Genomic DNA, 88,404 nt, shown 5'->3' with positions numbered 1-88,404 from the left:
GAAGTGATCGTTGTACTACCTAACTCCGCCGCTGCGGACTGCAGATCTTTATCGAATTCTAGCGTTACCGTCACGCTTTGGCCGATGGCTTGTTGCTCAGGCGTAAACGTCGCGTTAGTCAGCGTTGGCAGAGACTGCGCGAGTGTAAAGCTCTGGCTTTCACTCACTTCAATGCCCGCTGAGTTCGTCCCCGTCACCATCACAGTATAAGTACCATTGGTTTGGTGACTCATGTCCATTGCGTCACTGATCCAAGTGCCACCGGCTTGTACTGTTGCACTGCCGCTTTTTACTACCGTCACGCTGCCTTGTGCTTTCACTTCAAGACGCAGGGACTGACCGTCAAAACGTGTCGACGTACCTTCGAATTGTAGCGTGGCGGCATGCGTTTCATCCACATTGCCCACTGGCGTGATGGCTAAGGTCGGCGTGATCGGTAATTCGTGAGCAGTATTATCCTCACCTACGTTGCCAGTCAAATCTTTAAATTGACTAACAACCAAGTCGACACTTAACAGCGCGGTGCTCGGAACTTGTACATCACCAACCCAGACCTTTTTATCTGCCGTTGCTGATAGAGAACTAATGCGATTGCCGCCAAGCGTAGCGGTCGCCTCTTGGATCTCTTTATCAAACTCAAGCGATACATTCACGCTTTGACCCACACTCTGATGCTCGGGGTTAAATGTCACATTGGTCAGTTTTGGTAAGGTTCCTTCAACCGCGATACTTAAACTGCTTCCTTTTCCAGGAATGGTGTTGATACTTTGGTAGCTATCATCCTCTACCTGTATTGTTATGTTTTTATCTTGCTTTTCTGGACTGATGTAATTAACCGTCCACGTAACGTTGTCTGAAGTGGACCACGTATCTTGCTTTAACGTTCCTGTTGCACCGTTATCACTAGCGACAAGGTGGACATCTGAGATATCAAAGTTAGTAACTTCTTCTGTAAAGTTAAACGTAAGTGTAATCTCTTCGCCTCCAAAAAGAGGGGCGCTTGAAGCAGTAGATATACTTAGCCCGGGAACGGTTGCAGCTTCCACATGTGCGTCAATAGAACTCTCGTTCTTATTATCCACTTTGTCTGTTGCTGCCACCGTGATCGTATGATCGCCTTTCGGTAACAAATAGCTTATGACATAGGGCCCCGCTTCGGTTGTCGGCTCAGTAATCGCTTGAGGAGCCACAGTGCTGCCACTACTCACCGCTTTTGACGTGACGAGATTTAAATTTTTATCTGTAATGTATGCACTAATTTCTAGTTGATACTTATCGTTTGTCGGCACCTTAGAGGTTTGATTAGCACTTAAGCCCGAAATACTTGGAGCGTCATAATCAACAATAGATTCGATAACCTTTCCATCATAACTTTTGCCTAGTAATTCAAAGCTTGTATTCTCTCTTCCAACTGAGTCCGTCACCGTCACCTTAAGGGTATATGACCCTTGGTTATCGACGGCAAAGTTCATCATTCCATTACCACTAGATGAGATAACATCACCTGAGTAACGCAAGGAATCACCGAGGCTTGAAATAAGCTCCACAGAATATTGTGAAGCTTTCACTCTTTCTCCTTCCACAGTAGATACCGTAAACGGCTGGCTCGCCTTGGTAAAAAACAGTTTCCCACCCTGCAAACTCGTAATCCCATCGAAATCAATCGTGACTTTAGGAACACTAATATCAATGACTTTTCTGATGTCTGAATATAGCCCAACACTATCTGTCGCTTTGATATCAACCGTGATTGAACCACGCCCCTCTAACTGAGATTTCGGTAGTTCAAAGTACGTAGATGAACCATTCCCATCCTCTACTCTTTCTTCTTGATAACTCGGGTTTAAAACCGAGTAGTTTACTTTTGCGAGGCTGCTACCAGTGTCCGTTATGTCAAAACGAAAACGAACATTATCAGGATTTGTTGGCGATTCGGTTACGATAATCTCATCGCCAACACTTGGAGGTGTGTTGTCAACTTTAATATCAACGGTCGCTTCACCGACTCTCGACCACACATCCGTTGCAGTAATCGTTGTCCTGATCGTTTTTCCATCCGCATCGCTAGGAAGTTCACTTGTAAATGTTGAACACTTGTAGGTTGGATCATCTGCACACACCTCTAATTGTGCAAACTTCTCCGGATTATCTTTATAGTTGTAGGATTCCGTTCCAAATCTGGCCATCACATTGTCTAGCCTAGAGTTTTCATACAGCTTAATTCTGAACTTGGCGACAAGCTGCTGACCATTAATGGTTGTGTTTCCAACCGGATCAGTAATTTCAACGACTACCGAACCTTTAGGTAATTCAAGCAATAGATCGTGCTCTGGCGTCAAGTTTCCTGCTAAATCAGATAAGTTCTTGATTTTGTATTCTTGAGTTGTACTCAGGCCATCAATAATATCGGCATAGGATTCAGAATACGTACACTTGATATTTCCAACACCTTTGGCACAAGTCGTTGGTGTATAAGCTTTGTTGCCAAGATTACGAACCAACTTTGGATATTCATCTGAACTTTCGGTATTCACGCCTGATAAAGCATCATTAAAAGAGAGCTCAAATGTGAGCATCTTCTTCTTCAAAGCTTCATCAAACCAAACATCACTTCCTTTAAAACTGTATGAGTTACCATCTACGACTGTCGGTGCATCAATATCCACCATCGAGAAATTGAACTTGTTGATCGTTTCACGCCCATTTGTACCCAAGGTTTTAGTGATCAAAGTAACAGGTGCTTTCGTCATGTTTTGCCCAACATTGACACTACAACTGTAAGGTTCTTGCGATACGTTGATAACACCAGAAGTTGGTTGCTCATTAGTTGGTGGCGCATCCAGAGAGTTGTATTCTTCACGAACCCAACACTCTAACGTTTTGGCTTTGACCGCACTCAATGTAGTAAAGGTGACATCAAGAACACCATCAGATAAGTAATTTTGGAAGTCCAGCGGGCTTTCAACTGTTAGAACCACGCCTTCACGCTGTACGCTAAAGGTTTGGTTTACTTTTCCAACCTTTCGGTCTTTTTCATCAAGGTAACGAACTTTGTTATAAACTTTGATATCAAGTTCATAATTACCATCTTTGGCAATTTGTGTAGAAAGCAACGTTGCAGTCCAAGTGCCATCTGCGGTTTCTGAGAACGTAAAGTTAGTCCCGTTTTGCTCTCCAGAGAACCTATACGTTGAGTCAATTCGATCAACGCCACTATCATCAACAATATCAAGCGTAAGTACGATATTCCCATCTTGATAGATGGTGTTGTTTGTAATTGGCGTTCCATCCGTGTAACTCATCGCCAGCGTCACCTGCGGGATGGAGTTGTACACTTTGACGGTAAAATCTTGCTCATCACTGGTTAAGGTTGTGTTGCCACGAACATCAGACCCTTTTAAACGAATCTTGTGTGTACCCGTACCTAAATCACCAAGGCTCACTTTGAGATCCTCATTGATTTTTGTACCGGGAGAGCCAGGTAATGGTTCCAGATCGCTAAACGTCCAATACTCTAGGCTTTCTCTATTTACGCCATTAATTGAAACATCACCGTTAGCATTTAGGTCTAGCGCCGTTAGGTCAAAGACATAGTTACCTAAGTAGTAGTCATTCGCATTGAAACCACTTAATCCTAATGTTGGCCCATCACGATCAAGAATAACCTTGTGCGTGTTAGAACTAGACTCAAAACCATATATATCGGTTGCTTTTACATACAATGACGTTGTTTTTTCATCTTCAGAAATGTCTATTTTATCTGTGTCACTCTTGATAAGAGACATGACAAACTCTTTAGATGAATCCGTTGGCACAATTGTCTTAATTGGCGAATCTTTACCACTTTGATACAGCGAGACTTGCTCAAGGTCTGAATCGTCTATTACGGATTTAAATCGCACATTGAACTCACGCCCTATGACATAGTTCTCTTTAGACAATGTGTCTTCAACCCAAGGCGTGTTTAGGATGATTTCAGGGCCTTTGTTATCGACTTGGAAGGTAAATTTCCCTGTTGTACTAACATTGGCAGGGTAAGCGTTGTCCGTCGCAGTGACGTAAAACTCATTCCATTCATCGTAATCAAATGCTTTTGAAACCAGTTGGACTTTGACGTCAGGCTGTTCACCAACTAGGTATGGTACGTCACACTCCTCTGTTAGAGGGTCACAGCTTTCTAATGTCAGAGCCTGACCAGATCCGCGGCGCAAATCTATTTTTACGTTATTGCCAGAGCTTAACGTCCCCCAATCAATGACAGGTGTCCATTGGTTATTACCGCCTAAACGGCTTTGAACCTGCTCGCTTTTTACAATAGGAGCTTCAGAGTCGATACGAATATTGAATCTCGGAGCGGTGCTAGTTAACTCTGAAACGGAGTTACCTAAGTTGTCCTCTGCTGCGGCAACAACTAACCAATCTCCATCACCAGGATAAATCGTAGAGCCTTGATTTGAACAAATCTCGCCCGTACATAGTTTGACTTTAAACGCGTCTTTTGAGTTAGTTGCAAAGTTTTCTGGTGTGTATGTTACTTTTTCACCGGTTTGCTGGTAGAAAACAAGGCTCCTCGAGGCAAGCTTATCACCAACAATATCCTCAACCTTGAAGGTTAATTCATGAGTATTGTTCGCATTTAAATAAATACCGTTTTCTACAGGTTTACCATCGACATCATTCGGTGGAAGATAACTGGCCTTAGGGAAATCGTTATCAATAAACACCGATTCTATAAACGGAGATTTACCATTATAACCATACGCATTGCCATGTGGGTCCATAGCACTGGTCTCCACGGCAAACTCTATAATGTCTTTTAGTTCACTAGACTGGGAGTTGAGGGTGAAGAAGTACTCTTTTCGATAAGCATTGCTGCTGCCTGAGTTTTCTACGATGTTGATGTCCAGTGGTATTTCAATATTTGGCTCATTAGCTTGATACCACATCGTGCTAAACTTCGGGCCGTAAGCGTCGGTTCCTACAATACCAGAAGGATCGTCTAGGACAATTTTAGAAACAACCTCGCCAGCGATATAAAGCCTATTACCAACCATCGTCTCTCTACCGCTTTCAATGGTTAATTTTGGCTGCGGAGGCAAGGTATCGATACTACTACCCTCTGTATCAAAAATGTTCTTACCATTTAAGTCAGGATTAGCCATCGAAATATCATCAGCATAGAGCTGCGCGATATTGGTCTCAATACCGTATTTGCTCGCCATGATTTCATAATACGATTGCGCCAGGTCTTTTCGGTAAGTTTCAGCGCCAAACGTGTAAGAATCGAGCGTAACTTGACTTCCTCCGGCCCCTATACCATTTGCTTTTCCATCGTAGCTAAAATCATCGTAAATAGCAGATGCAAAATCTAATGAGTTATTTCTTGGCATTCTCTCGGCAATACTATCAATTGCTTCAACAAGGAATCGGTGTAGATAGTCATTTGATGGCTTGTCTGGAATCGCTTTAGTCGTAAGCATTTCATTGGTTGCATAAGACACAACCGTTGGATCAAACCCAAAGAATGAGTTGTTATTCGTACCTGATAACGCGTAGCGCACCTCATCAAGAATTTGAATCGCACGTTCTGAAGTTTTCTCTCCCGCTGTCACTTGATCCCACTGGAAATCAAACAAACCAGTCTGATATGTCGATAGTTCAGTAATATAGTAAGTTTGAGAACCTTTGAGCTTAAAATACACACCAATATTGGCCTTGTTTAAGTCAACCGTTACTTTCTTGGTCCCTGGATCTCTTTTCCATTGGTAATAGTATGGCTCACTACCTTCGATACCAATTAAACGAACACGCATGAAATCATAATTCACTACGTCAGTTGTGGTTTCACAGCTCGCTACGTCAAGAGCCATAGACTGGTCACTTTCCAGTTGCTGGATAGTGGTACAACTTGCAAGTGAAGTGAATTCACCACTTGGGCTCAACCCTTCAAGTTGAGCTCGCGCACCAATAAATGGTGTCACCACTTTTATGGTTGGTAGGTCAAAGCTACTTCTAAAATATACTTCTCTTGGAGTGCTTTCGTTATCAGACTCATCGACGGTTTGAATGACTAACTTTTGACTACTGTTTTCTGATACCGATTTAAAGCTGTCACCCAAAATATCTCTTACAAACGGAATGTAATAAATGACATCCTCAACTCGCCCATTGCTATCTAACACCGTTTCGTGCGGAATTTTCGCGATGTAATCGTCATCGGATGCGGTTGTGTCAATAACTTGCTGAAGTGAGTAGTTGTTATCGTTGTTTTGGCTTACGTAGTACTTGACGACGAGCTTTAGTTTATTAGCGTTGGAGCCTAAAACCGTATCGGTATTTACGTCTGATACTTTCACACGAACATAAGGGATTTTATTCTCTTTCAATAAATTAGCGTTGAAGTTACTAAAATCTATCCCTTTTAATGAGCTCTGAATCCCTAAACTTGCGTACGCATAGTCAATCTTCAGGAAATCGCGGCTTGCTTGAACATTGTCTGGGGTGTACGTATCTTGAGAGTAGATACCATCGTAAGTGGTTCGTTCACCATCTAAACCCACATTTACGTACGTCATTGACGTACCTTCAGGATAGGTTATCGTCTGTGCTGGCGCTTGATCGTCACGACTTACTGCATGCTGCGCAGAGCCCGTATTGCCTTTGCTATCCTTCGCTCGAACCTCAAAGACCGTCGTAGATAGGAATTCATCAGTTGGGTAAGCCTTACTAAACTCACAAGCATTTCCAGACTCTACAGTGACAGGAGAACATGTGACGCCCTCATGTAAGCCATCTTTAAATGAAATACTGACCGAACTAATCTCTTGCGAGCTTTCTTTTACAACTCCTTTCAGAACGTATTCTTTAAGTTGGTTATTAATTGCACTCGCCGATGTAATATCGATAACAGGCGCATCGTTATCCCATTCAAAGTTGATATGAAGACCCGAATGGCTGCCTGGAATTAACTCATTACCCAGTACATCCGCTGTATACAAGACTAACCGTGCTGCTGTTACGTTTGAGAGCCCTGTGGCAGGGTTCATATCTACACTATCGATCTCTTTGGTATTAATGTTAACTTTAACGTTGGTCTCTCGAAGGCCAACTTCAAAATCATCAAATTCAACCGAACAGAATGTGCTTCCAAAATCTTGTATGTCGTTACATTGAAATTCACCAGACCACGAGCCATTAATCTGATACTGAATAAAGGCGGATACGTCTTCTACACCGATATCATCAACAATTTTTAGGTCAACTTTATCGGTGCCTGCAAGTACATCACGGTCAATGCGTGTCACGATAGGCGCTGTGGTATCAATCTCCGTCCCATCTCGCGGTGGAATGACGCCATCTGTACTGCCATATGTACCTAAGTCATTAAGCTTCTTACTAAAGTCGACATAGTCGGCAGCATCAGTACCAGAAATATTGATACTTGGGTCGTTTACCACGATCAAAACGTGCTGAGATAAGTCACGTGTGTAAACGTCGCTGTTTATCTTTTTCTGTCCAAAGCTGAGGGGAGTCACTGCTCCTGAAGTCTGGCTCACTTCAAGACCATCAAGAACACCATCTGCAATAACATCCCGATATTGGATGTCAGCGAAATGCATTGAAGTGTAGACGTTATCGCTGTTGCCGTATTTTTTTATAAGATCGTAAGAGTAAGACGAGTATGCAGTTAATAAAGCGCCGTATTGATGCCCAGCACTAGCAAAACTGCTTTGCCCACCTTTGGTTATATCAATAGGTTTGGTCTCATTTACGTCAAAACCATACATGCTATTGATACTATCCAAAGCGGTTGAAAAGGCACTCTCATCTGTGGCCCCCTGAGAAATTTTGTACTTTGCCAAGCCTGCTGCCAAGTTCGACAGCGGAGTAAGCATTAACTTTTGCTCACTCCCCTCTTTAAAGTTCACAACACCTTCAAATTTAAGTGTCTTCGCATTACTCACAGATACCGTTTCATTTGTAAACGGATCGGTATAACTCCCCTCTTTTGCAACAACAAAAAGAGGCATTGACGACGATTCAAACTCTAGCAGATAGTTTCCGAAGGCATCAGACGTCGTGTTAGCCAACTTCCGACCTAAGTTTCCATTTTTGAACTCGAAAACCTCAATCTTGGCGCCATTGACTGGGGCGTCAAACACCATACCGGAAATGCTTCCTTTGCTTCTAGCTGGAGGTGTGTTGTCTCCTCCATCACCACCACCACATGCACTCAATAAAAGAGATGTAAGCGTAAGACCTAATGTTAATTTCAGCGTATTTTTAGCGAACATAGTAATTTGGCAAAATATATTTTTCCGAGATTATATTATTGAAAAATATTTTCTCAACGTGACATTAACACCAACAAAATAGGCATAAACACCAAGCCAACCGTCACTTTGACTGAATTATTAAAATTATTTTTACATCCTATAATCATTAACTTAGTTAAAACAGAGGAATTACTCATGCTTTAATGCTAGTTTTTATTTAAAATATTATACTCTACGCACAACTGTCAGTATTGATAAACCAACAAAACTAATGACTATTTTAATAATAAAAAGGAGTGTGCAAGCTCCTACCGTAGCCCTTATCACTACTGCGTTAATCATATTGATTAGCGTATCGCTTTCTCACTACTTCCTCACTCCTGTGGATAGGCTACCTACCATCAAGCCTTTAGAATTCGAAAGTGAGAATGTGCAGCCATCAATTAAAAAGAAGACTCGTAGGCAAAAAATCACTATCGGTGTTGTTGAATACTCTTTTGTCGCTTCATTATTAAAATCAGGAGTGAGTCAAAAAGAGATCAACTTGCTATTAGCACTTATCAAAAGCAAGTTTAATATTATTGACTCTATTAAAAGAGGTGATAACTTTATCTTAAGAACTAAATTAAATAGTAAAAATGAAACTTACATTAGTTCTTTTTACTATTTAGGCAGTAAAACTGATTTATTTATTATCAATGATGGTCACGGTAACGTATTTGATGAGCATGGTGTGTCGATAAATAATCAGTTCATGTTTTCTTCACCCTTTGATAAAAACTACAGAGTGAGCTCTGACTATGACTTAAAGCGAACACATCCAGTGACCAATATAACGACTCCGCACTTAGGCACTGATTATGCCACACCTGTAGGTACACCGATTCGTAGTATTGCTGATGGCATCGTTTTAAAGTCCCGCTACAACCGTTTTGCTGGCAACTATATTAATATCCGCCACACAAATGGCTCTGTATCACGCTACCTACACTTATCTCAGCGCAACGTCCATGTTGGTGAGAAGATCAGCCGAGGACAAGTGATAGGGAAAACGGGTAACACAGGAAGAACAACAGGGCCGCATTTACATCTTGAACTGCACATCAATGGTGTTCCGATTGATTACGAGCGATACATTCAAAGGCACCCAAACACTGACGTAAATATAGAAATGCTGATTGCAGCGAGAAAAGAAAAAGCAGAGTTAACAGCGGAATGGCAACGGTATGAGCAGTCAAATAGGTAACAACAGCCACTTCGATTCGCTCTTTCTTCATTTATCTGAAGCGAGTCCTCGTAACCCTCTGAGCGCTTCGTAGTCTGTCGCACTAACCAATTTCAGGATCAAAAAGAGCCGCTACATGCGGCTCTTAATAATTATAGTTTCCCGATATTCCATCGGTTTCCCCTTTACCAAACACGTTGTCCTCTTGTTCTTGAACGCAAGTGGTGCGCGCCATTATCATATTCACATAAAAAATCAATAAAAGAATAAAATGATTACTCATTGTATTGGTTAGATATTTAATACAAAGAGGCCCAACAATGGCCTCTTTCTGATTTTTTAAATGGTGACGTTGTCATGATACTGAATGGTTTCTATCATATTCAGCGCTTGCCTTTCTCAGCCCTTCTAAATCGTCTGAACATAAAAATCTCTTCAGGCTGTCGATTTTCTTATCAGGCCAATCATATATCCTAAGAGCAAGCAGTTCGTCTATCGTCTCTCGAGAAAAGCGATATTTGACATGCTTAGCTGGTGAACCCGCAACCATGCTGTAAGGCTCAACATCTTTCGTCACCACACTGTTTGCCGCAACGATTGCTCCTTCTCCGATAGTCACACCCGGCATTATCATGGATCGCATACCGAGCCAGGCGCCATCGCCAATATGAGTATCTCCTTTCCCGACGTACGCTTCTTCAATAAAGTCCATAAATGGGTACAAGGAGAACCAATCAGCTCTATGTGTACTGTTTCCCCCCATAACAATCACAACTTCCGCTGCAATACAGACAAAATCACCTATATGTAACTTATCAATCTTCCATTTTGGTTCCCAATCTCGGCTGAACTCATCGCCTTGTAGATATCTTACAACAGACTCTTCAAAACCGGCGTCCCAACAATCACTGTAATAACTATGTTTACCTTTAATCGTTATATTTGGGTTCGTAACAACTTCATGTAGCAAAGTCACCTTAGACCAATGCTTAGTTTTCATGAATACTCCTATAAATACTATCGAATAAAACACTGCAGATAGTATGTATCTAAATAAACTCTAATAATTACGTAGTGCCTATTACCACTAAAATTCACTTCACCACTGAGCTAATAATATGGTAAGCAGCCTCTACTCTTTCGGCATTAGGGTAGTTTTTATTCGCTAGAATCACTATGCCTATTTTTTCAGAGGGTACATACGCGACATATGCCCCAAAGCCACCTGTTGAGCCCGTTTTGTTATACCAAATGTCTCGACCGAGAGTACCGGATTCACTTGCTTGAACCGGTTTAGCGTTGAGAATTACGTCGCTGGAGTTACCTTTCAATAATTGTGAAAGTGAGACGGGATAATCATAACCTTCCCACCCTACTGCTTGCGTAAATGTATCGGTATTAAAATACTTAATGTGAGTTTGCTCTAGCGCATTCTCCATATCATTATTCAGTTGCGCTTGCCCCATATTTGCTTCGATATATTGAAGCATATCTGAGCTCGTTGATTTAATACCATAGGCTTGCGCATCAAGAATACCTGGATTAACTCTAACGGGGTTTCCCTCAGAACTATAACCAAAAGCATAGTTATTAAGCTTATCCTTTGGTACATCGACAAAGGTATTGGTCATACCGAGCTCAGGCAGGATGACGGTTTCCATCATTTCCGTATAGTCTGACTTCATACTCAAGGCACCGATGTAGCCAAATAGACCAATACTAGGGTTTGAGTACTTCCTCTTAGTACCGGCTTCGTACTCCGGTTTCCACGTTTTGTAGTACTGCATCATTTCAGCGTCGTTCGTTACTTCGCTAGGAAATTGCAATGGTAGACCACCCGCAGTGTAGGTGGCGACATGAACTAGCTTGGTATTACCCAGAGCACTATTCTCTAATTCTGGAATATAATCTTTGACCTTGTCATCCATGTCTAGCTTACCTTTTTCTTGGGCATACCCAGTCAAAGTAGCGGCAAAAGTTTTACTGATAGAACCGAGTTCAAAAATTGTGTCGTTGGTGACTAAACTCCCCTTACTTTCGTCAGCAAAACCGTAATTGTAAAAATAACGCTTGCCATCAATCGTTACTGCAACAGCCAACCCCGGAATGTCGTATTCGTTTATTAATCCTTTAGCGCAATCATCAACTACGCTCTTTAATTGACTGCTAACCGTTAACTCCGTTTTCGCAAACGTGACGAAAGAAGTGAGCGATAAAATGGCCAGCAAGGCATTGTTTAACTTCATTGAACCCTCAATTTTTTAATTTTAACTTATAATTAATTTCTAGTTTATTCCAAGGCTTTTAACTTTTTATATAAAAGTAATCCTGACTTGAAGAACTCCAATCGTTAACCCTCGATGAATAACACTGTGTCTTCAAATTTTTAGTGCGATATAAACAGGTCTAAACCTGATCACCGTTGATAGGTAGGCCGGTTAGATACGAATGTAAGTAACATCCGTTTCCAAAATGGGGAAATAGTGTACTCATTACGCTTTCTCCATATCACGATAACGGTATACTAGGTAGATATACTTGGTATATACAGATCCACATCCTCACAACGCTTTAGAACCACTTTTCAACGTCTACAGAGAAAACGATGCCATTTTCACTACACTTCGAAACTGGAAAAGTCACCAGCCAACAGCTTTATTCCGAGATATACCAAGGGATATTAGAAGGCAGATTACGATCAAATGAGAGATTACCGTCAACCCGCATGCTGTCGAAAAAGTTAGGCATAGCAAGAAACACTGTCATTTCGGTGTATGAGCGACTTCAGTTCGAGGGGTGGATAGTAAAAAAGGCAGGGTCTGGCACGTACGTAAGTAATGCTCTAGAACAAACGATGGATCAAGATAAGAGACCAATAAAACACTACCAACTAGGGGTGTTTGGCACTAACGCAGCGAAGAAGCCAGAGATCATCGCACCAAAGAATCTAGACTATGACTTCACTTTAGGCGTTCCTGATCATCAGAGAATAGCAAAGCATATTTGGCGACACTCAAGACTGAGTAGGCTCAATGCATTAACTCCAGAGTTTGCACATGGTGGTGATTTGCAAGGGTTAGCTTGTTTACGAGAGTCTATCTGCGAGTATGTGAGACACTCGAGAGGCGTAATCTGTGACCCTGAAGACATCATCATTACGCAAGGGTGCCAGCAGGCAATAATGACGACTCTCCTTACATTACTCTCTCCCGGGGATCTCGTGTCGACGGAAGATCCAGGATATCCTGTTTTTCGAAATCAAGCTCGATTACTTGGCGCGCAAATAGGCTCCGTGCCGATGGACGACCAAGGTGTTGTCGTTGAATCAATCCCTTCTAATGCCAAAATTATTTATACAACGCCTAGTCATCAGTTCCCTTTAGGCTTTAGCTACTCAGCTGACAGGAAGTTAGAACTGCTGAGATGGGCAGAAGTTAATAACGCAATCATTATCGAAGATGATTATGATTCGGAATATCACTATCTCAATACCAGTAAGAAAGCTCTCAAGTCACAAGACAAAAATGACTGCGTCGTTATGATAGGCAGTTTCTCTAAAATACTATTTCCCGGCATACGCATTGGCTATATGATTCCGCCAAAGTCTTTAATAGAGCCAATTTCAAATATGTTATGGCACTTGGGAAGAAGTACATCTGTAGTGTCTCAAATCCTACTTGACGAATTCATGCGTGACGGTCATTTCTCTCACCATTTACTCAATATGAATAAAATCTACAGCGAAAGGTATAATAAGCTAACTCAATTAATTGACAACATAGATTGCTTACAACGTATTCCAAGCCAAGGTGGATTGCATATAGCAGCTGAAGTATCGGGATGCGCGACACAAATGATGAATAAATTTGCTTCATCAAATGTAGCGGTTTACCCATCATCGCATTTTTCTATCAACAATCATTCTAATGCCCTCTTATTTGGATTTGGCATTATTCCTACCCAAAAAATAGAAAAAGCATTTGATATTATTCAATCAATATTGGATTAAAACAGATATAAAATTATCGTTTTGCTCGGTATCAATTTATCGTCGCAGTTATCAGCATCAGGGCGACAGCCAGCGTGGAACGCTTTTCAACCCAATAAGGGTTCAATACGAACTGTGTCGCTCTGACACGCTTGGTTTGGCTTCAGCCCCAACACTATATTTCTTCGCCTGTAAACGTACTAGGTTCAAAGTAAAGCGACGTATCACGCTGACATTTGCAGCACTACCAACAACCCTATTGCGTAAATCATCTTCTTTTAAGTTAAGTTCACATCGAGCATTCAATGAACCTTATTTTTCTAATATCGAACCGTAAGTTCTGTTTAACACTCTATCAAAACACTATCTTTCGCTAGATGTTAAAGAAGAAAAGACTTCAAGGTAATTAAGGATTTGTTATAGACTATTGACCTACATAATAAAGAGCACAATCACGACATTAATCTCCAGTGATTTACCATACCGCTTCATGAGCAATTGGGATATAAATTATCGAAAAATACCAAACCATAAGTTAATACGCTGCTAACGGCTCAAAAAAATAACGAAGTTGTAGCGCAATTATATCAACATCATTTTCATGTAAAAAATAACGAGCGCCTTGGACACCGATCTCCCAATTATCTGAGAAGTTGTAGCCAACTTCTGCACCAATATATCCATCAAAACCATCCACTTCCGTCGTTATCTTGCTGCCTTGATACGTACTTTCAATATCGGTTTCCCAGAACAAGCCCCCCAAACTCAGTTTTGCGGACCATGAATTGTATTGCCAGAACTTATAACCGATGTCGAAGCCCATGCCCTTAACAAGGAGTGGTGCTATCGATGCGACATTGGCGTGATAGTCTTCTGGTGAAGTAGTAGCACTACGCAATGTAGCACTACCTTCACCCATATCAATATAACGAATAGTTCCAGACCATTGCTCAGAAAAAGTATATCCAAACCCGACAGAGCGATAGAGCCCGGTGTTGTCAGTAGAGATTACGTTATCACCTTTAACAGCATCACGCTCATCTGCATGGCTTGACCCCATTTGAACATCAACATACCAACCCGCTTGACTACTAAAACTAAACACAGCAATTAGTGCTAAAGCACTGTTTCTTCCATAACGTTGCATGGCTCCTAACAAAATCAAAAGCATCAACACTATGCCACCCAATGATCCTGCTGAAGTATTTTCAACCTTTACATCTCTTACCAACTTAACGGTCACTATAACTTTCCCCGCGTCTTGCAGGCCTTGGCTATCCTGAATGATATATGTCAACACATCATTGCCTTCAAACCCTGAGGTAGGGGTATAGGTCACGCTCTGATCTGCATTCATGACCGACTGCCCATACTGCGCTTGGACTGAAACCAACTTCAATGTGTCGTTATCCGGATCGGTATCGTTAGCAAGGACATAAACCGTGACAGGGGTACGATCATCGGTGGTAATATTATCGTCCACCGCATTCGGATTCTGACTGTTTACCACATTTACCGTCACCTTCGCCGATCCCGTTCCACCATTACCATCCGTTACGCTATAAGTGATCAAAGCCTCCCCGTAGTACTGTGGTTGAGTGACATAACTTAGTTTGTTATCAACCACACTAACACTACCAATATCTACAGAAGCGCGACTTACCTTCAGCCCATCACCATCAGCATCGGTATCATTGCTCAATACATCGATCGTCACCGTACCATTGAGACTAACAAACGCATTGTCGTCAATCGCTTGAGGGAGTGTATTATTGCTTACACGAGCGGCAACGACGCCAGGGTCAACGACACTGCCATTAGCCAATCCGTCATCATCGTTCGGGCCACCGTCTTCAATGGTAAGTTGTACACACCAGTCACCTTCAGTCAGACCCTGTGACCATGAACTGTGCCCTGGTGGCGGACAATAACCAGCCTCGCCAGCACTAGAAGAAACTGTGTTTTGAGCATCCTCAATAAAGTCTACCCACCCCTGTTCAGCATTATACTTTCGGTACACTGCATTTGCTGGAACAGGTAAACGCTGAGGCATAACTAATTGATAGCTTTGACCGGGAAGCGGCAAATTAGTTACTACAAAATCAAAGATTCCCCCTATGCTCTTCATATTGATATCTTTAGGAAGCTCCTCATCCAGCAATAAAGCTCCTCCTGTTGCGTTAGTCAGAATGGTTATTCCTTTGCGTAAACAGACACCTGGCTGCCCCTCAATGAGGAAGCGATCTTTTTCTGACACAACCTGTTGAATTACGTTACAGTCAGAAATTGCATCAAGATAATCAGGGATACCATCACCATCACTATCATTATGACCTTCTTGATCATCCGGGATTAAGTCGCCATCACTGTCTTCACTCCCGAGCTCCGCCAATGTTTGTACCACTTCTAAATAGACATTCCGTGTCACTGATAATGGTGGAGTGCCATTGTCAGTAACTGTCAATTGCAAATTGTAAATCGCTGAACTCAGTAATTGCGGAGAGAAAGTCAATGTTTCGCTGTACATCTGCCCCGCAATCGCTTGGTTAAGTACATCGCTATCACTACTCCATCTGAAACTGTGTATATCGGACATATTGGCATCACTAACACTGCTCGTGATTGTGACCGGTTCAACACCATTTTCAATTTGTCTCCGCTGCTCCCCCGCCTGAGATACACTTACCGTGACCTTCGGAGCCACATTCTCTTCAAAGATTGTCAAGGTGTAACGACGCTTACTACCTAGATTAAGGGTGCTGTCCAGATCAATCACTAAGGTTTCAACGCCCTCATTTTGTCCATCATTAAGTAGTTCGAACGAAAGTTTGCCTTCGGTACCACTAGGTATCACCACTTCACCAGAGGTGAGCGTGTGGTCATCACTGTCCGTGCTTCCTGAAACCGTATAAGGTATGATTACTGGGTAGCTCGGCGAAGGACCGTTAAGGTGTATCGATACGCTATGATTGGTGCCTTCCGTGGTTTGCGCATCTTTGGAGATACTTATCAGTGGATACACTGTTACCGTTTGACTAGCTTCAGCGACGTTTCCATCAGAGTCTTGAGTGCGCCAATAGACCGTATTAGTTCCAGGTCGGAAAAAGGTCGTGCTGTCGACCAATGAAACAGGTAATAGCTTGCCTGTACTATCTCGTGCCACAGCAGAGCCTAATGCAACTTTAGTAAAGAGCGAAGTTGCGTTCACTTCGATATCTGAAGGTGCGGCTATTGTTGGTGCGTCCAATTTCGCACTTTTAATTGTCACGATTGCTTTCGCGGTGGCCTTTCCACCGTTACCATCTTTCACACTGTATTGCACTGCCACTGTACCAATTGAGGTCGTTACCAATTGGATTTGACTGCCCACAATCGTTGCCGTTCCAGATGTAGGTTTAACCCATTCCAGTTGTAATGTATCTAGATCAACATCGCTGTCGTTGCTGAGTACATCCAATAAGTAGCTACCATCGTTACTCTCGGTAAAGACATAGGTATCATTAACCGCCACTGGCTCATCATTAACGTTGATTACCGTGATGCTAAACGCTGCTAAAGATGTGCTTAGCTCACCGTCTGAGACACTAATAACAATATTATTGGTGCTGCCAACATGCTCATTTTCCGGCGTACCACTTAGCAACCCAGTTGCTCTATCAAAGGTTGCCCATGATGGTTTATTGCGGATTGAAAAGCTCAAGCTACTACTATCAACATCCGATGCCTGCAGTGCAAAGCGATACGTACTGCCTTCGTTGACGGTAAGAGCAGGAGTGCCACTGATCATCGGCGCGTCATTGACATTGTTAACCACAATACTGAATCTATTGAGCATTGTTGTCGTGAGACCATCAGAAACCGAGATAACAATGCCCTGATATTTGCCAACATCACCATTATCTGGAGTACCACTGAGCGTGCCTGTTGATGCATCAAAGCTAGCCCAAGATGGCTTGTTCACGATACTGAAGGTGAAGGCTTGGCTGTCAACATCTGACACTTGTGGCGTGAACAAATAGGTGCTGTCTTCATTCACTTGTGTTGCTGGTGAGCCAGAGATAACGGGTGCATCGTTAACGTTATTCACAGTAATCGAAAACGCTGACAATGAGGAAGAAATAGTGCTATCGGATACGCTAATCACGATATCTGGATAAGTCCCCACATAACGGTTACTTGGCGTGCCAGAAAGCGCTCCTGTTGTATTGTCAAATGTAGCCCAAGGTGGCTTGTTAGCTATCAAGTAGGTCAGAGTATCCGCTGGGTCATTATCCAATGCGGCGGGCACAAACTGATACACACTATCTTCATCCACTTGCGCCGATGGAGTACCCGTAATCACTGGCGAGTCATTAACGTTATTCACTGTGATGGTCACTAACGCCACTACAGAGGTAAGCTCTCCGTCACTTACGCTGTAAGTGAAACTGTCCTGACCAAAGAAGTTACTGTTACCCGTATAAACCGCGTGATTGCCTGTGACGGTAACATTACCGTTGACTGGCGATTTTACAATTTGATAGCTCAAAGATGAGCCTTCTGCATCGTTACCATTTAAAGTAATGGTCAGCGGTATTTCTTCCTCTCCCGTAGCACTGATATCGGTGGCGGTTGGTGTATCGTTGACTGCATTAACCGTCAAATCGACACGAACCTCTGTCGAGTCGAGATCACCGTCGTTGACCTTGAACAAGAAGAAGTCGGAGCCATTGAAGTCCGCTTCTGGTGTATAGCGCCAACTATTATTGGTCAACTGCTCTAGCACGCCATGACTGACTTGCTCAGTGATAAGATACTGCAGAGTGTCATCATCGTTATCAATATCTGAACCAACCAGCGTGATCACCAAACTATTGTCTTCATCAAGCGTTTGTGACTGTGCTTGCGCCATTGGTGCGTCGTTGACTGGTGTTACTGTCATGGTCACTGTTGCGGCGTTAGATACAGCACCTGCTAAGTCTGCCACCGTATAGGTGAAGCTATCTTCACCGAAGTAGTTCTCATTGGGGTTGTAAACAATCGCTCCTGACGCCGTCACGTTCACACTGCCATGTGCTGGCGTATCGACGACTGTGACACTAGTGAGTTCAAAACTGTCTCCAACATCGGCATCACTATCATTGCCTAATACATTGACCTCGAAGGAGCCTCCCTCTAGTAGTTGTGCACTGTTATCAACAGCAACGGGGGCATCATTCACTGGCGTAATATTGAGCGTGACGGTTGCAGGCACTGAGACTGCTTGACCACTATCGGTTAGCATGTAGGTAAAGCTATGTTGACCATTAACGTTCGCTGTTGGCACAATCTTTAAGGTCCCATCGACATTGACACTGACCGTGGCAAAACTGTATACCCCCTCTCCTTGACCAAGATCTTGCAGGGTAATACTACTCGGGGTGAATGACCCATCTTCAATATCACTGTCGTTACTTAAAATATCGAGTGTCGATGTGATATCTTCATCAAAAGTAAAACTGTCTTCCTCCGCTACTGGTGAGTCATTGACGGAACCGATATTGACGCTGACCGTGGCCGCAAGAGAAACGCCGCCTTCACTGTCTGCGATCGTGTAAGTAAAGCTATCGCTACCATTTTCATTCGGATTCGGCGTATATACAAAAGTGCCTACAGTTTGATCAATGGCTACTTGTCCTTTTTGAGGCAAACTAACTAACGATAAATCACCCGTTGGGATGCCATCTTCAACATCCTCCGCTTGACTACGCGCGCTGACTACTGCGCTTGCGGTATCTTCGTCGGTGTTGATGGTCAGCGCTTTAGCGACTGGCGCATCATTTATAGCCATGATAGTGACGGTCACTGTCGCCTCTTGCGACTCCTGCAGCAGGGCATCTTTCACGGTATAGGTAAAGCTATCTGTGCCTGTCTCATTATTATTTGGCGTATAGGTAACAACGCCGTTGCTGATCGACACCTGACCTTTAATTGGTTGCGTTTTAATCGTTGTAGAAGAAGCGACCATGTCATCATTAACATCGGAATCGTTGGCTAACAGATTAAATTGTTTCGCCGTATCTTCCTCAGTCGAGAAGCTATCATCAACTACCGTTGGCGCGACATCGTAGCGTTTGGTCACAGTATCCGTCACTGCATCAGATGCGTTGCCTGCGGCATCGGTTACCACCACGCTTACTGTCAACGTCCCCTCTTGCAAAATAGTGACGTCAATGCCCGTTACTTGCATGGTCTCCGAAGAAATTGTTTGACTAGCGCCGTCAATGGTCGTGGTACCGTCGGTCACGCTATAAGTGAACATCGCGTTCACTTCAGCTGCTGCGAAGGTAAAGCTCATCGCCTGTTCGTTGGTTTTGTTAATGCTCTCCTGATCAATGCTGATGCTATGTCCAGTCGGGATCCCCGTATCCACTGAGATCAACAACTGAGTCGCTGCTGTATTGAGGTTGCCAGCTGCGTCGCTAAATTTCTCGGCTGCAACATCAATAGTTGCATCCTCAGTGCTTTCTTCTGCAGGTGTAAAGGTAGCCGTGTAACTGGCGCTACTGCCCGCAAAGTTAGAAAGAGTTCCTCCAGCCACGGTCACATCGGCTTCGGAAAAATCAGTTGCGGCTTCACTCAAGGTAAACGTGAGTGTTGCCGTTTCACCCGCTTTCAACGCAGCGCTGGAGCTAGTGATACTAACGGTTGGAAGCACAGTATCGACGCTGATGGAAAGTGGTGTAGCTGCACTATTGGTGTTACCAGAGGCATCGGTAAATGTGCCTGTGGCAACTTCAATAGTACCGCTCGTCGCACTCTCTTCCGTTGGTGTAAAGGTCGCAGTGTAGCTGCTACCACTGCCAGCAAAACCAGACAAAGTACCGCCACTAACCGTGATATCCGCCTCGGTAAAATCGCTCGACGCTTCACTTAAGGTAAAGGTAATGGTCGCCGTTTCGTCCGCTTTCAGCGCCAATTTATCACTGGAGATAGTCACACTCGGCACTAAACTATCAACGGTTATAGACAGTTGAGACGCAGCAGTGTTGCTATTCCCGGCAGCATCGGTAAAGAAATCTGCCGCCACGTTAATCGTCGCTGTACTTGTACTGTCTCTATCCGGCGTAAAGGTGGCCGTGTAATTGTCACCGCTGCCCGCAAAGTTAGACAAACTGCCGCCAGTGACGGTGACATCTGACTCAGTAAAGTCACTTGAGGACTCACTTAAGGTGAACGTGATACTCGCCGTTTCGCCAGAGATCAAATCAAGGTCTGAGCTGCTCAAAGAAACAGTTGGCCTCACGTTATCTAACGTAATTGTTGTGCTATCTATACTGGAGGTGTTGCCCGCCGCATCGCTCTGGCTCGCCGCGAACGTCAGGGTGCCGTTGTTAAACGCACTTACATCAAACTCACTGCCAATAGTCGTCCAAGCCCCGGTATTGTCGGCCGTCACCGTACGACTGACTGAGTTGTTATTGTCCGTGATGGTCACGGTCACACTATTGCCAGCCTCCGCGCCGGAGCCAGCAATCAGCACATCATTGTCTTCTGCCGCATTGACGATACCGTCGATTGCAATCGGCGTGGAAATGGTAACAGCGGATGGCGCTGCGTTATCTAGGGTTACGCTCTGGGTGGCTACGGTGGAGATATTACCTGCTATATCAGCTTGGGTTGCAGACACAGTCAGGGTGCCATTGCTCAAGCCACTGATATCCAGCTCGCTGCCGCTCAACGTCCAGTTGCCTGAGTTGTCGGTCGTCACCGTACGACTGACAGAGCTGTTGTTATCCGTGATAGTCACGGTCACGCTGTTGCCTGCTTCCGCGCCGGAGCCAGCAATCAACACATCGTTATCTTCCACTGCATTAACAATACCATCGGTTTCAATCGGTGTAGTGATGGTCACAGCTGATGGTGCGGCGTTATCTAAGGTAATGCTCTGGGTGGTCACTCTGGAGGTATTACCCGCCGTATCCGATTGCGTCACAGCAACTATGAGTGTGCCGTTGTTCAGGCCACTGACATCAAGCTCACTGCCGCTCAACGTCCAGCTGCCTGAGTTGTCGGCCGTCACCGTACGGCTGACAGAGCTGTTATTGTCCGTGATAGTCACGGTCACGCTATTGCCTGCTTCCGCACTGAAGCCAGCGATCAGTACGTCGTTGTCTTCTGCCGCATTGACGACCCCATCAGTTTCAATCGGCGTATTGATGATTACAGCAGATGGGTCTGCATTGTCCAGAGTAATACTCTGGGTGGCTGCGGTAGAAGTATTACCTGCTATATCTGCTTGGGTTGCAGACACAGTCAGGGTGCCGTTGTTAAACGCACTTACATCAAGCTCACTGCCGCTCAACGTCCAGTTGCCTGAGTTATCGGCCGTCACCGTACGACTGACAGAACTGTTATTGTCCGTGATAGTCACGGTCACGCTGTTGCCTACTTCCGCGCCGGAGCCAGCAATCAGTACGTCGTTGTCTTCTGCCGCATTGACAATACCATCGGTTTCAATCGGCGTGGTGATGGTCACTGCTGATGGGGCTGCATTGTCTAGGGTAACACTCTGGCTAGCTGCGGTGGAGATATTACCTGCTATATCTGCTTGGGTTGCAGACACCGTCAGGGTGCCATTGTTCAGGCCACTGACATCCAGCTCGCTGCCGCTCAGCGTCCAGTTGCCTGAGTTGTCGGCCGTCACCGTACGACTGACAGAGCTGTTATTGTCTGTGATAGTCACGGTCACGCTGTTGCCTGCTTCCGCGCCGGAGCCAGCGATCAACACATCGTTGTCTTCTGCAGCGTTGACGATACTGTCAGCCTCAATCGGCGTGGTAATGCTCACTACGGATGGTGCTATTGTATCAATGGTGACACTTAACGCGTTGGATGCCGAGCTAACATTATCATCGCTATCAGACGCTTTAGCACTTATTGCATGTGTAATACCAGACGCCAACTCATTGGTTGTTATCTGCCAGTTTCCTCCAGTAGCAGTGCCTGTGCCAATAACCGTTGCACCTCCACCGACTTGATCACTGTATAAAGTAACGATCGATCCACTCTCAGAAGTCCCACTAAACGTTGGTGTAGTGTCACTGGTAATATTATCAGTATTTAATGGCCCGGTATCCGAACTAGCATCTAAATCGGGTGTAGATGGCGCATTTGGCGTGGTATCGACTGTCGTAAAGTTAAATGTGGCATCATCGCTGATCCCAGCGAAGCTATTATTTGCGCTGTCAGCCACGGCACTGGATTCAATATGAATGGCGTAGGTCCGGTTCCCTGCCAGATCACTGGTTGGGTTTAAGTAAACTTTATTGTTGGTAACACTGATGCGACCAGCGCCTGGTGATGTTGTTTTGCCATCGCTTTCGGTGGCAACATTAAATACTTCAAAGTCGCGACTGTCGGTAACATTACGAATGGTAATATTGCCGCTCTTCAGCTCAATATTTTCATCGAAGGCAATCTCGATGTTGTTGCTAACAGAAACATTGGTTGCATCATCAGTGGGGGTTGAGCTCGCACTGACAAAAGTAGGCGCGGTAGAGTCTGAAACCGCAGCGTCATCAATCTTGATACTTCTGATAAGATAACGAGAGTCAGCACCCGGACTTCGGGTAAACGCCATAGTCACTGTATCAACGTCCTGCCATGCCGAATCATTAAAATCTGTACCACGGGTCAGGGTAAACAAGTCCTGTAACCCTGAGTTTGCTTCACCACCTTTTGGCAAGGTGACAGTTTCGGTCACTGTTTGAGTATCATTAGAGAAGCCAGTTAACACAAGTTGATACGTTTTATCTGAGTCTCGCGCCGACCCCTGCATAAAGGTAATTTCGTCGAAACTGAAGTTAGTACTTGATTTCTCAAAAAAGCGGAAGCCACGATTGTTGAACTCATTAATCATGGTATTTGAGTAAAGAACACCAGCTACAAATCCGAGGTCATTTAGGCCAGTAAACGGAGTGCTATCAGTGCTATTGCCGGCATCTAATACCATAGACACAGCACCTGCATTGGTAAGAGTGACCGAGGGCATACCCCCAGTGACGCCGGTCTCCACCTCACTAAAACTGGAACCTGAACCATTAGAGTAGTTAATCGTTTGCTGTGCAGCCCAGGCTTCACCGGAAAAAAACGCTGAGGACACCCATGCTGTTGTAATTGCGATCGCTACCTGACGACGTAATCTCATTTTCCTCTCCTGAAGATGACGGCCTTATCAACATAGCCGGGTTATCATAATCAACTTAAATGTTTAATTTTTTTATAGGAAAGGATTAGCGATAGTTTCAGCCAATTCTTTCTTGGTTGATTAGCTGCGTGGTGGGTATACTCCCGCAGTGGCAATTAACCAATTAATCGGCAATACCGGGCTCAAAATATTAAGTGGCATTGAACCGCCTGTTTCAGTCACAGCTACAGTACCTCCGCCCGAGCCACCACCAGACACACTTAAGCCTTCGATCTCGGTCAAATCTGGTTGCTGAAACGTCGGTTTATAGAACCCGGGGGTAGAGTTTTGCGCTATATACGAATTACTATCGGGTACCTGTGTATTTGCAGCATTGGTAGCAACCTTCATCCTGCCTGTTACAGGTGCAGAAGTGCCAAGAGGGGTAAAAATTGCCGTATGTAAGTGTGCTGGCATTTGAGTTATATCAATAGTTACCAGTTCAGTACCCAATCTTTCTCCCTGATGATAATCCATCCCCCCAGGTCGTGTGCCTACACCAACTGGACTGCGGCCACGCAAATCAGGTAAACCAAAGGTAGTTCGGGCGTCACCTCCGTATAGAGTGCTAACTAGAGAGAAGAGCGCTGGATTATCTTCAATTGCCTGCATTTGCCCCGAGCACATTGCCCAATTTCTAATTGCAAAATTGCCACCAAATGCGGTTAGTGTCCCAAGATACGGTTCTGTAGCCATACTGTTCTTCCTTTCAACGTATACACTTAAGTTAAAACCAGCCCATAACGAAATTGGTGTGGTTGGTTAAAACTTTCCAATCTCGCATTACTAAATACCGTTACGGGCTTCATCACTGCCGCAAAGAGCCGTATTGAGATATTTATTTACTCACAAGCAGAAGCGTGCTGGAGCAATGACATCCCAGCATCTAGCCCAGCCATTTGCGCATAGCGATAACCCGAAAACACGCCTTGCGGTGTAGCAATAACATCTATTGATATGGCGCTATCTAACGTTTTCACTTGTAACCCATGTTGTGGGCTGATCTCGAGAATTCTCCCCGCCTCAACACCGACTAAAGAAGTCTCCATTGCGCTTGCTTGCAAAACATTGGCGACACCACTTGGCAAGCTCAACATCGCACCACCGAAGTCATGATTGCCTGCTCGCACTAAGTTGACGATTTCGCGACTCGTTTGCACGTTCCAACGAATGTGCAGATCATGTTGGTTTACTGCTCGTGCTACTTCGTTGGGGTTTGATACTTGTTCACGCCAAACCAGCCCTTGCTTTTGTTGCGCGATGAGGAAGTCATACATCAGCTTAGCCGTCATTTGTGACGCTTTTTTCTGAGCACTGGTTAAGGTCTCAAACGGGTGAAATGGTACCTCTAACTCCATTCCTATAGCGCCGGAATCAGCCGATGCCTCAAGACGATGCAGGGTGAGGCTAAAGGTGTCTAAACCGTCTCTTAATTGCCAATAGAGAGGCATCGGGCCTCGATACTCGGGCAGCTTTCCCGGATGAATGTTGTACAAGTTTCCGTTGAAAAACTGACACAGCGAGGAATGAACTATGTGCCTGAACAAATAGATGACGCCATCCGTGACTCGCCAAGCATCGAGTTGCGCTATCAAAGCACTGCTATCATTGGCGGTATACTGAGCAATATGAATCGATTGAGCGCTCAGATAGCTCTGTAGCTGCTGTAAGTCTGGATTTAGTTCTCCTTCCGGTACTACCACGCCCGCCAATTTATGTTGTTGTGCCAACAACTGAATGATGGGCAAGGCGTAACAACTTCCTGTAAAAACGACGTATTTTTGCTGCATATCGAAATCATCCATGGGTGGCGACAAAACCTGGCAATCCGGTTAACTGATAATAGAAACTGACCTTATCCCCTCCCTTCGCTTCAAAGTAATGGTGTTCAACAGCTTTGGGCTTGGCATCCACATAAAAAGTCATGTCGGGATTAGGATGGGTAATACCAGAGTCGTATTGTCCGACCATCGCATCTCCGTAAGTATCGATATGGCTGTAAATGGCGAGGATACGTTTTGCCATATCTGGCACATCTTTCGGCAGCTCAATGGTGTTGCCTTGCAGCATTTTTATTCCACCATCTAGCTCAAAAATCTCGCTTCTGAGCAACATGGCTTTATTGACGTTAAGAATTTCTCCCAGATCAATTCGATCATCGATCGCTTCCGGCTGGCAATGGTTGGAATGTGCATACTCTGCTTTTTCCCATTGTTGATTAAATTCCGTCTCCCCGATGACCATCATGGCGCGCACAGATACCTGATTGGGGATCATTTCGCCTTGAATATGTAAATATTGAACCAAATGTTTCGCGATGCTGAGGAACCCTTCCCGACTAAAGCCATGCTGCATCGCTTCAAGTATCAGGAGATCAAACGTTTGAGTTGGCGAAAATTGGGTAGCATCTTCTTCCACTAAGGCTTCAATGTAGTCTGCGATATCGAGATCCGCGATCAATTGATTGAGTGCTTTAATGGCTCCGGGGTGAATATCTACTAGTGTCACCTGAAGCTGCTCTGCGCTAATTCGATCACTTTGTTTGTAGTGAGCAAGTAAAGGCAGCAGCAATGGTGCAAAGGGGCCGCAAGCTGGATAAAGCACTTTAACCTGTGACTTGTTGGCAAGCATATGTTGGATAGCTTTGTTTATACCACACGCAAAGCCTTTAATTCGGTACACATCTTTGATGGTGTGTTTACAGTTAAGTGGGGACATCACCAGCCCAGACGTGGAAATGTACTGTCGGGTCAGTTCCTCTTGAGTGAGTTTAGCCAGAGAAAGAGATTGGCAAGCGTTGCCATACATGCTCTGAAAGGCTTGCACCAGTGTTCGGTGCTCAACTTTCGTCTCCTTCAATACGAGCTCAACTGCCGCAGCGAAACTCTCTTTCAGTTGCCGTTGGCGTTCAGCCGTGCTGAGTTGGTTTGGGAGCATAGCCTCAAGTTGAGTCCGTAATGAGTACTTAAGCAGCTCATCCATTTCGGGTTCAGCAAAACCAAACTGTTGAGTTTGTTGCTGCACTTCTTCAACACCGACCGTCTCACGAGATTGAGGACGTTGCTGGTAGAATTCTATAGATGAGCCTTTTTGCATAATTCATGAACCTCACTTGCCGCTGTAGCAGTAGTTAATGATGTAACACACCTGTACTTGAGAAAAACATATGCCAGAGGTCCGCGTTACAATATCTCAGCTCCCGGCTCTAACTTCATAAACCGTACTGACAAAATTGGGCAGAAAAATTGAGATAAAAACAGTTCTAATCCTGTAAATTCAGAGAGTAGTAAATAGTTAGGGTAATAGGCCTTTCGATGTGATTCTTCTAAAGCAAGCGCTTGCCAATCCCCTCGATGGCAAGATCGTTTGACATATGGCAGCCACGCAGTCTCCTTAATAGAGGTAAGCGCGGCACTCAAGTGTGGTGTAATATGAAAGCCTTTTAACAGGCAGAAAAAGCCAATATCCATAGTATAAAGCCAACTATTTATAATATTGAAATTAAAATAATTTTTTCGGCAGTTATTTTGAAATTGCCGACATTTGATTTATAGACTAGAAAAAATCAGTTAGCCAGAATAGAGATCAAAAAAAACACTAAAAATAAGATTGTCAATTTATATCTCTAAAATTAAAGAATTTAATTTTTAAAGTTTAATGAAGTCCAATATAAGTTTAAGGTGTGCAATCTTTTAAAAGATATAAGTTTAAAGATATTTCAAAAAACTTATTAAGAAAAACATGAACTCACAAAAATAAATATCAAAATTATTAATAAAAAAACACCACTAATATAACAATGAATTAAGGTGGCTTGAAGATTAAAATGCCCATTTCATTTTCGTATATAACATTTTAACTACTAGTATTATATATGTGGTGAAATAAGATAAATTTATTCACTCAACATATCCAATCGATTCAGGTTTACTGGGAAAAGCTATACGTTACAACGGAGTGAAATATGGCAAATAGGGATGGAAGAATTCCACTCAACGTATTACGACTCAAAGAACTGAGAAAGAAATTAGGACTGAGCCAAGAAAAACTGGCGGAAGAATGCTTTCAACAGGGTTTTGTCGTATCTATTGCTTCTATAAAGCGAGCAGAGTCTGGGGCGAATGTGCTGTATCGTACCGCATCCAATCTCGCGGAATACTTTTCTGTCCCCGTAGAGGACCTTTTAATAGATCGGGCCTCAGAACCATTATTTACAAATGTATCTTCATCACCACCATATTTTTTTATTTTTGCAATCGAAGCAAAGTGTGATTTGACCGCAAAGGCTCTGCAAACCTTACTTCTCAGCCAAAACACTACACCCATAATACAAAACCGAACGTTTGTTCTTACTTGGTCTTTACAGGAATCGGACGAATATATTTTTGAGCGAATTCGACAACTAGCCCTTCAATTAAAGGTTGCTCTTTCGGCTTCGATTCGGTCTTTTATCAATGTGAAATACATGCATCGAATCACTGAGCTATCGGAACATCCAAATGCGATAACCCCAATCAATGAAATCCTAGTTAAAATCCCTTGGGGAGAAATAGCTGCTTGTCCTTGCTTTATCTCGTCCAATTGTGCCAGACCAATAAAACCTTTTCTAACAGGAGAGCCAGACTTCAACAACTGGCATTTTGTATCCTTACACCAAAACCATACTGATTGTTTCGTAGGGCGTAAACTTGAACTAGAAACATTGAATAGCGGAATCAAGCGATGGCAAAAACAAGAAGCAGGCCAAACGTATTGTATTACTGGTACCGCAGGGATAGGAAAGACCAGCCTACTCAACCAGGTCATTTCGTCTTTGAGTCGTTCTTCGTGTTTAACCACAGAGATTCAAATCCTGAATCATGGCAGTGCTGATCTCTTGTCCCCTCAAAATATATTCACTCGGGCAATTTGTTCATTTACTCGTGAAGATACCGATGATTCTATTCGTCAGCAGACTGTCGAGTCATCAATTCCCTCTTCTTTCCATCTCTGCCTTTATTGGTTAATGGGGGTAACACTCAACGAATCAGAAAAACAGCTGCTGAACTTAATGGAGTTCCAAACGCTGAAACAAACGATAGAGCAATCTATCCCTTTCTTAATTCAACAACGGCAGACCAGCAAACCGCATTTGATTATTGTTGAAGATGTCCATTGGGCCGACGAGGTAATGTTGGCATTTCTTGAGACACTGCTACCTTATATTACAAACACCAATATTTTACTCTTTCTGACGTTTAGGCAGCAAAAACGACTTAGTTCCAAACAATCTTGGTTTGCCAACGTGAATCTAATCGAACTTAGGGAGTTATCATCTGAAGAGTCTTACGAGTTAGCTTGCTCAATCACATGCCAACAGAATAAACATATCAATGACTGTATAAAGCTTGCGAAAGGCCATCCTCTATACTTGCGCCAAACACTACTTTGTTCTCAGTTTGATAAAGACGTTCCGGAGTCATTGGAACATTTAGTTTCGATACAATTAGCTCAACTTCCAGCCCAAGATCGCCAAGCACTCTGTACTGCATCTGTGTTGGGGCAGTACTTTCAACTGGAGCAACTGCGTGAAATCACTCGAATTCCCGGCTACGTACCAGATAAGTTAGTCGACGCTGGCTTAGTAAAACTCAATGGCGATCAATACCTTTTCCATCATGATTTGATTTGTAATGCTGTTTTCCGTCAAATAGACAAGTCACAGTGTTCAAAAATACACATGGCCTGCGCAAAATGGTATGAGAACCGAGATCGGTTCTTATATGCAGTCCATATCAATCATGCCAAGGGCGAAGGTGTATTTACTGTTCTTGACCAGACCGCCAAACATTACCTGAGCAATTATCAATTTGAAAAAGCACTGACTCTTATTGAATACGCTATTAAAGAGTCACCTAAAGCACAGATGGCGTATGCACTAAATATGAAAGGAAACTGCCTGTATTCGATGGGACGCATCAAAGAGAGTATTGAGGTTCTTGAGCAAGCGATTCATCACACAGAAAATGATTCTGAACGTGTTCAATACTATTTAGACCTCATTAACCCCTACCGTTTAACCGACAACTTTGTACAAGCGATGTCGATTTTAGACCAAGCCCAAGCCCTGTGCGAAAAGCTGACGTTAAATAAATCTTTGTGTGAAATTCACTCGATGAGAGGTAATATGCTGTTCCCCACTGGGCAGCTAGACGAATGTGAGAAAGAACATTTACTTGCATTAGATTACAGTCAACGAGCAAACTGTTTTCGCGCGAAAGCAAAATCGCTTGGCGGCCTCGGTGATTGTGCCTACGCACAAGGAAAAATGGCTCGCTCATACGAGCACTTAACCGAGTGTTTGCAACTGTGTGAAGAGCATCAGTTGCTTTCGATTGAAACTGCTAATCGCTACATGCTGGCAACAGTGATGATCTATCAACTGCAATCTGACGAAGCACTAAAACAGGCTCAGCATGCCTCGAATCTTGCCTATCTCACGGCAAACCGCCGAGCAGAAATTGTTTCTAGGCTTACGGCTGCATGGATCTTTCTCGACCGTAATGTCTTGGTGCAAGCTGAAAACGAAATCTCGACCGCTCTACAACTTTCAAAACAGCTTAATGCTCATCGATTTGTCGCTTTTCTTTTGGAGTCCAGTGCAAGATTGCACTGGTATCAGGGAAAAGAGGAGAAAGCCCTTTCGGACATCGACACGGCTCTAGATCTTGTTCATATCAATAAGCTACACAATTTTATTGGTCCTTGGCTCGTATCTACCAAGGCACTTATTTGTGGCGATGAATCAACGGCCCTCTCCGCTTTGCGCACTGGTGAGGCTTGGCTAGAATCTACCTGTGTTGGTCATAACTATTTACGCTTTTACCAACAAGGAATCCAAGTAGCGTGGCAGTATAAGCAGCCTACGCTACTTCGAAAATATCGCGATAAGCTGTCTAACTTCACCCAAGAAGATCCGCATCCATGGGGTGATTTTTATATTGAACAAGCGAATCTGATGCTTGCCTTACTCGACCAGTCCAGCTCCGTCTCTGAGTTGTTAAACTTCAATCAGGCCGCGCGTAAGCATCAACTGAATCAGGCTCAAATAAGTGTTGATGAGCTCGACCATTGGCTCTCCACATCTACTCAACCATGAAATATTCAATAAACGAAGAAAGTCGATTAATTGCACCGTCAAGTCATCGTGTTTACTCGATTTACCTCGTCAAACACAGATATTCGAAACCATCGAATATCTGTGTTTTGGCACAGTGTCATCGCTGATGAGATTTATGCTGGCGCAAGATCATTTTGCTCCACCTTAAAGTTCTCGATGCTAGGAACATGCTCAGGCAAAAGTAGAGTAACGCGTTGATTTGCTGCTTCAATCCATTTACCTGAACTATTTTTATATCGATAGAATGCCACGCCTGACTTCCAATCATCATTAAGTAGGAGGTTGAGCGTTACGTTATGAAGATCAGCTCCTAAAGGAGCAATGCCTAGATAAGGCTGGTAGCCCTGCAACGTCACCATGATATGACAATCACGCATCGTGCATTGATAGTTGAAACTACCATTGAGATCAGACACCACATTTAACGGTGGGTTAACTGCCTGAAAGATATGTCCTTTACCCACTATTGATTTGTCTTCGCTGGCCACGAGTAGATTAACATCGAAGCTCACTCCTCCAGGTAAGCCGTTACCAATTTGATAATGAGCAGTAAAAATTGCTTGTGATTCTTTTGAGTCCATTTTCATTGTGTTCTCCAACTGAATTTATTGTCGTTAGTGACCCATTCAATGTAGATAACACGTCATTCTGGTTCAGTATCAATTTAGGCTCAGATCTACTTGACTACATAAATTATCCACGGTCACGCAGATGCCGATCGTTCTTTTCATCAACCAGATATTGTTGCTCTCTCGCTGATGCTTTTGGCGATTTGTACAGAACAACTGATACCAAACTGATATGGTGAATGTATGCATTTGGTTTAATATTTGAACAACTATTCAATACATAAGCCAAATGGAAAAAATAATGGAACATGAATGGATGCAGGGAACTAAAGAAAACCAAGTGGTAGAACAGCACCCTAACCCTCAAATACAACGCCTCGCTGTACTTAGCGCGTACTCAATCTCAGTCAATAATGCCAAACTGTTTATTCAGAAAATGGATAAGTGCGGTTTTCCTAAAGAACGATTACTGACACCTCTTGAAAACACGGTTTCACCGGTTCCCGGTTTGAACCAATATCAAGTCGAGTCACTCATCTTCAATACTCGCTATCAACACCAACCCTTTGTCATTGTCATGTGCGAAAGTACGCAAGAAGTTCAGCAAGCCTATCTAACAGCAACTCAATTCAATCTCCCGATTCGTGTTCGCTCAGGAGGGCATGATCACGCAGGTGAATGCAGTGGTGACAACGTCATTTTGATTGACGTGAGCAGAATTAAGACCTTCCAATTGTGTGACAATATTGCCACCATTGGTGCTGGCTATCGCTTCTATCAACTGACACCAAAACTTGCAGAGCATGATCGAATGATTGCACATGGAACCTGTGCCACAGTTGGGTTGACTGGCTATATTCAAGGCGGAGGATGGGGCCCTTGGACGCGAAAATACGGCATGTGTTGTGAGCACCTAGTGAGTGCAACCGTGGTATTGGGTGATGGTACGATCACAGAAGTCTCAGCAGAGTCCAACCCTCACCTATTTTGGGCACTAAGAGGCGGCGGAGGCATGAGCTATGGCATTGTTACCGAGCTACGCGTAAAAACATTCCCTTTACCCAAAGAGATCCACCGCTTCGAGCTTCAGTGGAACCTCTATCCAAAAATCAACGGTATGCTTCAGCCAATACCAACGCACCCTACCATAGATGTGCTAAAAAATTGGGAGCAGGCTATAAAAAGCCTCGATACGCCTAAACTTCTTGGCACCAACTTGCAAATTGATGCTCTGCCTGAATCATCTAACCACTGTGATATTGAAACCATCAGCCATCACTGCACCATGTATGGCTACTGGGAAGGAACAGAACAAGATCTTCACCAATTTATAGCCGTTCAATTTGGCGCTTGCTTCCCTGATTTAGTTCAAGTCTATGAAGCACATGGCACTGACTTTGACGGGAAGAAATACGATCACTCCCTGATGAGCACATGGGGGCGCGATTCTTTGTGTCAAAACGGTTCTCCTTTCCCTCCCGATTATGACGCCCCAGCACCTCACAAAATCACTTCGCGATTGGTGTCAGAGCGAGGTCTTAAACCAGAAGGCTATACTGCACTTTTGCAAAGCTTAACTTCACCTTTGATAAAGCCAGAAAACCGCGATCAAGGGCTATTTAGTTACGTAACCTTAGGGGCGATCACTGGCGGTTTTTATCATCACTCAGACGACCTTGAAGACATATCTTTCCCCTACCGCCAGTGTCAATATACAGTCCAATACCAAACCTGGTGGAATGAAGAGATAAAGCAAAAACTAGAACTACAAAATAACCCAGTACTTGTTGATGTAAACAGAGCCATGGACTGGATTGATAAAGCCAGAGAAGCTGATATACCGGGAACCTATGGTGCCTTCATCAGCTTTAAAGATCCGGCAATTCCGACAAGCGTTTATTTTGATCGAAGCTACCGCGACTTAATCGGTATAAAAGAAAAATATGCTAAGGATAAGTTTAATCACCTTAGAACTAATAAGACCATCATTTAACATCAATATGCATCTTAAAAAGCATATATTAACAGAACGTCATTTGGCCGTTCTATCACGTATAGAAATTAAAAAAGAGGAAAAATTATGACAACTAAGGGTTCATTTTACGTTAAAAATAACTCCAACGATAAAATCACCGGATATGTGAGATTTAAAGACTCTCCGGAAATGGAGGTTCATTTCGACTTGAATATTGGCGAACAATCTGAATCTGCTAGTTTTGAATCCGGTGCCGCTACCCATGACTCCTGGTATTACAGTTTCAAAAAGGCAGGTAAAACCTATACTGGGGACAAGTCCTGTGCATACTATGCAAAAGATGAAAATAAAGGCCCCGTCGTTGTAGAAATCTTTAATGATAATTTAAAAATATCTCCACCACTTAGCGGTTCTTGTGAGAAAACTTTATAGCTGCTCACCTGATTCATCACTTCGCCCGAGACAGTTGCACAACTTCTCGGGCAGTTTCATTTCTCGGTATTTGGATTGAAGACTCTCCCCATTTTCAATCACAATCTGAAATTGTTAACTTTATGTTCTCACTTTATATCACCACTGCAAGATAATCGAATAAATACAAATCACTTTTAAAATAAACTTTAAATCTAGAGTAACCAAGATTGAAAAAATAAATATATTATTAATTTCTAAGATCAAAGAGTTTTACTTAATACATCACTTTTTATTTTAACTCTATCAACTGATACTAAACTGCTACTGACGTTTTTTGATTGAATGCTTAACTTAATAGCATGCGCTTATCTCAATGGCTAAAACCATTACTAAAGCGCAATTCATCTATATCCACGTAATCTCTAAGCATTTGATTCAGAGGGTTTCTTGGATATTCATCATTCAAGATAAACAACGGAAAGCATGGCTATGTGTACAGATGTTAATATCAATTATGGTTGCAACAACCAAACCTTATCCGCTAGAACCATGGAGTTTGCAGTTAACCTTCAGACCGAGATTTGGTTTAGAGCCCAACAAACTTACCAAATTACGACCTTTACTTCCGACGGAAAAGCCGACCGTGTTTTCAATGGTCAGCCGCCAAAACGTCACAGTAAAGAATGTGAGTTTCGAGCAAATTGGCAGGGAGAGTTGAGCTTCATACACTGCAATGCCATTACCCGGTATAATAACCCTCTTTTAACAGCTGATGGCATTAATGAATCTGGCCTTTCTGTTGGGTCACTGTACTTGCCCATTCTCAATCAAAATGTATCGACCTCTCACATCCCTGATGATGCCTTTGCATTAGGCAGCGGCCTGTTTGGTACTTTTATCTTGTCTACGTTTAATACTGTGGACGAGATGGTGACCTACTTCACCACCCACCCCGTTTACGTGTTTAACTCGACTATTTCAACTGGTGAAACAGAGAGTGACAACATGGCTTTGGACCAGCATTTCGTGATTCACGATGCAAATAATGACAGTGCCGTCATTGAGTTTCTTAACGGTAATATGCATATCTATCGAGCATTCAAAGAAAGCGATATGTTCAGCAAAGAGGAAAATCAGCAAGCACGCTATCAATGTACCGAATACGACTTTGATGATTATAAAGTGGTTGTGGACCACTCCTACGTTGGAGTAATGACTAACTGCCCAAATTACCATTGGCATGTCAATCACCTCTCTTATTTTTCCAATTTGCGCAACTACAACCCAGAACCGAACAATGAAGCAACCATGCAACGTCATGTCCAAGTGCCTGGCCCACTTCAATCAATCAATGGCGCTGGCTTGATGGGTCTACCCGCCGACCCAACACCGCCGTCTCGATTTGTACAAACCTATGCAATTAAGCAGTTAAGCGAACAACCAACTAACTTCGACGAAGCCTTCTCACTCGGACAAAAGCTACTTAATCGCGTTGATATACCTTTGGGCATCATGGCGAATGAGTTTGAGACATCCGATAACCCTGAAGTCTTTTTTAGTGATATTACCCAATGGAGCGTTATTAGACATAACAGTCATCAATCACCCGCGTTCTATCTGCGTACTTACGGAGACATGACTTGGCGAGTCGCTAATGTCAAAGACTATATTGGGTCAAATAGAGACTGTCAGATTTCAAGCGTTTTACAGCTCATGCCTGTTACAACATCATTACCGTTTGAACAAGTCGAATCTCGACCAACTATTAAAATCGCTTAGAGTTAATTTTGAAGCGCAAACAAATGAGAAGCAAAAAGCCAGAGTAAGAAATCAATCTCACTCTGGCTCATAGCTGCATATAGTATAGTTTTATCTGCTATAGATATAACGTATGGTTGCTTTTACACTTGTTACATTCAGTCGATTTACTCTTTACCGAACACGTTGTTCTCTTGTTCTTGAACGCGGATGAATGTAGTACGCTTGGTTAGCTCTTTAAGCTTTGCTGCACCCACGTATGTACAAGTTGAGCGAACGCCGCCAAGGATGTCTTGAATAGTGCCGTGAACGCTACCACGGTATGGCAATAATATGGTTTTACCTTCGGCCGCACGGTAGCCAGCGACACCACCTGAGTGCTTGTCCATCGCGCTCTTCGACGACATGCCATAGAATTTCATGAACTTCTCGCCGTCTTTCTCGATCACTTCGCCGCCTGACTCTTCGTGACCCGCTAGCATCCCACCTAGCATTACGAAATCCGCGCCACCACCGAATGCTTTCGCTACGTCACCCGCACAAGAACAGCCACCGTCACCGACGATCATGCCACCAAGGCCGTGCGCTGCATCACCACACTCGATGATTGCAGAAAGCTGCGGGTAACCAACACCCGTTTTTACACGAGTTGTACATACAGAGCCTGGGCCGATACCCACTTTAACGATGTCTGCACCAGCTAGGATTAGCTCTTCACACATATCACCAGTAACCACGTTGCCTGCAGAAATGACCTTGTCTGGGAACTCAGCTCGCACGCGTTCAACATACTCGACCAAATGCTCTGAGTAACCATTTGCAATGTCGATACAAATGAAAATAAATTCATCTGAAAGTGCCATGATGTCTTTGGTTTTTTGGAAGTCTGCGTCAGATGTCCCTGTAGACACCATAACGTTATTCATGGTTACTTTATCTGCTGATTTAGCAAACTCAGCCCAATCTTCTACCGTGTAATGTTTGTGAACAGCGGTCATTACACCATGCTCAGCCAGGGCTTTAGCCATTGCAAAGCTACCAACCGAATCCATGTTTGCTGCGATTACTGGCACACCAGACCATTGACGACCACTATGCTTGAATGTAAAATCGCGGGTTAAATTTACTTGAGAACGGCTCTTAAGGGTAGAACGTTTCGGGCGAAACAGTACATCTTTAAAACCTAACTTAAGTTCTTGTTCGATACGCATTGTGTAATTCCTTGATTCATATGTATATGTGTCATCTCAGAGTGCGTAGTGATTTCGTTGGCAGACGAGTTCACTGTTCTTCGGACACAAAAAAACCGGAGCGTTGGCAGACGCTCCGGTTTTCAGCATTATAGGCTGTGATTTATTTCCTACAAGTCTGATATTTGAATTTTTTTTGTGATACCATCTTGATAATCGCATATCAAAAACACTCCTCAAGTCGTTATTTTTTCTCATTATTTATAATTATCAACAACTTAAGAAAACGTTTAAGTTAACCTCTTGCGCAAACCTTTGCGTCATCCCTTTAAAATGAAAACGCATCACCTCTCAAATCTGCCTAAAACTCAATCACCTAATACTAAGATGCCCTGCTAATTCGAAAAAAGTACTCAAAAAAATCGACGAATTTTCTCAGCAATGCATGAAATCTAATTAAACTCGATAGAGCTCTTGGGTGATAGCGGTACGAAGAGTGCTAACGACATCACTTGCCAAAAGACCAATTTGACCATGCTGACTCACGTTTATATCGGCAGCATGACTGTGAAGTACCACACCTAAACGTGCGGCAACAGAAATTGGTAAACCTTTGGCTAGTAATGCACCAATGACTCCAGATAACACATCTCCCATTCCCCCCGTCGCCATTCCGGCGTTACCCGCTAGACAGACGTACATTCTCGTTCCATCGTAAACAAGCGTCCCCGCGCCTTTTAAAACCACTACACCGCCATAACGCTCTTGCAGTTGTCTTGCAGCAGAGTATCGGTCACTTTCTATTTGTTGAATGGTTACATTTAGTAGTCGAGCTGCCTCTCCAGGATGCGGCGTGATCACTCGATGGTTGTCGCACACCAGAGTGCCATCGCATCGCTGGCTCAGCATCGCTAGAATATTGAGGCCATCAGCATCAACAACTTTAGGTTTCTGCTCTTGAGCCAGATATTGATAGGCTTGATAAGCCCACTCATCATCTCCAAAGCCAGGACCAAACACGAATACGTCAGCCCAGCGAATGCGTTTAGTTAAGTCGTTCTCAGTATCCCTGAGTAAGTCAGCGGTGATGCTCTGGCTCATTACTTCTGGGCAACCAACCTGCAGTGGAATAAGGCTACTCGTGTGAGTAATTGCGGCAGTTAAACCCGCTCCGGCTCTAATCGCAGCGGAGGAACATAAACGAATCGCTCCAGACATCCCTTGATTGCCACCAACACAAAGCAACTTCCCGTTGTCACCTTTATGGACCGTTGGATTTGGCTTGGGCATTAATCTTGAAACAACCTGATGATCAATACCTAATGCACTTTCTACTTCGATAGTATCAAACTTAGTATTGACGCCTAAACCACAAAAGTAGAGCTCGCCAACTCGATCTCTCGCTTGTCCAGTGCATAAGCCTTGCTTAACCCCAATGAAGGTTACAGTATGCTCGGCACGAATAGCATCACCTAAAACTGCACCTGTATTAGCACACAGACCAGAAGGAACGTCGACTGCAATCACAGGGGTATGAATTTGATTAATTTGGTCAATATAGCGACGATACTCCGAACGAACCTCACCGCTTAAACCAGTGCCTAACATGGCATCGATGATCACATCTGCTTCTAGCAATGCGGTATTCCATTCATCCCAATCATTGTTAACACCGTCGATTGACTGCCAGTCTTGGTATGCGCGCAAAGCATCACCTTTTAGCACAGATACATCACCAATTTGGAAAACATGTACATTGAGTTGAGCTTGTTTCGCAAGAGATGCAAATACGTAACCATCGCCACCGTTATTCCCTTTACCGCAAATCACTAAGATATTTTTTGATTTAGGATACAGATGTAAAAAGCGCTCATACACGGCCATACCAGCGCGTTGCATTAAGCTATACATAGAAACACCAGCCATTTGCGCAGCCAGCGTTTCACCGTTTTTTACTTGCTCTGCGGTGTAGAGTTTTAGAGCGAGATTAAAGTCCATATTCACGTTCTACGCATTGGGAAACACAACTATAAGTATACAAAAAAGCCAAGGCGGACCTTGGCTTTTGAGAAAGTTTTTTATCGCTATTGATTCTGAGACATCAGAGCTTCAGCCGTCGCGTCTTGTATAGACAAAAACAACGAGTTGATTTTTCCAGTCGGTGTGCGCATTGGGTTCAACGTAACATTCTGGTACATAAACTCCGCTTGCTGCGTAACTGGTCGAACATTGCGACAGCAGAATAAGTAAGGTCGTTGTCGCCATGTGATGAAGCTGCGACAGCCTAGGTCATACACTGGTTTTGTTTTTAATTTAAACCACTCCTGTGGGATTTCAGGGAAGATATCAAATATAGAACGACCTATCGCATCATGAGACTGCAAACCACTGTGATGAGTCATAAACCCATTCCAGACCTGTACATTGTAATCTCGATCAATGACCACTAAGCCCATGTCGACGTTTTGTACCATATCCACCATCCAATGGAATTGTTCAAACTCTGCTGGCATATTCAACATTAGAACTCCTCCATTAGATAAGACAGTTTGTTATCAAGCAGCGGCAAGGATTCATCCACAAACATAAACAACAAGTCACAACGAATCGACGTTCCTTCAATGTTGTAGCTCACTTCGAATGTCATCGTGCGGCTGAATGCTCCAGTTGTAGATTCAATGATCGAGTCAATTGAGATATGCTGACCAAGGAGTACTGGTGGACTTTGGAAGAATCGGACTTCAGACTGCTCGCCTAAACCATTTAAGAACGACCCCACCAAAATATTAGAAATATCCATTAGCAGCTCAAGCTCTTCTAGCTCTTCGCTGTCTGCTGGTACTTTCATCAACTTTTTGAGATCAGATACGCTTGAGTCACTCAAGATCACTAGCGCTTCGCCAGCAATACCTTCGCCACAAAATCCCTGACAAACACCCGATACGTTGTCATGCGACGCCAAGTCGCGTAGGGCCATGTGAAGTTCGCTCACTTCAAAGATATTGACGTTCGGCAGAGGTAGTTGCACAAACACATCAAAGTGACGCGCCAACGCATCGGCTGCTCGACCAATTGAAACGTTAGCCACTTCCATGTAAATATCGCGACGACGTAAAATCGGTAACTCAATAGAGACAGGCGTGATAATTTGAGGACGAGGTTCTGGCTCGACCAACTCTTTAAGCGCCTTCTTGAGTTCATCTTTGGCGATCGGTTTTTGAATAAACGCTTTTGCACCCAGTGCGAACACGCGCTCTTTCGCTTTAGGTTGGATATCCCCCGACACCACAACCACCGGAGTTTTATCCCCCAACCGTTGCATGTGCTCTAGTGTTTCAAAGCCATCCATTTCTGGCATGGTCAAATCAAGAAACATCAATTTAAACTCGTTTTTTTCGAGTTCTTCTAGCGCGTTTTTTCCGTGGATAGCAAACGTAATATCGGCATTCAATGTGGCTGGTAGTGATCTCGCCATCTGTTTGCGTGCTAACGCTGAATCATCACAGATGAGTACGGGAAAAGACATTCAATCACCTTTTTATATTCCACAATCTGCGCCGGAGTCTAACAGATTGTTACAGCATGTAATACGAGAAAACTGACGAGTTTTTTATTTCTTTATTATTCGATAAGCATACGCAATATGAATGAATGAGTGAACAAAATGACTAAAAAGCAAGCATCACATTCGCTGTTTAGTGACATAAAACAAACATGGGTAAAACTCCTCCACCCAAAGTAAGCAAAAAGTTGCAGCAAACATCCAAAGCCCATTTTTGCTCGAATTTCATTCTTTCCATTTCCATAATGGGTAAACAGTAACGCGCTAAAACTAAAAAGGCACCCTGATAGAGGATGCCTTTAATAACAATTTCATCGATAAGATATCAATTCTATGGCACACCGTGACCTTTAGAAGCCACCCATACTCGATACCATTGCTCTCGAGTAAGTTCGATATTCAATGCATTGACTGCAGTTTGCACACGCTCGATTTTACCAGAACCAATGATTGGAATAGGGTTAGATGGCAAACGACGTACCCAGGCATAAATTACTTGGTCAATACTCGCTGCGCCCACTTCTTCACGAATTGCTTCTAATTCGTTACGGACACGAACAGCTTGCTCACTGTCACCACTAAAAATTGAACCACCACCGAGGCAAGACCAAGCCATTGGTCGCGTGCGCAACATTTGCATTTGATCAAGCGTTCCATCGTGTGCAACCTCAAAGTTAAGTGGGTTGATTTCCACTTGGTTAGTAACCAACGGCTTACCTAAGCGAGATTGCAGCAGTTCAAACTGGCGTGGAGTGAAGTTAGACACGCCAAAGTGCTTCACTTTGCCGACTTTATGAAGCTCAGAAAATGCTTCTGCAACCTCGTCTGCATCCATTAACACGTCAGGACGATGAATTAAAAGTACGTCGATTTCATCCACATTCAAACGTTCTAGCGAGTTATTCACCGATTGGTAGATATGTGCTGAGCTCGTGTCGTAGTGATTGATCTTACGCTCTGGCGTTTTATCGCCACACAAATTGATGTCGCATTTCGTCACGATCTGAATTTGCTCACGAACACTCTTGTCTAAAGCTAGCGCTTCACCAAACAACGCCTCACACTCGTAATTGCCGTAGATGTCGGCGTGATCGACCGTCGTAATGCCTAACTCAATGTGTTGCTTAAGAAATGACAAACGCTCTTGAGCCGTCATTCCCCACTCAACTGCACGCCAATATCCTTGAACCAGCTCTGAGAACTCTGGGCCTTTTGGTGCAGTTACTACTTTTGCAACCATGGGTTTTCTCCTTCAATTGATCTGCATTCATCGTAGTCTTGTTTTCGTACCGGCTCAACGGGTAAACTTTCGCAATTCGAACTGGAGTACGAAATATGTCTTTTGCCCAACGCCTAGCCACCCTGATCGGAGAAGAAAGCATCAGCGGGTTCGCTCGACGCGTCGATGTGTCTGAAGCTTTAATACGCAAATACCTTAAAGGCAGTGAACCTAGCCTAACCAAAGCAAATCAAATTGCAATGCGCGCCAATTGCTCTCTCGAATGGTTAGCAACGGGATGTGGTTATTTATATCGCCGTGCTGAAGTCGTGGATATGGATGCGTACAAACTTGCCTTTCAACACGTTATGAATCAGCCGTTGTCAGACGATGCAGAAGAGCTACACCGCAAGCTAATCGCAGGCTATCAATACCTGCGCGCTCACAAAAAATCGGATGGTTTTTTGGATGAATCAGCAATGGCGACCTTCCTATCTCTCCATAAAGAATCTAAAAACGAGTCACTTTGACCTCGATAATTTCGCCATCACTGCGCAATTGCACATTTAAGGACGGTGATGGCGTCAGAAACTCGCCCGGTTTTACCCAAAGCAAACTTCGAATCGTTTCTTGTGGATAGCGGTTCATCAACAAAATAACTTCTTTATCGACAAGCTCGGAAGATTTCTTTTCCAGAGCTTCAACGACATCATAGTGTTCTTGTCCGATAGTAACTCTGCGTAAAACTAACCCATCCTTTCTTAAGTTGAGAAGTAAGTCATTCAGACGCTGCCACTCGTATTCAGTGAGAAACGAGAACTGAGCACTTTCTCTTCTCAAAACCACTTCACCATACAAGTGCTGCTGGTAGTACGAAAAATCATCCAAACAAAATGCGCTGATAAACGTTGAGTTGTCTCGCAACTGCACTTCGCAACCATACCAGCTTCCACTTTTTTCTATACGTTCTTTTAGATTGGAATATGGCATTGCTGACAACGTGTCTTGCCACCAGCTCGGCGTTGAAAGTGCCGGAAACGTTACCGAACAACAACATAAAGAAAGTAAGAGTCGAAGATAAAAGCGCATGCACTGCTCTAGTTGGTTGACATCGAACCAAGACATTACTAACCGCAAGAAAATGTTCAAGAGAAAAATAGTGGCAGGTGGTGATGAAAGTTATAACGCAGAAATTAAGAAGGCGCACATGTGCGTGCGCCTCTACCTCGTTACTCAATCGTGAGTGTGCGAATCGGCGATGTCTATTGATGCATCCCGAACATAAAACGAGGACTTACCGTAGGGTTTGAATCCATCCAAATTGTGTGTAAAACCTCACATCCCTCCTTCTGAAGCAGTCATGTTGCTTTACATTTAAAGCATGGTTCATTTTTCTCAAAAAACAAGTTTTTTATCCTAAATTATGAGAGCAATAGCACAATCTGAGTGAATGAATAATATCGCGACACTTCAAACACTCAATAGTGAAAAGCTAAATTGCATCTTTATTGATTAGGTCTAGACTCTGCGAAGCGTATACTTTCTTTCGTCCCTTCCCCCAGCAACAGGAGAGCTTGTTAATGACCAAACGCGAGAGAATTGTGAAATCTGTGTTGGCGCACGTACCGAAAGATGCGATTAACCAGTTTGTCTCTCGAGGGTCAACACCATTTTCTGTTCTCATTATGGCCGCCATTGTGGGTACGTTGGCTGGTTTTGTCGGTACGTATTTCGAGCTTGCCGTTCATTTCGTTTCTGAAACACGAACAGAATGGTTAAGAAGCGAAATTGGTAATGTTCTACCGTTGTGGCTGGCAGCGGTTCTCATTAGCGCACTTTTAGCTTTTATTGGCTATTTTCTTGTGCACCGCTTTGCGCCAGAAGCGGCAGGTTCTGGTATTCCTGAAATCGAAGGGGCAATGGATAATATTCGTCCAGTGCGCTGGTGGCGAGTTCTACCAGTAAAATTCTTCGGCGGCATGGGCGCACTTGGCTCAGGTATGGTGCTGGGTCGTGAAGGCCCAACCGTTCAAATGGGGGGCGCTGTTGGTCGAATGGTGACCGATATATTCCGCGTAAAGGATGACGATACCCGCCACTCCCTGCTCGCTTCTGGTGCTGCTGGCGGTTTGGCTGCGGCTTTTAATGCCCCACTCGCAGGCATTATGTTCGTTGTGGAGGAAATGCGACCTCAGTTTCGCTACTCTTTGATCTCAATTCGCGCAGTGATCATTTCTGCCATTATGGCGAACATAGTGTTTCGCGCCATCAACGGGCAAGACGCCGTTATCACTATGCCGCAATACCAGTCGCCAGAGCTTCAAACCCTATGGCTGTTTTTATTGCTTGGCGCATTGTTTGGCGTGTTTGGCGTGATCTTCAATAAACTGATTACCGTGGCACAAGACAGTTTTGTCGCAATTCACAAAAACGATCGTAAGCGCTACTTGATTGTGGGTTCGCTACTGGGAGGCGTGTTTGGTTTGCTTCTTTTGTACGTACCCCAACTAACTGGTGGTGGTATCGGCCTTATTCCTGACATTACTAACGGTAACTACTCGGTATCTATTTTAGTTTTGCTTTTCTTTGGTCGTGTAATTACAACCCTGCTCTGTTTTGGTTCTGGTGCGCCGGGAGGCATCTTTGCACCTATGCTTGCTCTGGGAACCTTATTTGGTTATGCGTTCGGAGCAAGTGCTGATGTCTTGCTCCCTGCGCTTGATATCGAGCCTGGTGTATTTGCGATTGCGGGCATGGGTGCCCTGTTTGCTGCAACGGTACGTGCACCGATTACTGGTATTCTGTTAGTGATTGAAATGACGAATAACTACTACTTAATCCTGCCATTGATCATTACTTGTTTGGGCGCTGTGATTATTGCTCAATTGTTGGGTGGACAACCTATTTACAGCCAGCTGCTGCATCGCACAATCAAAAACGAAAAGTTACGCCAGCAGGATCTACCGGAGAATCAATCAACATAACATCCTCTTTGTTATCACTTTGCTCCAGACTATCGAAGGGTTTGGAGCGACAAACTCTGCATTTTTGCATCTTTTCCCAAATATTCGATACCAAACTCACAAAATTATCATTTTCTGATATTTGCTCACCACCTTTCATGAGAAACCCCTCTCCATACTTGTTAGTATTCGCTACTTAAATAGAGCATTTCACCCAAATCGTCATGTTTCGTTTCATTCAGGCAAAAATCAAATGGAGTAGATTTGAACTGGAGAAGACTTGTGCAGTTTTATAGTGTCCCGCCGTCTCAAGCCGCGTTGGCACTAGGTATGATAGGTTTAGGGCAAGCTTGGGCACTCTATGTTCCTGAGATTGGTGAACCGATACGCCCATTTTTGGCGTCACTCGGCGCACTTTTACTCGCCCCTGTACTCATAAAATATGCCGCGAATCCACGATTATTCATGGTCGACATTCGTCACCCACTGAGTGGTAGTTTAATGGCACCAATGAGTATGGCGTTACTGATCCTTGCAGATTATCTTGCCGCTGTAGCACCTATCATCGCTTATCCACTTTGGTTTATGGCGCTTTTGCTGCATTTTACTATGATGGTGCTGTTTTTTAGCTTTCAGCTAATGAACTTCAAAATGTCCAATATCGTACCGAGTTGGTTTCTTTATCCGGTGGGGCTAATCAGTAGTTCACTAGCCGGTTCTCAACTAGGTCACAACTTATTCTCCGAAACATTAGCGATGATGTGCATCGGCATTTATTTCTTCATGCTGCCACTCGTGTTGTATCGTTTAGTGTTTTTCGGCTCTCTACCAAGGCGAGCAAGACCGACCCTCGCGATTATGGCCGCGCCGGTAAACTTGTCATTAGCAGCATACTTGGTGAACTTTCCCTTACCTGATCCGATACTAACAGGCGCATTGGCAGGGATCGCCATCACTATGACTTTATTGATCTACTTATGTTACTTCCGCTTACTTCGCTTGAAGTTTCAACCTTCTATCGCGGCAGTAACCTTTCCTTCCGTGATCAGCGCTATCGCAATGCATCGCTTAACCTCTTTTTTTGCCGAATCGCACCCTCACTGGCACTGGCTGCACGACTTTGGTTTTCTAGAGCTCAGTATCGCGACTGTATTGGTTGTTTGGGTATCGGCAGGTTACGTCAAAATGTATTGGCCAGAAATCATGAAGTCATTTTCTAAACAAGCATAAAAAAGGATGGCGTTTGCCATCCTCTTAGAATAGTGCTTGGTTACCTAACGTAAACCGTGCAGAAACTCGGCACGCGTTGCTGGGTTGCTTTTGAAGATACCGCCCAATGCTGTTGTCGTGGTTTCGCTGGTTGCATCCATCACACCGCGAGATTTCACGCAATAGTGTGTTGCGTCAATCGTCACTGCCACATCATCGGACTCAAGCAACGTTTGAAGTGCAACAAGAATTTGCTGAGTCATACGCTCTTGAACTTGTGGACGCTGGGCAAAGAAGCGAACGATACGGTTGATCTTTGACAGGCCAATGATCTTGCCACGTGGAATGTAAGCCACAGCAGCCTTGCCATCGATGGTCACAAGGTGGTGTTCACAAGTACTGGTCACTGTGATGTCCTTCACGCGAACCATCTCGCTCACGTTCATCTTGTTCTCAATCACCGTGATTTTAGGAAAGTTGGAGTAATCCAGACCAGAGAAGATTTCGTCAACGTACATCTTAGCAATGCGGTGAGGGGTTTCTTCTAGGCTATCGTCGGTAAGGTCAAGTTGAAGTAGACCTAAGATCTCACGCATGTGGTGTTCGATCTTCTCTTTCTTCTCTTCACGACTTACGTTGTTTGGACGCATTGGCGTTTCCAAACCGCGTTGCTCTAGCGCTTCTTTTACTAACTTCGCTGACTCGCTAAGACCTGACATTCCACTTCCTCTTTTGTTTTACTTCAGCCTTCGTACAAACCCAATCAAAATTGCATTCATACTTTTCGCTTTGAGTTGCTCAGTTCGTGTCTTTACACCAAGTCACATCAGATGAAGGTACTGAGCTGATTTTCTTGAGCTCCGCAGGTTTTTTACCCCTTTTGGATGGCTGACAAGGATACTCGGATTTTTGAATAATTACACCCATATTTTATAGGTGGACATTCTTACTCAGTCCCCTTTTATGGTAAAGTTGCCACAAAACAAAAGAACACAGGATTTTCTCAATGGGCTGCTGCGACGCACCTGGCTTGATGCCAATTGAAGAAGCGATGGACAAAATGTTATCGCGAATCAAACCTATCCAAACAACGCTTTCTCTTCCACTTGCTGAAGCACTCGGTTTTGTACTGGCAGAAGATATCTTGTCTCCTATCCACGTACCGCCGTTCGATAACTCAGCAATGGATGGCTACGCTATTCGCATTCAAGATCTTGAGTCATCTTCTGTATTGCCTCTGGCAGGTAAATCATTTGCAGGACAACCTTTTGAAGGTGAATGGCCTCAAGGTACCTGTGTTCGCATCATGACTGGCGCAAAAATCCCACAGGGTTGTGATGCCGTTATCATGCAAGAAAACACTGAAGTAACAGATGCTGGCATTCAGTTCAACCAAACCGACGTGAAGCCACAAAACAACATCCGCCCAACAGGTGACGACATCAAACAAGGCGACATCGTACTGGCAAAAGGTGCACGTTTAACACCTCGCGATATTCCGATGATTGCGTCTCTAGGTGTTAGCCACGTGACAGTAGTACGTAAACCAAAAGTTGCTTTCTTCTCTACTGGCGATGAGCTTAAACCACTGGGTGAGCCGCTAGACGAAGGTCAGATCTACGACAGCAACCGTTACGGTATTAAACCGCTTATCGAGAACTTCGGTTGCGAAGCCGTTGATCTAGGCATCATTCCAGATTGCCCAGAGACTCTGAAAGCAACCTTTGAACAAGCACAAACATTGGCAGATGTGGTTGTGACCTCAGGCGGTGTTAGTGTGGGCGAAGCGGATTACACCAAAGACATTCTTGAAGAGCTTGGTGAAATCGGTTTCTGGAAGTTAGCAATCAAGCCGGGTAAACCTTTCGCATTTGGTAAGCTAAGTACAGCTTGGTTCTGTGGGCTGCCGGGTAACCCTGTTTCTGCAGTTCTTACTACGTACGTGCTTGTTCAACCAATGCTGGCAAAACTTGCAGGCCATACAGAATGGAAAGCACCCGAATCTATTCCAGCAACAACCAAAACCGCCTTTAAGAAAGCGCCAGGTCGTACCGATTACCAACGTGGTATCTATACATTGGAAGATGGCAAGTTTGTCGTTGAAACAACCGGTAACCAAAGCTCTGGTGCATTCCGCTCAATGAGCCTAGCGAACTGTTTTGTTGTATTGGAACGTGAACGCGGCCGAGTTGAAGTGGGCGAAACGGTTCAGATTCAACTATTCAACTCAACCCTTTACTAGGAAGACGTTGTGGATATTCTTTCCGATCAGGAAATGTTGCGTTACAACCGCCAGATCATTCTTCGTCAGTTTGACTTTGAAGGACAAGAAGCACTCAAACAAGCATCGGTATTGATGCTTGGTGCTGGCGGTTTAGGCTGCGCATCAAGCCAATATTTGGCGACTGCTGGTGTCGGTAAAATCACGCTGATTGATGATGATATCGTCGAGTTGTCTAACCTTCAGCGCCAAGTGCTGCACCACGATGCGGATATTGGTCGTAAGAAGGTAGACTCGGCGGCCAATGCACTACGTGAACTTAATCCGCACATTGTCGTAGATACCATCGCAAAACGTCTTGATGATACCGCGTTAGAGAGCCTGATTAAGCAACACACTATTGTTGTCGATGCATCAGATAACGTCGATACGCGCAATCAACTTAACCGCCTATGTTTTGCGACTAAAACACCGCTAATTTCAGGCGCGGCCATTCGTATGGAGGGCCAAGTGAGTGTGTTTACTTACGATGATCCAGCACAACCATGTTACCAGTGCTTAAGTGCCCTCTTCGGCAGCGGTGCGTTAAGTTGTGTCGAAGCCGGAGTCATGGCGCCTGTTGTGGGTATTGTTGGCGCAGTACAAGCTATGGAAGCGATCAAAGTGATTGCTGATTACGGCCAACCAAAGAAAGGCAAAATTCTGATTTTGGACGCGCTCAGCATGTCTTGGCGAGAAATGAATCTGATGAAAATGCCAACCTGTCCGGTTTGTAGTTAGTTCTAAACCTCTAATCATTCCCAAAAAGCCCAACTCGATGTTGGGCTTTTTTCTCATTTTGACAATCAGATTTAAAACCCCTCTTCTTACAAATATTAAATCAATAAAATTCAACAACTTAAAAGTTGGCACATTCCTTTCATTGCATATATCACGAACCAATGAGAGGGCGAATTATGAAAAGGACATCACTACTACTTGGGTCTCTAATAGCGAGCGCTTACGCACAAGCGGCGCCATTTGATACGTGCCCAAGCCAAGCATACCTGTTCCAATCAACCCCGGTTCAAATCTATGGCGTCAATTTGGTTACAGGCTCTACGACTCTTTTAGAGGACGACACAGGTTTGGCTTCGGGCATCAACGGTGTAGGCTTTAACTTCACTGACCGTTATATCTACGGCTACGACACCACAAACAAAAAGATTGTTCGTCTTGGTCAAGACTTCCAAGCAGAGACACTTGATGTTTCGGGTCTTCCTACCGACCACACGTTTTACGTAGGTGACGTTTACAACCACGTCTACTACTTGTACCGCAAAGGCAAAGGACTTTTCTCCATTGACCTTTCTCCGCTCGATTCTGATCCAAATGCGACATTGAGCATCGTGAAAATCAGCTCAACAGCGACTGTGAACCTAACCGACTTTGCATTCCATCCAGGTGATGGCTCCCTTTACGGCATCGACAACAACTCTGGTGTGCTATATCAGTTCAACCCATCAAATGGTAGCGCAACTGCGATAGGTGACACAGGTGAGAAAGGCACATTTGGTGCTGGCTACTTCGATGTAAACGGCAACTACTACGTGTCACGTAACCAAGATGGCAAAATCTATCGCGTTGACCTTTCGGAAGGTAACGCAGCCAATATCGCAGCAGGTATCGTTCCTGCGGTTGAGTTTGTATCCAACGGTCCAAGCTCAAGCCAAAATGACGGTGCACGTTGTGCAAATGCTCCGGTGATTAACGAAGACGAGCCAATTGATTTTGGTGATGCTCCAGACAGCTACCACACCACGCTTGCGTCAAACGGTCCTCGCCACGAAGTGGACGGTGCAACTTGGCTTGGCTCTGTTGCTCCAGATGGTGATGCCGACGGACAGGCAAACGATAACTCTGTGGGCACAGCCGATGAAGATGGTGTTGGTTTTGTATCCGCACTTGATCCAGGCTTAAGCTCAATTGTGAATGTGACAGCTTCTACTTCTGGCTACCTATCAGCATGGTTTGACTGGAACCGCGATGGTGACTTTGATGATGAAGGTGAGCAAGTCTTTACCGACCAATTACTGTCTGCGGGTAATAATCCCCTACCGTTTGTAGTTTCAACCGCTGCAACGGAAGGGTCTAGTTGGAGCCGATTCCGCTTTAGCCAACAAACCGGATTAAACTACGATGGTGGTTCGACGTCTGGTGAGGTGGAAGATTACCCAATTACCATCACTGGTAATGGTTACTCAGTGGAGTATTTCCCGAGTGCAGAAGATTACGCCACCGTGGCTTACGAAGATAACTGGCCATACACCGCAGACTACGACATGAACGATGTGGTCGTGAAATTCCGCATCACTGAAACCAGTCTTGCTGGTCATGTTGAGAATATTCAAATTACTGGTGACCTAGCGGCTTACGGCGCAAGTTACAAAAATGGCTTCGCAATCCGACTACCGGGTGTTTTGAGAAGCTCGATTGAAAATGGATTAACGACGCTATCCTTCAATGGTGTAGAACAAGCATCTAATGGCTTGGAAAGTATTTCTGATGAAGCCATTTTCATCATCAGTGAAGACTTAAGCACACACGCGGCGAGCAGCTGTAGCTACTTCCGTACCGAGTCTGGCTGTGATGATAACGTTTCACTCACCTTTACCTTGAATGTGTACTTCACTGAAGGCTCTGACCGTTCAGCAATTCAAGCCATGCCATACGACCCGTTCATCTTTGCAACACCGGGCACTTACCATGGCGATGGTATTACTTTCCAACCAGGGCGTAAGTGGGAAGTTCACTTAGCAGACCAAGCACCAACAGAACAGTTTGATGACCAAAACCTCTTCGGTGTCGGCGTCGATGCAAGTGACCCTGCGCAAGGTGTGTACTTCAAAACAGCAAACAACTTACCTTGGGCACTGTTGATAGTAGAGGATTGGGATTGGCCGCTAGAGCGTGTAGACATGGTCGATGCATACCCTCAATTCCAAACTTGGGCTGAGTCTGGTGGCGAACTAAGCACAGATTGGCACACCTCTCCAACACCTAACAAATGCTACATTCCATAGGGAGATAACATTATGAAAGCACTTATCACAATCATCATGGGATTAGCACTAATGGCTTGTGGCGGAGGCGGCGGTGGTGGTAACAGTACACCACCTCCACCAACCCAAACCACGGTGCCAGAGGAAGATACTACCCAGCAGGAAGAAACTACTGAAGAAGAGACAACGGTAACAGTGGAAGATGCAACCATGCATGATCTAGTAGTACCAGATGGCTTTAGCTACAACCCAGTGACGGAAGGTACGCTCAATGTAGACATCAGTGGTTTCTCTTCACAACGAGCACACCTAAGCGTGTACAAAGAGTTTGTCGAGAACAGTTCAGGTAACTACGATGCAAAATACCCAAGCAAAGTCGCATCGGTTCCACTCAACAATGGTACAGCAAATGTCGACTTTAATGTTTCTGATAGCCAAGGTAGCCTACTTGTTGAAATTTGGTTCTATGACGGTAGTGACCCAATTCAGAAAGTGATTACTTCTGGAGACAACACTTGGACCATGTAACTAGATAGATTGAAGGCATAGCGAAAGCGCCCCTTCATCATAAATCTTCAATCTCAAGCTTAAAAATCGCATCGTTCTTTTGAACATGCGATTTTTTTGTTGTAAAACAGTAAGATTATCCACCTAACAAACTAAAGACAATGCAAGCACTGATTAGTACTGATGAACTCAATAGCCTTCTCGGCCAACCTAACGTCAAGCTCCTCGACGCTAGTATTGCGTTTCAAATCCCTTCTGAAGGCAAAAAGATTCAAGATAAGTGGATTCCAAATACTTTACGCTTTGATTACGACAATGACTTTTGCTTACCCGGCTCCTCCCTACCGCATATGATGCCAACAGAAGAAGGCTTCAACCAAAGTGCGCAACAACTCGGTTTGAACAACGAAGACTTGATTGTGGTTTATGACAACTCAGGCACTTTAGCGGCACCAAGAGCTTGGTGGATGTTCAAAGCCATGGGGCATGACAATGTTCGAGTCTTAAATGGCGGTCTTCCAGCTTGGATTGAAGCAGGACTCCCTGCCGAAAGTGCCCTATCGCAACCAAGCGAAGAAGGCAACTTTACGGGTAAGCTCAACCAAAATGCCTTTTTGAGTGCACAAGATGTTCTTGCTCATTCAACCAATAAAAGTGCCAATATCATCGATGCTAGAGCCAAAGCTCGCTTCCTTGGTGAAGTGCCTGAGCCACGAGAAGGTCTACGTAGTGGGCACATTCCAAATTCGGTTTGCTTACCGTTTCAAGAACTCTTGGCCAACGGTCACATTAAACCAAATTCAGAGTTGCAACAGATATTTAGCGCACTAACGATAGATAGTGACAATTCGATTATTTTTAGTTGCGGTTCCGGTGTAACCGCATGCATTTTATTACTCGCGGCGTATCAAATTGGTCTAGACAATCTGTCGGTGTACGACGGTTCTTGGACCGAATGGGGTGCAGACCACTCTCTACCTATCGAGCGTTAAGACAAGTGTCTGTTTAACAAAGTATCTTACGTTTATCTAAAGATGATGTGTTCCAATATACTAAACGCAGCTTCTAAACCAAACTTGTCATTTCGAAATAGAAACTGGCTATGAGTGATTTGTCACCCCTCATAGCCTGACTACATCAAAAGCCGACTATTTCCGTTAGCGTTCAGATGTCGCGTTGCCGTGCATTTGCTCATCTAAGTTGAGCACGGTTAATGCGTTGCTAACGCTCGTGGCGATCACGTCTATCGCTCCAGTTCTTAATGCTCCGAGTAGAGCGAGTGGCTTGCTGTTCTCAGCTGCGATCGCAATGACTTCCGAGATCGGCCGAAACTCTTCAATACCAAGTCCAATTACTCGGTCACTCATTACCGTGTTCGCTACATTACCGTGAATATCAAAGAAGTCATAACCTGCAAAATCCCCTACCACACCTTGTTGAAGTCTCGACTGAACCACTTCATCAGGCGTAAACCAACCTAAGTCGACCATGTAACTGTTTTCGCTCATGTCACCAATACCAACCAAAGCGACATCGGCTTTACGTGCTAGGTCGAGCGTTTGTTTCACGGTTGCATTTTGCATAAAGGCCAACTTCTGTTCTCTGTTTTCTGCGTAAGCCGGCGCATAAAGTGTTTCAGAGGTTCCCCCATATTTCTTCGCCAACTGACGACAAATATGGTCGGCGTTATACATACCGCCACGCGGATGAATACCACCAATGCCACACACAAATTTACAATCACGCGGCGTAATAACACCAATATGGTGAGCGACAGACGACACGTTGCGCCCTTGTCCGACCGTCACCACCATGCCGTTTTTGAGCGTGCTAGTGAGATAATTGGACACCAATCCCGATACCTGTAGTCGTTGCGCTTCTTCATTCGGTTGATCAAGAGCAACAAGCGCGCGCTTAACGCCGAATCGCTCGATCAAACGTTGTTCGATCTTGGCGCTGAACACCGGATGATATTTAACGGTAATTTCAACAATGCCTTCATCACGCGCCTGCTTGAGCATTCGCCCAACCTTTGCGCGTGATATGGCAAATTTTCTCGATATCTCTTCCTGAGTCGCACCGTCTTGATAATACGCGACGGAAATCTCTGTCAACAAATCCGTGTTTTCAATGGAAATATCTTGATTAGAACTGCTCATGGTTTCTCTCGCCCTTTAAGAGGATCGATATTGTATGCAATAAGTGAACATATGCTCATTGACTTAGCATATGTTCTTTATCAATTTAAACGCTACATTTGCTCATCGCAATAACATTTTCTCACTACAATTTTTTACCCTCTTGGACAACGCTCAAGCTTTGAACAATAAGGGCAAACGTTTATTTGGGTTAACCACTAAACACACAGTAAAAAAACGTTGATGAAGTTCACTATAAGTCCATTTCAGCGATTGACTTTCAGCATAGATAGGATAAATATGGACACATCATTTACTCAGCTATCGATCAAATGTTCATAGCATTTGTTCGGTAACGAAATTTTCCGTAGTTGGCTGAGCAGATGTCTCATTAAATGCGATGAGACGGTTAGCTAACTCGCTTGCAAATGCACAAGCTGTGATAACAAAAATCACGCTTAAGCCCATTTAAATAGGATGATCGATTATGAGCAACAAGTTAGAGCAACTTCGTAAACTAACGACTGTAGTAGCAGACACTGGCGAGATTGATGCAATTAAAAAGTATCAGCCAGAAGACGCAACAACTAACCCTTCTCTTATCCTTAAAGCCGCTCAAATCGCAGAGTACGCACCTCTAATCGATGCTTCAATCGAATACGCTAAAGCACAGAGCAATGACAAAGCTCAACAAGTTCAAGACACTTGTGACATGCTTGCAGTAAACATCGGTAAAGAAATCCTAAAAACTATCCCAGGTCGTATCTCTACAGAAGTAGACGCTCGTCTATCTTACGATATGGAAGGCAGCGTAGCGAAAGCTCGTCAACTAGTGAAAATGTACAACGATGCTGGCATCACTAACGACCGTATCCTTATCAAACTGGCTTCAACTTGGGAAGGCATTCGCGCAGCTGAGATCCTAGAAAAAGAAGGCATCAACTGTAACCTAACGCTTCTATTCTCGTTCGCTCAAGCACGTGCTTGTGCAGAAGCGGGTGTATTCCTAATCTCGCCATTCGTTGGTCGTATCATGGACTGGTACAAAGCGAAAGAAGGCCGTGACTTCGAAGCTCAAGAAGATCCAGGCGTACTATCTGTAACTAAGATCTACAACTACTACAAAGAATACGGCTACAAAACTGTAGTTATGGGCGCAAGCTTCCGTAATATCGGTGAGATCTTAGAACTAGCTGGTTGTGACCGTCTAACTATCGCTCCTGCTCTACTTGCAGAACTAGAAGCAGCTGAAGGTGAAGTAGTTGAGAAACTAGTTGATTCTAAAGGCGCAGCTGAGCGTCCAGCACCAATGACTCACGCTGAATTCCTATGGGAACATAACCAAGACCCAATGGCTGTTGAGAAGCTGGCTGAAGGTATCCGCAACTTCGCCGTTGACCAAGGCAAACTAGAAGCGATGATCGAAGCTAAGCTTTAATTGCTTACCAAAAGCGAGTAGCCCGTCTACTCGCTTTTACCATCAGCACTATTTTCAAAAAATTCTATTTGAACTTGTTTCGGCGAGTTCCCTCTATTTAAATCAAATATCGAGAAGTAATCACTATGGATCGTAAACATCTAGCAAATGCAATCCGTGCGCTAAGCATGGATGGTGTTCAACAAGCTAACTCTGGTCACCCAGGTGCACCTATGGGTATGGCTGACATCGCTGAAGTTCTTTGGCGCTCTCATCTAAACCACAACCCATCAAACCCTGAGTGGGCAGACCGCGACCGTTTCGTACTGTCTAACGGCCACGGCTCAATGCTGATTTACTCTCTACTGCACCTTGCAGGTTACGAGTTGTCTATCGACGATCTGAAAAACTTCCGTCAGCTTCACTCTAAAACTCCTGGTCACCCAGAGTATGGTTACGCGCCAGGTATCGAGACCACAACGGGTCCGCTAGGTCAAGGCATCACTAACGCGGTTGGTATGGCTCTAGCTGAAAAAGCGCTAGCAGCGCAATTCAACAAAGAAGGCCACGACATCGTTGACCACTTCACTTACGTGTTCATGGGCGACGGCTGTCTGATGGAAGGTATTTCGCACGAGGCATGCTCTCTTGCAGGTACTCTAGGTCTAGGCAAGCTGATCGCGTTCTGGGATGACAACGGCATCTCTATCGACGGTCACGTTGAAGGTTGGTTCTCTGACGACACACCTAAGCGTTTCGAAGCTTACGGTTGGCACGTAATCCCTGCAGTCGATGGTCACGATGCTGACGCAATCAACGCAGCAATTGAAGCGGCGAAAGCGGATCCACGTCCTACACTTATCTGTACTAAGACTATCATCGGTTTTGGTTCACCAAACAAATCTGGTTCACACGATTGTCACGGTGCGCCACTAGGTGCAGAAGAAATCGCAGCAACACGCAAAGAACTAGGTTGGGAGCACGGTCCTTTTGAAATTCCGCAAGAAGTCTACGCAGAATGGTCAGCGAAAGAAACAGGCGCAGCTAAGGAAGCAGCGTGGAACGAGAAATTTGCAGCTTATGAAGCAGCGTACCCTGAGCTGGCAGCTGAATTTAAACGCCGCGTAAACGGTGAGCTTCCTGCACAGTGGGAAGAGAAAGCAAGCCAAATCATTGCTGATCTTCAAGCTAACCCAGCAAACATTGCATCACGTAAAGCGTCTCAAAATGCTCTAGAAGCATTTGGTGCTCTACTACCAGAGTTCATGGGTGGCTCTGCTGACCTAGCACCTTCTAACCTAACAATGTGGTCTGGTTCTAAGTCTCTAGAAGCAAGCGACTTCTCTGGTAACTACATCCACTACGGCGTACGTGAATTCGGTATGACAGCGATCATGAACGGTATCGCGCTACACGGCGGTTTCGTTCCTTACGGCGCAACATTCCTAATGTTCATGGAGTACGCACGTAACGCAATGCGTATGGCTGCGCTGATGAAAATTCAGAACATCCAAGTGTACACGCATGACTCTATCGGTCTTGGCGAAGATGGTCCAACTCACCAACCAGTTGAGCAAATGGCATCGCTACGCCTAACACCAAACATGAGCACATGGCGTCCATGTGACCAAGTTGAGTCCGCTGTAGCTTGGAAACTAGCGATTGAACGTAAAGATGCACCGACAGCACTTATCTTCTCTCGTCAAAACCTTGCGCAACAAGAGCGCACAGCAGAACAAGTAGCAGACATCGCGAAAGGTGCTTACATTCTGAAAGATTGCGAAGGCAAGCCTGAGCTAATCCTTATCGCAACAGGTTCTGAAGTTGAACTAGCAGTAGAAGCAGCAGCACAGCTAACTGCTGAAGGTAAGAAAGTACGCGTTGTTTCAATGCCATCAACAGACGCATTTGACAAACAAGACGCCGCTTACCGTGAAGCTGTACTGCCATCAGACGTAACAGCACGTATCGCAATTGAAGCAGGTATTGCTGACTTCTGGTACAAGTACGTAGGCTTTGACGGTCGCATCATCGGTATGACTTCATTCGGTGAATCTGCACCAGCTGGCGAACTATTCAAAATGTTTGGTTTCACAACTGAAAACGTAGTGAACACAGCAAAAGAGCTACTCGCGTAATTGCAGTAAAAAGATCGTCAGTTTTCTCTATTGCGAATGTGAAAACTGAAAAGCCCCACCAGCAATGGCGGGGCTTTCTTTATCTGGCTCCTATTCGCATAAACGCAGCCAGGGCATAAACATCACAACTTTCGTTACGACTATTTGTCTTCAAATCGAAGTGCGAGCTGATAGAAATCTTGTACTTGGTCTTTCAACTGTCGGCTATTTTGCTCAACTGAATGTGTTGCTGCCAAGTTTTGTTCTGCGGTCGAAGCGATAGAATGAATGTGCTGGTTTACATCACTAGATAGCTTTAACTGGTTATTCGCCGCTTCTGCTACATCAACCATCAGCCCACTCATGGTTTGCATCATCTGTTCAACTTCAGACAAACGCAACGCGCTTTGTTCTGCTACTTGAGAACAGGCATCGGTTTGCTCTTTGTTTGCCAGAATATCTTTCTGCCAACTTTGAATCGTTGCCAACATAGTGGAGATAGAAGCTTGGATTTGTTCAGTTGCATTGGATGTACGCCCAGAAAGCGCGCGGACCTCATCAGCTACAACAGCAAAACCACGACCTTGCTCCCCTGCTCTTGCCGCTTCAATCGCCGCGTTGAGTGCCAGTAAATTGGTTTGCTCTGCGATCCCACCAATCTCTTCCATCAAATGGTTCACCTTCTGTGCCTGATCACTCAGTTGATACGTCGTTTCCGTCGCTTTTTCAGCTTGAAGGCTTAACTTCGCTAGATTGGTGTGCGTTTGATCGATGGTCTCCTTCGCCATCAAGCATGACTTCAATGTATCATCAATCAACATATGGGCATCATTGGTACTCGAAGAAACCGAATTTGCCGACGACTCCACCTCTTGGGTAGCATCTCGCACACGATGAATATCGGTATTTTGCTGATTTAATGCAGCCGAGACTTCTGCCGTTGTTTGACTAAGCTCTTCGGCGCAATGCTGCAAAGGCAATGCGGAGTCAGTCATTCTTCCTAACACGGTTCGAATTCTTGCGGATAGCATTTTGATATGGAAATCGGCAATCGAAAATGCCGTGTTACCGGAATAGATCAAGCGACTTACGCTGTCATATTGCTTTTGTAACTTTTTAAGTTGCTGAGGTGTATCAATTAACTCTTGGCGGAATAACAGAGCCAGAACACTTGCAGGTAACGCACTTGCAAGCCAAGCCAACGGCCCTTCAACAGACAACGCATATGCGGTTGCAGGTGCGGTTAGTGCACCAAGTAGAATCGCATAGCGAATGGTTTCATTGATTTTCAACGACCAAGTTCGGCCAGACTTCTCTGCAGCACGCATGCTTTTGTAGGCTTTTGTCGCAATATCAACCCACTCTCGCTTTGGCTTCACGCGCACTGATTGATACCCAACAACATGGTTGTCTTCGTAGATAGGGGTGACATAAGCATCAACCCAATAGTAACCGCCAGACTTAGTGGAATTCTTAACCATTCCACGCCAGGCTTTACCTTGTTTAAGGCGTGCCCACATATCACCGAAAGCGGCTTTAGGCATATCATTATGACGAACTATATTGTGGTTCTGACCGACAAGTTCTTCGTGAGTGTATTCAGCAACGCGGCAAAAGGCTTCATTACAATATGTAATAACACCTTGTAAGTTCGTTGTTGAGACGAGTTCCTCAGACTCCCTCACGAGAGTTTCTTGAGCTTTATGAGAAATATTGGCTGACATAGACGAAACTTCTTTAGTTTTTATTGATTTTCGGCAAGATATATACAGGATTTTTATTTTTATTACAAAAAGTTAGATAAAAAGTCTTATCAAACCGACATTTTTATTGTGGGAATTCACATTATCGATAAAAACATAAAGAAGAGATTGTTGATTTGAGCTAATAAACAAACCCGACACGATCGGCCGGGTTATATATTAAGACTTAATTAAGCGGTTTGTGATTCTGGCTTTTTATTCGTTTTTAACGCAAACATCGCGATAACGAGTAACACAAATGGAAGAACATACAAATTAAGATTCTGCCAACCTACGGTAGACTCAAGCCAACCAGATAGTAATGCGGTAATGGTGACACAACTGAACACGAAGAATTCATTAAACGCTTGAGCCTTACTTCTGTTTTTCGCTTCATAACTTTGACTAAACAGCCCGGTGGCTGCGATAAACATAAAGTTCCACCCTATTCCTAACAAGATTAAAGCAAGGCTAAAATGCCAGATAGACACTCCATGTATGTTAATTCCAATACAAGCAACAAATAGCAATCCACCCCCTAAAATCATATTCTTAGCGCCAAACCGCTCTATCAGACGGCCCGTGACAAACGCAGGTGCAAACATACCCAACACGTGCCATTCGATCACTCCCGCCGCTTTATCAAAATCAAAGCCACAACCAATCATCGCTAAAGGAGTTGCTGTCATTAAAATGTTCATCACCGCGTACGCAACCATTGCCGCGATAACTGCCAGCATGAAATTAGGTCGACGAATAATCAGTCTCAGCTTATCCGCCTTAGCGTGTAGCGCCTGCGTGTGTGCAGGTGGAAAACGAATGGTTTGTAGCACAACCAACGCGGTTATATAAAGCACGACAAGCACAGCAAATGCACTAATGTATAAGCCATCACCTGACCACTGCTGTGAGTACACCGCCAAATTAGGTCCAAGGATCGCCGCTAACACCCCACCCGCCATAGATATCGAAATCGCCCTATGCCTTGCCGACTCTTCACACACTTCAATGGCAGCAAACCTGTATAGAGTACCGAAACCTATACCAACACCAAGCAAAAACGTAGACATGCAGAACAGATAGAAGTTTTGTTGACTTAATGCATACGTCGCTAGACTAGCACCCAAAATGCCAATGACATTACCAAGGCTAAAACCAAGGCGACGCCCTAACTTGCCCATAATTAGCGACGCGGGAATTGTCGCGGCCATCAGTCCCAAAAACTGCAGTGCAACTGGTAATGTGATAAAACTTGATGACGGCGCAAGTGTTTTGCCAATAAGGGCAATAACAGATATGAGTAAAATATTCCCTGTCATTAATAAGGCTTGGCAGAGAGATAGAAGCCATACATTACGATTCAATTCCAAATTCCTTTTGGTTACAACGTATACAGATAACATATAGGAAAGCAGAAACAATAGAAAGATATGAGAGTAATTCTCAACAAAAAGAGCCAGAGGCATAGTACCTCTGGCTCTTCACTATTCACTTTTCGCTTTTAAAAAGTTTTTCTGTTGAGCTTACTTGTTGCGGCGCGCTTTTACTGCATCAGAAAGCTGACGAAGTACCGTTTCCGTATCTTCCCAACCAATACATGCATCAGTAATCGACTGACCATAAGTGGCTGCTTTGCCATCCACTAAGTCTTGGCGACCTTCAACTAAATGAGACTCGATCATCACACCAAAAATGGCTTCTTCGCCAGCAGAGATTTGCTCGGATACATCATCAGACACCAGCATTTGACGCTTGAACTGCTTCGAGCTGTTAGCATGGCTAAAATCAATCATCACTTTTTTCGGCAGACCTGCAGTGTCCAGCTCATCTTTAATTTGAGCTACATGTGCTGCACTGTAGTTTGGTTCTTTACCGCCACGTAGAATAATATGGCAGTCTGGATTACCAGCGGTTTCTACGATCGCGGAATGACCGTATTTTGTTACTGAAAGGAAGTGATGGGAAGCGCTTGCAGAACGAATCGCGTCGCTCGCTATTTTAATATTCCCGTCTGTACCGTTTTTGAAACCTACAGGACAAGAAAGACCAGAAGCTAGCTCGCGGTGAACCTGAGATTCTGTCGTACGAGCACCGATAGCGCCCCAACTGATCAAATCCGCCACGTACTGAGGTGTGATCATATCTAAGAATTCACTTGCCGTTGGCAAGCCCATATCGGTTAGATCAAGAAGAAGTTTACGTCCGATACGTAGACCATCATTTAGCTTATAGGTGTCATTTAAGTAAGGGTCATTGATAAGGCCTTTCCAACCAACGGTTGTACGCGGCTTTTCAAAATAAACTCGCATAACAACCTCAAGCTGCTCGCCCAGTTCATCACGTAGTACTTTTAGCTTTTTACCGTACTCAACCGCGGCAGCCGGATCGTGAATAGAACACGGGCCAACGATCACGAGTAATCGATCGTCTTTTCCTTCAAGAATATTGTGAATGGCGTTACGGCAATCAAAAGTGGTCGAAGAAGCGGTTTCAGTCGCTGGGAACTTCTCTAATACTGCAACAGGTGGCAATAACTCTTTTACTCTATTTATTCTTACATCATCAGTTTGAAACATTACTTCTACTTCCTGGTTTTATTTCCGACCCCATTTTTACCAACTGAACTCATTGCAACATTGTTCACAAAGCGAGCAGCATCAAGGGCTGTGGTCATTTTCTGTCTAGCGTTTAAGTAACTTATCGGCTTAGGCGTAGACTTGCAATCAGTTTTTGCAAATAAATGCAAATAAAAACCACCTGTTAACCACCACGCACAATGTAAAGTAAAGTTTACGAAAAAAAGTTCAAAATAATCATCAATTTTCTTATGCACCAAAAAATCTTTACTACAATGTAAGAAATATCAGAAGTTTGTGAGGTATTTTTGGGTAGTAAATGTTGATCAAGTTCAAATATATTGTTGCTTGATATGAAATGATTAGAATATTAAACTAATTTCTTATAAACGCTGGTTTTTTCTAATTTTTTGATAAAACGAAGTAGAAGTTAATATGCAATCAATACAAGGAAACATTATGAACAAAGTAGCAATTGCAGTAGCAGCAGTGGTAGCTGGTAGTAGCGCGCTTTTAAACTCTGCTCAAGCTGAAATGTACATCGGGGGCAAAGTGGGCATGACTACACTTGACGACGCTTGCTATCTAAATAGCCCTTGTGATGATGAAGCGTTCGGTGCAGGACTACATATCGGTTATGACTTTACCGATATCATTGGGCTAGAGTACGGCGTAGACTTCTTAGGCGACTACAAAGCTAACTCGATGTCAGGGGCTAACACGGTTAATACGATTGACGGCAATCTAACGGCTTTAACACTTGCACCTAAATTCAACTGGCACTTAAACGACTCTTGGAATCTGTTTGCTAAGATCGGTGGTGCTTACATGATGTCTGATGACGAAACAGACTTTGTCCCAACAGGTTCTTTGGGGGCTGAATACTCGATCGATAGAAACTGGAGTGTTCGCGCTGAATACCAACGCTACCAAGACATGTCTGACGACGTGTGGGACGACATGGATGCTAACTTCTTTGGTATCGGTGTTAACTACAAATTTGCAGCAGCTCCAGTTGTTGCAGCAGTTGTAACGGAAGAAGTGATTGAGCCAGATCCAGAACCAGTGATGATGAGCAAGGTGCACAAAGAAGAGTACGGTACAGGTACGTTTGAATTCGATAGTGCTAAGTTAACAGATTCCGTTTCTGAACGTCTGGACAACTTTGTTTCATTCTTGAACGAATATCCTCAAGCTCAAGTAGAGATTACTGGTTACACGGATAGCTCAGGCCCTGCGGCATACAACCAAAAACTGTCTGAGCGTCGTGCTCAATCTGTTGCTGATTACCTAACCGCAGCTGGCATTGGTTCAGATCGTTTGACAGTTAAAGGTATGGGTGAAGAAAACCCAGTTGCTGACAACAGCACTCGCGAAGGTCGTGAGAAAAACCGTCGCGTAGAAGTTGTGGTACCTTCATTTGAATACCAAGAGCTAGTTCAACCAGAATAAGCATCTATGATTCATGATCGATGATGTGGTAAAAATTAATGGGGTGCATTTGCACCCCATTTTGATCTCATATTAAGGGATATTGCCACTATGGTTTTGGGAAAAAGATCAACTCATTATCTTGCACCATAACGCAATCCATACCAGCTGCATGCGCCGCTCGCTTCCCCAACTCAGTATCCTCGAACACAAGACACTGTGACGCCTCCAAGTCGAGTTGTTCCGCGGCCATCAAAAAGGTATCTGGAAAGGGTTTATGGTTCTCTACATCACTTGCGGTTACTACAACATCCAACTTGTCTAATAAACCTGCATGACTTAATAAGCGCATGGCACTTTCTCGTTGGCTGCCAGTACCGACTGCAATTTTCTTATGGCCTAAATATTCCTCTAACACGATGTTCGTGCAAGGAATAACGTCACCATGAAGCTCCATAGCAGCGAATGTTTCCATTTTAAATGTCGCGACAGTTTTAGGATCTAATAAAAGCTCATGCACACGATTTAGTTCCTCAACAATTTTAAAGCTCGGCATCCCTCCCAAACTGTGAAACCATTCCTGGCAAAACGGAAAATCAAAACGCTCAGCAGTTGCTTGCCAAGCTGCCAAGTGGGCTGGCATGGTATCGATTAGAGTACCATCCATATCAAATATGAATCCCTCATAGGGTCTAAAATCAATCGTGCTCATGTCTTTTCTTCTATTTGTGCATCTGTAATGTTAATTTATCAGCTCTTTCAATCGTCCTTACCGGCATTTACTTATCATGCTCAAAATTTCGAACTCCGTCACAATTCAAGAGTGGGAAATTCAATTATCCCCAATTAGAGCTCAAGGAAATGGTGGCCAGAACGTTAACAAGGTAGCGTCCGCTATACACCTGCGCTTTGATATCCGGAATTCCAGCTTACCTGACTTTTACAAAGAGCGATTACTTGCACTTTCTGATAGTCGTATAAGTAAAGATGGCGTGATCATCATCAAAGCGCAACAATTTCGGACACAAGAACAAAATAAGGAAGACGCCCTAAATCGGCTTCAAGCATTGATAAAAGCTGCCGCTTTACAGGAGAAGAAGCGTATTAAAACGAAACCAACCCGCGCTTCTCAACGCCGACGACTTGATACAAAAAACAAGCACGGAGCGAAAAAACAGCAACGTAAAAAAGTGCTGTATTAGTGCATGTCGTTTTCTCGACATGTTAGTTGAACAACGTTTGCTAGCCCTTGGAAATCTCATTGGATTTCTCTTTTTAGTTACTTATTCAGGAAACAACAATATGACTATTAGGCAAAAACTCTACTTCCTCGGAGTTATCGCCATTTTAGGCATCGTGGCCCTTTTGGGTACGTCATCCCATTTTGAAAATAAGAGCAATGATCTAAATCACGCCATCAAACTCGTTGGTGATCTAGAAATACGCTTACTCAACTTACGCAGAAATGAAAAAGATTTCCTACTACGTAGTAATGACAAATATCTAAATAAGTTTGACGCCAATGTTGACAAGTTTATAGACACAGAAAAAGAGCTTGCGAACATACTCAAGAGTAATGAATTACCTTCCAGTCAACAATTTAAGCAAGACTTGCTCGCATACCAAAGGGGCTTTCAGAATCTGGTCAGCGCTTACCAACGATACGGGCTTGATTCAAAGAGTGGGCTTCTCGCTGGTTACGAACAAGCACTATTAGAAGCAAAACAACGTTCAGACCACCAGCAGTTATTGGCATTAGTCCGTTTTGACTCTGCGGTAAAAGCAGGACTATTCAATAGTGACTTGCTTGATGGGCAATATGCTCCGGAGCTTATCAAAACAGGTAAGCAATTGGCGGCCCAAAAGCAAGTTGTTGGGGTTGCTTATGACAAAGGCCTACTCGGTGAAACTCGCGCATTATCTCATGCCGTAGAAGAGCAATTTGAAACCTTTTCCACAGCCCTTAGCTCTGCTGCCGCACAACGTGATGAACAAATGTCGACCATCAAGCAGGTCATTACAGCTCTGATCTTAGTCGTTATTTTCGCATTGATTTGGCAAATTTCACGTTCAATCAATACGCGAGTGAATAGCTTACTTGGCACCATTCGAAGTATCAGCGAAACGAACAACATGGGACTTCGATCTGATTTGAAAGGTCAAGACGAGCTATTTGATATCAGTCATCACCTCAATGACCTATTGGATAAGCTTGAGCATCTAATTAGCAGTACCCAAGAAAAATCGGCGCAACTCACTGCAAGTACCGATAATATGCATCGTGAGTTAGAAGGCGTTATGGAGCAATTCCACACTCAAACTGACCACACTGCATCAATGGCGACGGCAGTTCAGCAAATGGTTGCCACAATAGGTGAAATCTCTGAAAGCACATCAGTTGCGGTAGAAGGCGTACATCAGGCAGCGAATAATGCCGAACAAGGTCGAGGAGTTGTTGAGGCGACGGTAACCAACATCGGTCAACTAACCACGATTTTATCAAACAGCCAGCAGTCGATTGGCTCGCTGAATCAGCATGTAGATAAAATTGGTGGTGCCGTGAACATCATCCAAGAAATTGCAGAGCAAACCAACCTACTAGCTCTCAACGCAGCAATTGAAGCCGCGCGAGCAGGCGAACAAGGCCGCGGGTTTGCAGTTGTTGCCGATGAAGTACGCGCCCTAGCTAGCCGAACTCATCAATCCACAGAGGAAATCACGCGGGTCGTTGCAGATATTCAAACTCAAATGTCTACAGTTGTTGCTGATATTGATCAATGTAACGATCAAGGGCAACAAACACTTAATGCTTCTGAAAAACTGGATTCTAGCCTGCAGCAGATCATCACTGACATGCATTCAATTCAAGCTAATTCGGAGCGCATAGCTTCAGCAATTGAAGAACAAGGTATCGTTATGAACCAAGTTAGCGGTTCAATCACCGAGCTAAACGCAATATCTGAGAATAACATGCAATCCGCTCAGGAATGCTTGCACGAAGTGAACTCTGTCTCTGCTCAAGCTCATGATATGGATGAAGCCGTTGCACAATTCAAAACTGCGCTAAAATAACCCTTTTTCAAAATAGAAAGCCCGAGGCAATCATTGCTTCGGGCTTTTTTTCAATTGTCACTTCGTGCTTACTGCGCACTTCGGATGTGATTATTCATCATCAAGAGGAACCAGCTTGGTGTTGCCGCCATGAACTTTCTCACGCTGTCTTTGCACCAGGGCGTAGAAGCCTGGGATCAAGAATGTACCTGCTAGAAGCACACACAATAGACCACCAATCAGCGACACGCCGAGTGAGTTTTGACTCACGTGCCCCGCACCAGCGGCAAAGATAAGCGGGAAGATACCCAGGATAAATGACCAAGATGTCATATTCACAGCGCGGAAACGTAACGTGCCTCCTTTAACCGCTGCACTATCGATATCAGCATCTTTTTCTTCACGCTCTTGCTTGGCGAACTCCACAATCAAAATTGCGTTTTTCGCCGCCAAGGCTATGAGCAAGACAAGACCAATTTGGGCATACAAGTTAAGCGGCGTGCCAGTTAGATTCAACGCAAGGAAGGAACCTAACGTTGCTACTGGGACCACCAAAATAATAGCCAGTGGAATACTCCAACTCTCATACTGAGCCACCATAAACAAGTAAATGAATATCAAAGCCAGCGCAAACGCATAAATGGCTTGGTTGCCCGCAAGCACTTCCTGATAAGCCATACCTGTCCATTCATACGTATACCCTTGCGGAAGAACTTCAGCAGCAACGCGTTCCATTGCGGCAATCGCATCACCACTAGAGTAACCCGGAGCTGGTTGGCCTTGAATGATAGCACTGCGGTACATGTTGTAACGCCATGCCACATCAGGCTCAAACACTTGCTCGTAGCTCACTAGCGTACTTAACGGAACCATATCACCGTTCGAAGAACGAACATGGAAACGCTCTAGATCTTCCATGCTGCTACGGTGCTGGCTATCAGCTTGCATGGTTACGCGGAAGTTCTTACCAAACATGGTGAAGTCATTCACATAAAGCGAACCTAAGTTGCCTTGCAAGGTTTGGAAAATAGACGACAGCGAAATACCTAATTGCTGCGCTTTCTCACGATCGATATCAACGTAGTAGTGCGGAACATTCGCGCGGAACGTGCTAAACGTGTAGGCAATTTCAGGCGCTTGGTTAGCCGTTTGAATCATTTCTCCCATGACCATCGACAAATCGGTACGACTTCGACCTAGCGTGTCTTCAAGCACAAACTCAAAACCAGACGCAGCGCCCATACCAGGAACCGCCGGTGGTCCCATCGCAAAAACAACCGCTTGAGGTAACTCTGTCGCCGCTCGCCCATTAATACGTGCCGCGATAGCATTAGCAGAGTGCTCTCCTTGCAGCGAGTTACGAGTATCCCAGTCATGCAATTTGATAAATACAGAAGCACCGTTTGATGCTGCTGCGCCTGTCATAAACGAGTAACCGTTCGCAACCGTCACACCATCCACACCAGGTTCTTCACCGATCATTTTCATTAAATCATTGGTGACTTCTTCAGTACGTGATAAAGAGGCTGAATCTGGTAGCTGTACGTTAACCAGCAAAATGCCTTTATCTTCTTGAGGAACAAACGCTGTAGAGGTAGTTTTCGCAAAGAAAGTGACCGCTGCGATAGCAACTATAAAGAACGTCACGAGCAGTAAAGACTTCTTCACCAAGAAACCAGCGATCTGGCCATAACGCGTAGTGATGCGCTCTAAGCCTCGGTTGAAAGCCTGGAACCAGTTAGCGGTATTGCCCCCACCCTGCTTCAATACCAGAGAACAAAGTGCTGGAGACAGCGTCAATGCATTGATGGATGAAATCACAACCGAAATACAGATGGTCAAAGCGAACTGGCGATACATGATACCGGTGATACCTGGCAGCATGGCGACGGGTATGAATACCGCAAGTAGAACCAAGGTCGACGTGATGATTGGTCCCGTTACTTCTTTCATCGCTAGCAACGTCGCTTTACGCGGTGAAATGGTTGGGTCTTTCGCCATGGTAGTATCGACGTTTTCGATAACCAGAATCGCATCATCCACCACGATACCAATCGCAAGGATCAAGCCAAACAAAGTAACCGTATTAATGGTGAAGCCCGTTGCCTGCATGATGGCAAACGTACCAATCAGAGAAACGGGGATCGCGACAACAGGAATCAACGTTGCACGCGCACTACCCAAGAACAAGTAAGTTACAGCAATCACCAATAGAATCGCTTCAATCAGTGTTTTTACTACCCCTTTGATCGATTCAGATACGAACACGGTTGTATCGTAGCTGGTCTCGTATTCCATTCCCTCTGGGAAGTTTTTACTCAAGCCTTCAAGGAGCTCCATGACGGCCTGACCACTTTCTAACGCATTCGCATCCGATTGAAGAGACAACGCAACGATTGACGCGTCCTGGCCACGGAACTTACCGTTACCATCGTAGAACTTTTTGCCTAGTTCAACGCGAGCAACATCTTTCAGATAAACCGTAGAGCCATTGGGATTAGCTCGAAGGACTACGTTCTCAAACTCACTCACGCTTTCCAAGCGACCTTTGGTCACAAGGTTAAACTGAACTTCTTGCGGATTGTTGTATGGTGCTGCACCTACACGCCCTGCCGCAACTTGAACGTTCTGTTCAGCCAAAGCGGCGTATACGTCTGACGTGGTTAGCTTAAGGTTGGCCATTTTTTCAGGATCTAACCAAACACGCATTGCGTATTCGCCACCACCAATCACGTTAACTTCACTGATACCTTTCGCACGAGCCAACTGATCTTTTACATTCAAGTTAATGTAGTTAATCAAGAACTGATCATCGTATTTGCCATCAGGTGAATAGAAGTTAAGCACCATCAGCAAGTCAGGTGAACGCTTTTTCACCGTCACACCAACCATGCGAACTTCTTGAGGCAGTTTTGACTCAATCTGTGACACACGGTTTTGCACGTTAACTTGCGCCATATCTGGATCGGTGCCGACATCGAACGTGACGTTTAGGCTGTAAGAGCCATCGTTCGCGCTCTTTGAAGACATGTATATCATATCCTCAACGCCGTTGACTGAGGTCTCTATGGGGTCAGCAATGGCCTGCTCGACAACTTCCGCACTCGCGCCAGTGTAGTAAGCCGAAACGCTTACTGATGGCGGGCTTATCTGTGGGTACTCAGCCACTGGCAAAATCGCCAGTGAGATCGCGCCGGCTAGCGTTAATATGATCGAAATAACCAGCGCGAATTTAGGTCTCTGAATAAAGAAACGACTTAACATAGTGCCCCCTACTGCTTATCTTCAGCAGGTGCTTGAAGGCGCACTTCTACACCATTACGCACACGTTGTAGGCCTTGTGTAATAACCGTATCTTCCTGATCGAGCCCTTCTCGAATGATAATGCCTTGTTCAACCTGAGGGCCAAGCTCGACGTTACGACGCTCTGCGACATTTCCCTCAGTCATCACCATCACAAAGTCACCTTCTAAGTCAGTTTGAACGGCACGTCGTGGAATAACAATAACGTCCTTCGTATTCTTATCTCTCAAGTTCACTTTGATGTGCTGACCAGGAAGTAGCTTCTGATCTGGGTTTGGAACGAGCGCGCGCATAGCAATCGTACCCGTTTTGGTGTCAATACGATTACCTAAGAAATCAAGCTTACCGAGATGCTCAAAAAACTGTCCATTTTCCAGTTCAAGCTGAACTTCAACGCGGTTTGATTCAGCCGAGCCATCACCTTTTACTTGATCCATACCCATAGCTAAACGCTCACGCTCACTCACACTAAATGAGGTATGAACTGGATCTAAACTCACCAGAGTTGTCAGCACGCCAGATGACGGAGAAACCAGATCACCCGTACTCACTTTGGTATCACTAATACGTCCGCTAAAAGGTGCTCGGATTTGAGTATAGGAAAGGTTAACTTCAGCAAGTTTAAGTTGAGCATTTGCCGCTTCTAGCTCTGCTCTCGCACCAAGAAGTGCAGCTGTTAAAGCATCAAACTCAGATTGAGAGATACTACCGCGAGGCAACAAGTTTTTACCTCGAGTATGATCTAATTCGGCTTTTTTTAGCGCCGCTTTAGCTTGTGCAAGTGCGGCTTTAGCACTCGCGACTTGGGCTTCAAAAGAAGATGGCTCGATAGAGTAAAGGAGCTGCCCTTTTTCTACCATTTGCCCCTCTTCAAAGTGACGAGCTTTTAAGTAGCCAGAAATCTGCGCGGTAATATTGGTATCTTCTACTGCTTCAATGCGACCGATATAAGACTTGCTCGGTTGGTAGTCGATAACCGTGACATCCTGAGTCACTACGAGAGGCGCTTGACCTTTCGTTTGGGCATTATTAGCTTCCCCGCATCCAGCGAGGATTGCTGTAGCCGCCATTAGTGCGACAAGTGGTTTCTTTTGCATGTATTTACCGTCTTTATAGAACAGGATATTGTTGAATTCCTATCAACCTTACTCCTTGCTGCCACTGAAAACTTCACTGAAAAGCGCCCAAGGTGTTTCTAAATGTAAACATGAGAAACAAAAGGAAAATAAAGTAATTTAGTTAACAGTGGTATTCAATGAGCAATATACATACAACTCAATCATAACTATTTAATATACGCCTTAGGAGATCGCGAATTTTAGCGTGTGCTTGGAAACACTAACGGGAGTATTGTATTCGGGCGTAAAGTGAGATTCAGTGCTCAAGATAAGAACGTTTTGTGGCTAAAAAGGTAAAAAGTGACGCCTTCATACTCAAGACCCCGATTTTGACTATTTTTTTAATATAAATGGGTTATCATTCAATTAATTCAACGCCTTCGACAGAGAGGATGACTATGATTTCTAAATGGGCGAAACGCTTTTACCAGATGGCAGAACTAGTGGCGTCTTGGAGTAAGGACCCATCAACACAAGTCGGTGCCGTTATTACTAAACAGAATCGCATTGTATCTGTTGGATTTAATGGCTATCCGCATGGTGTTTCTGACAGTGTCGACACCGATGAGCGCGAGTTGAAATACCTTAAAACACTGCACGCGGAAGAGAACGCAATTTTGTTCTCAAAACGTGACTTAGACGGATGTGATATTTGGGTAACGCATTTTCCTTGCCCTAACTGCGCGGCAAAGATCATTCAAACAGGGATCTCACACGTACACTGCCCTGAGCAGTCTGAAGACTTTTTATCTCGCTGGGGAGATAAAATCCAAGTCAGTCAAGATATGTTCGACCAAGCGGGTGTGAAAGTCGACTGGTTACCGCTAGAAGACATTGAAATTGAAGACAAAGACGTGCGCTAGTATTCCATCTTAATATTTAAATAGCCCAGAGAGATCTGGGCTATTTTGTTATTAAATCTGCAAGAGGTCTCGACGTAGTCTTTTAACTGTGTTTTTTCGCTGTGAGCTCAGCAATTTTGACAATAACGAGTACTGATTTTTCCATCATTTCAACAGAAATAAACTCATGAATTCCGTGGAAGTTAAAACCACCGGTGAAGATATTCGGGCACGGCAAACCCATAAAAGATAAACGAGCACCATCTGTACCACCACGAATAGGTTTTATAATCGGTTCCACATCACACGCTTCCATCGCTTGCTTTGCCAGCTCAATGATATGAGGGTAAGGCTCAACCATTTCTCTCATATTGTAATAGCTGTCTGTTATTTTCAGTTCTACAGAACCATGGCGTAAACCCGTGTTCATTTCATCGACGAGTTTCTGCATAAAGGCTTTTCGCTCCTCAAGCCTTTGACGGTCAAAGTCTCTAATAATGTAACCGAGCTCGCTTCGTGCAACGCCCATTTCTGCCGATTTTAGATGGAAGAACCCTTCGTAACCTTCGGTTGTTTCCGGAGTTTGATCTTGGGGCATTTGAACTTGAAATTTCGCAGCTAAGTTCATCGCATTGACCATTTTGCCTTTTGCGGTACCTGGATGAACGCTAACACCATGAAAAATTACATCAGCGTTTGCTGCATTAAAGTTTTCGTATTCCAATTCACCTTGCGGGCCACCATCTATAGTGTATGCCCATTTCGCGCCAAATTTTTTAACATCAAACAAATCTGCACCACGACCGATTTCTTCATCCGGAGTAAAGCCGATACAAATGTCGCCGTGTGGAATGTCTGGGTTTTCCAGTAGCAGAGCTACCGCGGAAAGAATCTCTGCGATACCGGCTTTGTTATCCGCGCCAAGTAATGTAGTACCATCGGTAGTAATAAGATTGTGGCCATGTAGGTGATGTAAATCTGGGTATTGCACGGGAGATAACACTTCATCCCCCAACCCTAATGCAATATCGCCACCCTGGTAATCTTCGATGAATTGCGGCTTTACGTTTTTGCCAGATGCATCCGGCGCGGTATCCATATGGGCAATGAAGCCGATAGGAGGAACCTCATAATCAACATTGGCTGGCAGTTTAGCCATCAAGTAGCCATTTTTATCCAAAGTCACGTCACTTAAACCAAGCTCGATCATCTCTTTTTTAAGTAACTCAGCAAACACAAGCTGACCAGGTGAACTTGGGCAAAGCGTCACATATGGATTGGATTGGGTATCAAACGTGACGTATCGAAGAAATCTTTCAACTAAATGTTTCATATTTATTCTCATTGTTTTGTACGATGAGGCTTTATCATGCATTGATAAGCTGACGTTGCCTCATCAAACCTCACGCTATGTTACGCTCTTAGTTCAATAAGAATTTGCTTTGAATCATTTTTTGATAAGAAAGGCTTCTGCACTTTCCCCTCGCTAATTGAAGCACGAATTTAATCTAAAAGTTCCTCAGCCAGTACTCGCCACTCTTTAACCTGTTCACGAAAATGACGCCATTGCTTATCGGTCATCGAACGAGAAACATCTAATGTCAGTTGATCAACCAATGCAAAGTTAGAGTCAATATTCTGAGAAAGCTGCTCACTATAATAACTCTCTGGCTCGAACAAGAGTCGCATAAATATATCTTGATAAGTCACAACATTAGATTTGTTGTCGAACAAGTATTCGAGCTCTTGATATACCGTGGCTCGATAATCTCTCCATAAAGGGCTGTTTAAAATAACTTGCTGAGAAAATGTTTGAGCTAACTGACGCTGATTTCCTGATAGATTCCCCAGCCATTCTTCCATCCACTCTTCAGTGTTATCCAGAATAATTTCACGCACTTCGTCTTCTGTCTTATCGGCATATTTTGCGTTTCGCTCTTGATAATGTTCTTGTACATTACTCAAAAACTCGCGTTCTTGCTCTTTCGTTAATTGCAAACTTAACGCAAAAAGATCTGGTGCTGCTTTGCTGACCACTCTATCGTAATGCGATCGCATTCTATCTCGATTTTTTTGTAAGTAATTTAAGGTGATATCGCTCGCTTTTAATCTCTCAAGGTCTTTTAAATGTTCGATATATAATGGTAACTCCTCTTTCTTGTGCCAGTCTGCCAACAATAATAAACGCTCTTCCACTAGGACTTCTTGTTCCCCTTGCAACGAGACATAGTCCTCTAAGTAATCGAGCACGAACCAATCGATATTGCTGTATAAAAACTTTTTCGCACAACCGGCAAGCAGAAATACGAAACAAAATAGAAGGCCATAACGAAGCGCCTTATTAGATACATCCTTTAATTTAGTCACTTATTCGTATTCCCTTTTCTGTTGATTAAGTTCTATACTCAACCTGTATCACTTAGTATTGCGGCAAACTTACACCAGTGTGACAAATATTGATTGCCACCTTAATAATATATAGAGTTTGAAATTAACTTTTTGATCACAGCTATCCGCAAAAAAGTGAGTTAGAGCGCAATTATCGGCTAAAAAACGTACCGAACGACGCTCTCTATAACGGCATATAATTTGCATGGATGTTTTTTGGATGGTTTATGGAGGCGAAGTATGGCAGCCGCTGAGCAACTTGATACCAGTGTAGAATATGAGATTCGATATTTTGAACAGGGGAAAATGCACTGCATGAGAGTCATTGCTGAAAGCAAAAAAGTGGCTTATCAGTACTATTTGGAGTGTGGTAAGCACAACAGTGACTTGTACTCTATTCGCCCAGACAAGTAAAAAAACCGCCTAACAGGCGGTTTTTTTACTCGTCAGAATCAATATAACTGTTTGATTTTATTTATTATTACAGATTCAAATCCAACAATGTTATTTGATGTCGCCAAAGCGCTCAAGATAAAGGACGGTTGCTGCAGTACGAGAAGGTACTTGAAGCTTTTTAAGTAAACTCTTCATATGTACTTTAACCGTAGACTCAGAGATAAAAAGACGATCGGCAATTTGCTTGTTGCGGAAACCTCTTGCCACCTCTCTTAAGATCTGAGATTCACGATCGGTCAGTGTATCAAACACGTCCTCTTGCTCTGAACGTTCACTCAAATACTTAGAAACTTCTTGGCTGTATGCCTTGTCCCCTTGGTGCGCTTGTTTTAGCAACTCAACCAACTCATCGGGCTCAGTGTCTTTCAATAAATAGCCATCGGCACCACTTCGAACTATTGCTTCGATATCTGCTGGGCTATCTGAAACGGTTAGAATGACAATTCGGGCTTCACAGCCATCTGCACGCAGTGCTTGCAAAGTATCAAGGCCAGACATGCCTTTCATATTAAGATCAAGAAGTACAAGATCCAGTTCCAGCTCATGCGCTTTCGCTACTGCATCCGCGCCATTACTTGCCTCTGCAATGACCTCAAACTCAGGCTCAAAGCTTAAAAGCTGGTGGATACCTCTTCGCATGAGTGGATGATCATCCACCAGCATTACTTTACACACTGTCACTGTTTACTTCCTTACTATGTTGGAATTCTAATTTTACGGCACAACCTTTGTTTATCGATGCTTCGATGTGCAGATCGGCATGCAGTCTAGCGGCCCGCTCTTGCATGATACTCATACCGTAATGATTTAATTTTTCGTCTTGATGTTCAAAGCCTATTCCATCGTCGCTAACGGTTACTGTGACTTTTCCATCATTATCGAGACATTGAATGTGAATATTATCTGCTTGCGCATGTTTGATTGCATTAATTGCCGCTTCTCTTATCAACTGTAGTAAATGAACCTGCTGATGTGCATCCAGTTCAGTTGATGAAAGTCTATTTTTTAGCGTAATGTCCGCAGCAGTTTGTTCACTGAGCGTTTCAACCATGTCTTGCAATGCTTGGCCAAAACTGCCCTCTTTAATCGTAAGACGAAACGTCGTCAGTAACTCGCGTAACTGCGTATAAGCGGCAGATAAGCCCGTATCTAGCTCGGCAATAACTTGATTAGCCTGAGCGATCGCCTTTTCGTCAGGCAAGTTCTTTACGCTTCTCTTTAACAAAGCGACCTGAATTTTTAAGTAAGAGAGTGCTTGAGCCAATGAATCATGCAACTCCCGAGCAATAGTGGCTCGCTCTTCCATCAGCAGAATTTGTTCTGCTTGGCGCTGCGCCCGATTGTAATACACGGCGCGTGATAAAATCTGCACGAAGTTGTCAATAAGAGCCTCGTTCGGACAAGGTAACCCTGCTTTCCAATATAAATAGCCCAAGTGCTCACCATCTAGCATCAGGGCTTTACCGTGGCAATCTTCATCACAATCTTGGCAGCATTCTTCTCCTTCCATCAATATCCAGCTCGGTTCTCCCAGCTGCTCGATTTCAAGTTTGACCGCTTTAATGCCCTCAAGACTGACGATATGCTGCAAAATCGCCTGGAAATTGTCTTGATTAATACGCGACGCCGTGAGTTCTTTTGACGAGTCATACAGCACCTCTAAAGACTGGTTGGCATGCTGCAATTTACGTGTTTTCTCATCAACCGCTTGTTCTAATCCTCGGTACAACTTACCAAGGTCTGTCGCCATCCGATTAAAGGTTCGAGTCAGTATTCCCATTTCATTATCGCTGGATATATTGAGCGATATATTAAATGAGCGATTTTTAATTTGCTCGCTAGCAAAAACTAAAGCACGCAGAGGCCGAACAACTTCGAGGCGCACAAAATGAACGACAAACATACTGACACAAAGAATGCCACCCAACCCTAACCCGCCGATCCAAGCTAAGTTAATCAGTTTTTGCTCCGAAAAGCTTTGTAGCTTAAATACAAACTCATCGATTTGTTCAACAAAACCGGCCACTAGGAGTTGATATTCTGCCGGGTTGTCTCCTCTAAGCACCGCCTTGAGTTCATGCCATCTGATAATAAGACGGTAGTAATCGTGAGTGATGTCTTCTGGCACAGACCAATGCTGAAGCGCTTTCATTGAAGGTGAATATATCGAATGTTCAAATGCGTCAATATGTGAAGAATAGTCAACAGATTTAACCTGAATATCATTCGCCAGACGGTAGCTTTGCATTCGCATCGAGCCAGCAACATTGACGGCTTCAGCATCGTTCAAACTGGACGCTAACGTAAAAATCGCAAAACCAGTCGTAGCGACTGAGAGCAGCAAAATAAGAAGCATCGCGGACGCAATCGTGCGCGTCACTGACTTTTTCACATTTTTAAACAATCTGAGTTCCTCGCCCATTAACAATCCTATTTGTACGTGCAATGAACCCATTACCTTTCAACTTTATCAATATGTGATCACCTGCGACGGAATTTATTGATCCAAAACAATATTGCATACCATTTACCCCCTAAGAGGTATTTATACAAATATGTCAAAAACTACAATTTCGTTAGTTTAAATGACAGTTTATTAATGAAAATTGTGGACTATGCTTAGTTTGGGTTCCAAGTTTCGAGGTGACTAAGTGGTAGACCTTTCCAGAAGAAGACTCTTTGCAAGAAAAGCGCACCCCGACAACGCCGTACGTTTGCCTTGGTTAACTAAACCGCAACAGTTTACGGACGATTGCACTCGCTGCGGTAAATGCATTGAGGCCTGTGAAACAAAGATTATAACCAAAAGTGATGGCGGATTCCCCTCGGTCGATTTTTCCATCGATGAATGCACATTTTGCTATCAATGTGCAAACGCCTGTCCTGAGCCCCTTTTCTTGCCAGAAACAGAACAACCTTGGCAAGCAAAAGCAAGTATCAACGATAACTGCTTAGCAAAACAAAATGTCGAATGCCGAAGCTGTGGGGATATGTGCGACCCGATGGCAATTCAGTTCAAATTAGAACTGGGGAAAGTAGCACAACCCAATTTAGACCTTGATGAGTGTAACGGCTGCGGCGCCTGTGTTTCAGTGTGCCCGACTTCATCCATCAATGTGAGCAATACAACAGCCTAAGCCGAATGTCGTCGGCCAAAGGCAATAAAAATAAATGAGAGAGCTATATGTCACTAAATGAAGTGCATATTTCAAGTTTGGTAGTACATGTGCTGCCGGAACATTTGGACGAAATCAAACAAAAGATAGAAGCACACGAAAATGCGGAAATCTATGGTGACAGTCCTGAAGGCAAGATTATCGTCGTACTTGAAACTGAGAACCAAGGTTTCATCACAGACACTATCGATGCCATTAATAATTTACCGAACGTCTTAAGCACGGTATTGGTTTATCACCAAATCGAAACTGGGCTTGAAGAAACGGATGAAGAAGACACTGGAACACAACATTCCCAAATCGAGGGTGAAGTATGAAAATGACAAGACGTGCGTTTGTGAAAGCAAACGCGGCTGCATCAGCTGCTGCTGTCGCAGGTGTGACACTACCAGCATCTGCAGCCAACCTGATTGCAAGCTCTGATCAAACCAAAATCACATGGGACAAAGCACCTTGTCGTTTCTGTGGTACAGGCTGTTCTGTTCTTGTTGGCACTCAAAACGGCAAAGTGGTAGCAACACAGGGTGACCCAGAAGCACCAGTAAACAAAGGTCTGAACTGCATCAAAGGTTACTTCCTTTCTAAGATCATGTACGGTCAAGACCGTCTAACTCAACCGATGCTACGAATGAAAGATGGCAAATTCCACAAAGATGGTGAATTTACACCTATCTCTTGGGATGACGCTTTCGACATCATGGCTGAGAAATGGAAAGCTTCCCTCGAGAAAAAAGGCCCAACAAGCGTAGGTATGTTTGGCTCAGGCCAATGGACAGTAATGGAAGGCTACGCTGCATCAAAGTTAATGAAAGCAGGCTTCCGATCAAACAACATTGATCCAAACGCTCGCCACTGTATGGCTTCTGCCGTTGTAGGTTTCATGCGCGCATTCGGTATCGATGAGCCAATGGGTTGTTACGATGACTTTGAGAACGCAGACGCTTTCGTTCTTTGGGGCTCAAACATGGCAGAGATGCACCCGGTTCTATGGACTCGCATTACTGACCGCCGCCTAAGCCACCCTCACGTTAAAGTGAACGTGCTTTCTACTTACTACCATCGTTCATTTGAGTTGGCAGACCACGGCTACATTTTCAATCCTCAGTCTGACCTTGCAATTGCTAACTTCATCGCAAACTACATCATCGAAAACGATGCAGTAAACTGGGACTTCGTGAACAAACACACGAACTTCACTCAAGCAGACACTGACATCGGCTACGGTCTACGTGACGATGATCCGCTACAAAAAGCAGCGAAGAACCCGAACTCTGGCAAACTCACTTCTATCTCATTCGAAGAGTACAAGAAATCAGTAGCGCCATACACAGTAGAGAAAGCATCTGAAATCTCTGGTGTTGAGAAAGAGAAGCTTATCGAGCTTGCGAAGCAATACGCGGATCCAAACACGAAAGTGATGTCTCTATGGACAATGGGCATGAACCAGCATACTCGTGGTGTATGGATGAATAACTTGGTTTACAACATCCACCTACTAACCGGTAAGATCTCGACTCCGGGGAACAGCCCATTCTCACTAACGGGCCAACCATCAGCATGTGGTACCGCTCGTGAGGTTGGTACGTTTGCTCACCGCCTACCAGCGGACATGGTGGTTGCTAACCCTAAACACCGTAAGATTGCAGAAGACATCTGGAAACTGCCAGAAGGTACGATTCCACCAAAACCTGGCTTCCACGCCGTATTGCAAGACCGTATGCTGAATGACGGCGTTCTGAACTGTTACTGGGTTCAATGTAACAACAACATGCAAGCCGGTCCAAACATCAACACAGAACGTCTTCCAGGTTACCGCAACCCAGAAAACTTCATCGTTGTGTCTGACCCATACCCGACAGCAACAGCACAAGCAGCAGACCTTATTCTTCCTACCGCAATGTGGATTGAAAAAGAAGGTGCTTACGGTAACGCAGAGCGTCGTACCCAAGCTTGGTACCAACAAGTGGGCACAGTCGGTCAAGCAAAATCGGACCTTTGGCAACTAATGGAGTTCTCGAAACGCTTCAAAATGGAAGAAGTATGGCCTGAAGAGCTTCTAGCGAAAGCGCCTCAATACCGTGGTAAAACAATGTACGACGTACTTTACCGCAATGGTAACGTCGACAAATTCCCTATCGAAGAAGCTCGTGAACTGAATGACGATGCTCACCACTTCGGTTTCTATGTTCAAAAAGGTCTGTTTGAGGAATACGCAACATTTGGCCGTGGTCACGGGCATGATTTGGCTCCATACGACCGCTACCACCAAGTACGTGGTCTACGTTGGCCTGTTGTTGATGGTAAGGAAACACAGTGGCGCTTTAAAGAAGGTTCAGACCCATACGCGAAAGAAGGCTCTGGTTGGGACTTCTACGGCAATGCTGACGGCAAAGCGAAGATCATTTCCGCGCCATACGAAGCGCCACCAGAAGTACCGAACGATGAATTTGATATGTGGTTATGTACTGGTCGTGTTCTTGAACATTGGCACACAGGCACCATGACTCGTCGTGTACCTGAATTATACAAAGCAGTACCAGACGCTGTGTGTTACATGCACCCAGAAGACGCAAAAGCACGCAATGTTCGTCGTGGTGAAGAAGTACTCATGGCAAACAAACGCGGTGAAGTACGCGTTCGTGTTGAAACTCGCGGTCGTAACCGTCCGCCAAAAGGTTTGGTATTCGTACCGTTCTTTGATGCACGTATTTTGATTAACAAGCTTATCCTAGATGCGACTGATCCACTGTCTAAACAGACAGACTTTAAGAAGTGCCCAGTCAAAATCACTAAGATTGCTTAACCTTCAGATACTGAATGCTACGGCCGTCATTATGGCGGCCTAATAAAGAATTTAAGCCATAAAGGCGGAGATGAAATGATGAAAAAATTACTTGTCGCAGTTTTATCTGTAGGTGCGTTAGTGACAGGCATTGCGCAAGCTGAGTTGGATAATCCAGGTGGTATTGGAGGTCTAGAATCTTTACGTGGAATGTCTCAATTGGAAGATACGCGTCCAGCAGACGAGTTCAAAGACTTCCCTAAAGATCAAATTGTTGAAGACAGCTATGTTTATCAACCACCGTTGATCCCACACAGCATTCGTCACTACGAAATTTCGTTAAATGCTAACAAGTGTCTTGCATGTCATAGCTGGAAAAATGCAAAAGAGTCAGGTGCGACTAAAATTAGCGTAACGCACTATGTAAACAGAGAAGATGCGGTACTGGCAGATATGTCTCCTCGTCGTTACTTCTGTTTGCAATGTCACGTTCCACAAACGGATGCAAAACCACTAGTGGAAAACGAGTTTAAGGCAGTCGATTCGCTTCAGTAATTGAAACGCGAGTACTAAGAGGTTACTTATGAAAATACTTAAAGCGTTTTGGAAGAGACTGTCGAGCCCGAGTAAAGCTGCCGCTGGTGTGGTTTTATTTCTAGGCTTCGCTGGTGGCCTTCTATTTTGGGGCGCATTCAACACAGGTATGGAAGCAACCAACACAGAAGAATTCTGTTCTGGCTGTCACGCGCCGATCGTTGCTGAAATTCAAGAAACAATTCACTACTCCAACCGATCTGGTGTTCGTGCGATTTGTTCAGACTGTCACGTTCCTCATGAATGGACGGATAAGATCGTTCGTAAAGTACAGGCATCTAAAGAGCTATTTGCACACTTCGTAACGAAGACGATCGATACGCCAGAGAAGTTCCAAGAGCGTCGTGGACACCTCGCAGAGCGAGAGTGGGCACGTATGAAAAAGAATGACTCTCTTGAATGTCGTAACTGTCATGAGTTTGATTTCATGGATTACTCTCAGCAAGGATCACGTGCGGCAGAACAGCACTCCACCGCTCTAGCCTCAGGCGAGAAAACATGTGTAGACTGTCACAAAGGTATTGCGCACAAACTACCAGACATGAGCGGCGTTGAAGGCTGGCACTAAGGAGACTTACCATGAGTACATTAGAATCTGTAATTTGGCATATCCTTGGCTACAGTGCTATGCCAGTGATTATTCTTTCCGGCTTTGTGGCGGTAGCAGCAATCTCTCTCTGGCTGCTGTCATTTGGTAAGGATAAAGAGGTGTAACGTAACGCATCTCTACTCGTCAACTAGCCTATTTGTTGACACTGAGCGCCGAGCAAATGCTCGGCGCTTTTTATTTATTGCTCAATGGTACTGCCAACAATAAATAAACAAGCAATCATACATAAAAAAAGCGACCATAAAGGCCGCTAAGATTTACTGCTATAGGGAGTTGTTTAAGATTCTTTTACTGGCAGAACCTGTTTGACGTATTGTCCTGGCGCTTCATCAATAACCGGATGGTTTTCTGAGCCAATAGGGAAAGGCTCAACTTGCTCTTTAGGGTTGAATTGGAGTAACCACTCGTTCCAGTGTGTCCACCACGATCCCTCTCTGTGTTCCGCGTTATTCAACCACTCATCAGCAGAGTCATCCAAATTATCGTTCAACCAATAACCATACTTATTTTTAGCTGGAGGATTCACGATGCCCGCAATATGACCAGACTCACCGAGGACAAATGTTTTGTTACCACCCGTGTTCAGCGCACCACGGTAAGTTCCCTGCCATAACGCAATATGGTCTTCTTTCGTTGACACAAAATAGCTAGGAATTTTGATCTTATTTAGATCAATCCATACTCCACCAATTTTGACGCCTTTATCTTGCACCAGCTTGTTCTCTAAATAGAGCTCGCGAAGCAAGAAATTGTGAGATGCAGCGCTGACGTTGGTGCTGTCACTATTCCAGTACAACAAGTCAAAATCGACTGGGCTATTGCCTTTCAAGTAGTTGTCTACGTAGTAGTTCCAGTACAAGCTGTTTTCACGCAGTAAACTAAACGTCACGCTTAAGGAACGGCCGTCCATATACCCTTTCGCGTTATTTTGCGCTTCAATTGCACTAACAATGGTGTCATTGATATACGCGCCGACTTCACCTGGTTGAGAGAAGTCGAGCAACGTGGTGAAGAAAGTGGCAGACTTAATGCGCTTCTTCATACGTTTTGCAGCGTAGTACGCAACCGTGCTTGCTAAAACAGTACCACCAATACAATAACCAGCAGCATTGATTTGCTCTTGTCCTGTTATATCTTCAATTGCAGCGACGGCTTTCACTACGCCTTCTGTCACGTAGTCACCAAACTCTATGTGCGCTTGTGCCTTGCCTGGATTGCGCCAAGACATCATAAATACACTGTGCCCCTGCTCTAACAACCATCGAACCATTGAGTTCTTTGCCGTTAAATCAAGGATGTAGTATTTATTGATGAAAGGTGGGACGATGAGCAGCGGCGTCGCATTCACTTTCTCTGTTAGAGGTCGATATTGAATCAACTCAAACAATTCGTTTTGAAAAACCACATTGCCCTGTGTCGTCGCAACGTCATCGCCCACGCGGAATGCATTGTTATTCGTCATACGAATTTTTAAAATGTCTGCGCTCGACTCAACGTCTTCTTTCAACTGCTCTAAGCCTGCCAGTAAGTTTTGACCGTTTTGCTCAAGTGTCAGCTTCAAAAGCTCTGGGTTAGTGGCGATGAAGTTGGAAGGAGAAAGGGCGTTAATGGCTTGGCGAGAGAAAAAAATAATACGTTCTTTCGTCTTTTCATCTAAGCCTTCCAAAGACTCGATGGTGTCCAGATAGGTCTTACTAAATAAAAGGTAGGATTGTTTGATGAAGCTATACATGGCTTCATTTTGCCACGCTTCGTTTGAGAAACGCTTATCCCCTTTTTCAGCTTCGACGATTTGTGCTTGGTTCCCTGCCAATGCAACATTCTGCCAAATTTGCAGCTGCTGTTCCCACCACTGTGCTTGCAGCTTTAAAATCGCAGCAGGCTGATTCGCAGCTTGTTCGAACAGTTTGGCAGTATCCTCAAAGTTCACTTCTTGCATGGCCTTGTTTAAAGGAGAGTTCACGACTGCCTTGTTCACTTCGAAATCATGCCACCACTGATGATTGGTTTCCTGAAGCTTCACAAGATAGTCCGAAAAGAAGTGTTGAAACATAGTCTTACTCCTATATTCGGAAAAAACAACGCCGCCCAAATCTAGGGGCGGCGAGAATCGGACAAATTACGCTGGAGTAACAGTCTTTAGATTTTCCGAAGTCATTTTCTCAACGTCTTCTTTGAACTCTTTTGCAATCGCTTGAAGCTTGTTGCTGTCATCCATCATTTGTTGAGAAAGTTTAGTAAGTACGCTTAGTTGCTGACTGTTGAAAGCAGTCAATGACGTTACGTCTTTGATTTCTGTCGCTGCTTTCATCTGGTTTAGACCCACTTCACTGTATGTGCGAATGGCGTTCAATTGAAGCTCGGTCAACACTTCTACGTTTTTTGTCACTAGCTTGTTGAACTTCAAGTAAGGTTCTAGATTTTTTTCAGTTTGATCGCTAAATGTTTTGAAGAAATCTGTGTACATGGTTTGTCTCCTAGAGAAAGAATTAAAAAATGTCCGTTTAAATAATTACTTAACTGTCTTTACAACCACAGCCGTGCCCATGCCGCCGCCCACACAAAGTGAAGCAACGCCATATTGACCATTTTGCTTATGAAGCTCGTGAACCAGCGTGACTAAGATTCGGTTTCCAGATGCACCAAGCGGGTGTCCTAGCGCGATAGCACCACCGTTAAAGTTCGCTTTATCTTGAATCGCGTTAACTGGAACTTGGTTTGTTTCCGCCAACTGATGAATCACGCCAAGTGCTTGCGCTGCAAATGCTTCGTTTAACTCGTAAACGTCGATATCATTTACTGTGAGTTCTGCTTTTTCGAGTGCTTTATTGACCGACTCAACAGGACCTAGGCCCATGATCTTCGGATCAAGACCCGATTGCGCATAGCTTACGATCTCAGCAAGCGGCGTTAATCCATGCGCTTTAACTGCGCTTTCAGACGCCACGATAATCGCACTCGCTCCATCGTTAATGCCTGATGCATTACCCGCAGTCACAGTGCCTTCGCGGTCAAAAGCAGGACGTAGCTTGCTTAAGGCTTCCATTGTCGCGTTCGCTTTTGGGTATTCATCCGTATCAAACATCACGGTTTCACGGCGTTGCTTTACTTCCACTGGCACAATTTCGTCTTGAAATTTGCCAGCTTCGATAGCGGCTACCGCTTTCTGTTGGCTAGACAGCGCGTATTCGTCTTGCTGCTGGCGAGTTAAGCCGATTTGTTTTGCTACGTTTTCTGCCGTCACACCCATGTGATATTGGTTGTAAACATCGGTTAAACCGTCCGCTACGAGCAGATCTTTTAGCTCCAGATTGCCCATTTTGTTGCCATCACGAATGCTGCTTGGTGCAGCAAACGGAATCTGAGACATGACTTCAACACCCGCTGCTACAACGATCTCAGCATCGCCACTACGGATATGGGACACGGCATCCATGACCGTTTTCATGCCACTACCGCAAACCATGTTTACGCCATATGCAGGAACAGATTCAGGAATCCCCGCAAACAGTGCCGCTTGGCGGCCAACACCCATTCCTTGACCTGCACCAACAACGTTGCCAACAATCACTTCGTCAACCTTGTCGCCAGGCAACTTTGCCGCTTCCAACGCGCCTTTAATCGCTACTGCTGCCAGATCGCCAGCAGAAGTATTTTTCAGGCTGCCACCAAAAGCACCAATTGGAGTACGCTTCGCCGCTACGATAAATACTTTTTCCATCATCTTCTCTCCTTAGTGCATGTATAGGCCGCCGTTCACCGACAAAGTCTCTCCGGTGATGTAGGCGCCCGCATCGCTGACCAAGAAGCTCACTGATGCTGCAATTTCTTCTGGTGTCGCAAGACGTTTCATTGGAATTTGGTTCGTGATGGATTCCAGCACTTCTGGCTTCATTTGCTCAACCATTGGCGTACCCGTGTAACCCGGAGCGATAACATTAACTGTCACACCCGAGCGAGCACCTTCGTATGCTAAGGCTTTAGAGAAACCGATCATCCCAGCTTTCGCCGCCGAGTAGTTTGCTTGACCAAACTGCCCTTTAAGACCATTGACTGAAGAGATATTGATGACACGACCACCGCCTTTTTCGCACATTGCAGCGAAGAGGGGTTGCGTAACGTTGAATAAACTATTGAGGTTGGTATTGATGACATCATTCCAAGCTTGCGCAGTCATCTTTTTAAACACGCCATCACGTGTGATTCCTGCGTTGTTGACAACAACATCAATGGTTCCTTCCTCCCCAAGCAATTGCGCCAATTTCTCTGCACACTCTGTCGTGTTTGTTACATCCAACTCAAAAAGGCGAACCTGATCTTTGGTAAACCCTTTGCTGTTGAACCACTCCAGCGCACATTCGTAGTTACCTGTGAAATAAGTAGCGATTACACGGTAACCGTCATTGACTAATTGAGAGGAAATAGCAGAACCAATTCCGCCTTTTGATCCAGTGATCAAAGCGACTTTCTTCATTGAAGACTCCATTCTTAACGGCATTTAAAAAGCAAACTTAATACACTGATGAAATAGTTCACCAACTGACGTGTTTATTTATTCTTTTGACAACCAATCCCGTGCTGCCTTTATTTTAAGTTAACCTAGAAATATTACATTTCAAATAAAAAACTCACCCAATTGCATAAGATTGATTTAGATCTCATTACCCGTGAAATGTTATAAAATGGTTAATTTTACATAAGTCATTGTTTTAAATCACACTTCCACAAAAGCCACACCAACGGAAATAGAAACATAATTATTAAATATCATGAACTTACATACAGAATGGTAGACGTTACATTATGTCATGATTTAAGATCTGAATTTTAAGCCTATATGATTACAACAAACTTGAGATTAGAATAATAATTCAATTATCAGTAAAAATAATTATCAAACATATCATTTAATTACTGCATTTAATGATGATTTAGTTATCAATTCGATTATTTTAATACAGTGATGATTAATACCGATAAAATATAATAAATTAAATATATTTAATCTAAAAATGATATAAGAGCTTGTCTCATACTGGTGCAATACGCACTATTATGACGCATAGATTAAAATATAATTTCATTTTAAATTTATATATTCGAAGAACATCAACTAGCTACTAGTGAAAGTAATCGTTCGCTTTGTAGTAGCATCCTTTTCCACTTTGCACTATCTTTGTGGCTTCTCTTTAATCACTAAATCATCAACAGATATGAATCTTGCATTGCTCAGTATGTTCATCCCTACTTTCTTTTTTGTCTCAATCACGCCTGGTATGTGCATGACTCTCGCCCTAACGTTAGGTATGAGTATCGGTTATCGTCGCACGTTATGGATGATGATAGGAGAGCTTCTCGGTGTTGCGCTGGTGTCAGTCTCTGCGGTGTTAGGTATCGCTGCGATTATGCTCAATTATCCTTGGATGTTTATCGCGTTAAAGTTCATTGGTGGCGGTTATTTACTCTATCTTGGAGTTGAAATGTGGCGGTCGCGAGGGAAACTTGCGATTAATGTCGACAACTTAGAAACACCAAAGAGTGACAATATCGCACTTATCATGCAAGGCTTCGTTACCGCAATCGCAAACCCAAAAGGCTGGGCATTTATGATTTCTCTTTTACCGCCTTTTATAGACCAAAACGCAGCACTTGCACCGCAACTGATCATACTTGTCTCCATTATTTTACTGTTTGAGTTCATTTGCATGTCTCTGTACGCTACTGGTGGTAAAGGGTTGAAACACGTATTAGGTCAGTCTAAGAATGTACGCCTAATGAACCGTATCGCAGGCACTTTAATGATGGGAGTTGGTGTCTGGTTGCTACTAAGCTAAGGCAAACTGGAAACAATGAAAAATATTCTGAATAAAATCGCTAAAGTCATGGGTGAAGTATTGGACTTTCAAGCCCGAGTTTGGGTTGTGAACGTCTATAGCGGTGAGCATAAAGGCGAGTCTTATGTCGTTAATGAAGATACTTTCTCTGTACCTCTTCAGTGGATGAAGAAGAAAGGCTACCAAGAGTCGATGTTGAATAAAGTCGAAGCAATGAAGCGCTCACAAGTCTTAGAGTTCGATTTGGGACTTGTGAAACATCGCTTGATGCGCGTGAAATAAGCACAAAAAAGCGCCACTCAAGATGAGTGGCGCAAGCACTTTTACCTTAAAAATAATGCTACGGCGCTGCGTCAATCTCAACTGGAAGATAATGTTTCGGCTCCAGTTTCAACCACTCCGGCAGCACAGTACCAATCGAAATCGAAGACCATGTACCCGACAGAACGCCAATAAACATGGCGGTTGAGAAACCAGCCAAAGGCGCTCCTCCCATAATCCATAATGCACCAACAGTGATCAATGTCGTACCAGATGTCACCATAGTGCGTGAAAACGTCGCGATAACAGCTTGATCATTGATGTCTTCTGTTTTCCAACTCTGTTTCGCAATCAACAGCTCACGGATTCGGTCTGCAATGATGATCGAGTCATTCAATGAGTAACCTAAAATCGCCAGCACAGCAGCAAAAACGGTTAAGTTGAACTCCATTTGAGTAATTGCAAAGAAACCAAGCACTAAGATCACATCATGAGCCAAAGCAAACAGTGAACCGCTTGCCAAACGCCACTCAAAACGGAAACACAAGTAACCGAGAATACTCAACACACAAATCAACAATGCTAAGCCACCTTGTTCAAACAAGTCTTGGCCAACTTGAGCGCCAACTATACTGTTGCTGACAACATCAACTTGGTGAGAGATTGGCTTCAACACCTCTTCTACACTTGGCAACGTTTGTCCATCTTCCGGCGCAGAGTAACGAATCACCCAACGGCCATCTTCACCAGAGCGTGTCACTGACGCAGATTCACCAAGCTTTGGTTGCAGAACGTCAAGCAGATCATGGTTAGTTAGCTGCTTATCTACCTTTACTTCTGTCACCATACCGCCAGTGAAGTCCAAACCTAGGTTCAACCCTTTAAAGCCTAGAGCGACGATCGCGATCACCGTTAAAATGATGGAAACTAGCGTAGTAAAGTAGCGAATTTTACGAATATTTTGTTTTAGCATTTCGACCATGATTAAACCCTCACATCACGACGGGCATCGCGGCCCCAAATTAAATTGATCATTGCTCGAGAGGCAAATACGCCTGTAAACATACTGGTTAACAAACCTAATC

The 88,404-nt window shown here is 44.2% G+C and carries 62 protein-coding genes (1 of these 62 running past the window's edge); 29 read left to right on the top strand and 33 right to left on the bottom strand.

Features of this window, described 5'->3' with window-relative positions; translation table 11 throughout:
- On the bottom strand, positions 1-8,294 hold an 8,294-nt coding region (locus KJB35_RS14895), incomplete at its 3' end, for a hypothetical protein (protein WP_285469440.1).
- 253 nt (positions 8,295-8,547) lie between these two features.
- On the opposite strand from KJB35_RS14895, the gene KJB35_RS14890 reads away from it, so the two are divergent.
- The gene (locus KJB35_RS14890) at positions 8,548-9,522 is read left to right on the top strand and encodes a peptidoglycan DD-metalloendopeptidase family protein (protein WP_170890168.1); all 975 of its coding nucleotides are present in this window, start codon (positions 8,548-8,550) and stop codon (positions 9,520-9,522) included.
- A 334-nt stretch (positions 9,523-9,856) separates the two neighbouring features.
- On the opposite strand, the gene KJB35_RS14885 is transcribed toward KJB35_RS14890, so the two are convergent.
- A complete protein-coding gene (locus KJB35_RS14885) occupies positions 9,857-10,501 on the bottom strand; it encodes a CatB-related O-acetyltransferase (protein ID WP_017635780.1) in 645 nt (214 codons plus the stop codon).
- Between the two features lie 94 nt (positions 10,502-10,595).
- Entirely contained in the window at positions 10,596-11,747 is a 1,152-nt protein-coding gene (gene ampC / locus KJB35_RS14880) for a class C beta-lactamase (RefSeq protein WP_064369345.1), read from the bottom strand.
- 359 nt (positions 11,748-12,106) lie between these two features.
- Here ampC and KJB35_RS14875 point away from each other — a divergent pair, with 359 nt between their 5' ends.
- Entirely contained in the window at positions 12,107-13,510 is a 1,404-nt protein-coding gene (locus KJB35_RS14875) for a PLP-dependent aminotransferase family protein (protein WP_213879807.1), read from the top strand.
- A gap of 514 nt (positions 13,511-14,024) precedes the next feature.
- Here the strand turns inward: KJB35_RS14875 and KJB35_RS14870 are convergent.
- The 4 genes from KJB35_RS14870 to KJB35_RS14855 all read right to left on the bottom strand — a co-directional run bounded on the left by KJB35_RS14870 (position 14,025) and on the right by KJB35_RS14855 (position 26,792).
- Complete coding sequence (locus KJB35_RS14870; protein ID WP_285357126.1) at positions 14,025-23,657, bottom strand: Ig-like domain-containing protein; 9,633 nt, start codon at positions 23,655-23,657, stop codon at positions 14,025-14,027.
- Between the two features lie 120 nt (positions 23,658-23,777).
- A complete protein-coding gene (locus KJB35_RS14865) occupies positions 23,778-24,392 on the bottom strand; it encodes a phage tail protein (RefSeq protein WP_054576103.1) in 615 nt (204 codons plus the stop codon).
- A gap of 146 nt (positions 24,393-24,538) precedes the next feature.
- Positions 24,539-25,486 carry a formyltransferase family protein gene (locus tag KJB35_RS14860; protein WP_246535126.1) on the bottom strand — a complete coding sequence of 316 codons (948 nt, stop codon included), beginning with the start codon at positions 25,484-25,486 and terminating at the stop codon, positions 24,539-24,541.
- 7 nt (positions 25,487-25,493) lie between these two features.
- Positions 25,494-26,792: a hypothetical protein gene (locus KJB35_RS14855; protein WP_182038394.1), complete on the bottom strand. Its 1,299-nt coding sequence runs from the start codon at positions 26,790-26,792 to the stop codon at positions 25,494-25,496.
- An 868-nt stretch (positions 26,793-27,660) separates the two neighbouring features.
- Here KJB35_RS14855 and KJB35_RS14850 point away from each other — a divergent pair.
- Positions 27,661-30,834 (top strand): AAA family ATPase, encoded by a 3,174-nt coding sequence (locus KJB35_RS14850; RefSeq protein ID WP_017819913.1) that lies wholly within the window; start codon positions 27,661-27,663, stop codon positions 30,832-30,834.
- A gap of 134 nt (positions 30,835-30,968) precedes the next feature.
- On the opposite strand, the gene KJB35_RS14845 is transcribed toward KJB35_RS14850, so the two are convergent.
- Positions 30,969-31,442 (bottom strand): DUF1842 domain-containing protein, encoded by a 474-nt coding sequence (locus KJB35_RS14845; protein WP_005373450.1) that lies wholly within the window; start codon positions 31,440-31,442, stop codon positions 30,969-30,971.
- Between the two features lie 283 nt (positions 31,443-31,725).
- Here KJB35_RS14845 and KJB35_RS14840 point away from each other — a divergent pair, with 283 nt between their 5' ends.
- The 3 genes from KJB35_RS14840 (at position 31,726) to KJB35_RS14830 (ending at position 35,592) form a co-directional block, all read left to right on the top strand.
- Positions 31,726-33,417 carry an FAD-binding oxidoreductase gene (locus tag KJB35_RS14840; RefSeq protein WP_005373452.1) on the top strand — a complete coding sequence of 564 codons (1,692 nt, stop codon included), beginning with the start codon at positions 31,726-31,728 and terminating at the stop codon, positions 33,415-33,417.
- Between the two features lie 87 nt (positions 33,418-33,504).
- Complete coding sequence (locus KJB35_RS14835; RefSeq protein WP_005373454.1) at positions 33,505-33,831, top strand: hypothetical protein; 327 nt, start codon at positions 33,505-33,507, stop codon at positions 33,829-33,831.
- 471 nt (positions 33,832-34,302) lie between these two features.
- Positions 34,303-35,592, top strand: a complete 1,290-nt coding sequence (locus tag KJB35_RS14830; RefSeq protein WP_285357118.1) for a linear amide C-N hydrolase — start codon at positions 34,303-34,305, stop codon at positions 35,590-35,592.
- 146 nt (positions 35,593-35,738) lie between these two features.
- Here KJB35_RS14830 and KJB35_RS14825 read toward each other — a convergent pair whose 3' ends face one another.
- From KJB35_RS14825 to KJB35_RS14805, 5 genes are all read right to left on the bottom strand, one after another.
- The gene (locus KJB35_RS14825; protein ID WP_206946570.1) at positions 35,739-36,782 is read right to left on the bottom strand and encodes a GMP reductase; all 1,044 of its coding nucleotides are present in this window, start codon (positions 36,780-36,782) and stop codon (positions 35,739-35,741) included.
- Between the two features lie 435 nt (positions 36,783-37,217).
- Complete coding sequence (locus KJB35_RS14820) at positions 37,218-38,759, bottom strand: bifunctional ADP-dependent NAD(P)H-hydrate dehydratase/NAD(P)H-hydrate epimerase (RefSeq protein ID WP_064369352.1); 1,542 nt, start codon at positions 38,757-38,759, stop codon at positions 37,218-37,220.
- A gap of 86 nt (positions 38,760-38,845) precedes the next feature.
- Positions 38,846-39,283 carry a PAS domain-containing protein gene (locus KJB35_RS14815; RefSeq protein ID WP_005373463.1) on the bottom strand — a complete coding sequence of 146 codons (438 nt, stop codon included), beginning with the start codon at positions 39,281-39,283 and terminating at the stop codon, positions 38,846-38,848.
- On the bottom strand, positions 39,283-40,287 hold the full coding sequence (locus KJB35_RS14810) for a response regulator (protein WP_005373466.1): 1,005 nt from the start codon (positions 40,285-40,287) through the stop codon (positions 39,283-39,285). The genes KJB35_RS14815 and KJB35_RS14810 overlap by 1 nt, the downstream gene beginning before the upstream one ends.
- A gap of 367 nt (positions 40,288-40,654) precedes the next feature.
- Entirely contained in the window at positions 40,655-41,563 is a 909-nt protein-coding gene (locus KJB35_RS14805; RefSeq protein ID WP_005387688.1) for an aldo/keto reductase family oxidoreductase, read from the bottom strand.
- Between the two features lie 95 nt (positions 41,564-41,658).
- Here KJB35_RS14805 and KJB35_RS14800 point away from each other — a divergent pair, with 95 nt between their 5' ends.
- The gene (locus KJB35_RS14800; RefSeq protein WP_005387686.1) at positions 41,659-42,072 is read left to right on the top strand and encodes a helix-turn-helix transcriptional regulator; all 414 of its coding nucleotides are present in this window, start codon (positions 41,659-41,661) and stop codon (positions 42,070-42,072) included.
- Here KJB35_RS14800 and KJB35_RS14795 read toward each other — a convergent pair.
- Positions 42,053-42,667 carry a hypothetical protein gene (locus KJB35_RS14795; protein ID WP_238843211.1) on the bottom strand — a complete coding sequence of 205 codons (615 nt, stop codon included), beginning with the start codon at positions 42,665-42,667 and terminating at the stop codon, positions 42,053-42,055. The genes KJB35_RS14800 and KJB35_RS14795 overlap by 20 nt on opposite strands.
- Before the next feature lie 455 nt (positions 42,668-43,122).
- Between KJB35_RS14795 and clcA the strand changes: the two genes are divergently transcribed.
- A complete protein-coding gene (clcA, locus tag KJB35_RS14790; protein WP_005373473.1) occupies positions 43,123-44,526 on the top strand; it encodes a H(+)/Cl(-) exchange transporter ClcA in 1,404 nt (467 codons plus the stop codon).
- Positions 44,527-44,787: 261 nt separating this feature from the next.
- Positions 44,788-45,735 carry a TDT family transporter gene (locus tag KJB35_RS14785; RefSeq protein WP_005373475.1) on the top strand — a complete coding sequence of 316 codons (948 nt, stop codon included), beginning with the start codon at positions 44,788-44,790 and terminating at the stop codon, positions 45,733-45,735.
- Positions 45,736-45,779: 44 nt separating this feature from the next.
- Here the strand turns inward: KJB35_RS14785 and folE are convergent, their stop codons facing one another.
- Entirely contained in the window at positions 45,780-46,433 is a 654-nt protein-coding gene (gene folE / locus KJB35_RS14780) for a GTP cyclohydrolase I FolE (protein WP_005373478.1), read from the bottom strand.
- Positions 46,434-46,720: 287 nt separating this feature from the next.
- Here folE and moeA point away from each other — a divergent pair, with 287 nt between their 5' ends.
- From moeA to KJB35_RS14755, 5 genes are all read left to right on the top strand, one after another.
- Positions 46,721-47,956 carry a molybdopterin molybdotransferase MoeA gene (gene moeA, locus KJB35_RS14775; RefSeq protein WP_149192114.1) on the top strand — a complete coding sequence of 412 codons (1,236 nt, stop codon included), beginning with the start codon at positions 46,721-46,723 and terminating at the stop codon, positions 47,954-47,956.
- A gap of 9 nt (positions 47,957-47,965) precedes the next feature.
- On the top strand, positions 47,966-48,715 hold the full coding sequence (gene moeB / locus KJB35_RS14770) for a molybdopterin-synthase adenylyltransferase MoeB (RefSeq protein ID WP_054577777.1): 750 nt from the start codon (positions 47,966-47,968) through the stop codon (positions 48,713-48,715).
- A 176-nt stretch (positions 48,716-48,891) separates the two neighbouring features.
- On the top strand, positions 48,892-50,997 hold the full coding sequence (locus KJB35_RS14765; RefSeq protein WP_285357111.1) for an LruC domain-containing protein: 2,106 nt from the start codon (positions 48,892-48,894) through the stop codon (positions 50,995-50,997).
- Between the two features lie 12 nt (positions 50,998-51,009).
- Entirely contained in the window at positions 51,010-51,504 is a 495-nt protein-coding gene (locus tag KJB35_RS14760; protein ID WP_169629067.1) for a hypothetical protein, read from the top strand.
- A gap of 140 nt (positions 51,505-51,644) precedes the next feature.
- Positions 51,645-52,475, top strand: a complete 831-nt coding sequence (locus KJB35_RS14755; protein ID WP_285357108.1) for a sulfurtransferase — start codon at positions 51,645-51,647, stop codon at positions 52,473-52,475.
- 165 nt (positions 52,476-52,640) lie between these two features.
- Here KJB35_RS14755 and KJB35_RS14750 read toward each other — a convergent pair whose 3' ends face one another.
- Positions 52,641-53,642: a sugar-binding transcriptional regulator gene (locus KJB35_RS14750; RefSeq protein WP_005387670.1), complete on the bottom strand. Its 1,002-nt coding sequence runs from the start codon at positions 53,640-53,642 to the stop codon at positions 52,641-52,643.
- Between the two features lie 466 nt (positions 53,643-54,108).
- Here KJB35_RS14750 and tal point away from each other — a divergent pair, with 466 nt between their 5' ends.
- Together tal and tkt are read left to right on the top strand one after the other, a co-directional pair.
- Complete coding sequence (tal, locus tag KJB35_RS14745) at positions 54,109-55,059, top strand: transaldolase (RefSeq protein ID WP_005373488.1); 951 nt, start codon at positions 54,109-54,111, stop codon at positions 55,057-55,059.
- A 125-nt stretch (positions 55,060-55,184) separates the two neighbouring features.
- Positions 55,185-57,176: a transketolase gene (gene tkt / locus KJB35_RS14740; protein ID WP_042522667.1), complete on the top strand. Its 1,992-nt coding sequence runs from the start codon at positions 55,185-55,187 to the stop codon at positions 57,174-57,176.
- Between the two features lie 140 nt (positions 57,177-57,316).
- On the opposite strand, the gene KJB35_RS14735 is transcribed toward tkt, so the two are convergent.
- The 4 genes from KJB35_RS14735 to KJB35_RS14720 form a co-directional block, all read right to left on the bottom strand.
- A complete protein-coding gene (locus tag KJB35_RS14735; RefSeq protein WP_171342609.1) occupies positions 57,317-58,879 on the bottom strand; it encodes a PAS domain-containing methyl-accepting chemotaxis protein in 1,563 nt (520 codons plus the stop codon).
- A 209-nt stretch (positions 58,880-59,088) separates the two neighbouring features.
- Positions 59,089-60,261 carry an MFS transporter gene (locus tag KJB35_RS14730; protein WP_171342610.1) on the bottom strand — a complete coding sequence of 391 codons (1,173 nt, stop codon included), beginning with the start codon at positions 60,259-60,261 and terminating at the stop codon, positions 59,089-59,091.
- Positions 60,262-60,420: 159 nt separating this feature from the next.
- Positions 60,421-61,473, bottom strand: a complete 1,053-nt coding sequence (gene aroG, locus KJB35_RS14725; RefSeq protein ID WP_017635200.1) for a 3-deoxy-7-phosphoheptulonate synthase AroG — start codon at positions 61,471-61,473, stop codon at positions 60,421-60,423.
- A gap of 5 nt (positions 61,474-61,478) precedes the next feature.
- The gene (locus KJB35_RS14720) at positions 61,479-61,730 is read right to left on the bottom strand and encodes a hypothetical protein (protein WP_017819898.1); all 252 of its coding nucleotides are present in this window, start codon (positions 61,728-61,730) and stop codon (positions 61,479-61,481) included.
- A gap of 202 nt (positions 61,731-61,932) precedes the next feature.
- Here KJB35_RS14720 and KJB35_RS14715 point away from each other — a divergent pair, with 202 nt between their 5' ends.
- On the top strand, positions 61,933-62,925 hold the full coding sequence (locus KJB35_RS14715; protein ID WP_017635198.1) for an OmpA family protein: 993 nt from the start codon (positions 61,933-61,935) through the stop codon (positions 62,923-62,925).
- A gap of 88 nt (positions 62,926-63,013) precedes the next feature.
- On the opposite strand, the gene KJB35_RS14710 is transcribed toward KJB35_RS14715, so the two are convergent.
- The gene (locus tag KJB35_RS14710) at positions 63,014-63,616 is read right to left on the bottom strand and encodes a beta-phosphoglucomutase family hydrolase (protein WP_031778829.1); all 603 of its coding nucleotides are present in this window, start codon (positions 63,614-63,616) and stop codon (positions 63,014-63,016) included.
- Between the two features lie 76 nt (positions 63,617-63,692).
- Between KJB35_RS14710 and arfB the strand changes: the two genes are divergently transcribed.
- Together arfB and KJB35_RS14700 are read left to right on the top strand one after the other, a co-directional pair.
- A complete protein-coding gene (gene arfB / locus KJB35_RS14705; protein WP_005389036.1) occupies positions 63,693-64,106 on the top strand; it encodes an alternative ribosome rescue aminoacyl-tRNA hydrolase ArfB in 414 nt (137 codons plus the stop codon).
- Positions 64,107-64,206: 100 nt separating this feature from the next.
- Positions 64,207-65,976 carry a methyl-accepting chemotaxis protein gene (locus tag KJB35_RS14700; RefSeq protein ID WP_172563734.1) on the top strand — a complete coding sequence of 590 codons (1,770 nt, stop codon included), beginning with the start codon at positions 64,207-64,209 and terminating at the stop codon, positions 65,974-65,976.
- Positions 65,977-66,066: 90 nt separating this feature from the next.
- Here the strand turns inward: KJB35_RS14700 and vmeZ are convergent, their stop codons facing one another.
- Positions 66,067-69,219 carry an efflux RND transporter permease subunit gene (gene vmeZ / locus KJB35_RS14695; protein ID WP_213907784.1) on the bottom strand — a complete coding sequence of 1,051 codons (3,153 nt, stop codon included), beginning with the start codon at positions 69,217-69,219 and terminating at the stop codon, positions 66,067-66,069.
- Positions 69,220-69,227: 8 nt separating this feature from the next.
- The gene (gene vmeY, locus KJB35_RS14690) at positions 69,228-70,355 is read right to left on the bottom strand and encodes a multidrug efflux RND transporter periplasmic adaptor subunit VmeY (protein ID WP_033906378.1); all 1,128 of its coding nucleotides are present in this window, start codon (positions 70,353-70,355) and stop codon (positions 69,228-69,230) included.
- 419 nt (positions 70,356-70,774) lie between these two features.
- Here vmeY and KJB35_RS14685 point away from each other — a divergent pair, with 419 nt between their 5' ends.
- Positions 70,775-71,239, top strand: coding sequence for a dCMP deaminase family protein (locus tag KJB35_RS14685; RefSeq protein WP_005373515.1), 465 nt, complete (start codon positions 70,775-70,777; stop codon positions 71,237-71,239).
- An 82-nt stretch (positions 71,240-71,321) separates the two neighbouring features.
- Here KJB35_RS14685 and pepT read toward each other — a convergent pair whose 3' ends face one another.
- A complete protein-coding gene (gene pepT / locus KJB35_RS14680) occupies positions 71,322-72,551 on the bottom strand; it encodes a peptidase T (protein WP_213907782.1) in 1,230 nt (409 codons plus the stop codon).
- Positions 72,552-72,721: 170 nt separating this feature from the next.
- A complete protein-coding gene (locus tag KJB35_RS14675; protein ID WP_213907780.1) occupies positions 72,722-73,585 on the bottom strand; it encodes a DUF6279 family lipoprotein in 864 nt (287 codons plus the stop codon).
- Between the two features lie 261 nt (positions 73,586-73,846).
- Between KJB35_RS14675 and KJB35_RS14670 the strand changes: the two genes are divergently transcribed.
- Entirely contained in the window at positions 73,847-74,020 is a 174-nt protein-coding gene (locus KJB35_RS14670; protein ID WP_005373524.1) for a hypothetical protein, read from the top strand.
- A gap of 90 nt (positions 74,021-74,110) precedes the next feature.
- On the opposite strand, the gene KJB35_RS14665 is transcribed toward KJB35_RS14670, so the two are convergent.
- Both KJB35_RS14665 and narQ read right to left on the bottom strand, forming a co-directional pair.
- Positions 74,111-74,725, bottom strand: coding sequence for a response regulator (locus KJB35_RS14665; RefSeq protein WP_031777156.1), 615 nt, complete (start codon positions 74,723-74,725; stop codon positions 74,111-74,113).
- A 4-nt stretch (positions 74,726-74,729) separates the two neighbouring features.
- Positions 74,730-76,466 carry a nitrate/nitrite two-component system sensor histidine kinase NarQ gene (gene narQ, locus KJB35_RS14660; protein WP_213907792.1) on the bottom strand — a complete coding sequence of 579 codons (1,737 nt, stop codon included), beginning with the start codon at positions 76,464-76,466 and terminating at the stop codon, positions 74,730-74,732.
- A 247-nt stretch (positions 76,467-76,713) separates the two neighbouring features.
- On the opposite strand from narQ, the gene napF reads away from it, so the two are divergent.
- The 6 genes from napF (at position 76,714) to KJB35_RS14630 (ending at position 81,328) form a co-directional block, all read left to right on the top strand.
- Positions 76,714-77,199 carry a ferredoxin-type protein NapF gene (napF, locus tag KJB35_RS14655; RefSeq protein ID WP_005373529.1) on the top strand — a complete coding sequence of 162 codons (486 nt, stop codon included), beginning with the start codon at positions 76,714-76,716 and terminating at the stop codon, positions 77,197-77,199.
- Positions 77,200-77,246: 47 nt separating this feature from the next.
- On the top strand, positions 77,247-77,555 hold the full coding sequence (locus KJB35_RS14650) for a chaperone NapD (RefSeq protein WP_005373535.1): 309 nt from the start codon (positions 77,247-77,249) through the stop codon (positions 77,553-77,555).
- Positions 77,552-80,041 (top strand): periplasmic nitrate reductase subunit alpha, encoded by a 2,490-nt coding sequence (gene napA, locus KJB35_RS14645; protein WP_005389060.1) that lies wholly within the window; start codon positions 77,552-77,554, stop codon positions 80,039-80,041. The genes KJB35_RS14650 and napA overlap by 4 nt, the downstream gene beginning before the upstream one ends.
- 78 nt (positions 80,042-80,119) lie before the next feature.
- Positions 80,120-80,575, top strand: coding sequence for a nitrate reductase cytochrome c-type subunit (locus KJB35_RS14640; protein WP_005389061.1), 456 nt, complete (start codon positions 80,120-80,122; stop codon positions 80,573-80,575).
- A gap of 28 nt (positions 80,576-80,603) precedes the next feature.
- A complete protein-coding gene (locus KJB35_RS14635) occupies positions 80,604-81,182 on the top strand; it encodes a NapC/NirT family cytochrome c (RefSeq protein WP_005373542.1) in 579 nt (192 codons plus the stop codon).
- Between the two features lie 11 nt (positions 81,183-81,193).
- Positions 81,194-81,328 (top strand): TIGR02808 family protein, encoded by a 135-nt coding sequence (locus tag KJB35_RS14630; protein WP_005373546.1) that lies wholly within the window; start codon positions 81,194-81,196, stop codon positions 81,326-81,328.
- A 173-nt stretch (positions 81,329-81,501) separates the two neighbouring features.
- On the opposite strand, the gene phaC is transcribed toward KJB35_RS14630, so the two are convergent.
- The 4 genes from phaC to KJB35_RS14610 form a co-directional block, all read right to left on the bottom strand.
- On the bottom strand, positions 81,502-83,277 hold the full coding sequence (phaC, locus tag KJB35_RS14625; protein ID WP_213883397.1) for a class I poly(R)-hydroxyalkanoic acid synthase: 1,776 nt from the start codon (positions 83,275-83,277) through the stop codon (positions 81,502-81,504).
- Positions 83,278-83,343: 66 nt separating this feature from the next.
- Positions 83,344-83,691 carry a phasin family protein gene (locus KJB35_RS14620; protein ID WP_005373550.1) on the bottom strand — a complete coding sequence of 116 codons (348 nt, stop codon included), beginning with the start codon at positions 83,689-83,691 and terminating at the stop codon, positions 83,344-83,346.
- A gap of 45 nt (positions 83,692-83,736) precedes the next feature.
- Positions 83,737-84,945, bottom strand: a complete 1,209-nt coding sequence (locus tag KJB35_RS14615; RefSeq protein WP_031777157.1) for an acetyl-CoA C-acetyltransferase — start codon at positions 84,943-84,945, stop codon at positions 83,737-83,739.
- Between the two features lie 12 nt (positions 84,946-84,957).
- Positions 84,958-85,698: an SDR family oxidoreductase gene (locus KJB35_RS14610; RefSeq protein ID WP_005373555.1), complete on the bottom strand. Its 741-nt coding sequence runs from the start codon at positions 85,696-85,698 to the stop codon at positions 84,958-84,960.
- A gap of 739 nt (positions 85,699-86,437) precedes the next feature.
- Between KJB35_RS14610 and KJB35_RS14605 the strand changes: the two genes are divergently transcribed.
- Both KJB35_RS14605 and KJB35_RS14600 read left to right on the top strand, forming a co-directional pair.
- Positions 86,438-87,058, top strand: coding sequence for a LysE family translocator (locus tag KJB35_RS14605; protein WP_021035942.1), 621 nt, complete (start codon positions 86,438-86,440; stop codon positions 87,056-87,058).
- Between the two features lie 15 nt (positions 87,059-87,073).
- Positions 87,074-87,340, top strand: coding sequence for a hypothetical protein (locus KJB35_RS14600; RefSeq protein WP_017819888.1), 267 nt, complete (start codon positions 87,074-87,076; stop codon positions 87,338-87,340).
- Positions 87,341-87,398: 58 nt separating this feature from the next.
- On the opposite strand, the gene secF is transcribed toward KJB35_RS14600, so the two are convergent.
- Entirely contained in the window at positions 87,399-88,301 is a 903-nt protein-coding gene (gene secF, locus KJB35_RS14595) for a protein translocase subunit SecF (RefSeq protein WP_005373567.1), read from the bottom strand.
- A gap of 2 nt (positions 88,302-88,303) precedes the next feature.
- A protein-coding gene (gene secD / locus KJB35_RS14590; protein WP_213907779.1) for a protein translocase subunit SecD crosses the window boundary here: on the bottom strand, positions 88,304-88,404 show its 3' end. Its footprint extends 1,738 nt past the window's final position; 101 of the gene's 1,839 nt are visible here — the last part of the coding sequence; the start codon falls outside the window, past its right edge; it ends in the stop codon at positions 88,304-88,306.

Source organism: Vibrio sp. D431a, assembly GCF_030248655.1.
GTDB lineage: Bacteria > Pseudomonadota > Gammaproteobacteria > Enterobacterales > Vibrionaceae > Vibrio > Vibrio alginolyticus.
Note: the sequence above shows the minus strand (reverse complement) of the source record. Positions and strands in the feature narration are given on the sequence as shown.

What these genes read in the sequence shown, in the direction of transcription:
- KJB35_RS14815 (WP_005373463.1), bottom strand. Translation starts at nt 39,283, where the DNA reads ATGTTGAATATGCCAGCAGAGTTTGAACAATTCCATTGGATGGTGGAT.
- moeA (WP_149192114.1), top strand. Translation starts at nt 46,721, where the DNA reads ATGGGCTGCTGCGACGCACCTGGCTTGATGCCAATTGAAGAAGCGATG.
- KJB35_RS14685 (WP_005373515.1), top strand. Translation starts at nt 70,775, where the DNA reads ATGATTTCTAAATGGGCGAAACGCTTTTACCAGATGGCAGAACTAGTG.
- KJB35_RS14665 (WP_031777156.1), bottom strand. Translation starts at nt 74,725, where the DNA reads ATGCTGGTGGATGATCATCCACTCATGCGAAGAGGTATCCACCAGCTT.
- KJB35_RS14765 (WP_285357111.1), top strand. Translation starts at nt 48,892, where the DNA reads ATGAAAAGGACATCACTACTACTTGGGTCTCTAATAGCGAGCGCTTAC.
- KJB35_RS14875 (WP_213879807.1), top strand. Translation starts at nt 12,107, where the DNA reads ATGCCATTTTCACTACACTTCGAAACTGGAAAAGTCACCAGCCAACAG.
- phaC (WP_213883397.1), bottom strand. Translation starts at nt 83,277, where the DNA reads ATGTTTCAACACTTCTTTTCGGACTATCTTGTGAAGCTTCAGGAAACC.
- KJB35_RS14735 (WP_171342609.1), bottom strand. Translation starts at nt 58,879, where the DNA reads ATGTCAGCCAATATTTCTCATAAAGCTCAAGAAACTCTCGTGAGGGAG.
- KJB35_RS14845 (WP_005373450.1), bottom strand. Translation starts at nt 31,442, where the DNA reads ATGAAAATGGACTCAAAAGAATCACAAGCAATTTTTACTGCTCATTAT.
- KJB35_RS14810 (WP_005373466.1), bottom strand. Translation starts at nt 40,287, where the DNA reads ATGTCTTTTCCCGTACTCATCTGTGATGATTCAGCGTTAGCACGCAAA.
- aroG (WP_017635200.1), bottom strand. Translation starts at nt 61,473, where the DNA reads ATGTTTCAAACTGATGATGTAAGAATAAATAGAGTAAAAGAGTTATTG.
- secF (WP_005373567.1), bottom strand. Translation starts at nt 88,301, where the DNA reads ATGGTCGAAATGCTAAAACAAAATATTCGTAAAATTCGCTACTTTACT.
- vmeY (WP_033906378.1), bottom strand. Translation starts at nt 70,355, where the DNA reads ATGCAAAAGAAACCACTTGTCGCACTAATGGCGGCTACAGCAATCCTC.
- napA (WP_005389060.1), top strand. Translation starts at nt 77,552, where the DNA reads ATGAAAATGACAAGACGTGCGTTTGTGAAAGCAAACGCGGCTGCATCA.
- KJB35_RS14670 (WP_005373524.1), top strand. Translation starts at nt 73,847, where the DNA reads ATGGCAGCCGCTGAGCAACTTGATACCAGTGTAGAATATGAGATTCGA.
- KJB35_RS14755 (WP_285357108.1), top strand. Translation starts at nt 51,645, where the DNA reads ATGCAAGCACTGATTAGTACTGATGAACTCAATAGCCTTCTCGGCCAA.
- tkt (WP_042522667.1), top strand. Translation starts at nt 55,185, where the DNA reads ATGGATCGTAAACATCTAGCAAATGCAATCCGTGCGCTAAGCATGGAT.
- arfB (WP_005389036.1), top strand. Translation starts at nt 63,693, where the DNA reads ATGCTCAAAATTTCGAACTCCGTCACAATTCAAGAGTGGGAAATTCAA.
- KJB35_RS14865 (WP_054576103.1), bottom strand. Translation starts at nt 24,392, where the DNA reads ATGGCTACAGAACCGTATCTTGGGACACTAACCGCATTTGGTGGCAAT.
- KJB35_RS14860 (WP_246535126.1), bottom strand. Translation starts at nt 25,486, where the DNA reads ATGCAGCAAAAATACGTCGTTTTTACAGGAAGTTGTTACGCCTTGCCC.
- KJB35_RS14885 (WP_017635780.1), bottom strand. Translation starts at nt 10,501, where the DNA reads ATGAAAACTAAGCATTGGTCTAAGGTGACTTTGCTACATGAAGTTGTT.
- KJB35_RS14710 (WP_031778829.1), bottom strand. Translation starts at nt 63,616, where the DNA reads ATGAGCACGATTGATTTTAGACCCTATGAGGGATTCATATTTGATATG.
- KJB35_RS14700 (WP_172563734.1), top strand. Translation starts at nt 64,207, where the DNA reads ATGACTATTAGGCAAAAACTCTACTTCCTCGGAGTTATCGCCATTTTA.
- tal (WP_005373488.1), top strand. Translation starts at nt 54,109, where the DNA reads ATGAGCAACAAGTTAGAGCAACTTCGTAAACTAACGACTGTAGTAGCA.
- KJB35_RS14635 (WP_005373542.1), top strand. Translation starts at nt 80,604, where the DNA reads ATGAAAATACTTAAAGCGTTTTGGAAGAGACTGTCGAGCCCGAGTAAA.
- KJB35_RS14605 (WP_021035942.1), top strand. Translation starts at nt 86,438, where the DNA reads ATGAATCTTGCATTGCTCAGTATGTTCATCCCTACTTTCTTTTTTGTC.
- KJB35_RS14615 (WP_031777157.1), bottom strand. Translation starts at nt 84,945, where the DNA reads ATGGAAAAAGTATTTATCGTAGCGGCGAAGCGTACTCCAATTGGTGCT.
- KJB35_RS14830 (WP_285357118.1), top strand. Translation starts at nt 34,303, where the DNA reads ATGTGTACAGATGTTAATATCAATTATGGTTGCAACAACCAAACCTTA.
- KJB35_RS14800 (WP_005387686.1), top strand. Translation starts at nt 41,659, where the DNA reads ATGTCTTTTGCCCAACGCCTAGCCACCCTGATCGGAGAAGAAAGCATC.
- pepT (WP_213907782.1), bottom strand. Translation starts at nt 72,551, where the DNA reads ATGAAACATTTAGTTGAAAGATTTCTTCGATACGTCACGTTTGATACC.
- KJB35_RS14825 (WP_206946570.1), bottom strand. Translation starts at nt 36,782, where the DNA reads ATGCGTATCGAACAAGAACTTAAGTTAGGTTTTAAAGATGTACTGTTT.
- KJB35_RS14835 (WP_005373454.1), top strand. Translation starts at nt 33,505, where the DNA reads ATGACAACTAAGGGTTCATTTTACGTTAAAAATAACTCCAACGATAAA.
- KJB35_RS14760 (WP_169629067.1), top strand. Translation starts at nt 51,010, where the DNA reads ATGAAAGCACTTATCACAATCATCATGGGATTAGCACTAATGGCTTGT.
- KJB35_RS14855 (WP_182038394.1), bottom strand. Translation starts at nt 26,792, where the DNA reads ATGCAAAAAGGCTCATCTATAGAATTCTACCAGCAACGTCCTCAATCT.
- KJB35_RS14870 (WP_285357126.1), bottom strand. Translation starts at nt 23,657, where the DNA reads ATGAGATTACGTCGTCAGGTAGCGATCGCAATTACAACAGCATGGGTG.
- KJB35_RS14805 (WP_005387688.1), bottom strand. Translation starts at nt 41,563, where the DNA reads ATGGTTGCAAAAGTAGTAACTGCACCAAAAGGCCCAGAGTTCTCAGAG.
- KJB35_RS14600 (WP_017819888.1), top strand. Translation starts at nt 87,074, where the DNA reads ATGAAAAATATTCTGAATAAAATCGCTAAAGTCATGGGTGAAGTATTG.
- KJB35_RS14850 (WP_017819913.1), top strand. Translation starts at nt 27,661, where the DNA reads ATGGCAAATAGGGATGGAAGAATTCCACTCAACGTATTACGACTCAAA.
- KJB35_RS14610 (WP_005373555.1), bottom strand. Translation starts at nt 85,698, where the DNA reads ATGAAGAAAGTCGCTTTGATCACTGGATCAAAAGGCGGAATTGGTTCT.
- vmeZ (WP_213907784.1), bottom strand. Translation starts at nt 69,219, where the DNA reads ATGTTAAGTCGTTTCTTTATTCAGAGACCTAAATTCGCGCTGGTTATT.
- KJB35_RS14715 (WP_017635198.1), top strand. Translation starts at nt 61,933, where the DNA reads ATGAACAAAGTAGCAATTGCAGTAGCAGCAGTGGTAGCTGGTAGTAGC.
- KJB35_RS14820 (WP_064369352.1), bottom strand. Translation starts at nt 38,759, where the DNA reads ATGGACTTTAATCTCGCTCTAAAACTCTACACCGCAGAGCAAGTAAAA.
- KJB35_RS14650 (WP_005373535.1), top strand. Translation starts at nt 77,247, where the DNA reads ATGTCACTAAATGAAGTGCATATTTCAAGTTTGGTAGTACATGTGCTG.
- folE (WP_005373478.1), bottom strand. Translation starts at nt 46,433, where the DNA reads ATGTCAGGTCTTAGCGAGTCAGCGAAGTTAGTAAAAGAAGCGCTAGAG.
- ampC (WP_064369345.1), bottom strand. Translation starts at nt 11,747, where the DNA reads ATGAAGTTAAACAATGCCTTGCTGGCCATTTTATCGCTCACTTCTTTC.
- clcA (WP_005373473.1), top strand. Translation starts at nt 43,123, where the DNA reads ATGACCAAACGCGAGAGAATTGTGAAATCTGTGTTGGCGCACGTACCG.
- KJB35_RS14630 (WP_005373546.1), top strand. Translation starts at nt 81,194, where the DNA reads ATGAGTACATTAGAATCTGTAATTTGGCATATCCTTGGCTACAGTGCT.
- KJB35_RS14640 (WP_005389061.1), top strand. Translation starts at nt 80,120, where the DNA reads ATGAAAAAATTACTTGTCGCAGTTTTATCTGTAGGTGCGTTAGTGACA.
- KJB35_RS14890 (WP_170890168.1), top strand. Translation starts at nt 8,548, where the DNA reads ATGACTATTTTAATAATAAAAAGGAGTGTGCAAGCTCCTACCGTAGCC.
- KJB35_RS14840 (WP_005373452.1), top strand. Translation starts at nt 31,726, where the DNA reads ATGGAACATGAATGGATGCAGGGAACTAAAGAAAACCAAGTGGTAGAA.
- KJB35_RS14795 (WP_238843211.1), bottom strand. Translation starts at nt 42,667, where the DNA reads ATGTCTTGGTTCGATGTCAACCAACTAGAGCAGTGCATGCGCTTTTAT.
- KJB35_RS14750 (WP_005387670.1), bottom strand. Translation starts at nt 53,642, where the DNA reads ATGAGCAGTTCTAATCAAGATATTTCCATTGAAAACACGGATTTGTTG.
- KJB35_RS14620 (WP_005373550.1), bottom strand. Translation starts at nt 83,691, where the DNA reads ATGTACACAGATTTCTTCAAAACATTTAGCGATCAAACTGAAAAAAAT.